Raw genomic sequence first — 115,343 nt, 5'->3', positions numbered from 1 at the left:
GCAGGCGGTGTCTCGGCCAGGGTCAAGCGCGCGCGACGGGTGCGCGTGGCGCTTTGGGCCTGGGGCTCGATCTCGCGCACGATGGCGGTGGTGTGCACGTTGGGGTCGAGCTGCTCGGCGACCAGGAACACCACGTCGGGCGGCAGGCGCTCAGCCAGCCCGGCCGGGAGGTCGATCACCGCTTCCTTGATGTCCGGGCGGGCCAGGGTCACCACTTGCTGGCCGGCGCTGACCACTTGGCCAGCCTCGGCATTCCAGGCGGTGACGATGCCGGCGTGATCGGTGCGCAGTTCGGCGTAATTCAGTTGGTCCTTGGCTTGGTTGACCGAGGCCTGGGCCTGATCAAGAGACGCCTGGGTGGTTTTCAGGTCGGTCTGGGCCACGTCCAGCTGGGCCTGGGCGCCGACGCCACGGTTGAACAGCTCTTGCTGGCGACGGGCATTGGCCTGGGCGTTGATGTACTGCGCCTGCACCCGGGCCAGGTCGCCCTGGGCGGCGCGCAACTGGTTCTGCTGGTCGGTGGGGTCGAGCACCGCGAGCAAGGCGCCCTTCTCCACTTCGGCGCCGACATCCACGGCGCGACGTGCGATACGGCCCGGCACTCGGAAACCCAGGTTGCTCTCGTAGCGCGCCTGGATGGTACCGGCGAAGCGGCCGAGGTTTTCCTGGTCTTCAGCTTTCACCTCCATGGACAACACCGGGCGCACGGGCTCGGGCGGTGCCTCTTCCTTGGAGCACGCGGCCAGCAACAGGCTGGCGGCGAGTAATGCCGTCAGGCGCTTCATGGCTGGACTCCTTGCTGCGCGATCTCAACCACCATGCCGGGGTGCAGCAACTGCCCGCCCGCCACCACGACTTTTTCGCCGCCTTTGAGCCCGTCGCCAATGATCACTTTGCCCGTGAGGTAGCGCGCCACCGTGACCTTGTGCAGTTGCGCCTTGCCGTCGCCGTCGATCAACCATACGGCAGGTTCGTTGAGGTCTTTGGTGAGCGCTGCCCAAGGCAGTTCGATGCTGGGTTTGGCCGGGCCATTGGCCGTGGCGCTGACCACCGAGCCCAGCTCCATGCCCTTGGGCAGCGCTTGCAGGGCAATCTTCACTTGCACGGTGCCGGTGTTGGCGGCCACGGCGGGCGTGACTTCGCGCACTTTGCCGACGGCCTTGATGCTGGGGTTCTCAAGCAGGCTGACGGTGATCGGCGCGTCGGGTGGCGGCTCTACCAAGAGCGACTCATACACGTTGAACACCGCATCGCGCTCGCCGTCCTGGGCCAGGCTGAAAATTGGCACGGTGGCCTGCACCACCTGGCCCACTTCGGCCTGGCGCGCGGTAATCACACCGGGCGCATCGGCGATCAAGGCGGTGTAGCCGAGTTGTTCGCGGGCGTTGGCCAATTGGGCCTGGGCGGCGGCCAGCGCACTTTGGCTGCTGCGCAATGCAGCCTGGGCGGCGTCATATTCACTGCGGCTGGTGTAGCCCTTGGGCAGCAGTTTTTCCTGGCGCACAAAGGCGGCGGCCGTCTGTTTGACCCGCGCCTGCTCGGCCACGACCTGGGCCTGGGCGGAGTCGACGTTGGTCTGCAAATCCTTGGGATCGAGCTTGGCCAGCACTTGCTTGGCGCTCACGCGGTCGCCCACGTCCACCATGCGCTGGATGATCTTGCCGCCAACGCGAAAGGACAGGTCGGTCTGTACCCGGGCCTGGACGTCACCCGTGAGCGTCACCGCCGCGGCAAAATCCGCCGGCTGCACGGTTTGCACAAACACCCGGGAATGGGCCTTGGGCTCGGCCTTTTCCTGGCCACAGCCGCTCAACAGCGTCAGTAGGCCAAGTCCGAAGATCAATGTGGAAGTACGACCGCCCATGCAGGCTCCTTATGCGTGATGCCGACGTGCCAGTGTGTATGCGACTGTGAGCTTAGATCAGGGTTCCTTATCTGCATGGAGGATCCCATACTCGGGGGGTTCCCAAACCGATTAAATCCCCATGCTGAAAACCCTCGCGGTGGCCAATTACCGCTCGATCAATAAATTGGTGGTGCCCCTGGACCGGCTCAACCTGGTCACCGGCCCCAATGGCAGCGGCAAGTCCAACCTGTACCGCGCCCTGCGCCTGCTGGCCGAAACCGCCCAGGGCGGGGTGATCAATGCATTGGCCCGTGAGGGCGGGCTGGACTCCACCTTCTGGGCCGGGCCGGAAAACATCAGCCGGCGCATGCGCAACGGCGAGGTGCCGATCGAGTCCACCGTGCGCCAAGGCGTCAAACGCCTGCGGTTGGGGTTTGCCGGGGATGATTTCAGCTACGCCATTTCGCTGGGCTTGCCCGAGCCGAGCTTGTCCTTTTTCTCCCTCGACCCGGAAGTGAAGAAGGAATGCATCTGGGCCGGCCACCTCTACCGGCCAGCCAGCCTGCTGGTGCAGCGTTCCGGCCCCATGGTGCGCGCGCGCGACGGTCGAAGTTGGGATGTGCTGGCCCAGCACACCCCCAACTATCACAGCCTGTTCGATCAGGTCGGCAGCCTGCGCGGCTCGCCCGAGGTGTTGCTGCTGCGCGAAAGCATCCGTGGCTGGCGTTTTTATGATCACTTTCGCAGCGATGCGGACGCCCCGGTGCGCCAGCCGCAACTGGGCACCCGCACGCCGGTGTTGCATCACGACGGGCGCGACCTGGCGGCCGCCTTGCAGACGATCCGCGAGATTGGCGACCCCGAGGCGCTGCAGCGGGCCGTCAGCGATGCATTCCCCGGCGCACGCTTGAATATCCAGCCGTTGCAGGGCGGGCGTTTTGCAATTGAGTTCTATCAGGAAGGCTTGCTGCGGCCGTTGTCGGCGGCGGAGTTGTCGGACGGGACCTTGCGTTACTTGCTGCTGATCGCGGCGCTGCTGACGCCGCGGCCGCCGACCATGATGGTGTTGAACGAGCCGGAAACCAGCTTGCATCCGGACCTGCTGCCGGCGTTGGCGCGCCTGATCATCCAAGCCTCGAATCACTGCCAGGTGTGGGTGGTGTCCCATGCCAGTCGCCTGATTGCGGCGCTGCAGCAGGATGAGGGGTGCAATTCGATAGTGTTGGAGAAGGTGTTGGGGGAGACCCAGATCGTTGGGCAGGGGATTCTGGATGCGCCGGCGTGGCATTGGCCGGAATAGTCATCGCCTGCAAGGGCCTCTTCGCGGGCAAGCCCGCTCCCACATTCGACCGTGTTCCACCTGCGGAATGCGAACAACTGTGGGAGCTGGCTTGCCTGCGATAGCGGTAGATCAGCCACTCAATAACTGACTGATCAACCCTGCCACTTACCGCCTTCAACAATCACACTCTCAGGCTTGGTGTCATCGCTCAGCTCTTTGCGCACATATTGGTCATACAGCTTGAGCAGAAACTTCTCTTCACCCAGCTTGGCCAACTCGGCATTCACCCAGTCTCGCAGTTCGGTGTTGCCCTTCTTCACGGCTGGCGCGATTGGCGCTTCATCACCGAGTTTCTGTTCCAGCACGCGGTAGCCCGGGTTCTGCTTGGCCCAGCTGAACAGCACCAGGTTGTCCTGGGCATAGGCATCGCCACGACCGGCCGACAGCGCTTGCAGCGATTCGGAGTTTTTCTCGAACTTCAGTAATTTCCAGTCCGGGTGGTTCTTGGTCAGCCAGATATCGGCGGTGGTGCCAGTGGTGACGATGGTGGTGCGGGTGGCCAGGTCATCCAGGCTTTTCACCGCGCTGTCGTTCGGCACCAGGGCCTGCACCGCGACTTTCAGGTTGGGGTTGGTGAAGTCCACCGCTTCCTTGCGCTCCGGCGTCACGGTCATGTTGGCGAGGATCAAATCGACCTTGTCGCTCTGCAGGAACGGAATACGGCTCGCCGGTTCCACCGCAACGAACTCGACCTTGTTTTCATCGCCGAGCAGGTCCTTGGCGAATTGGCGGCCGATGTCGGTATCAAACCCGACGTAGCGACCCGCTTCGTTCACAAAACCGAACGGCGGTTTGTCGGTGAACACGCCGACGATCAGTTTGTCGCGCGCCTTGATCTTGTCGAGGTAGCTCGCCGCAGCGGCAGCCGGTTTGGCAGGCTCTTCGGCCTTTTTATCGCAGCCGGCCAGCAGTGCGACGGCAAACAGTGGCAGCAGTAACTTTTTCATATCAGCTCCAGTTCCTTGGTTTTCTTGGGCAGTGTTGAAACAAAGGAGAACTTCTCCAGGAACTGCTGCGCGCGTGCGGTCTGCGGGTTCGTAAAGAATGCCTCGGGGGTGTTGTGTTCGAGGATGCGCCCGGCCTCCATGAAGACCACGCGGTCGGCGACGGCGCGGGCAAAGGCCATTTCGTGGGTGACGATCAGCAAGGTCATGCCATCGCGGGCCAGGCCCTGGATCACCTCCAGCACTTCCTTGACCATTTCCGGGTCGAGGGCGGCGGTGACCTCATCAAACAGCATGACCTGGGGGTTCATGCACAACGAACGCACGATGGCGATACGTTGCTGCTGGCCACCGGAGAGCTGGCGCGGGAAGGCGTCGCGCTTGTCGGCCAGGCCCACGCGCTCCAGCAGTTTTTCGGCCTGTTCACGGGCTTCGCGAGGGTCGCGCTTCTGCACTTTCAGCGGGCCGAGCAGGATGTTGTCGAGCACGCTCATGTGCGGGAACAAGTGGTAGCTCTGGAACACCATGCCGATGTCCTGGCGCACTTGGCGCCAGTCGGTTTTTTTATCCAGCAGCTCATTGCCGGCAAAGCGCAGGCTGCCGCTGTGGGCCACTTCCAGGCCGTTGAGGCAACGCAGCAAGGTGCTTTTGCCACAGCCGCTGGGGCCGAGGATCACCACCACTTCACCGCTCTGCACGCGCAGGTCAATGCCCTTGAGCACCTGCGCCTCGCCGAAGAATTTGTTGAAACCCTGGAACTCGATCAATGCGCTCATGCTTGGGCCCAGCGCCGTTCCAGCACCTTGGAGGCGGCCGACAACGGGTAGCAGATAAAGAAGAAAAACAGGAACAGCACGCCGTAGATCAACACGGATTCATAGGTGCGTTCGATGATTTGCTGGCCAACCTTGATCACATCCACCACGCCGATCAGCACCGCCAGGGAGCTGGTCTTGATGATGCGCGTGTAGACGTTGATGGTCGGCGGGGTCATGCGCTTGAGGGCCTGGGGCAGCAGCACATAGCCATAGAGTTGTGGGTCGGACAAGCCAATCGACAAGCCCGCCTCACGCTGGCCACGGGGCAGCGAATGCAACGCACCACGTACCACCTCGCCCACTTCACTGGCGCCCCACAGTGACAGCACCAACACTGCGCACCAGAAGCTCGGGATGCTCAACCCGAAGAAAATCGGCAGGCCAAAAAACAGCAGGTACAACCACACCAGCACCGGGATCGCACGGAACAGCTCCAGGTATACCCGCAACACCGCGTTGATCAGCCGGTTGTTCAAGGTGCGCAGCACGCCGTACAACACGCCGCCGACGGTGCTGAACGCGATGCTCAGCAACGAAATCGACAGGGTTTGCGCGGCGCCCTTGCCCAGTTGCGGCAACGACACCCACAGCAACTCAAGACCCGAACTGGCCATGCTGGAGCCTCCTTTCCAGGCGGCTGAGCAGCAGCGACAACGGCAAGAACAGCAACACGCAAATCAGCGTCAGCACGGCGAGCATTTCGTAAGTCTTGTAGTAGAGGGCGATGTAACTCTTGGTGGTGTAGAGAATCTCTGGCACCGCCACGGCAGAAACCACGGTGGTTTCCTTGAGCAGGAAGATGAAATTGGCGAACAGCGCCGGCAGGCTGAGGATGCCGGCCTGGGGCAGGATCACGTGGCGCAGCAGTTGCCAGTCCGACAGGCCAATGGACTTGCCCGACTCAATCTGCGCCAGCGGCACCGCTTCCACGCCCGCGCGCAGCACTTCGGTGAGGTAGGCGCCGCCCAGGAAAGTCATGGTGATGATCGCCGCCCAGAACCCGGAAATGTTGAACCCCAGGGCCGGCAGCGCGAAGTAGACGAAAAACAGTTGGATCAGCAGCGGCGTGTTACGCGCCAACTCTACGTACAGCGCCACCAGGCGCGACACGTAGGGCGTGCGAAACACCAGCAGCGCGGCGTTGATCAGCGCCACCAGCAGCGAGGTGGCAATGGCGATCAGGCCCACTTGCAGCGTCACCCCCACGGCTTTCAGAAACGCCGGCAAGGTGCTGAGGATAAAAGCGAAATCGAAGGTCATTGGCAGTCCATGACGCCGCAGGGGTAATGCAGCGAGCGCAATCCAGGCCGACGTGGGTAACGCCGGGTAGCGCGAACTTTAAAGGTATAAAAATCAAAATTTAAATACCTAAATAGCATATTGATATCACCCAAAAAGATAACCGCCGGATTCGCGGGTTTGACAGCTGGCAGCTATGGTCTTGGGGTCGCAGGAAAGCCGTTTCGAGGGAATGAACCATGAACGAAGCGAAACCGATTGATCCGCAGGAACTGGTGAAGTGGTTGGTGGCGCTACGCAGGGCCATCAACAGCCGCGCCGCATGATCCCTTGTAGGAGCCGGCTTGCCGGCGATGGCGGCCTATCCGCTACAGATGTATCAACTGACCGACCGCAATCGCCGGCAAGCCGGCTCCTACAGGGTTTGATTGCATTGCAAATGCCCAATAAAAAACGCCGACGCTATGAGAGCCGTCGGCGTTGAAACCTTGAAGGGGGTTTTGGGTTACATCAGAACGCCGGCACGACTGCGCCGTTGTACTTCTTCTCGATGAAGGCTTTGACTTCCGGGCTGGTCAGGGCCTTGGACAGTTTCTGGATAGCGTCGCTGTCCTTGTTGTCCGGGCGAGCCACCAGGAAGTTCACGTACGGCGACTTGGCGTCTTCGATGATCAGCGCGTCCTTGGCTGGGTTCAGGCCGGCTTCCAGGGCGTAGTTGGTGTTGATCAGGTCCAGGTCAACCTGGTCCAGCACGCGTGGCAGCAGGGCCGATTCCAGCTCCTTGAATTTCAGGTGCTTGGGGTTGTCCTTGATGTCTTTTGGCGTAGCCAGAGCATTGCTCGGGTCTTTCAGGGTGATCACACCGGCCTTCTGCAGCAGCAACAGGGCACGGCCGCTGTTGGAACCTTCGTTGGGAATGGCAACGGTGGCGCCGTCTTTGAGTTCAGAGATGTTCTTGATCTTCTTCGAGTAGCCACCGAACGGTTCAACGTGCACGCCGACCACGGTCACCAGGTTGGTGCCTTTGCCCTTGTTGAAGTTTTCCAGGTACGGCAGGGTCTGGAAGTAGTTGGCGTCCAGACGCTTCTCGGCCACTTGCACGTTAGGCTGCACGTAGTCGGTGAAGACTTTGATTTCCAGGTCCACGCCTTCTTTTGCCAGGGTTGGCTTGACCAGCTCGAGGATCTCCGCGTGCGGGATCGGGGTGGCAGCCACCACCAGCTTCTCGTTGGCCTGGGCGAAGCTTGCAGTCAGGGCAGCCGCCAGTGCGGTAAACAACAGAACCTTTTTCATGCAGTGTCCTTATCGAAATTCCGGGGCGTCTCTGACGACCGTTTTTATAGGGTGTGCCAGCGAAATGCTATCGCGGCGTGAGAGTGACAATACCTAGATTTTTTATTCCCGAACAATATCTTTTATTCACGTTGATATTCCATTTTATTCATACACACTCTCACACCATTCACCTGTAGGAGCCGGCTTGCCGGCGATGGCGGTCTTGAGGGCCTCATCGCCGGCAAGCCGGCTCCTACAGGGAGGCGAGGTAGGCTTTGAGGGCCTGGAGGTCAGCGGGGCTCGCTGCCTCGACAATCCGCCGCACCTGCTCCAAAGGTGAGCCCGCCGCCGGCAAGTTCAAATGCTCGGGCAAAATCTCGTCGCCACTGCTCACCAGCAACGCAAAGTGAATAACGTTTTCCAGCTCACGGGTATTGCCCGGCCAGCTGTGGTGTTCCAGCACGCGCTGGGCGGCTTCGCTGATCAGCGGCACCGGCAGGTCCAGGCGCTGGCTGTAGATGCCGAGGAAGTATTCGGCCAGGGACAGGATGTCGCCGATGCGCTCACGCAAGGCCGGCAGTTCCAGCTGGCCCTCGCTCAGGTAATGGAACAACCGCTCATGAAACTTGCCCGCCGCCACGGCCTGGGCCAGGTCGATGCTGGTGGCGGCCACCAGGCGCACGTCCACGGGGCTGGGCTGATGGGCGCCGACGCGGGTGACTTCGTGGTTCTCAAGCGCGGCGAGCAATTTGACCTGGATCGGCAACGGCAAGTCGCCAATCTCATCCAGGTATAGGGTGCCGCCATTGGCCGAACCAAACCACCCGGCGCGGCTGCTGGCCGCACCACTGTGACTGCCGGCGGCATAGCCGAACAACTCGGCGTCCGCGTAAGTGGGGCTGATCGCACCGCAATTGACCGACACAAACAAACCGCCGCGATCACTGCCACGGTGGATATGCCGTGCCAGCAGTTCTTTACCACTGCCGGTCTCGCCACGAATCAACACAGGCAAGGCGCGGGGGGCGAGGCTTTCGAGGTCTTCGCGCAGTTGGCGCGAGCGTGGGTCGACAAACACCAAGGCCTTGGCGCGGATGCTCAGCGGGCTTTTTTCGGCGTCGGGGAAGGTCAGCAAGGGCTGGCCGTAGGTTTCATGCAGACTCATGGCAGGCTCCCGCCCCAGATCCACTCAAGGGACGGGGCGTTGAAAAATGTTCAGGCAGTACGCCGGGCGTGGTGCTCAAGGCGGTGTTGCAGGCGATAGAGGTAGGCGAAGCCCTGCTCCCAGCGCTGGTGGCCGGATTTCACATTGATGTGGCCCGCGCCTGCGAGGATGCCGGCTTCGGCGCCCCAGTTGCGCGCCAGCTCCAGGGCCCGGGGGGCACTGACGGCGCTGTCGTTGTCGGAACTGACCACTTGGCTGGGGAACGGCAACAGGTCGGTGGGAATCGGCGCAAAGTTGCGCAAGGCGGGGGCACAGGCCGGGCGTTCGACATCGGCGGGCGCCACCAGCAAGGCGCCGCGCACCTGACGCAGAAACTGCACCGGCGCGGTAGCGGCCCAATGCGCCACGGTGATGCAACCCAGGCTATGGGCGATGAGGATCACCGGCGTGCTGTCAGCCGCGATGGCCTCGGCCAGCGCCGCCACCCAGTCTTCGCGACGGGGTGTCAGCCAATCGGCCTGCTCCACGCGCGCACTGTTGGGCAGGCTGTTCTGCCAATGGCTTTGCCAATGATCTTCTGGCGATCCTTGCCAGCCCGGCACGATCAGGTAACGAATCAACTCGCTGTGCATGGGTGTGCCCTCCTGCAGCGTTTAACGTTGCTGACCAGTATAGGGACGAGGTTTATATTCGTTAAGGAATAAGAAGCTATTTATTAATAACCAAAGCGTAGATTCTTCGCTCGAACTCACCCTTGCGGGTCAATTCATCAACCCCCCGACACATTCGCGTCGGGGGCGATAACGTGGTCGGCTATGTGTGCTCACTCAGCGGGAATGGCGCATAGAATGCTCCGCGCCAATGTCGGCCCGAAATTTCTCCCACATTGACTGGTAGTACTCTTGCGCCTGTTTCAACTGCTGGCTATAGGCATCGGGCGCTATCAACCTTCCTTTGAGCACATCGGCTAAATCGTCAATAACAGGAAAAAGGCCATATTTTTCTTGTTTCATGACGTCATTAAAAGCCACCGGACCTGTCACCTCAAAGACTTTCTTCTCGTAAACCTTGTACACATCCAAGTCGGATGCGCTGGAATGTTCTCCGATAAAAGGTCGGTTAGCATCCAACCACTCTTTGTTGTTCTTAAAGCGTCGATGCATTTCTTCCAACACCTTGTCGAACACCGGATTATTCGCGTGGCTTGCAAAATTACTGGTATTAAAACCGTAAAAGTCCGCCGCCGCGTACGTGACGGGAGCGTTCATCAATACATCATTTGACGCCGCCTTCAGGGAAATTTCGCCCACCGGGACAGTAAGCGTGTCATCCGTGTCCATATAAATGCCGCCGTAACGCTTCATTAACGCCACACGCATCACATCCGACGAGGCGGCAAGGTTCTGTGTTTGACCTGATCGAAAGTATTGGTACATCTCGCCATATTGACCGGCATTAAATTCACGAAAACCCTCATCGGCGTTCAGGTCCTGAACTTCCAAGCCACCTACTTTGTGATCCAGCGCTTCTTTTACCTTGAGGAAAGTTGCTTGATCATTGGCATCGACATGCACAATTGATTTATAACCCGGACTCTTTCGAGCATTTTCAGCAATACTGTTTACGAGGTGCTCGGGCATTTCATTACCTGCCCAAAAATAATGGATCGTCTTGGGCACTTCTGTTGGGTTCAATGGCAACAGGGGCAGTTCCGGTAACTTTACGACCCGATGACTCACCGAAGCCACTCTCTTTGCACTGTTGGCTATCAGTTGCTCTCGCGTACCTGACAACCATGGCCCCGTACCCTCACGCCAATGAAAGACATCAGTGACTTCTCCGTGGAAAGTCAGGCCACGCCATGCCTCGGCTTGCAAATCATAAACAACGGGTGATAAGTACCCATTCAAATCTATGGAGCCCGTTGTCCCTTTAGCGCTTATGACACCATCCAGGGGAATCTTAAACTCTCGAAACGGCGCGGGCGGCGAGACCGGACTCATTGGGTATCCAATCTGACCATTAATACGTTGAGGCAACTTAAAGAAGGGTCGGACTTGCTCACTGGCTTGCCCGGTATGTTCTGCAACTTCACCTTCCGGTTTCAACGCTTTTGCAAGCGAACCTGCGCCATGGGTAACCAACGGCGGCACAGCATTCAATACGCCAAATACAATGCGATCCGTTCCCTTGGATTTTCCTCTGGCCACATCATCAATGCCGATTCCCATCTCAGTAGCTCCCGCAGCCAGGTAGAACGCGTCCAGCGCCAGCGCTACCTCTGGCATGACAAGCGCCAGGGGGGTCATAAACAGCGCGACTTTAGCGGCCCCCTCAATGCCTTCGGTTATTTTGGTCTTTGTATAATCACGATCACTGACGATCGCACTATCTGCATCCGAAAAGGACCTAGCCTTTTGACGGGTCATGATTTGCTGAAACGGATCGCCGCTCAACGGATCGACCGTGATGTATCGCCCAGGTGACCAATCATTGAGTTTGGAGAGGCTAAAGCCCTGCTTGCCCTGGGCATCGGACCAAGCGCCCAACCCCTGCAGGGATTGATACACGCCATCGGAAAAAGACTTGTCCGCTTGGTCTTCAAGAGAAAAATGCGTCATAAGCGCTGCACGCTTTACCGGGTCAGCCGCCTGTTTGGCCAGCCACAGCCGCATTTGCTCCGGGTTATCAAAACGATGCAGGGGGGAAGAGTTACCGGGTATATGTAACAACGTCAGCTGGGTTTTCTTGTCCGTCACACTCATCAAATCAGTAGACGTCATACCGTTTACGCTAAGCAGGCCGACATCAAGGTTCGGGTCCTGCAACGTACACCGAGTAAAATCCTGAGCGCTCAGTTCAGTCCATGGTTTTTGCGCAAACGGCCCGATAACGCGCAGAGCCAGCTTTGTCTCTTCCTCGCCCAGTGTTCCTTCAAGGCTCTGCAGCTTAACGGCTTTGACAAACGAAATTTTGCTCAAGGCCGCATAGGACTCGGTCTGCTTGCCCCAAAAAGCGGTGAGTGTATTTTTGTATAATTGGGTCCGATCGGTATCCCAAACAAGTGCCTTAAAGTCTGCTACGGGTATGTCGAGCCGTGTCGAAGCACTGTAAGGCGAGTCAGTGTAAGACGCAGGCTGGCGATAAATACCTTGCTCAGCGTGCGATGACTCAATAGCCTCTTCTACTTTATTGTAAGAAAACACCAGAGGTGAGAAGTACTGACCCACTTTTTGAAACCAGCTCTTATTATTTTCAATAGGCACGCCCTGGCTATTATTTAGAGCGGCCTGAGTCAACGTGACTTTTTCTACCACACTCTTTTCATTGCGCTCACCGTCTTTAAAGGTGACCAAGAATGTCTTATCCGGATCTACCTCCACCTTCCAACAGTGCTTTAACTCACTCGATAATATTTTCGCCATCTCTTTTTCGGGTGTCATGAAGTCCGAGGCATGCGCGTTGAGGTAGCGATCTATACGATCATTTTTTCCTAACACCGACCGGTCGATGAGCGGATTACTGTTGAGTGGGGATTTTTCACCGCTTGCACTCACTGAGTCGTTGGAGGATTCACCAGAATATATTGCGCAGGCAGGCGGAGTTGAAGCAGAGCCTTCAGGATTTTTACTATTCGGCAATGAATGCGTCACGAACCTTACAACGTCAGCAGGGAAACGAATTGCCATAAACCTCTCCGTCAACTCAATAGTTTGTACCCCACTAGAAATAATTAAATTACGCACACATTGCACGCCCGGAAACATTAGAAAACAAGAGCAAATTTTACAACAGGATTATTTTACAACGAGACACTTATATACATCTATACACCAAAAAAAAGGCCGCACCCTGCCAAGGAGACGGCCAAAAACGTGTCGAGGCTTTTGCTATCAACGCGCGGTAATCACCGACAGCTTGGTAATGCCCGCGCGTTCGATCGACGCCATGGCTCGCGCCACTTCGCCGTAGTTCACTCCATCGTCAGCCTGCAGTTGCACCCGCACATCGGGGTCCTTGGCCTTGGCCGCCTGCAGGTTGAATTCCAGCAGGTCCGGCTGGATTTCGTCCTTGTTGATAAACAGTTTGCCGGCGCCGTCGATGCTCACCACCAGCGGGTCTTTCTGCTCCACCGGGGCCACGGCCTGGGTCTTGGGCAGGTTGATCGGAATCGCGTTGGTCAACAGCGGCGCGGTGACGATAAACACCACCAGCAGCACCAGCATCACGTCCACCAGGGGCGTCACGTTGATCTCGCTCAGTACCTCATCGCTGTCTTGCGTGGAGAAGGCCATCTCAGGACGCCTCCTTCACTTTTTGCGGGTTGCCGGCAGCCGCTTTGTTCAGCGTTGGGTGCAGCAGCACGCGGAAGGCATTCTTCTGCGCCAGGCTGTAGAAGTCGTGGGCAAAGTCGTCCAGGTCGGCGGCGGTCAGCTTCAGGCGGCGCAGGAAGTAGTTGTAGACCAGCACCGCAGGCACCGCGACGGCGATCCCCACACCGGTGGCAACCAGTGCGGCACCAATCGGGCCGGCCACGGTTTCGAGGCTGGCGGAACCGGCGGCGCTGATCCCTTTCAACGCTTCCATGATGCCCCACACGGTGCCGAACAGGCCGATGAACGGCGAGGTGCTGCCGATACTGGCGACCACGGCCAGGCCGGTTTCCAGGGAGCGGCGTTCACGCACGATCTGCTGGCGCAGGGCGCGTTCGAGGCGGTCCTGGTGGTTGATGGCCTGGCTCAAATCGGCGGCGTGTGGCGCATCGCCCACCTGGATCGCGGCATAACCGGCCTGGGCGACACGGGCCGCCGCACCGGGCTGGGTTTCGGCCAGTTCGGCGGCAGAGTCGAGACTCGACGCCGCCCAGAACTGTTTATGGAACTTGCGATCCTGCGCCTTGAGGCGGCCGAACTGCACGCCCTTGAGCAGGGCCAGGCCCCAGGTGGCAACCGAAAAGACCACCAGCAGCCAGATCACCGCGCTTTCGATGGATTCAAGTGGAGATGCTAATGCCATGATGTTTTCCCTCTGTGCAGGTCGCGGCGTGTCCAACACACCGCAGCCGAATAGTTAGTGAATCTTGAAATCGATCGGTACGCTGACCCAGCCGTCCTGTGCCACGTCGCCCTGCTTGGCCGGCACGAAACTCCAGCGCTTCACGGCGGCCAATGCGGCGTCGTCGAGTTGCTGGCGACCGCTGCTCTTCTGGACCTGGATCTCACCTGGCTTGCCGCTGGCCAACACATGCACCCTGAGCAACACCGTGCCTTCCCAGCCCCGGCGCTGGGCCAGCGAGGGGTATTCGGGCGCCGGGTTCTTCAAGTACGCGGCGTTGGCCGAAGCCGGTGTCACGGGTGCCGGCGACGGCGGTGCGGCCGGCGCAGGGGGAGCCGGTGGCGCGGGTGTCGGTGGCTGCTCGACCGGTTTCGGCGCGGGCTTGGGCTCAGGTTTTGGCACTGGCTTGGGCTTGGGTTTTGGAATCGGTTTGGGTGGCGCCGGCTTGGCGGCCAATTCATCCACCACCGGTGGCGGTGGCTCTACCACAGGCGGCGGCGGGGGTGGCGGAACCGGCGGTGGCGGCTCGACCACAGGTGGCGCCGGTTGGGAAAACTCGATGGTCATCGGCGGAATTTCCGGCGGCACAATCGGCAACACCGGGGTCGGCTTCTGGCTCACCCAATAGATCACCGCGCCGTGCAAGGCCAGGACCAGCAAGCCCAGCAACAGGCCTTCGCGGCGGCTCGAAAAGCGTTTCGGGGCTTGCTGCAAACGCTGTTGCCCCAACGGCGCACGGTGCGGCCGGCCAAGGTCAACCAACTCACCACCTGGTGCCTGGCGCCACTGCGCCTCGGGTGCACTGGCGGCGGTCTGGACATTGCCCATTGATTCACTCCCTACGGTTTTGAAACAAAAAAACCGACAGGCCTGCATGGGAGGCCGTCGAGGGCTGAATCATCGGGGCCAGACGCTTATCTCTTAAAGTAATCTTTAAAGTTATACATAGATCTAAAATGAATAAATGAAACATCCCGAAACGCCAAAGCCTTGTGCTGCGCGGCCTGGCGCGCAGGCCGCGTTTTTCGATGCTTTTGAGGCATAAAAAATATTCGGCAAAGGCATGGCTCAGGCAGGGCTGTTTGCGCACAAATCGAGCAATTGGCGCTGCAAGGTCTGCCCCGCCGGGCCTAAACCACTGCGGGCATACAGGGCCAGTCGCACGCCCTGCACGGCGGGCAGACCACTGCCTGGTCCCAGCACCACGTGCCCTGTCTGCACGACGCGTTTGGGCAACAGGCTGATGCCCAACCCCGCCGCCACGGCCGAGCACACGCTGGCCAGGCTGGCGCTGGAATAGCCAATACGCCAACGCCAGCCGCCGACTTCCAAGTGCTGCAGCATTTCGTTGCGGTACAGGCCACCCACCGGAAACGCCACCAAGGGCAGCGGGTCACGCCCCAGGGATGGCGTGCTGCGGCTGTCGACCCAACACAAAGGCTCCGGCCAGGAAGCCAGGCAGTCATCGCTGTCACCCATCTGTTTGACCAGCAGCACATCAAACTCACCGCTGCGGTATTGACGCTGCAGTTCCGGGCCGAGGCCGCTGGTGACTTCCAGGCGAACACGGGGGTACGCCACCACAAACGCCGACAGCAACGGCATCAGGCGTTCAGCCGCAAAGTCTTCCGGCACGCCCAGGCGCAACACGCCGTCGCTTTGCTGGTTGATCAAGACGTCGGCGGCCTCTTCATGCAGCGCGAGGATGCGCCGCGCGTAGGCCAGCAAGCGCTCACCTTCGGCAGTGGCGACTACCCGGCGCTGGTCGCGGTCGAGCAGTTGGCACGCCACGGCGTCCTCCAGGCGACGGATCTGCTGGCTGACGGTGGACTGGGTCACATGCAGGCGCTCGGCGGCGCGGGTGAAATTGCCGCAGTCCACCACGGCGACAAAGCTGCGCAGCAACACGGGGTCGAACATGAGCGTCACCATTCTCTTTGCCACTGGTTGGCATGGTTATATTTAATTTCAGAATACCAAGGCCGCTGCCCATACTTCACCCTCCATTCCTCCCCGAGGTAGCGCCATGAGCGACGACCATCCGCACCTGCAACGCGCCATCGCCCTGGCCCGGGCCAATGTGAGTCAAGGCGGCCGGCCGTTTGGCGCGGTCCTGACGCACAACGGCGCGGTACTGGTGGAAGCGGTGAACGAGATCCACCTGACCCGGGACCCCACCGCCCACGCCGAGCTGCTGGCGATCCGTGCAGCCAGCCGCCAACTCGGTGCACGCCTGGAAGGCTGCGTGATCTACGCCAGCGGCCAGCCCTGCCCAATGTGCCTGAGCGCCATGTACCTGTGCGGCGTGGAACGGGTGGTGTTTGCGGCCAGCAACGCGATGGCCGAGCCCTTCGGCTTGTCGACGGCGGCGATTGGGCAACAGGTCGGCTTGCCCCTGAACGAGCAACGCCTGCCGATCCAGCACCTGCCCGACGCGGCCATGACCACCCTGTACCAACAATGGAAAACCCTGCATGACCCTCAATAAATCCCTCGCCGGCTGGGGGCTGCTGGTGGTACTGGGCCTGAACCTGCGGCCGATCCTCAGCTCCATCAGCCCGCTGCTGGGCGAGATCCGCCAGGCCACTGGCCTGAGCTTCCAGAGCAGTGCCCTGCTCACCAGCTTGCCCGTGGTGTGCATGGGCCTGGTGGCCTTGATCGGCGTACGGGTGGAAGCACGGCTGGGCGAGCGACGCGGCATCGCCCTGGGCTTGATGATGATTCTGCTGGCGTGCCTGGTGCGCTGGCTGATGGGCCAGGCCTCGGCACTGCTGGTCACGGCCTTGCTCGGTGGTGCCGGGGTGGCGCTGATCCAGGCGTTGGTGCCGGCGATGATCAAGCGCGAATTCCATCACCGCGTACCGGTGGCAATGGGCGTGTATTCGGCCTCGCTGATGGCCGGTGGCGGGCTGGCCGCGTTGCTCAGCCCGGTGGTGGCCACGCACTTCCAGCAGTGGCAGGCGGGGCTCGGGATCTGGCTGTTGCCGGCGCTGGCCGCCTTGTTGCTGTGGGCATTTGTGCCGCTGGGAGCGCCCAGAAGCGCGCTGGTGATTCCCGCCTTCAAAGGCCTGCGCAACCGCCGTGCCTGGTTGCTGGCGCTGTATTTCGGCCTGGTGAACTGCGGCTACATGAGCATGGTGGCGTGGCTGCCGGCGTACTACCAGCAACTGGGCTGGGGCGTGTTGCCGAGCGGTTCGCTGCTGGCATTCATGACCATTTTCCAGGTGATCGCAGCCTTGCTGATGCCGGTGCTGGCCCAACGCGGGATCGACCGTCGGCCCTTGCTCGGCGTCAGCCTGCTGGCGCAGACCGTGGGTTACCTCGGCTTGCTGATGGCGCCGCAGCAGTTTCCCCACCTGTGGGTCGCGCTGATCGGCTTTGGCCTGGGCGCGTGTTTCGCCCTGAGCCTGCTGCTGACCCTCGACCACCACCGCGACCCGCGCCAAGCCGGGCAACTGGCGGCCTTCGTGCAGGGCGTGGGCTTCTTGATCAATGCAATTTCGCCCTGGTTGACCGGCTGGCTGCGTGAGCTGACTGGCACCTTTGTCAGCGCCTGGGTAGTACTCACGGTAACCGTGGTGGCGATGCTGGTGGTGACGCGGGTCTTCAGCCCGGCCACCTACCGCACGGTGCCTGCTCTATAGATATGCATTTAAGATCTAGATAAAACAAACGTGCTTCATTGACGGAATAAGCAAGCCCCTTAAAATCCCGGTTCCCCTCTTGGACGCCGGGCGCCCCATGGATCTTCGTCAGCTGCGCTACTTCATCGCGCTCAACGAGCACCGCAGTTTTGTGCGCGCCGCCGACGCCATGGGCATCACGCAGCCAGCGTTCAGCCGCAGCATCCAGGGCCTGGAACAGGAGTTCGGCTGCGTGCTGGTGGACCGCGCTCACAAGGACCTGCGCCCCACACCCGAAGGCCAGGTGGTGCTGCAACATGCCCTGAGCCTGGTCCAGGGCGCCGCGCTGCTCAGCCATGAAGTCACGCGCATGACCAAGCTCGACGCCGGTGAAGTACGCCTGGGCAGCGACGCTGTGGCGGCCGTGAACCTGGTGCCACAGGCCATGGCGCGGTTTATCACCACCTACCCCAAGGTACGCACCGCATTGCAGGTGGATAACTGGGAAAAGCTCGGGCGCAGCCTGAGCCGCGAGGAGATCGAATTCTTTATCGCCGATGTGCGCCACTTCGAGGCTGACCCCAACTTCCAGATCCAGGCCCTGACGCCCCGGCGCAGCGTGTTTTTCTGCCGGGCCGGGCACCCGTTATTGGCCAAGGACAGCCTGTCCACCAACGACCTGTTTGGTTTCCCACTGGCTACGCCGTTGATTGCACCGGGTATTCGCAAACTGCTCGCTAACCTCAGCGGGCGCATCGATTTTGCGCCCGCTATCGAGCTTGAACAGTTCTCGGCGCTGGCCACCATCGTGCGCCAGTCCGACGCCATTGGCCTGGGCGCCGAAGAGGCGTTCGTCGATGAATTGGCCAGCGGCGCACTGAAGGTGCTGCACTGGCGCAACCTGCCTCACAACCTCGACAGTCTGAGCAACCGTTGCGGCGTGATCAGCCGCGCTGGGGTGCGTTTGTCGCCTGCGGCGAAGGCGCTGATCGAAACCCTGCTGGCGGTGGAAAGCCAAGCCGATTGGCCCGGGCAAACGTCCCGAAATCATTGAAGCGCACGCCCATCTCGGCCATGACTTTGTGCGCCACCCTGGCGGTCATCTGGCGGATGTAGAACGGCTCCTTCACCACGAAATGATGAATGCCATGGGTGCTGCCGAAGTTGAAGCAGAACGCCTGCAACGGCCACATCCACCAGGGGTTGAGCACCTGGGTCTGCTGGATCACATTGCCCAGCTCCACGTCGCCGTAGTAGTGCATGTTGGAGCTGACAAAGTGCAGGCAGAAGGTGCGCAGCACGTTGGGGCCGATGATCACGACGGCGGCGATATCGATCACCTGCATCACGTGCAGGGTGGTGGCTGACCAGTCGATGGGCGTGCCCAGCAGGCTGGCGACGCCATTCGCCGCGTGAAAACCGAGGAACACGTACCACGCGCCCCAATGCAGCAGCGCCAGCGGTGCGTACACCAGCAGCGAGCGTTTGAGGATGCTGAGTTTGTGCTTCCAGCTCTTGGCTCGCAGGATGCGGATAAACGCTGACATCACGTTATCACCCACCATCAGTAACCGCGCAAAACCCCAGGGTTCACCGTTGGTGATGGCGCGCTCTTCCATGTCGGTTTCAGTGCCGGAAACCTTGTGGTGGTTGAGGTGCAGATGCCGGCGCACCCACGGGTTGATCGTGCTCGGCCGCGCCAGCCACACCAGGCCCATCATCAGGTTGTGCGGCAGGCGCTGCTTGCGAAAGTACATGCTGTGGATCAGGTCGTGTTCCAGCTCGTGGGTCAGTGAGGCGAGGAACGCATTGAGCAGCAGGCACACCCACCAGGCCATGTGGCCCGTGATATAGAGCGCCGCAGAGCCGACCATGCCCACCAACGCAAACACCAGGATGCCCGCGCCCAGCGCGTCCTGATGCAGCAGCCAGGGGTGTTGTTGGCGCAGGCGCATGCCTTCGGCCAGCACCACGTCACGGATATGCGCCGAACGCTGTTGCGCGTTCATCTGCTGGGGACTTGCAGAAGTACCGTCCATGCTTCCATCCTCTTGCTTATTGATGCGCCCATCCTGCCCCAAGCGATCTCGCAGGACGCTAGCCCCGGACGCCAACCTGTTGACCGCAAGCGCCAATCGCCATGACCGAACCCACCTCACTCGCCAGCTGGACCCGCGCCCTGCGCAAGCAGCTCGATGCCTTGGGCCTCGACAGTGCCGCGCTGTGCGCGCAGGCCGGGCTCGACCCGCAGCACATGGACGACCCCAATGCGCGCTACCCGCTGTCGGCCACCACACGCTTGTGGGCGCTGGCCGTGCAGGCCAGCGGGGACCCGGCAATCGGCTTGCGCGTGTCGCGGTTTGTCAGCCCCACTACCTTTCACGCGTTGGGCTATGCGCTGGTGGCCAGCGGCAGTCTGCGCGAGGTGTTCGAGCGCATCGTGCGCTATCACCAGGTGGTCAGCGATGCCCTGGCCCTGGAGCTTAGCCGAGACGGTGAGCGTTACCGTTTCCGCCTGCTGCAGCCTGAGGGCAGCCCGGCGCCGGCGTTCGAGGCCATCGATGCGTTTGCGGCGATTTACGTGCGCACGTGTCGCAACCGACTGGGCCGAGAGTACGCACCGCTGGCGGTGTACCTGCGCCGGCCTGAACCGGCCGATCCCCAGCCGTGGCACACGGTGTTTCGCGCCCCGGTGTTTTTTGCCGCCGAAGAAGACCGCCTGGAGTTCGCCGCCCACGACTTCGACAGCCACCTGGACGATGCCAACCCGGAGCTGGCCGAGCACAACGAGACCGTGCTCAAGCGCACCCTCGCCCAACTGCAACCGCTGACCTGGGAGCGCAAGGTGCGCCGGGTGATCGAAGCGCAGCTGCCCGATGGCGAGCCGAGTGCCGAACGCGTCGCCCAGGCGCTGCACCTGAGTTTGCGCAGTTTGCAGCGACACCTGGCGGATGAAGGGTGCAGGTTTGACGCACTGCTCAATGAGTGCCGGGAGAACCTCGCGCTGCTGCATTTGCGCGACCCGCAGTGCTCATTGGCAGAGATCAGTCACTTATTGGGGTTTGCCGATACCAGCAGTTTCAACCGCGCGTTCAAGCGTTGGACGGGGCTGACGCCGGGGCAGTTTCGGGATGGGTTGCGGTAGCGGGCTCTGTAGTGTTTTTGAGGGCCTCATCGCAGGCAAGCCAGCTCCCACAGGGGGACGCATTCCAATTGTGGGAGCGGGCTTGCCCGCGATGGGGCCCCCTCAGGTATGTGCAACCTCCCGCAGCCGCTGCACATCCAGCACTTCAATTTCGCCATAACCCAGGCGCACCACGCCCCGGGCCTGCAGGTCCTTGAGCAACGCATTGGTGGTCTGGCGCGACAGGCTCAACATCGCCGCCAGGTCTTCCTGGGGCAGTTGCAGCACGCGCCTGGAGTGTTCGATGTCGCCATACCCTTCAACGATCATCAACAAGCGGTGGGCCAGGCGCACCGGGGCCGGCATCAGGCTGAGCTGTTCGAGGCCGATAAAACTCAGACGCAGTTTCTGGCTCATCAACAGCGCCAGGTTGCGCCAGTAGTGCGGGGCGTCATCGAGGATATTCAACAACGCCTGCTGCGGCACCTGCAACAAGGTACACGGCCCGACAGCGCAGGCGTCGTGGGTGCGTGGCAAGCCGTCGAACAGGCAGATTTCGCCGAACCAGTAAGGCGGTTCCACCAGGCTCAATATCGCTTCCTTGCCCTGCTCGTTCACCGCGCTGATGCGCAAGGTGCCTTCGAGCACGGCATACAAACCACACGGCGGATCGCCGCGCTTGAACAGGGTTTGCCCCGCCACCAGCGAGCGCAGCCGGGCCTGGGCCAGCAGGCTATGCTGAAAAGATGACGGCAGGTGGCTGAACCAATGACCGATGGCCAGCCGCGCGTGCCATTGCTCTGCGTCCATGAGAACTCCGAAGATTGTCGCCCAGCTGACAGTCAGGCAAAGGCTGACAGGGCATGATCCAGCATCCTACAGGAGGAACAACAATGAAAAGCCTCGTCGACCACCTCAGTCAATATGCTGCCTACCACCGTGACCCACGCAATATCGCCAGCCACTTTATCGGCATTCCGCTGATCGTCGTCGCAGTGGCGGTGCTGTTATCCCGCCCCGAATGGACCGTAGGCGGGCTCTGGCTCTCACCCGCCGTTCTGCTCGCGCTGTTTTCCGCGTGGTTTTACCTGCGCCTGGAATTGGCCTTGGGCGTGCTGATGACGGTGCTGATGGGCTTGTCGGTGTGGGCCGGGCACGTGCTGGCCGCGCAGAGCACACTGGTGTGGCTGAGCAGCGGTATCGGGATGTTTGTGGTGGGCTGGGTGATCCAGTTTGTCGGGCACTACTACGAAGGGCGCAAGCCAGCGTTCGTCGACGATGTGTCGGGGCTGATCGTCGGGCCGCTGTTTGTGGTGGCGGAGCTGGCGTTTCTGGTGGGGTTGCGGGGTGACCTCAAGCAGCAGATCGAAGAGCGATCGGGGCCTGTAACCCGCCGCGATCTGGAGCCAAGAAAGGTCTGAATGTGGGAGCTGGCTTGCCTGCGATGGAATCACCTCGGTGTGTCAGTCACACCGCAGTGATGCTATCGCAGGCAAGCCAGCTCCCACATAAGCCCGGTTCCCACAGGGGGGATGGGTGGGATTAAGCTTTTTGCCAGACCTTGGGCTTGAAGAACAGGGTCTCGCCACGCGCCAAACCGGTGAGGCTGTCGTGGTCCTTCACCACTTCGGCTTCGATCAGTTCGCTCTGGCCTTCCACTTTCAAGGTCACGCGGGTGGTCGCGCCCAATGGGCGGATGTCACGCACTTCGGCCGCGTGGTGGTCTTCCAGCTCGTGACGCGACAACGACACTTCATGCGGGCGGAACAGCACGTGCTGGTCTTCACCCAAGTGCAGGCGGTTGGAGTCGCCGAGGAAGTGATAGACGAAATCGCTGGCCGGGTTTTCGTAGACTTCGCCCGGTGAGCCGATCTGTTCGATCACGCCCTTGTTCATCACCACAATGCGGTCGGCGACTTCCATGGCCTCTTCCTGGTCGTGGGTCACGAACACCGAGGTCAGGTTGATGTCTTCGTGCAGGCGCGCCAGCCAGCGGCGCAGTTCTTTACGCACCTTGGCATCCAAGGCGCCGAAGGGCTCGTCCAGCAGCAGCACTTTCGGTTCAACCGCCAGGGCGCGGGCCAGGGCGATACGCTGACGCTGGCCGCCAGAGAGTTGTTCCGGATAGCGATCCGACAGCCAGTCGAGCTGCACCATGTTCAGCAGTTCGTGCACTTTGCTGGCGATCTGGCTTTCGCTCGGACGCTGGTTCTTCGGCTTCATGCGCAGGCCGAAGGCGACGTTATCGAACACGGTCATGTGGCGGAACAACGCATAGTGCTGGAACACAAACCCGACGTTGCGATCACGCACGTCGTGCCCGGAGACGTCTTCACCGTGGAACACGATGTTGCCGTCATCTGGCGTTTCCAGGCCTGCGATGATGCGCAGCAAGGTGGTCTTGCCGCAGCCGGACGGGCCCAGCAAAGCCACCAGCTCGCCACTCTGGATGTCCAGATTGATGCTGTTCAGGGCCTTGAAGGCGTTGAAGTTCTTGCTGACATTACGGACTTCGATCGACATGACTTATTCCTCACCGGCGCTTTTGCGCAGGCGGTTGATACGGTTCTCGCTCCACTGCTTGAGCAGCAGGATGAAGAGCGCCAGGATCAGCAGCAGGCTGGCCACCGCAAACGCGGCAACGTGGTTGTATTCGTTATAGAGAATCTCGACGTGCAGCGGCAGGGTGTTGGTGACGCCACGGATATGGCCGGACACCACCGACACCGCGCCGAACTCGCCCATGGCCCGTGCGGTACACAGCACCACGCCGTAGATCAGGCCCCACTTGATGTTCGGCACGGTCACGTGCCAGAACATCTGCCAGCCGTTGGCGCCCAGCAGCCGCGCGGCTTCTTCTTCCTGGGTGCCCTGCTCTTGCATCAGCGGGATCAGTTCACGGGCCACGAACGGCACAGTGACGAAGATGGTCGCCAACACGATGCCGGGCAAGGCGAACACGATCTGGATGTCGTGGTCGGCCAGCCAAGGGCCAAAGAAGCCCTGGGCGCCGAACATCAATACGTAGACCAGGCCCGCGATTACCGGCGACACCGAGAACGGCAGGTCGATGAGCGTGACCAGGATGCTTTTGCCACGGAACGAGTACTTGCTCACGCACCAGGCGGCGCTGACGCCGAACACCACGTTGAGCGGTACCGAGATCACCACGGCGATCACCGTGAGTTTCAGTGCCGACAGCGCGTCGGGTTCCAGGATCGCAGTGAAGAACGCGCCGAGGCCATTCTTCAAGCCTTGAGTCACCACGATCAGCAGCGGCAGCAATAGGAACAGCGCAAACACCAGCCAGCCAAGGCTGATCAGGATACGTCGCGACGCAGCACTGCCACGGCGGGCAGCGTTGGCCGAGGACGCAGCGGAAATAGACGATTGGGACATGTTCCGCGCCTCCTTATGGACGTTCGATGCGCCGCTGCAACAAGTTGATCAGCAGCAGCAGGACAAAGGAAACCACCAGCATCAGCACACCGATGGAGGTGGCGCCGCGGTAGTCGTACTGGTCGAGCTTGACCATGATCAGCAACGGCAGGATCTCGGTCTTCATCGGCATGTTGCCGGCGATGAAGATCACCGAGCCGTACTCGCCAACGCCACGGGCAAACGCCAGGGCGAAGCCGGTAAGCCAGGCGGGCAGCAGCGCGGGCACGAGGATATAGCGGAACACCTGCAACGGCTTGGCGCCCAGGCAGGCGGCGGCTTCTTCGATTTCCCGGGGGATATCGGCGAGCACCGGCTGCACCGTGCGCACCACGAACGGCAGGGTGACGAAGGTCAGCGCCAGGGTGATACCCAATGGGGTGTAGGCGATCTTGAAGCCGAGGTCGGCGGCGAACTGGCCGACCAGGCCGTTAGGCGTGTACAGCGCAGTCAGCGCGATACCGGCCACGGCGGTGGGCAGGGCGAACGGCAGGTCGATCATCGCGTCGATGATCTTGCGGCCGGGAAAGGTGTAGCGCACCAGCACCCAGGCCAGCAGTGTGCCGATCACGCCGTTGATCAGCGCCGCGTACAGCGCGGTGCTGAAGCTCAGTTGCAACGCCGCCAGCACGCGCGGTGCGGAGATGATGTTCCAGAACTGATCCCAGGTGAGTTGAGCGGCGTGTACAAACATCGCCGCAAGGGGGATGAGTACGATCAGGCTGAGGTACACCACGGTGTAGCCCAGCGTCAGCCCGAAGCCGGGTATGACGGGGGAGATACGACGCGACATAAGAGTCCTTGGTTAAAGGTAGAAACCACTGTAGGAGCGCGCTTTGTGTGGGAGCTGGCTTGCCTGCGATGCAGACACCGCGGTGTAACTGATACACCGTGGTGATGCTATCGCAGGCAAGCCAGCTCCCACAGAAAAGCGGTGCTCCTACAGTTAACTTGGCTTACTGTGCGGTGTAGATCTGGTCGAACACGCCGCCGTCGTTAAAGAATTTCGGTTGGGCAGTCTTCCAGCCGCCGAAGTCTTTGTCGATAGTCACCAGGTCCAGTTTCGGGAACTGCTGGGCGTATTTGGCGGCTACTTTCGCATCGCGTGGGCGGTAGAAGTTCTTCGCCGCAATCTCCTGGCCAGCCGGGCTGTACAGGTGCTTCAGGTATTCAGTGGCGATCTCGGTGTTGCCCTTTTTCTCGGCGTTCTTGTCGACCACGGCCACCGGTGGCTCGGCCAGGATCGACAGGGAAGGCACGACGATGTCGAACTTGTCGGCGCCGCCGTCTTCTTTCAGGGCCAGGAAGGCTTCGTTTTCCCAGGCCAGCAACACGTCACCCTGACCGTTGTTGACGAAGGTGATGGTCGAACCGCGAGCACCGGTGTCCAGCACAGGCACGTGCTTGAACAGCTCTTTCACGTATTCCTGGGCCTTGGCTTCGCTGCCACCGGCTTTCAGGCCGTAGGCCCAGGCGGCGAGGAAGTTCCAGCGCGCACCGCCGGAGGTTTTCGGGTTCGGCGTGATCACCGATACGTCTTTCTTGATCAGGTCGCCCCAATCCTTGATGCCTTTAGGGTTGCCCTTGCGTACCAGGAACACGATGGTCGAGGTATACGGGGTGCTGGCGTCCGGCAGGCGGGTCTGCCAGTTCTCCGGCAGGGTCTTGCCCAGCTTGGCGATTTCGTCGATGTCGCCGGCCAGGGCCAGGGTCACGACGTCGGCGCGCAGGCCGTCGATCACGGCACGGCCTTGTTTGCCCGAGCCGCCGTGGGATTGCTGGATCTTGACGTTGTCACCGGGGTGGGACTGTTTCCAGAAGTTGGTGAACTCAGCGTTGTAGTCCTGGTACAGCTCACGGGTAGGGTCGTACGAGACGTTGAGCAACTCGTAGTCCTTGGCAACGGCGGAACCTGCAAACACGGCGCTGGCCAGGGCGGCCAAGGCGTAACGGCGAATCGACGACATAGAAGCTCCTGAAAATTCTGGGTGTTGGCTTTTTCTTATAGTTGCGGGTCTAGCATGCGAATCGCCGTGGTTGCTTACGCCGGTTTGTTGCCCGGGTTCTGCAGACGGAATTTTTCTTTGCGTTCGATCTGTACCACTTGGGCGTTGTGCACCGTGATTTCCACCGCGCCAAACCGCAGGTCGCGCAACGCGCTCTGGATCTCACGCAAAATGGCTGCTTCGTCCTGGCCGTCGACGCTACGTAGAGATGCGCTCATGGTCTCGCTCCTGAAATGAATAGTGCCTCGCAGTGGCGGCACTGCTTGTGGCGTGAGGGCGATAGTAGATAAGCGCGGATATTCTTAAAAATACTATTTAAGAATGTTTATATAACCAGAAAGAATTTTCTGGCGGGACGTGGGGTTGCGAGAGTTTTCGGCTTCGAAATACCGCTTCAAGGGCGCTACAGAACCCTGTGGGAGCCGGGCTTGCCCGCGATGACGGTGTGTCAGCCACCCACTATTTTGAATGTAAGACCGCCATCGCAGGCAAGCCCGGCTCCCACATTGACGGCGTTATGCCTGTCGGATCGAGGGAGCCCTGTCCCAATCAATTTCACCTGCCGGCACCGGCCTTCCAAACCAATACCCCTGGCCCATGTCGCAGTCATGCTCCAACAGGAACCGCGCCTGCTCCATTTGTTCGATCCCTTCGGCATGCACCTGCATGCCCATGCTTTTGGCCAGGGCGATGACCACGCGCACGATGGCGGCGTCGTCTTCGTCCCATGGCAATCCGGCGACAAAACCCTGGTCGATCTTGAGCTTCTGCACGGGCAGGCGCTTGAGGCGCAACAGCGAGGAATAGCCGGTGCCGAAGTCGTCGATGGCCAAGCGCAGACCCAGTTCACGCAAGCGGTGCAGTTGCTCCAGGGCTTCTTCGGGGTCATCCATGACGGCGCTTTCGGTGACTTCCAGTTCCAGGAAAGCCGGGTCCAGGCCGGTGTCGTGCAACACCTGGGCGACCTGCTCATACAGCTCGCGCCGGGCAAACAGTCGGCTGGAGACATTCACAGCGATGAAGCTCAACGGCACGCCGTCAGCCAGCCATTGGCACATCTGGCGGCAGGCCTGGTCCATCACCCAGGCATCGATGTCGGCAATCAACCCGGTGCGCTCGGCAATCGGGATGAAGTCGCCCGGGGGCACCAGGCCGCGCTCCGGGTGTTGCCAGCGCACCAGCGCCTCTACGCCGATCAGGCGACTGCCGTGAAGGTCGTGCACGGGCTGGTAAAACACCCGTAACTCCTGCTGGTCGAGGGCGCGGCGCAATTCGCTGGCGATCTCGACGCGGTGCTGGGCATGGGCGGTCAGTTCTTCGGTGTACAAGGCGTAGCCTTCGCGCCCTGCACTCTTGGCCTTGAACAGCGCCGAGTCGGCGTTACGCAGCAACTGTTCGGCGCTCAGGGCATCGCTGGGGAACAGGCTGATGCCAATACTCGCGCTGATAAACAGTTGGTGCCCGTCGAAGATGAACGGCTGCTTCATCGCATCCAATATGCGCTGGGCCAGTGCCGCCGCCTGCACCACCTGTGGACAACTTTCGGCGAGCACCGCGAACTCGTCACCGCCCAGGCGCGCCAGGGTCACGCCGGGGCCGAACAGCCCCTTGAGGCGCTCACCGACCACCTTGAGCAACTGGTCGCCGACATTGTGGCCAAGGCTGTCGTTGATGATCTTGAAGTGGTCCAGGTCCAGCAACAACAGGGCGCAGCCGCGTTTGTGAGCCTGGGCGGAGGCCAGCGCCTGTTCGGCGCGGTCGGTGAACAGCAGGCGGTTGGGCAGGTCGGTGAGTGGATCGTGGTGGGCCAGGTGAGCCAGTTCGTGCTCGGAGTCCTTGATGGCGCTGATGTCGGAAAACACCGCGACATAATGGCTGACCTGGCCCAGGTCATCGTGGATCACTCGGATGGTCTGCCACTGTGGATAAATCTCGCCGCTTTTGCGCCGGTTCCAGATTTCACCGCTCCATTCGCCGTTGCGCGCCAGGGTCTGGAACATCTGTTGATAAAAATTCGACGAATGGCGCCCCGACTTGAACAGGCTCGGTTGCTGGCCCATGACGTCTTCACGGCTGTAGCCGGTGATTTCCATGAACGCCCGGTTGACGTGCACGATCTGCCCCTTGGCGTCGGTGACCAGCACACCTTCACGGGTGCAGTCGAACACAGCGGCGGCCTGGCGCAAGCGCTCGCGGTTCTCTTTCAAGGGCTGCTGCAGTTGGTGGGTACGGGCAAATCGCACGCAAATCAGGTAGATAGCCAGCGCGCTGAAGGCCACCCACACATAGCCGCGCACCTGCAGCCAGCGCCCCAACTCCCCAGGCTCATCGAGAAAGTTGATCAATAGATGGTTGCTGAGCTGGAGCCACGCAATGGACACCAACAGGTATACCAGCCCCGCACGCAGGGCACCTCGGTATGAAAACAGCATATGGTCAGTAATCCTTACCAAAAAAACAGAATCGCCCTACAAAGGCTGCGGATTATAGAATAAGAAACATCCAGTCACTCCTATCTGAAAGGGCGGCTGGTTTTCTCTGTAGGCTTAGTGATAATGCGTGAGCTGTTTTTTTCTTTATCTGAGGGCCATACAGCCTATGTGGTACAACGGTTTTCTTGACCTGTCAGCCTGGCAACTGGTGGCAGTCACGCTGTTGATGACCCACGTGACCATTGTTGGGGTCACGGTCTATCTGCACCGTTATTCAGCGCACCGCTCCCTGGAGCTCAATGGTGGCCTGAAACACTTCTTCCGCTTCTGGCTGTGGCTGACCACGGCGCAGAACACCCGCGAGTGGACCGCCATCCACCGCAAGCACCACGCCAAATGCGAAACCGTCGATGACCCGCACAGCCCGGTCATCAAGGGCCTGTCCACGGTGTTGCGCAAAGGCGCCGAGCTGTACCGCGCCGAAGCCGAGAACCCCGAGACCCTGCGCATCTACGGCAAGAACTGCCCGGATGACTGGATCGAACGCAAAATCTACACGCCTTACCCGTTGCTGGGCGTGGCGATCATGGGCGTGATCGACCTGCTGCTGTTCGGCACCATCGGCATCACCATCTGGGCGATCCAGATGATGTGGATCCCGTTCTGGGCCGCCGGCGTGATCAACGGCCTGGGCCATGCCGTGGGCTACCGCAACTTCGAATGCCGTGACGCCGCCACCAACCTGGTGCCATGGGGCATCATCGTCGGCGGCGAAGAGCTGCATAACAACCACCACACTTATCCCAACTCCGCCAAGCTGTCGGTGAAGAAGTGGGAGTTCGACCTGGGTTGGGCGTGGATCAAGGTGTTCAGCTTCCTGCGTTTGGCCAAGGTGCAACGTGTTGCGCCCATTGCCCACCGCGTGGAAGGCAAGGGTCACCTGGACATGGACACTGCCATGGCGATCCTCAACAACCGCTTCCAGATCATGGCCCAGTACCGCAAGCTGGTGATCGGCCCGCTGGTCAAGCAGGAGCTGGAGAAGGTCGATCATTCGGTACGCCACCAGTTCCACCGGGCCAAGCGGTTGCTGTCGCGTGAAACCAGCTTGCTGGATGACCGCCATCACGTGCGCATCCAGAGCATGCTGGAACACAGCCAGGCCCTGAAAGTGATCTACGAGAAGCGCCTGGCGCTGCAGCAGATCTGGCTCAAGACCAGCTCCAATGGCCACGATATGCTGGCGGCGATGAAGGAATGGGTACACGAGGCCGAGGCCAGCGGTATCCAGTCGTTGCGCGATTTCGCCCACCAGTTGAAGACCTACTCCCTGCGTCCAGCAGCGGTGTAAGCGCGATGTGGGAGGGCTCGCCCTCCCACACCTCCTCTTTTTGGCGTCATTTTCCGGGCACGGGCAATCCATGCCAATCACGGAACTTCACCGCAATTCCCCTCTCTCAAAGAACACTTCGCCATCATGGTGGCCCCTTGTAGTGACCGCTGTTCAATCCTGCGGCGCGCCCAGAGAGAGTTGTGCCGATGGTCCCCGAAAAGCCCTACCTGCCCGACACCCCCACCGCCGAGCACCCGCGCCCGGCCGCGGCGGCGACCCTGCTGGCCTTGATGCATGCCCAAGGCGAGGTCGAGCGCCTGAGCGAGCGCGAGCAACTGCTCAGCTCGCTGCTGGTCAGCGTGAACGCGGTGCTGTGGGCCATCGATTGGGAGACGCGTCGCGTGCTGTATGTGAGCCCGGCCTATGAACGGGTGTTTGGCCGTTCGGCGGGTTTGCTGCTGGCCGACCATCGGGAATGGCGCAACAGCATTCACCCCGAAGACCTCGACTACGCCGAACACAGCCTGGCCCGCGTGCTCGAGCACGGCGCCGTGGAAGACCGCGAATACCGCATCATCACCGCCGACGGGCAGATCCGCTGGCTGAGTGACAAGTGCTACATCAACCAGCAAGTAGAGCCCGGCGAGGCGGTGATCGTGGTCGGGATGGCCGAAGACATCACCGAAAAGAAGCAGCTTGAGCTTGAGCTGCACCGCCTGGCCACCACCGATGTGCTGACACAGAGCAGCAACCGTCGACACTTCTTCGAATGTGCCAACCAGGCGTTCGACAGTGCCTGTGCCCAGGGCGCCCCGCTGACCTTTTTGCTGCTGGACATTGATGACTTCAAGGACGTCAACGACTCCTACGGCCATCTGGAAGGCGATCAGGTACTGCGCCGTATCGCCGAGAGCGGCCGAAGTGTGTTGCGCCGTGGTGACCTGTTCGGGCGTATTGGCGGCGAAGAATTCGCTGCGGTGCTGCCCGGTTGTGCGCCGGACATGGCATTGCAGGTGGCCGAGCGGCTGGGCAACGAGATCCAGGCGCTGAGTTTCAGCTACGAAGGCCAGGCGTTTACCGTGACCGTCAGTCAGGGCCTGGCCAGCCTCAGCGAGGAAGATTCAACCCTCGACAGCCTGTTCGCACGAGCCGATGCGGCCATGTACGAGGCCAAGCGGCAGGGCAAGAACCGCGTCATCGCTGGCTAAAGCCGAACACATTCATCGACCACACTAAAAACCGCCGCTCCCACGTTTGGATTTTGTCGTCCTCCAAGGCCCTGTATATCCGTAGGAGCCGGCTTGCCGGCGATAGCGGTGGGTCAGTGCCAAATGTTTTGTCTGATCGATTGCGATCGCTGGCAAGCCAGCTCCTACAGGGGGCTGTGTGTTTTTTAGGAATTGCGGACGCGGGTGAGTTCCGACAAGCCCACCTTGAGCAACCGTGCGGTCTTGCTCTTGGCCAGCTCTTCCAGCCCCTCATGCTCGGTCAAGCGCGCCATCTGCGCCGCCAGGTTCACTACCAGCGCATCCCGGGCGTACACGCCGCCTTCCAATGAGTAAATCGCCGCGATCAACTGACGCAGTTCCAGCGGCAGGCGCCAACGCGCGCGCAATGCCGAGCCGTAAGCCGCGCCAAAGGTGTAGAGAGATTCACCAATCATCTCGTCATCCAACGCACCGCCACCCTGGCGCCAGTCTTCCAGGCAACGCAGCAACGCCAAGTCGCCTAGCCGGTGCAGGATTCCCGCGCTGTAGCAGCGCTCGTGGTCCAGCTCCAGCATGCGCGCCAGGCGACGTGCGTAGTCGGCGGTGTCCTGGGACAATTGCCAGTGACGCTCGGCGTAGGCCACCAAAGCCGGATCGCCCAGCACCACGTTGTGCTTGAGCGCAAGGCCGAGGATCAGGTTCATGCTCTGCCCCGCCACCAGCTTGTGCAGCGCAGCAGGCAAGGTCTGCACCGGTGTGCCGTGGTGGCCGGCGCTGTTGGCCGCGGCAATCAGTACGGCGGTGATCTGCGGGTCCATGCGCACTCGGTCTTCCAGGCGCTTGAGGTCCAGGCCATCAGCGCCCAGGCTGTGCTGCACGGCGGCTTTCACATCGACCCGCAGTGGCGCGCCGTCGCAGGTTTCGCGGCGGCGCTCCAGGAACACTGGCAAGGTCATGCCCGGCGCCAGCGGGGGGATCTCGCAGTACACGCTCTCGCCTTCATTGAGCAGCAGGTCCTGCAGGCGCTGGGTCAGGCCTTCCATGTTCAGGGGTTTGGTCAGGTAGGCAGTCGGCGCCAGGGGCAGGGCTTCACGCACGCTGGCACTGTCATTGCGACTGCTCAGTAGAATGAACGGCAGCAGGGGCGAGCGGCGCTTCTGGCGCACGTTTCGCAGCAGGCTCAGGCCATCGATGCCCGGCAACTCCCAATCCGCCAGGATCAGGTCGTAGGGTTTGTCTCGCAACAACGTGGCGGCCTCGTGCCCATCGGCACACACATCCAGCCGCGCGTCACAGCGCACATTCAATAACACTTGCTTGAGCAGATCCCGCGACCAAGGGTCCGCCTCGGCAATCAACACTCGGGGTACAGCTGGCAAATCAACAGCAGTCATCCGCACGCTCCATCGGCAATGCTTGCACCTTAGACAATCAAGGCGCCTACGTACAATGAACACGGCCTGAATGTGCGGCAATGGGCATAAAAAAACCCGCCGAAGCGGGTTTTTTCTGTCGATCAGGTCAACTTCGGCTTACAGCTCGGAGAAGCACTCTTCGATGATCGCCAAGCCTTTGTCCAGTTGCTCGTCCGGCGAGGTCAGCGGAACCAGTACGCGCAACACGTTGCCGTAGGTGCCGCAGCTCAGCAGGATCAGGCCCTTGTCACGCGCCTTGGCCACCACGGAGGCAACGGCAGCAGCGTTTGGCTTGTGGGTGTCGCCGTCGTCGAACAGCTCGACCGCGATCATCGCGCCCAGGGCACGCACTTCGCCGATGACCGGGTACTTGGCCTGGATCGCTTTCAGACCGGTGACCAAGCGCTCGCCGACAGCCTTGCAGCGGTCCAGCAGGTGCTCTTCTTCGAATACTTCCATCACGGCCAGGGCCGCGGCGCAAGCGATTGGGCTACCGGCGTAGGTGCCGCCCAGGCCGCCGGGTGCGATGGCGTCCATGTATTCAGCCTTGCCGCATACACCGGCCAACGGGAAGCCGCCCGCGATGGATTTGGCGAAGGTGGTCAGGTCGGCAGCAACGCCCATCTGTTCCATGGCGAAGAAGGTGCCAGTGCGGCCGGCGCCGGTTTGCACTTCGTCGGCGATCAGCAGGATGCCGTGCTTGTCGCACAGTTCACGCAGGCGCTTCATGAAGGACTTTGGCGCGACGTAGAAACCGCCTTCGCCCTGCACGGGCTCGATGATGATGGCAGCGATATCACGCGGCTCGGCATCGTTCTTGAAGATGCGTTCGATGCTGGCGATAGCGTCGTCGTCGCTCACACCATGCAGCTCGTTCGGGTACAGCGCGCGGAACACGCCGCCCGGCATCAGGCCCATGCCAGCCGAGTACGGCACGACTTTACCGGTGAGGCCCAGGGTCATCATGGTGCGGCCGTGGTAAGCGCCGGTGAACGCAATCACGCCAGCACGGCCGGTGGCGGCACGGGCGATTTTCACGGCGTTTTCAACGGCTTCGGAACCGGTGGTGACCAGCAGGGTTTTCTTGGCGAAATCACCTGGGACCTTGGCGTTCACTTTTTCGCACAGTTCCACGTAAGGCTCGTAGGCCAGTACCTGGAAGCAGGTGTGAGTCAGCTTGTTCAGTTGCTCGGTCACGGCCGCGATGATTTTCGGGTGCACGTGGCCGGTGTTCAGCACGGCGATACCGCCGGCGAAGTCGATGAACTCGCGACCTTCAACGTCGGTCACGGTGGCGTTCTTCGCGGATTCGGCGAAGATCGGGTGAATCTGGCCAACACCGCGTGGTACAGCGGCTTCGCGGCGTTTCATCAGGGATGCGTTGGTCTTGCTCATAAAGTCCTCATTCGCCACTCATCGGGTGGCGTGGTCCAAGGAATACGTGGCGGGGAGGCAACTACGGCAGCATGCGATGATCGACTGCCACAGCTTTCCCGGCCACTACGAATAACGGGGTGAAACACGCAAAGGGTCAGCGCTCTCGTGCCCTCTGCGTTTACTGCAAGCTCTTGCCGGGCCGATTAGATGCCCAGGCAGAGGTATTTGATTTCCAGGTAGTCCTCGATCCCGTACTTGGACCCTTCACGGCCCAGGCCCGAGGCCTTGATGCCGCCGAACGGCGCCACTTCGTTGGAGATCAACCCGGTATTCACGCCGACCATGCCGTATTCCAGGGCTTCAGCCACACGGAACACACGGCCCAGGTCGCGGGCATAGAAGTAGGAAGCCAGGCCGAACTCGGTGTCGTTGGACATCGCGATCACTTCGGCTTCGTCTTTGAAACGGAACAGCGGTGCCAGCGGGCCGAAGGTTTCTTCCTTCGCGACAGCGGCATCTTTCGGCACGTTGGTGAGGATGGTCGGCTCGAAGAAATTGCCTTCCATCACCTTGCCACCGGCCAGCAGCGTGGCGCCTTTTTTCAGCGCGTCAGCAATGTGCTCCTGCACCTTGGCCACGGCTTTTTCGTCGATCAGCGGGCCAGTGGTGGTGCCTTCTTCCAGACCGTTGCCGATCTTGAGCTTGGCCACCGCAACCTTGAGCTTTTCAGCGAAGGCGTCGTACACCGAATCCTGGATGTACAGGCGGTTGGCGCAGACGCAGGTCTGGCCGTTGTTGCGGTACTTGGAAATGATCGCGCCCTCGACGGCCTTATCCAGGTCGGCGTCGTCGAACACGATGAACGGTGCGTTGCCGCCCAGCTCCAGGGAAACTTTCTTGATGTCCTTGGCGCATTCGGCCATCAACTGGCGGCCGATTTCGGTCGAGCCGGTGAAGGACAACTTACGCACGATCGGGTTGCTGGTCAGCTCACCGCCGATGTCGCCGGCGCTGCCGGTCACCACGCTCAGCACGCCTTTCGGGATACCGGCACGGTGCGCCAGTTCAACCAGGGCCAGGGCCGAGAACGGGGTTTGCGAAGCCGGCTTGATGACCATGGTGCAACCGGCGGCCAGGGCCGGGCCGGCTTTACGGGTGATCATCGCGGCCGGGAAGTTCCACGGGGTGATGGCAGCGGTCACGCCGATCGGCTGCTTGATCACGATCAGGCGCTTGTCGGGCTGGTGGCCGGGGATCACGTCGCCGTAGATGCGCTTGGCTTCTTCGGCGAACCACTCGATGAAGGAGGCCGCGTAGGCGATTTCGCCCTTGGCTTCGGCCAGCGGCTTGCCTTGTTCGAGGGTCATCAGGCGACCGAGGTCGTCCTGGTTTTCGATCAGCAGTTCGAACCAACGGCGCAGCTTGTTGGCGCGCTCCTTGGCAGTCAGCGCGCGCCAGGCCGGCAGGGCCTTGTCGGCGGCTTCGATGGCGCGGCGGGTTTCAGCGGCACCCATCTTCGGCACAGTGCCGAGAATTTCACCTGTGGCAGGGTTGTTGACCTTGATGGTCTGGCCATTGTCCGCATCGACCCAAGCGCCATCGATAAAGGCTTGCTGGCGGAACAACTGGGCATCTTTAAGCTGCATGTCGGCTTTCCTTAACAGCACCGCGCGCACGCGGAGCGAATTAGAGTTGTTGAAAGGCGCCTTGTGGGCTGCCGTCAGGGAAATCAGCCCCAGCGCGCGAAAAAGTGAAAGGCGCACGGGAGACAGAGCGTTTGAAATCTCAAACGAATCCTAGGATCAATGGGGGGGCAGGGCAATAGTCTGTTCGAAAAAAAGAACGAAAACGGCGCATTTGCCGAAACTTTCTGATCAGCGTATTTCCGCCGGGTTCCAGGATCTCGATCAGTGGCACCCGGCGCAGGGCCTTCGGCGGGCAAATTCCTACCTTTAAACGGCCAAAGACCAGCATGGACGCCCAAGGTCGACATGGGTATGATGTCGCCCGCACAAGCATCCGTAGCTCAGCTGGATAGAGTACTGCCCTCCGAAGGCAGGGGTCGTGGGTTCGAATCCCGCCGGGTGCACCATATAGCAGTCTCGGGCTGTCTCAGACAGTCTACGAAACACCCCATGAAGCCCGCCCCGTGCGGGCTTTCTTGTTTCTGGCTATCCATCCCTGTCCACCCCTATAACTTCCCGCCGTGTATGCCCACGTGTATGCTTTTAGACTCCTATAACTGGAGGCATACAGGAAGTGAAGCGCTCTGAAATCAAACGCCGTCCCTTAGCAGATACCACGCTTGCAGGCCTTGAGCCTGAGCACGCTACATATCGGGAGCAGGACGGGAATGGCCTGTACTTCCGGGTGAAACCTAACGGTCAAAAATCGTGGGAGCTGCGCTACAAAAAGCCAGACGGGAAATGGTCTTGGCTGGGTCTCGGAGGCTACCCGGAAATCAGTGGCTCTTTGGCGAGACAGAAAGCAGCTCAACTGCGGGAAGACGCATCGACCGGCAAAAATCCATTGGTGAGCAAGCAAGCTCGCAAGATTGCAGACCAGGTTGCTGCCAACAACACCTTTGAAGCATTAGGCCGCGAGTGGTATGAGGCCAGACGCACAAGCTGGGAGTCAGGTACGTCTCGACGAGTACTTGGCGCACTGGAGCTTCACGTGTTCCCCGTGTTCGGTAAACGCATATACACGGAAATACTGCCCCTGGAATGGATGGAATTTCTACGCGGCATGGAGCAGAAGGGGATCATTGAACAAATGGGCCGAGTTCGTGCCTTTTGCAAAGAGATCTATGACCTGGCCCGCGTAACAGGACGAGCCGTCCACAACCCCCTTGAAGGTCTCAGCAAATTCCTGCAATCACGTAGCGCTGAAAACTATGCACACGTTTCGATTGAAGAACTGCCTGCGCTACTTCGAGCGATCAACTCCTACCCTCACGCAAAGGACGTTCGTATAGGGCTTCGCTTGCTGTCCTTATTAGCATCGCGCCCGAGCGAGATCCGAGAAGCACGCTGGTCAGAAATCGATGTCTCCAAAAAGCTATGGACGATCCCGGCCGAGCGAATGAAACGTCGTCGCGAACATGTGGTACCTCTCTCCCGACAGGCAATTGAAGCGCTCACTGAGTTACGAACACTGACAGGTGCGTACCCTCTCCTATTTCCGGGCAGGAAAGACAGGACAATCCCCCGTAGCAATACAGTCTTTCTAATGGCGCTCCGCAGACTGGGATATGCCGGTCGGCAAACAGGTCACGGCTTTCGTCACATCGCGAGCACCATTCTCAATGAGCAGGGTTTCGATGAAAATCACATTGAGGCCCAGCTCTCTCACGCAAAGGAAGGAATAGCAGGGGTGTACAACAAGGCGGTTTACCTGCCTCAGCGCAGAGTGATGATGCAGTGGTACGCAGATCATCTGGATGAGCTAGTAGATGGCACCATTATTCAGGGACAGTTTGGCAAGGCGGGTTGAATACACCAATCGCCCCCCATCAAAAATCGGTGTTACTGTTGTTACGCACGTTACGACACCAACCAAACAATTGATTTTATTGAATATTTATTGTGTAACACGCATTAAAAGAGATCCGTACAACATGTGTTACGCGTCAAAAGCGTGTTACGCCTAGAGCGCCCAAAACCTCTGGGGTCCATCTCTTATCAGTCTCCCCACGCTGAGGAGGGGCCGCTGTTATCGAACTATCAGAAGGGGCTCAGGGGACTACCGTTCGTCGGGACTTCACTGGGTTTCATTTCTCACTTTCCGATTTTTAACTGTATAGAAAACCAGTAGGGCAAGGTAGGACAGCCCCGTAAAAAACTGAAACTTTGCTGAGATCTTGCTCAATTAAATTGCCTTATCCATAAAATCTGCGTCGAAAACTATAAAAATAAAACTTTTAAAAAATAGAAAATCGTTTACATAGCTGGGGCCTGTACGAACTACGACAGGAAACGCGCTATGCAGCCTCACGACACTTCACACCACTCCACTACCTCTCTCACCCCTGCTTGTTTACTCACTACCGACCAAGTCGCTAATGCACTAGGTCTGTCCAGCCGAACGCTTGCCGCCTGGCGAAGTTCTCGCAGCAACTCACTTCCCTATATCAAAACCGGGTCTCGGGTTCGTTATCGCTCCGAAGACGTGGTCGCGTGGCTTGAAACCCAACTGCGCTCACCTGCAAAAACCGCTGGAGACAGAACCTGATGAGCACCCCAAAGCAACCTGCAAAAGTTGTGGGGCTTGCCCCCTCCACTCCACCAGAAAGTCACCAAAAGGCCCCTAGCGGATCCGCATGCTTGCCGATCAGCGCGCCTTATACGGAACTGGGACAGTTCGATCCGGCCGCCACGCTGATACGCATCAATCAAGTCATAGCCCTGACAGGTATCGGCCGCGCAACGGTTTACAAACTTATGAGCCAACCAGAGAGCGGCTTTCCGCAAGCGGTGAAGCTCACCGATAGCAATGCGCGCGGGGCTCCGGTTGCGTGGGTATTGGGAGAAGTGCAGGCATGGACTCGCGCACGCATCGCTGCCCGCGATCAGGTGGCAGCATGAAAATTCGAGCTGCCAATAGGGCCATTTTGCAGCCCTTCTCTGTACTCAGAAAAGTCGGTTTCTCGTCACGCTGGATGCAACGTTTTGAGCGCCACCGTACAGAGCAAAAACGCCTGAATCGGGACGTCATGGTGATGCGATGGAGAGATGGCATCTGGTGCACATTGTCAGTTCCTTGCCAAGCCCCTCAAGCAATCATCGTCGACGAAGGCCAACAGATAGCCGCCTACGAGGATGCACGCGCCTGCCTCGAAGGCGACCTGCTGCCCTTTGTCTCCCTGCGCTGGGACGTCCATGCCTGAAACGAAAACGCCCCCGGCGGCAACCGGAGGCGTTGAGGTAAATCTACATGCCTGATCAACTTATGCCGCATCCAAAAAATCCGCAAGTGATCTGCACAGTTGCACTTTCAAAAAACGGACGCTACTGTGTGCCCGTCGCTGCAAATTCAGCGAACGGGTTTGGCGACCCGAGCACATACAGGCGCACAGGCGCCCCCATACCGATTGCAGGCGCTTTTTTTGTGCCCGCATTCCTGCTTTATGGCGGCTGTGCGTGGGAGACCTTCGGGTCTGCCGGGGTCCTGTATGCCCGGTTCGCCAACCCGCGCACAGCTGCCACCCTAATTCGTTTGGCGACGATCAGTGGCAGCTCCTCACATACAGGAGCTTCACCAAATGCACGCCCTCAATCCGTCCAGAATTCGCGCCGCAGCTCATCGAGCAATGGCTCTCGCCGCTTTACACGCCAACTCCAGCCTCGCCACACGTCTGTCCCGTTACAACGCCCATATGTCCAAGGCTCGCGCCTTAGAAGCCGCAGGGGGTGCCCAATGAGCATGCTCCCAGGCTTTTCACTACCCGAGGATCTCCTCTGTGTCAGCCAGGACGCCGAAGCCGGTATTCCCATTGATGCCATCACCTGCGCCCTTGACCGTGCCGACTCAGTTCTCATGCTGTTGGAAGATCATTTAGACGGCGATAAACCCGTACTGTCCAACCGCGTGCTGTCATCCGTTATTTGGGACGTGCGCGGCACCTTGGGCTTGATCAAAACACTCGCCTTGTACGGTGACGCCTCCTCTGTGCCAATGGGCCAGAAAGGCGGTGCACTGTGAACACTGCCACCACTCTTGGGCGTGCCGAGTTCTCGTGTGCCAACGACACCCACCAGAAGTTATTTCGAGTGAATGCAGGCGTGCCCCTTGAGGATGCGCTTGAAGCAATTTCACTGTTTCAGCACTACGCCAATCAACTGACCCTCGATGCTGCCATGAGTAACGAGGGCGAGCGTTTCAGTTGGCCGGCGTTCTACCTGGGCGAGATGGCAAAAGCACTGATCGATGACGTCAACGATGCGCTGTATGCAACGAGGACAGCACCATGACTCAGCGCACCGGCAACACCTCAAAACGTCCCAGCTTTGCCGACGTAAAAATCGCTGCCCTGAAGAACATCGACCGCGTGCTTGCTCAATGGCTGCCGAACGGCAAACGCGTCGACGGCGGCAAGGAATACACAGCACCAAACCCCACGCGCACGGACAAACGTGCAGGCTCACTCAAGGTCAATTTGAGCAAAGGCACCTGGGCGGATTTTGCCACCGGCGATAAGGGCGGTGACCTGATCGACCTGGTGCGCTACATCGACGGCGGCACGGACGTTGAGGCCTGCAAAAAGCTGGCGGATCTGCTCAATGTTACCGCTGGCTCTGCGACTGCCAAAAGCGCACCGACCAAACCCACAGCGCCCGAGTGGATCGCGATTCAGCCGATCCCGGTCGAGGCCATGAACAAGTGCCCAGCTAAGCACCGACAACACGGCGCCCCTTCCAAGGTGTGGATCTATCGCGATGCTCAGAGCCAGCCAGTCATGGCTCTGTATCGCTTCGACCTGGACCCCGATGAAGACGGCAAACCCAGGAAGGTCTTTGCACCGCTGACCTGGTGCAAGCGCTCCGATGGACAAACCACACAATGGCGTTGGCAAGGATTGCCGGAGCCTCGGCCTCTGATGCGCCTGGATGAGCTGGTACAGCGTGCCGATGCGCCTGTGGTGCTGTGTGAAGGCGAGAAGGCTGCTGATGCCGCCGCTGAACTGATGCCCGACTACATCGCCACCTGCTGGCCGAACGGCTCCAATTCTTGGCACAAAGCCGACCTGACGCCACTCAAAGGACGCACAGTGGTGCTGTGGCCGGATAACGATGCCAGCGGCAAGACCTGCATGGACGCCATCGAACTCAAGTTGATTGAGTTGGGCGCCGCTTCGGTACAACGAGTCTCGCTCGACGTGTTCAAGCTCAAGCCCAGCAGCAAAGGCGGAAAGCCCACGCTCATCAAGGGTGGAAAATGGGCAGACGGCGACGATGCAGCGGATGCGTTAGCCAAAGGCTGGACCGTTGCCCACGTCGCCGAGCTGGTGCACAGCGGTGAGTTTTTCGGCAGTGCCACTGAGCCAACTGAGCCTCAAGAAAAGAAGGCCAAGGCGCGCGCTAAACGCCCTGCGAAATCGAAAAATGATCTGTTGCCGGGCGGCTTTCGCCTGACGCCTGAAGGGGTGTTTTATTCCGGCGATGATGGCGAGGCGCGCCCCGTTTGTTCGTCTCTCGAAATCATCGCTCGCACTCGCGACGACAAGGGCCACAACTGGGGTTTATTGGTCGAGTTCGATGACCCGGACGGCGCCAAAAAACGCTGGAACATTCCGGCACGAACTATGACCGGCGACTTCGGCAAAGACGTACTCGGCCCCTTGGTAGACATGGGTCTGCGCCTTGCAGGAAGTCGATCAGGGCGCAACGCACGCAATGACCTGCAGAGTTACCTCGGCGGCTTCGATAGCGCCCAGCGCGCACGTTTGGTGACGCGCTTGGGCTGGCACGACAAGGCCTTCCTTCTGCCCGAACAACAGATCGGCTCGCACGCCGAGCATCTGCATTTTTATGAGGCCGGTGCCCAGTTGCCACCGATCAGCGAGGCGGGCTCTCTGGAGCAGTGGCAGCAGCAAATCGGCGCGCTGTGCGTCGGCAATCACCGCTTGGCGTTTGTCGTCTCTGTGGCCTTTGCGGGGCCTCTGCTTAACCTGCTCGGGCATGAGTCGGGCGGCTTTCACCTCTATGGCGACAGCTCCGGGGGCAAGACCACTCACTTGCAGGTCGCTGCCTCGGTCTATGGCGGGCCGCGCCTGGTGCGCTCGTGGCGCTCGACGGATAACGCTTTGGAGTCCATCGCCGCCGCACACTCAGACGGTCTCTTGGTACTGGATGAAATCGGCATGTGCGACCCGCGCATCATTGGCGAAACGGTGTACATGCTCGGCAACGGCACCGGTAAGGCTCGGGCGAATGATCGAGGACAAGCGGGCCGACAGGTGCAGGAGTGGCGCTTGCTGTTTCTCTCGACCGGCGAGAAGACATTGGCGCAACACATGGCAGACGCCAACAAGGAGCTGAAAGCCGGTATGGAGGTGCGCATGCTCGCCGTGCCTGCGGATGCCAGCAAAGGCCTCGGGATGTTCGATGTGCTGAACGGTTTTGAGGACGCTGCGGCCCTCTCCGATACGCTCAAAGCCCGTGTAGCCAAATACTACGGCACACCCCTCACCGCCTTCCTACGCGCTCTGTGTGCGCCCGGGGAAATGCTCAGGTGGACAGTGATCATTCGCCGCACGGTGGAGCAGTTCATCACCCAAAACCTACCCGCATCGGCCAGTGGACAAGCCCAACGTGCCGCCCTTCGCTTTGGCCTCGCAGCTGCGGCCGGAGAGTTGGCCACTGCCTTCGGCGTCACTGGTTGGCCGGATGGTACGGCCACGACTGCTGCACGGGTTTGCCTGCATGCGTGGTTGGCTGAGCGTGGCGGCGCCGGTAACTTCGAGGGTGACGCGATCTTGGCGCGGTTACACCAGGTCATCGAACGGTTCGGAGAAAGCCGCTTTACCCGCTGGGAATCTGCCGCCGCCAAGATCGATGAGCACGGTCCACGCACGATTGATCGGCTGGGCTTTCGCAAGACGATGGAACACGGCATGGGCGATGCCCTGCACACCACCAACACCTATTACGTGCTGCCTGAAGCTTGGAGGGCCGAGATCTTTAAGGGCATGAACATCAGCGCGGTGAACAAGGAGTTGCTGCAACGCGGCGTGCTTGAGCCGGGAACGGACGGCAAGGCATCCAGCTTGATTCGGCTACCTGGGTTGGGACCTCAACGCTGCTATGTGGTGAAGACAGTTCCAGGAACGGATGAAGGCGAGGCCAAGGCCGCCTGATGGCATGCCTGCTGATCGAGGTAGCGCCGGCTCATTCCCGGCCTCGCCAGCCAATCAACCATCCCCATCAAACGTAATGCTCAGAGACAACACAGATGAACACAATCCAAGACCTGAAAGACCGCCGCGCCAACCTGACCGTCGAAATGGAGAGCCTTCAGCTTGAACTAGGCCCCCTCGAGGCAGAGCTAGACAATCCCGAGGGCATGGCGAGAGGCCGAGAAAGCACCGTTCGCAGTGAAATCAGCACTCGTAACATCCGCATCAACTCTCTCGAACGTCAAATCGAGGCGCTGGATCGTGGAGTTAATCGCCAAGAGACTATCGCGGATCGTGAAAACATAGCAGCAGGCTATATCAGTGCTATGGCGAACTGGAAAGCCGACGAGATGGAACTCAACGAAAAACGCAACAGCATTGAGACCCGGCTGCAGCAGGTCCGCCAAAGCGCTCAGGAAGACATTGCAAAGGCTCGACAAGCTGAAACGGACGCAGCTACCGCTTATGCGCAGGCTGTAGCCTAGGGCGATGTAGAGGGAGAGAAAGCCGCAAACGCAGAAGCTCAAAAAGCAGCAAAAAACCTCACTACTGCGGTTGAGCATCACCGCCGCCAACAACTGCTGATCACCGCGCTGGAGCAAGAGCTGGTGACGATTGATCTGCATATCACGGAGGCACAAACAGAGCGCGCCAAGATCGAGAACAAAGCGGCTCACCTGGCGAACACTGTGCTGGAAGAACAGTGGAACGAGGCTGCGAAAGTACTTCTAGTGACCGGCGGCAAGCTGTGGGCTGCACGAAAACTGATTAGCCTGGATCCGGTTTCGCTGCTGAAGCTGCACATTCCTGAGCAAGGTGAAAACTTCGGAAGCTGGACCTCTCGAGAACTTGCAGACCGCTCACAACAATACAGCTTACTTGACCTGTTGGCGGCCTAACCTGAACCCTCCCCGAAGCAACCTGCGAGGGTCGGCTGCTTCGGGCCAAACATAGGCCTTTCCATGAACAAACCACCACAGAACAGCGCTCAGATGCCCGATTACCTAAAAGCCCGAAAGCAGCATTTGAACGGAATAATTGTCGGCATGGCTGGGATTAAAAAGCTCAACGCAAGAGCCAACAAAGACACCACGGTTGAGACACTGACGATTGATGCAATCAAGGCAGAGCTTGATTTCATAGACCTTCAGCTCAAAAGAAAGAGCGGTTGACGAAGAAGCGGAAGCTTAAGCAGCTTATGCTTCGTTAGATCCTCAAATTACAAGAGACATTAGATTTTTTGGCCTCTGATCTGTGGCGGCTATGGGCTCATGATCGCATTCGGTCGATAGCAAACCGAGTGGGACTCATTGGTAACGAATGCAGCGATCGGGATCAGTCTGCGTGGAAGTATTACTTGCTTGAGCTTGGGCTGCACCACTCAGCAGTTACTCCAGCGACCTCTGAAAGCCCTAGCCTTGACTGTCATACGAAGATGAAACGAAAGCGGGGCTCATTGTGCAGCATTACCTCTTTGCACAGATCAAATGGGGCCGGCGTGGAGACCGAAAAAAATTCTCACCGCATTAGGTGATAGTGACGTTGAAGCAGTGTTAAATTCTCGGCAATGTAAATGCTTGCGCCGCCATAAAAACGGAGTGTAATTATGGAAAAATCACTAATCGAAGCTGCTGCTCTTTCAAAAAAAGACACAGCCAAATCGCTACTTAAAATTTCCGACATTGTTTTAAAGCTGGGATTTGGCTTTGCACCCGGTGCAAACGCCATATATGAACTGACGAAAATCAGTCTAGAGGCTGCTCGCGATTGGATGCAGATACGAAATGAAAATCGGATCGTAGATTTTCATCGAACATTACTCTATAAGGATCAAGTCGTTGATCAGAAAATGATGGATGCGGAGCTTAATACGGCCGACTTCCATGCTTTACTTGATGCCTGCGTTTCAGATATTGAAGAAGAAAAAACAATTCCCTATGCGAATCTCACGCGGTCTATAGCACTTGGATTAGTTTCTGTTACTTATAAACGTCACTTTATACACTCCCTAAAAGATCTGGCTTTTGAGCACCTCGATGTCTTGAGAGAAGCCTATGTACTCACAAGATATACATGCATAGTCAAAACAAAAATCATTAATCCAAAAAACTTTCTTAACGGCCTCCACGCCAATAGCATCACTCAGCTGGCATTAAATACCTTAATTGCACGCGGAATGATCAACGAAGCAAAAATCACCGCACTGGGCGTAAAATTTATTGAGTCATGCTACCCCATGGAAGATCTTGCCCCTCACAACTTCGACTATACAACGTCAAGACAAGAGCGTGGCGTTATTATTAAGCTAGGAGACAAGAAAGAAATTACTGAAATCGAAAAGGCATTAATTCGCGAGCTACAAAACAGGCAAATACAGACGGAGACGAGTGAGACAGTGAAATTTGATGGATCATTAATTGATGACCCCTACGTGATCTTCGCTAGTTACGCTTTCGTTATTGGCTTCCAAAATAGTGTTTACTCTCAGGGTGTGAGCGACACACTGAATGGTTCTCTTCTGGGTAAAAAGTCCATGCAGATTTTTTGCGGGGATATGCTACTGCCGGATAGGGAACCAACAAGCTTTATGGATGCACCATCAAAAACTATAAGGACGGACAGAATAGCCCAATCTGCATTGGAGGCAGTAGAGTCTATCTTAAAAACAAAGTGAAAAATTAAAAATTGCAGAAACCAATAATTTAAGCGTTAAACCTTTCCGAAATCTTCTAGTGTCTGCGTGCTGCAGAAATCGCAATTGCTTGAAAGCAGCTATTTAAAGGGCAATAACCGGCCAAAAGCGGACGATTACGTCGGGTTTAGCAGGTCTGACTTGTGGCTTGGAGCTGTATACAAGACTTGGGTCTATCCATTCATAGGAATACAACGATACCAACGATGAGTTCCAAGGATATCGAAAGGGAGCAGAGACTCTAATAGGACAGTTGACTTCCGACGGACTACCAGAGGGTGCCCAACGAATTTCATAGGTGTTCTTCGCTGACTGTTATTACATCATTACCTGAGTTGAGCCACTGCCTAATCAGACTATGAATTTGATAAAGAGCAGAAATTAAAAATGAGACAGCTAAAAAAGGAGCAAGAGTAGGCACCAACAAAACAAACTTATTACTTGAAAATCCAAGCGTGAGCTGGCTGACGGAAGTTATTATCGATAAGAAGATAGCAAATACCAGAAGCATGCTAATAAATCTAAGTGGACTATAAAGACTTTTCTTGGAAATATAGTCACCCTCTTTCAAGTTGTGATGTAGAACATAGAGCCTTAGATAATCAGCACTATCAAACATTTTCTCTTTAATATTTATCACAAGAAATGTAAGGAGAGAGATTAAGAATGAGGAAGCGCCAAGAAATGCTGCAAACATGTAGCCTCTTATACTATTTTGATAGGAGACTACTACGACATCCAAACATCCAGCCAGCTTAACTGCTACAGAGATTGTGACGGCATAGGTAAGAACTGCAGCTAAACAGCAGACTATTAATATTTTCCTCTCCATGCTAACCTCTTACGCTTTCTTTACAAGAGTGGAAGAAAGTATCTCTTTCTTAGCCATAGTGAAAAGTTTGCTTTGCAAGAATTGACTAAGACTTATACCGTTTAGCTCGGAAATATATTCTGAATATTCCATTGCGTATATGCTGTTTACCGCATCGGCGACGCCTATTGTTTCTCCTGCGAGGCTTCCTGAGACTGTGCCCTTGATGCTGACATTAGAGCAGCCATTTTTAATGAGACCTTCTAAGTAATCAGAAAGTTCTTTTCTCTTTGTTAGCTTTTTAAGAGAGTAGGCTCCTACACGCTGTGTAACTCTCAAAGACTTAGCATCCTTGAAGATTGAACCATTCATTCTTACCGAAGTAGCCGGATTTGAAAAGGTTGCGTTAATTTCATCTATCTCACTTAGCCTAGATACCTTCTTAAGAATGTCGTCGGAGTCTACCAGCCGTTCAATGCTAAATTTTTCATCTCTTTTAGACTTCCCATATTTACCTCTAAGAACTTGTCTAAACGTCCATCTTAATTTCGACTCGAAAGTATTAATCCGCACCGACCCCTCATTGTGCAAGTAGGCCCCAGCAAAGTTCTTCTTACTGATGATCAGAACATTCGTCTCGGCTATTTTATTTAAAATATCGTCGCTCATTTTCCAAACAAAATCACTCCCGGTATCACTCCCCTCGCAGAAGTTTTTCAATTCTTTCGTTGTTAACGCTACCACTATGAAGACTTGCGCATCCTCAAAGAATTTGAATTTTACTTCTTTATCTGTAGATTTAAAGTCCGATTCGCCATTGTAATTTTTTGTTAAGTGATCAAAAAACTCTGTAATATTTAACCTGCTGCTCGATACTGCAATTTTGACTGGCGTAAAGTAAACTTTCATAGCAAAGTCCATTTAATTAGTATCATGACGATATCACAAAGTTACAGAGCAGTAAAAGTGGCTTTTTGTCATGTCTTTTGCCGTATAGAGTCTTGTTGTTAATAGTTTTCAGAACGTGCCCTGACTGCTCAGTGTCCACAGCTACCAAAGCCCATGTGTATTCACATCTCGCTTTCAGTCAGCCCCTTCGGTTTGGCCATGATCTGTTTTATATAATCCGCGTTGTGTCCATTCACACAGAGCCCCCTCGAACGCTCTCCACAGCATAGGTTAAGACTGCTTGTGGGTTAGCCAGACAGAAAATAATCACTCTGCAGGGGTTCGACTTCCTACAAAGTGAAAAGATTACGTCGTGTTAGCCAGGCTGGTTCACGCCTTGGAAGATGGCTACGCCGAGTCCATGACCTGAGCTAGTCAGCTTCCGCTTCTAGACGGTCTCCTTTCGGCAAAAAATCGCCGGTCGGGTCAGGCGGCCTCCGACCGTCTCCGTCATTCAAAACTGACTAATTGGCAAACGTCAGATGTTTTTCGTCGTAAGTAGGGTCAAAAATTCTCCCCACCAATCGTCCAAAGGTGTGAGCCTCCGATTTTCGCTATCTGTCATTTAGTATTTCTTTTTCCTATATAACGACAATCAGGTTTGAGTCAACGCGATGAAGGCCGACTCGACGCGGTCGCGCATATATTTGGCCTCGACAACATCAATTAACTTCTCAGTCAACATCTTATTTAAATCATCCAGTAGAAAGAAACGCCAGGCTGTTCGACTGCCTTCAAAAATCATATCTGTAAGAGTTGATTCCCACTCAGCCAAGCGGCGTTCCTTTTCGCTCAAATCGATCATGTCTTCTTCTGCTCTATCATGGAGCGCGAAACCGCGCCTCTCCTACTACTACGGCCCAGCGTTTTTTTACAACTGGATTTATGGTGTAACTAGACGACGGTTCCCGGTGCATATGAGCGACCTATCCTGCAATAAAGCAGGCCCGTGAGCGGGCCTACCCAAATTTACTCTTTGATCAGGGCGGCCCAGTTAATATCGTCGCATTCTTCAACCACGATATTGATTCCACAGTAGAGTTCTGCGCCGACGCGGGTGTAGCTAAAGAGGCGCGTCTTCACCAGACCTTCCACGCTAGCGTGCCCCTCCATAGCTGGGATGTACACGACATCCCCGACATTGGGTATGAGAGCGAATCCCGACTCACTTTCAAATTCCACACCGACGACATCTCCATCATCAGAAGGTCGCTGGCTACCTTGGTGTAACTGCTGATAGTCAATGCTGTATTTCACTTGTCATTCCTTGAACTGAGGCGTGCGGAATTGCGTGCCTCTACGTCCTTAGCCCCACGTTTTACGGCGGGGCTTCGGTGCACCTGGTGCGATATTTCCTCGAACATTTCAGTTGCAAGTCAGACCGCCTCTCTCGTCTCAACGCGGTGGTCTAGAGTCTTCACGACAGCGACTTCAAAAAGGTGTGCCGACTGTGGGTTATCCAGATCGCTGAAGAGCTGCTTACATTGCTCGTCCCTTAACCAAAGCCTGGTACTCCTCCCTGTCGAGGTGTGAGGCACCTGCATGGGCGATATCCATTGCGGGCGTCAAAGAAGTCGACAATGCAATGTAGCGTTTGCTACTCATGTTCGTGATGCTCTATTCCTGCTCGATTTTTGGCACGATCACCGCCCCCTATGTCCTCGGCCGGCACAGGGCGGGCTTGAGGGGGTAGCGATCGTTCCTTAAATCGTTTGCTGGTCGCCAAGAACAGCGGTCAGTGTGCCCGCAGAGCTTCACTAGCCTCTCAATAAGGGTGCTTAGGACCGGCAAACCGGTGGCCGCACTCACATCCGTAGTTACGCTGGGTTCCTTCGAGCGGCTTAGCCAAGGCTCCGCACTTGTTACATGGCAGAAAATGGTTCCTATAGCGCTGGTCGACTTTCTCCTTATTGGCATCTTCCTCGGTAATCCTCTGGTAGATACCCATGCCAATTTCGGCGGCGCCCTTAAGTACACTCCATAGCATGATTACAGTCCTCTATTCTGTTCAGTTGATACACTTCTATTAGATCGGCCCGCACCTTGGCAGGCTTGATTACGCAGCGAACTTTTCCTACACATCAGAACCAAGTGGCGTGAGTTTTCTCAACTCATTGGTTAGATCATGGGCTAGCTGGACATAGCTGACCACAGCATCAGGATCTGGTGAGAAATCAGGATCATGTGTTGCGCGGTTGCGTAATTGTTGAAGCTCGCTAAGGGCGAGCACATGATTCGGGCTGAGAAGTCCTGATTTAGCGATCCCCTGGATAGCACCGATTGGGTAGCGGCGAGCCGTTGGCTGCACCAGATTGCGCGATAGCGCTAACGTTATCGCCTGCTCCTCTACAGCTAACCATGCCTCTAATATCGCTCCGCGTGGGTTCATAGCCGCATGACCGATAGCGGTAGGAGACACCGAAGATGTTGGTAGATCGGGTACAGAAGCCGCCACGTCCGCTACACGTCGAGCGAACTCAAATTCCAAGCTGCCAAATTTTCCTTTAGTGAGGGCTTTTGATAGATCCGCTAACTGCTTACGAAAAAGCGAACCTAGCAAAACTGCAGCAGCAGGCCATGCCAAAGCTTTAGCTATTTCTACGATGAAGGTAAGACCATCCATTGTCATTATTCCTGGAACGGTTGGCTAGGTGCAGAGCGGGCAAAACGCCGTCTTTGGACGAGCCTACTTCCGACCAGTTGCGATGGTCGAATAGCCACACTCCAGTTGGCAATACCAGCCCCGTTTACAGTGATCGCGTGCGGCCTGGAAAACGCCCATTACCTTGCGGCGCTTAAACAATGATCTGGCGTTGGCCAAAGAGTGCTCCTTCCACAATGCGATTTAGCTTCGGCTCCAGACGCGGTAAACAAAAAACGAGCTTATTAACACGGCAGCTCCGAAGCCAAGTGTTGCAGGATCGAAAGCGTAGCCATTCCAAGCCTCCGCAATGAGGAAAACTCCGAACCCTACAAGGCAGATGATCGCAACGGGCAAAATTCCTTTTTTCATACACAATCGTTCTCTGGTTGAGGACGCGAAAATCGCTGCCCCCTTACGTCCTCGGCCCGCTCGGAGCGGGCTTGAGGGTGCAACGGATTTTTCATAGTCCGGCGGACGATATCTGTACCGTGGACCTAAATACCTAAGAGGATTAGTATTCTCGAGAGACATAATGTCCATCGGGATATGGTAGCCGCTCATTTATAGAATTCACGAACTCTAGAAGTTTGGCCAACGCAGCATGCAGCTCATCTGTGCTACCGATAGTTTTGGCCTTGAAAGCGTGTATCGCGTTACGGCGCTGTTGCACCATCCGCACCCAAGTCTCCCATTCTTCTTCAGGAGCCCAAATTCTTCTTTTAAAAAAGAGAATCAATGGTTCCAGAGTTACTCCGTCAGGATCTAGGATTCGCCCATTCTTTTTGATGACGTCAGCATCTTTTAAATAATCCCGGTAATAGACAGACAAAAACAACTTCATCTGGCCCTCAACTAACGCACCTAGGTTTGCCCAAGCGAGAATTAGCTGGCCGTCATTCAACACGCCGCACCATCCTGACAGTTGATCTGCCAGTGAGGCCTGCCATTCAAGCATTGATTTATTCAGCAGCTCTGCAGCCTCGATTGGAGCCCAACCGTGAGCCTCCTTCCAGAACTCCATCATGCCTTGAATTAGGCACGTGGTTCGTCTGACCGTTTCGGTAAGTGGTAAAGACATTTGAACTCCTTTTCTAACGAGTTAGCCCCCAGCGCCCGCTTCCCGCTGGTTGTGTGAATCCTAGGAAAACTTGTATCCAACAAGCATTGCTGATATCGCTATGCCAGCGCAACCTCAAAGGCATGTCGAATTGTCACTTGGCTGACGGTTAAATAAGGCTTTTTGTGATCATGCTTAGAATGGCCAAGAATGGTCTGCATCATCTCAACACCACTTGTTACGGCCACCACCTTGGCCGCTAAGGTGCGCCTGCCGCTGTGCGATGACTCCAGCTTGCCGGTAGAGGCTGCTGATTGTCTGTTGTAAGCGTCACAGGCCCGGTACACCTCTGGCCCGCAGTCCAACTGAAGATGTTTGAACGCCAGTTCAAAGGCTTCCCCTTGTGAGTCATGACTGCCTTTGAACCTGGACGAAATCCTCGGTATTCACCCGCGCCGGAGAGCCCCCAGTGTCGCCGATGACGTACCGCAAACCATGCCTCGAGTGCGACAAGACATTTGGCATGGGGCAGATAGATATGCAGTCGCATGCTGTGAGCATTGACTATCGGGCTACACCAGAACCGCGCCGGCGTTTTGCTTTTGGCCAAAGGCCCAAATAAGTGGAAGTCCTAGGTTGATGATTTGCGTCTTACTCAACACCAACCCCTCCTCCAGAGCATTCAACGTTGTAACAGCTACTTGCCATGTAACACGTATACCAGCAAACCAGTCACAGCTCTGTAACTCAAAATAAATCATTTAAAATCAGCATCTTATATGTATCCGTAACACGCGTAACGCGCGTAACACGGTTTCATTGGGGCATCCCCCTAGCCCCGTCTGTATTGCTCCTCCAGCGAAGCGATGTCGATCATGCTCTTGGCTTTGTTTCTAAAGTGGGAACCCTGGAGCAATCTGAAGGTAGGGGATAGGAAACCCGCGGGATAGTATTAGCGGACAGCCTTCCAGCTTAGTGAGCAGGTGAACTCCTGCTCACCTGGGCATTTGCCCTACCGATTGGGCCAGCTGAGAACACCATTACCCATACGGTAATGATGCCCTCTTTTCTTCAAAATCCTTTCAATTTCAACGATTGAAATTTCAGTAACTTCCAACGCTTCCCACTAAATCGATCCCGCGGGTTTCATGCCCCGTGCGTACTCGAAAGTCACAGGGGCCCCGGCGAGAATTCTGGGTCAGGACTGAAGAACGGCTCGGAGGAACCTGAGCCGTTCAGATAGAGAGCTAAGAAATCACACTGACGGTGACTAATATCCCACCGCTATTATCCCCAAATCCCTTAGGTTCATCGTTAGCTGTAAGCCAGAGCAAACCCTCTAGATCGGGGGGTACGAACCCATAGTTACCTATGGAAAACGTTTCGCTACCACCTCCAACGTGATCACCGCCAACTTTACCAATGAGCGAACCCTCTGGTGCCCCAGGTCTCAGATAGGTACTTCCTGCTGTATACCGATCACTCCCAGCGGCACCTGTCGGCCCCCAGTAGGGATTGGTACGCCACTGCCCTGAAACATAACTCACAGCCAGCAGCAATCCCTTGCGAACGTAGATACCTGAGTTATTCCAATAGCCTGTAGGCCTTGCAGAAATCAGGATCACCGGTTGACTAGAAACCTCCGCAATAGGTGCACTAGCGGTCTCAAGTGCCAGGGTGCGTGCGGCCTGATAATCGGGATCTTGAACGAGTTCGTTTGGTAGCAACTGCAAAATGTTTGACATGACATCTCCTTGACGATCAAGTGATTGAACGAGATTGCAGAACAAAGATCTGACGCTGCCATTACCGAGGATCGCGAAACTCTCAAGCCTCAACGGCGGATGGAGTATAGGCATTATTTTGCCATCACCCGGGACACTACAGAAAAAGGTGCGTGCCCCCTCATTTCCCTTAGAAGGTGATAGAAATAGCTAGCTTCCTAGATGTCACCACGTGTCCAACAGCATTGTGGAAAAGTGTTATCCGCATGGGCTCTAGAGCGCTTGGCCCTATTCAAAGTCACTGCCGTGGAGAATTTTTGTGGAAGACGTCTCACTGCTCGCCTCATTGCTAAAGCGCCTTAACGAAAACCAGCTCGCCCTTGGGGCTGCCATTGAGGAGCTTTCAAATTGGGTGGAACAAAGAGGCTCAACTGAAGTAGCACAGAACATCCGAGGTGCACTCGACACGCTGGATGAAAATTCTGGATTCATTACCCTTGCCCTCGCATCACTGGCGGCAGAAGGTCGAACGAAGAAGTAATAACCCACCTGGATGGCAACACACCGCTGACGATTTGTTACTGCTTTATCCTGGGGGGATACCACGAAAGCAGTGGCCAGAAAGAAGCACCGTGTATGCCCACGTGTATGCCTAACCGACGCACAACCAAGCAGGCCCAATAAATACAGGCCTCTTACTGACCAGTTCAAACGACGCCGGGGCACCAGATACGAACGAAAAAGCCCCAGGTCGAAAGGCCTGGGGCTTTTTTATGGGTGTCAATTCACCGCTTCTGCAATGCCTCCAACCTTGCCGGCAAATCCTCCCCGGGGAAGCGCGCATGCAGCGCCAGCAGCTTCTCATCCGCCGCCCTCGCCTGCCCTGCTTCACGCAGCCTCACTATCTCATGCAACCCATCCTCCAACGAAGGCAACGCCACCGGCGCGCGCTTGCTGAGCCTGACGCTGGACTCATCCGCCATCGAGCCCATGACTTGCGCACTCTCGGCCTTCGGTGCAACGGCAAGGCGTGCCACGGGCGCAGGGGCCGACATCGGGGGCGGCGTCGGGCGGGCGGCTTCTTCGTGGAGCGCGGAGAAGGTAGCCGTGGAGATTTCCGGCTGTGGCACGGGCGAGCGCATCACCACGCCGATCATCAGCGCCAAGCCCGCCACGGTGGCGAATGCCATCTGCCAGCGCGGGCGTTGGCAAGCTTGCAGCCAGCGCTGCCACAGGGTCGGCTGTGGGGCCGGGGCTTCGCGGCGGGCGGTGGCGAGGATGAAGGCGTCGAGGGACGCAGGCGGTTCGCCGGTGCTGTGTTGACGATAGTGCTGGAGCAGCACGTCGTCGGTATCCGGGGTGTGTCGGGAGTCGGTCATGCGGATATCTCCTCGGCCAGCAGGCGACGCAGTTTCTGCTGGGCGTAACGCAGGCGGCTTTTTACGGTTTCCAGCGGCGTGTTGGTGAGTGCGGCGATTTGCGGCACTTCCAGGTCGCCGTGCAGGCGCAGCAGGAAGACCTCGCGCTGGTCTTCGGGCAAGTCCTGCAACGCAGCGTCGAGACGCGCCTGGTCGCGGCTCAGGCTCAATTGCTGCTCGGGGCCGGCGCTGTCGTCGGCCTGGGCATGCAGTTGCTCGTCGTAGCTGTCGTGCAAAGGGTTGTGAATGCCGTGCTTGCGCCAGTAATCAATCAACCGGTTGCGGGCAATCTGGAATAACCAGGTACGAAAGCTCGCCCGGCCCTGTGGCTGGGTATTGCTGCGGATCAGGCTGAGCCAGGTCTCCTGGTAGATTTCCTCGGCCAGTTCGGCTTTGTTGCTCAAGGACACCAAGAACCGGTACAAGCCCTGGCGATGCCGCGCGTACAGAACCTCAAACGCGGCACTTTCACCGGTTCGGTAGCGGGCCAGTAGCGCTTCATCGCTGGGTGAATCGTCTGGGACGGCCATGCGGGTGGCGAACTCCTTTCGGTATTCCGTGTAGGAGCCGGCTTGCCGGCGATGGCGGTGTGTCAGGTGACGCATGCGCCACAGAGAGTCCGCTATCGCCGGCAAGCCGGCTCCTACAGGTGGGCGGTTTGTTGGAAATCAGTGTTTGAGGGCCTGGGCCATTTCAACCAGTTGCACGAACTCATTGCGCAGGCCAAAGGGATCATCGCCCCGGGCCGAGCGTGCCAGTGCGGCCGTGTCACTCAAACTCATGGACCCAGTGTAGCGGCCATCGCCCTTGAGCTGTTGGGCAAAGGCGGCCACGGCCGCCGAGAAGCGCAGGTCGTCGCTGGCCTTGTTTGATGCGTTGCTGATCGGGCGCTCGATCAATCGGCTGTCGCCCCCCGCAGCGGGCTTGTAGCGTACGCGCAACATGGCCAGCTCAGCGGAGTTGCCTACCGACGAAGGCTCACTGGCGTAGCGCAACGGTTCTATCCAGCCTTTCTTGCCCTTCGGCACGATTTCGTACAGCGCAGTTACCGTATGCCCTGCGCCGATTTCACCGGCGTCGACCTTGTCGTTGTTGAAATCCTCACGCTTGAGCGCGCGGTTTTCATAGCCGAGCAAACGGTACTCGCTGACCTGGGCCGGGTTGAACTCCACCTGCAACTTCACGTCCCGCGCGACGATCGCCAGGGTTGAGCTGAGCTGGTCCACCAGCACCTTGCGGGCTTCGCGCAGGTTGTCGATATACGCATAGTTGCCATCGCCTGCATCAGCCAGCTGCTCCATCAGGTGTTCGTTGTAGTTGTCCACACCAAACCCCAGGGTGGTGAGGGAGACACCACTTTTGCGCTGGTCCACGGCCATCTGTTTGAGGCTGTCGAAGTCGCTGACACCCACATTGAAGTCACCGTCGGTCGCCAGCAGGATGCGGTTGATGCCGTTGTCGATAAAGCCTTCGCGGGCCATCTGGTAGGCCAGCTCGATACCCGAGGCTCCTGCGGTGGAGCCGCCTGCGGTGAGCTGGTCGATGGCATTGCGGATTTTCACCTTGTCGCGGCCGGACGTGGGCTTGAGCACCACACGCGATTCACCGGCGTACACCACCAGCGACACATGGTCTTGCTCACGCAGTTGATCCACCAGCAACTTCAAGGTGCTTTTCACCAGCGGCAGGCCTTCCGGGCGGTCCATGGAACCGGATACATCCACCAGGAACACCAGGTTGGCCGGCGCCAGCTGCGCCACGGCGCGGTCGGACGCCTTGATGCCGATGCGCAGCAATTGCGTGTCTGGATTCCACGGCGTGGCCGCCACCTCGGTGGTCACGCCAAAGGGTGAACCGTCCGTGGGCAGCGCATAGCTGTAGGGAAAGTAGTTGACCATTTCCTCCAATCGCACGGCGCCGTCAGGCGGCAAACGACCTCCGTTGAGGAACCGTCGCACGTTGGCGTAGCTGCCGGTGTCGACGTCGACACTGAAGGTCGAGACCGGTGTCTCGACCACGCGGTGCACCGGGTTGTCCGGCAGGTTAGCGTATTGCTCACGGGGTTCGCTGCGGTACGCCATTGCCGTCGAGTCTTGCGCCATCAACCGCGCAGTCATCGGGGCTGGCAGCGCCATACGCTTGACCAGCGCACCTTGCACCGGCTCGCTGCTCAGCTCGGAAAGAGGCGCTGCGACGGTGGCTGCTTCAGGCTTGGCCTCATCGCGGGAAGAAGACAGCCCGCACCCGGCGAGCGCGATCAACGAGACGACGGCGACCCCCTGGAAAAAAGGGCGCAGGTACAACGTGGAGAGAGGGGACATGGCGACAGGACCTCGCGGATAAATGATGCCTACACAGCATCAGACGCAAGGTGCCTTCAGTTCGGGTTAAGCCTGGGTATTGCTTTACCCAACACGAGGATGAGACAGGCAATCCTGTAAGCCCATGTATATGTCTTTTAGTGTCCAGTAGACGACTTTCGAAAAGCCCATCCATACAAATAGATGGAACCCACTCTAGTTCGACGCTTGCGGTACACCAGCGCATTGACTTTAAAACCATACATCTGCAACAGCATGCGACACTCACCCATGGCAACCTTCAAGAAACATAAAAATCCTTGGCCGCCAGTCACCGCACTGCCAGCTTAATAAGCGCAATAGGACATTGCCCAACGTCATTGACCAAGGATAAAAATAAAGATCTCCCTGGAATATTCCTCACATGAGAATACCTTCTGGATTCCCCGGTTTCGTCATGCCGTTCACTCGCCCTTCGACGCCGCAGAATTTCTTCCGGCCCTTCCATTTACCATTGATCTTTCGCCCCTTTGTGCGCCCGTTCATCAGCCATCCTTTCGTACGGCCGTTCATCCAACCCTTTTTGCGCCCTATGCCCCGACCAGACCATCAGCCCCTGACACCAGATCGAGGTGATCCCACCCGCAATGTGGATAAACCTGCCGGGCGCAACCGGAGTGCGCAGGACCCAACCCTGCGTCCGGACGACCCCTATATCTCCAAAATAAACAAGCGCGCCTTCGACGAACAACAGTGCGCCAGGCAACTCACCGGGGGTATCCGAAAATGGCATGACCGAAATAAAAACAACGTCACTGAAATTGCCTATTCATTCAATAACGGCTGGTTCAGCGAGGCACAGAAACGCGAGGCACGGCGTTCGATAGAGTCCTGGAGTGACGCGGCCAACCTGGCCTTCACCGAAAATGGTGGCGCAGCCGAAGGCCGGCTGACGTTTGGCATTTCGCCTTTTATCAAAACCGCGCAAGGCACCTACCCAACACCCAACGGGCACGGAGGGGGCGAAACCCTCTATAACCCGGCCATGGTCGATCGCGCCGTCATGACCCATGAAATCGGTCATGCCCTGGGGCTTCGTCACCCCGGCCACTACGACGGCAGTGCATCAGAAAACCAGCGCGTCTATGCGCAGGACTCCATTGCCCACACCGTCATGAGCTATTTCGGTGACCGCAGCAGCGGCAAGGACCTGGGCGCCAAACCCAAGGCGCCCATGATGGATGACATCACGGCCATCCAGAAGCACTACGGTGCGAACCATCGAACCCGCAGAGAAAACAACACCTACGGCTTCAATTCAAATACTCGAAGGGACTACTACACGCTCAAATCCGCACATGACCGCTTCGTCGCCTGCATATGGGACGGGGCAGGCAACGACACCCTGGATTTTTCCGGTTACCGCTCCAACCAGACCCTCAACCTCAAGGCCGGTACGTTTTCCGACGTAGGCGGCCTGCAGGGCAACCTCTCGATTGCCAGAGGCTGCACGATCGAAAATGCCATAGGCGGCTCGGGCCAGGACGCGTTGATCGGCAATGCCGCCGATAACCAGCTCACTGGCAACGGCGGTTCGGACCAACTGCGCGGTGGCGACGGTGCCGATACGTTTGTCTACCGCCACGCGAGCGACTCTACGCCCGATCAACCCGACACCTTGATGGACTTCACCACCGGCACCGACAAGATCGATGTCAGCGGTGCCATGCAACAAGCCGATACGCCAGCGCTGGTCTTTACCCAAGCCTTCAGTGGCAAGGCAGGTGAAAGTATTCTTGCACATGACGAAAAAACCGGACGCGGCAGCGTCTCCATCGACCTCTCGGGCAACGGTCGCGCCGACCTGATGATCAATACGCACGGGCAGGTAAACCCCGAAGATTTCATCCAGTTCAAGCTTCGCCCGCCATTGGCGCAGAGCCGTTGGCGCCAAACAAAGCCGTGAGGGTGTCACACCCTGGCGGCGGCGACCCTGCGCCTCCCTCGCACTGCTCGCGCCCTCAAGAACGCCATTGATGAAATAAAAGTTACGCACTCAAGTTATCCCCAGGCAAGTCGAGACAATGGCTTGCTTGGTTCATTTATAGGGAATTACGTGTTGAAAACCTTCCTCCGGGCGACCGCCCTGATCGCGGCGCTGTCGATGACCGGCTGCGTGTCGTACAACGTCACAGGTCCCGTCGGCGCCCCGCTCCACCCGGCGTCCACCAGCAGCCCACGCAGTGCGCAAATCGCCGACGTCGCCGTCACCGCCGCCGACATCAACGACGCCAACAAAACGGCCATCAGCCGCTCCCTCACTGCGCAGTTGAATCAGTACGTGCGCACAGCGGGCTATTTCAAGCAGGTCACCGAATACCCTACGCGCCTGGGGGAAGACGATGTCCTGCTGAAGTTCAACATGACCTCCCTCAAGGGCCACCGTGGGCCGCACCCGGGGTACTTCCCCGGCGCGTTGCTCACATTGACCGTATGGATCTGGGTCAACGGCCCGATCTACGTCGACACTTTCGACGTGGCCGGCGACCTGGTGATCGTCGACCGCAACGGCAAGGAACTGGCGAGCGCCAAGGAAGAGGTCAAGTTCGAGCGCAACGTGGGCCTGTATGGCCGCGAATACTGGGCACCGACCATGGGTGCCAAACAGCTCAATGAGCTGGTCTCACAACTGCTCGACTCCGCCACCGCCAAGCTGCCCAAGGAATAACCCATGAAAGGATTGATCAAGCACAGCCTGGTGTTCGCCGCCGTATTGCTGAGCGGTTGCGTGTCCTACTCGCAACACGAGCTGCCTGCGGTACAGACCTGGCCGCCAACCGCCAACGCACCGGCACAAAAACCCACCGCGTTCGTGCGCACTACAGCGCTGAACCAGATCAACGGTGGTCCGGGCAATGCGACCGCTGGCGCGAACACGGTTCTGTGGGAAAAGGCTGTGGCTGACGCGTTTCGCCAGTCCAACCGCTTTTCGCGGGTGAGCACCGACAAGGTGGACTCGGACATCTACGCCGAAGCCACCCTGTACAACAACGAACAGTTCAGCATGGCCTCGGCGATCATCACCGGCGCTACGTTCTTCATCATCCCGTCCACGGCGAAGAACACCTTCACCCTGGAAACGGTGTTCAAGGACAAGGACGGCAAAGAGCTGGGCCGGGTCAAGAAGAGCGAGTCGGTGCGTACCTGGATGCACCTGGTATTGATCGTGACGATTCCATTCCAGGCCGACACCCGGGAAGTGGTCGAGGCGCTGACACGCAGCACGCTGGACGAAGCCGTCCAACGCAAGTTGCTGTAACGCTACACGTGTGGCAGGCGGCTACGTCCGCTTGCCACATGCCTTCCAATAATCGACAGGTCAACGCCCATCAGGGCGCTGGAGGAAAATTGGTGTCCACAAAGTTTTTCGCAAAATCTTCAGCGTTGATGTGTGCCCCCGCCGCGGCAAATTTCTCTGAGTTCACACGCCATATTTCGCGGATCTTGCCCGCCAGCGACTCAGGAAAATCCATTTGAGCCGCAACCACTTCAGACCAGTTGCCTTGCACCCCATACAGCTCGTGCAGCTTGGGTTCCAATGCACTCAAGGCTGTTTTTTGCTCGTCTGTCAGCTCATCAATGGCCGACAGCACATAGCACTCCAACAGGCGTAGAAAGGGTTTGCCCTCGTATCGATTCATAGCGCTTCTCAAATAAAATCCGGGTGAACGATCAATTGCTGCAAAAACGCCTCGAAACTCTCTGCCAGTAAGATTCGCTCCGAACCTTCATGTGAGTAGTACCAAACGGCGCCCGACGGCGAAGCCAGCGAAATATAAAACACGTTCCCCCCGCCATCACGACCGAATGGCAACATCGAGGAACCTAGCACTTCAGACCAATCCTCAAGCGCCTTTTCCAGACTCTCGGCGCCGCCTGCCCCCAATGGATAAAACCAATCGACGCTGACGCTGGAATCCGTCGAAGTATCCAGGAAAAAGGTCCCGACTTCGGGGTGTCCGCCGTTGGCACTGCGGATCAAGTGAAGATAGCTTTGTGGGAGCGAGTGGCCAAGCCGCTTCTCAACCGCACGCACGCAGGACTCTTCGCCGTTGAATCCCAGGCTCGCATGCCCCCCGACATTGATATTCAGTTCAGCAATATTCATGTTTTTTCCTAATTTTTTGGGGCGCCCCGTGGAATGGCCCATTCAGAATAGCCGCCCGCCGCGCCGGGATCAGGGTGAAGAACCCGCCACCAGGGAGAGCCTGGCGTGTGCTGCGCGCTCGGGACTAATCGCATGATGCCTTCCTGATTGAAAGCAACCGACGACGACGCATGTTCCCATGTCCATCCCGCTGGCGTCGCGCGGCCGCCGACCTTCGCAACCGAGGACTGAACGTTAGGGATCAATGTTTCCATCATTTCTGCAAACGCCGAATCCATTTTCATTGCATTGTCCAGCGCAGCATTGGACCTGTTGAAATGCACATTTCGACTGCGACCGAAGTCAGCCGGGTCCAGGGCCGTTTCAAACGCAACGCTGTAGCCCGTCGGCTTTTCCGGAGGCAACGCCAGCTCGAGGTCATGGACCTGTTGCGCCAGTTTACCTTCTGCCTTCGCCGCTTCCGCGACCTTTTCCAACTGTCTTGTCTTGCCTGCAGGGCCAGGCAACCCCATCAGCAATACATCCGCACCGATCTTGGTGTTCCTTGCGTACTGCTCGTAGTCATTGCCCTGCAGACCAAACACCAGACCTTGGCCGCCGTACTGAGTCCTCCAGTCATTAATGATATCGGTGGACGGGTCCACAAAAGGACTGATCAGTTTGTTGGCTTCCTCCAATGAATTACCGCCCAGGGCAAGCTTGAACAGCGAGCTCATGCCTTGGGCCACCTCCAGCACGCTACGCCCGATGCCCGCGGAACTGCCTTGGGCGCTGCCTCCAGAGACTTTGTCCCGGTAATCCAGATTGGCTTTGTAATAGTCCACCAACCCGGCGCTGTTGTAAGTGTCGGGGTCGCCCAGGTAGCTGATGTTGATGTTGCCGTTTCTGTACTCGCTGGCATGCGTGGTACTGAAGTTCTTCAGCAGGTTGACGGTTTCGTCGCCGCTGTAGGATCGGCGCGTTCCTTCGGGGTACAAAGCACTGTTGTCGTAGATCGCCGCCAGCGGTGCCAACGCTTCGCCCAGATGCTTCAGGGTCAGCGGATCGAACTGGCTTTCACCGGCTTTATCAATCGTCGCGCCCCATCCTTTGTCGGTATAGAACGCCAACGCTGCGGCCATGCGCCGTTCCGCTTCGGCCGGGGATATTCCGGCCTGCGCCGCCAGATTATCGGCCTCTTTTTGTATGAGGCGCGCTTCGGTGGGGTGCGCTTGTCGATTGTATTGGTCGACGGCACCTGCCGTAGTTCCTGCAACCAACGCTCCCGTCGATCCACGACCGCCGCCGACCGTTGCTCCCACACCCACTGCCACCAGCGCAGCCAACGCATCCTGGTCTGCCCCTTTGATGCCATTTTTGCCCAATGCCGCCGCAATGCTTGGCATCAAGGCCGCCGAGGCGCCCGCACCCAGCGCGCCACTTTGCACGTTGCCACTTGACAGCCCGATAGCGGCACCGGCCAACGCGTGCAACATCACACGCGCCGCACCACCTTCTGCCCAAGCCGCTCGGGTGGCGGCATCCAACTTGGGATCATTGGCACGCGACTGAGCGTAATCGCCAATTTTGTTGAAGATGTCGCTGGAAGCGGTGTTGGCCACGATACCCACGCTGGTCCCCACGGGCGCCCCACCCAGGCCTGCGGCGATCAGGCCAGACGCGATGTCCGCCATCAGACGCTTGTCGCCTCCCACCTGCCAGCGTTGAGCCTCGGTGTAAGCAGCGTTGGCCGCTTGCGTCGTCGCCGCTGCATCCGCAGAGCCAGCCTCGGTCTGGACTTTCGCCCGATCGGCCAGGGCCTTGGCCTCATCCGCTTTCGCCTTGCCCACTGCACTGATCACACCGCTGGCCAATTGCGCCGAGCTTTGAATCAGGTCAATGCGCTCCTGCATGGCCTTTTCATCCGGCCTGTCGAGTTTCTGATTGGCATTGGCGGTGTCGCGGTTGAGGCCCACCAGGTCATTTGCGCCTTCCGGGTTGCGAACCACAATCGAGCCTTCGCTGACTGCGCTGCGGGTATGACTACGCTCTTCATCTTTGAGAGCCAGCGGAATGCTGCCGCCCATCGAGGCGCCACCGGCACTGCTTGAAGACACCGAAATACCGGCAGACTGGCTCTTGATCTCGCTGACATTTTTGATATCGCTGACGATCAGACGATCAGTGCTGAGCCGATTCTTATCAGCGGACGCCTCACTGGCAATGACAGCACCCTGCAAGGTGGTGGTCTTGCCGACATTGATGTCGTAGCCGCCTGCACCCGCAAACAGCCCACTCTGATCGGTCACGCCCTTGTAATCGCTGTTCGTCTTGGCGGCAGCAAGGTTCACAGAACCCGCAACGGTGGAGCCATAGCAGAACGGTGGAATACAAATACTCGCACCGAAGCCGCCACTGCTTTGCTTGCTGCGTGAGGACTCGGTGTCCTGCAACGAGATGATATTCAGGTTGCCGCCAATATCCGCCTTGATGCTGTCGGCACGAACCTGGGCACCTTTGAGGGTGGTATCACCACCGCTTTGCAACAGCAGACTTCCGGTGTCGAGGGTGCTGTTGACCTGGGTGATGGAATTACCATTGCCATTGTTCTTGGCACCTTGGGCCCCCAGGTCCAGGGTGAAACCGTTTTGCTCGCCAATGTTGAAACTGGCACCAATCGCGGTTTTGTTGCTCGACCCTTCGTTCTTGCGATCCGCGGTATTTTGCGCGCTCTGCATCAGCACAGTGTTTTTCGCCAGCAACAGCGTATTGGCGGCTTTCAAGGCGCTGCCGGTGATCTGGATATCGCCTTGAGTCCCCGCAGCCGTGCCCGTGGCAACCACCGACAGCTCTTCCCCTGCGTTGAGCGTGCTTTGCTTGGCCGTGACGCTGTTGAACTCGCTGCTGTTCTTGCTGCGGTTATTGGCCAGTTCCGTGCCGATCTTGATCAGCGAACCATTGCTCGGGCTGCCGCCCTGCTTGTCTTTGAAGCCAGTGCTCTGGTCATTGGCGTCCGAGGCCTGGCCGCCTAGGTTATAGGCGGCGAGGGCGGCCTGGGCGATTTTCACCGCTTTGAGGCGTGGGTCATCGGCACTCTTCGCCGCCTCGGTCGCATCCCGAATGCTGCGCGCCGTGTCCACCACCGCGCCACCGATCACCCGGCCGACCGCCAGGCTCCTGGAACTGTCCTGCGACGTTTGCCGAGCAGTTTCAGCCCCCGCCACAATGTTCACATTGGAGCCCGTCAGCGCCATGCTCTTGGTACTCACCAAGTCACTGGCCACCACCGACAACTCACGCCCCGCCGTCAGCGACACATTGCCTGCGCTTGAGCCAATGGTGCTGCCGGTCAAGGTCATTTCATTGGCGGTGCCGTTGTGTTTCGAGCTGTTGATGTACAGGTGCTGGTTACCGGTAAGGTCATCCAGGCCGAGCTTGTTGCCGGTCAACACGCCGGTGAGGTCGCGGTTCTTTTCCTTGTGCATGTCGGTGCGGGCAAAGGTGTTTTGCGCCGCATCAATGGTCAGGTCACGGCCGGCTTGTACGGCGAGGTCGCCGGTGCTGACCAGGGAGGAACCGGTGACCGTCGCATCACGCTGGGCGGCCACAGTGACCGTTTCACCCGAGACCATGCTGCCCATCGCGGTGGTGCGTTTTTCGTTGACCTGGTCCTCGACCTTGCTTGATTTCAGCCCGCCCCAGCTGCTTTTACTGTCCTTGCGTTCATGGCGGGCGCTGTCGGAATTGCTCACCGCCAGGATGTTCACATCCCCACCAGCCACCAATTGCGTTGTGCCTTTTTCAGCGGTGACGGCACTGCCTGCCAGCAACAGGTTCTCACCGGCTACCACCGTGCTGTGCGTACCCGCGCTGACCAGGCTGCCGACGTTGTTTACCGCGTCGGTTTCGTCGAGGCGGAATGACTTGCCCTGGGACGTCTTCTTGGTCTTGCTGAAGAAGCTGTAGTCGTGATCTTCGGCGCTCTTGAGGCTGAGGTTCTTGCCGGCCACCAGGTACGCTTCGTTGCCCGCATTCACCTGGCTCGCGACCAGTTGCAGGTCTTGACCTGCACTCAGGTTGGCATCGCCGCCGGCCTTGAGCACGGAAGACACCTGCTGCACGTGGTCCTCAATGCTCTTGACCTTCTTCGAGTTGTACGCCGAGTGCTGTTCGTTGGCGGCGCTGATGACATTGAGGTTGCCGGTGGCCACGACGGCCACGTCGCGCTTGGCTTCAAGCTGGCTGGCGGCGATGTTCACGTCCTGCCCGGACGTCACCTTCATGTCCTGCCCGGCCTGGATGACCGACCCCTGCTGGGTAATGCTGGCCTGGCGCGAGCGAGTACCGATCACGCTGCTGTTCTGGGTTTGCGCGGCGACGATATTTACGTCGCCCACCGCCTGGGTGGTGGTATCGGTGCCGCTGCTGAGCGCGCCACCGACGTTGTTGATGTTGCGGCCGGCTTGCAGGGTCAGGGCACTGGCCGATTCGATACGTGCGGCGTTGTCGGCGAAATCCGAACGCTCGGCACGGTAAGCACTGGCGCTCTGGTGAGTAGTGACCGTGCGCTCGTTGAGCAGGTCGCCGCGTGCGGCCAGAGTGACCTCATGCCCGGCGATCACACCACCGGCCCGGTTGCTCAAGGTATTGCCAGCCAGCAGGTCGAGGCGGCCACCGGCTTCCATCAAGCCGGCGTTGCTCATGTCGCGCCCAGCACTCGCCAACAGGCTGCCCGTGGCACGCAAGGTGCCGACGTTGGTCAGGTTGCTGCCCGCCAGCAGGCTGATGTCGTTGCCGGTAATCAGCGCGCCGTTGGGGGCCAGACGGTTGTTGGCCTGGGCCAGGTAGAGCACCGGTACCAGGACCTGCTGGCCGGCAACCGTGACGTTTTCCATCCACACGATATCGTGGGTCAGCGCCGCCACTTGCTCGGCGGTGAGGCTCACGCCCACCGACAGGTTAAGGGCGTCCTTGCTGCTGATGGCGTTGTCCATCAGGTGCTTGAACAGGTCGGCGTCGCTGGTCTGGCCGTCGATGAAACGCTGGCCGGTACGGGCGAGCACCGCCTGCTGGATCAGGCGTTGCTCGTAGAAACCATCGCCCAGGCGACGTTGCGCCGTGTCGGGGTCATAGCCGAGCTTGGCCAGCATGTAATCCGAACTCATGAACTGACGCATGTCGGTGAGCAGCGGGTTGGTTTCGATCAGGTATTTGTGCGGGTTGGCCGCGAACTGGCTGGTGGGCAGGCCACTCACGCCGTTGCCATCGTTGAGGTGGAACAAACCGTTTTGCCCGGTGGGCAGGTTGAATCCTGGCAGGCCAAGCGGATTGACCTGCTGCTGGGCCACGTCGGCCGGCAATTGTGCGTTGAGGTTGATCTGCGTCGAGTAGCCTGTGGCGCCGCCGGTCGTCGCACCGCTGCCGACGTAGGTGTAGCCGCCACGGACCACGCTGTTGTCGATGCCGGCCTGGGCCTTCACATCCACCGCACCGCCGGCCTGGATCACTGCGCCGTAACGTTGGTCAGGCGTGCTCAACTCGGTGGTTTTGCGCAGCCCGGTCTGTTCGCTTTCCATCTGGCCAATGAACGACGCCATGGCCGCCTCCAGGCCGCCAAGGTTCTTCGGATCGTACTTCGCGCCGCCTGCCGAATATTGCTGGGTGAAGGCCGCCGCTGCGCGGTACCAGCCGTCTGGGTTGCGCTCACGTTCAGAGGTGAAGATGCGTTGGTATTCGGTGTCATGGGTCACGACGCCGACGTTGGTCAGTTGGTTGACCGCGGCCGTCAGGTTGCCCCCCGCCGCAATGCTACTGCTGCTGTTGAGCAACTCGCCGCCGGTGAGCAACAGGTTGCCGCCCGAGGTGATGGCGGAGCCCGCCGTCGCATCGCTGACGATGAAGCGATCGCGCTGAGTAATCAGGAACGGACGGTTCTGCTTGCCGCCGTCGCAGTCGCCACCGGTCACGCCTTCGATGCAAGGCGTAGGGGTGATCGAAGCGCTGTAGATACCGGACTCGGTGGTGAGCACGGTACGGATGTTCTGGATCGAACCGGCAGCCAGGCTCAGATTGCCGTCGGCCTGGATCGTGGAGGAGCTGTTGATGATGCTGCTGGCCAATCCACCCTGACCGTCGCGGTCAATGCGCAGGTTGCCCATGGCGTAGATATCGGCGGCGATGTTTTTCAGGCGGTCGACGCGCAGGCTCATGTCACCCCCGCTGAAGACCAGGCCATGGTCATTGAGCAGGCTGCCGACGTTCAGGTCGAGCGTGCCCTGGCTGGCCACGGTGCCTGCCAGGGTCCAGTCCTGGCCGTTGCCGACCAAGGCGCGGGTGCCGAGCAATTTGCCGGTAGCGGTCTGCTGCAGGTTGCCGACGTTGACGGTCAACTGCCCGGCCTGGATCGCAGTGCTGTTGGTCCAGCTGGCTCTGTCGAGGGTCAGGTCACCCTGGGTCACCAGGCTGCCGCCCACGTCGTCGAGGCTGATGCCGCTAAGGTCGAGCGTGCCCTTACCCACGTGCAGCACGCTGCCGCTGACGTTGTTGAACGTGCCCGCGGCGAGACTCAACTCGTTGTTGGCGGTTTCGAGTTTGCCGCTGTTGGCCAGCAAGCCGCCGATGGCGTAGCGGGTCTTGCCCGTGGCGCCCAACGCGCGCATCTGACCACTGTTGTTCAGGCTGGCGGTGTCGACGTCGAGGGTCGTGGCGCTTTCGATCAAGCCACGGTTGGTCAGGGCGCCGCGCAGGCTGACGTCGATCTGATTGCCGGCGATCTCGCCACCGTTATCGACATTCATGCCGCCCAGGCGCACGCGGTCGCGGGCAAACAGATAGCCGCCGCCGTTGTTGAACGCGGTGGCATCGACGACAGCATCCCCGGCTTTGGCGGTGATCCGCCCGCCGTCGTTTTCCAACGTGCCGACGGTCAAGTTGACGCCAGCCTTTTCACTGTGGATCAGGCCATTGCCACCGTTTTGCAACAGGCCGCCCACCGTCAGGGCCAAGCCATCGTTGGCGGCCAGGGTGCCGTTGTTGCTGTTATCGACGCTGTTAGCGAACAGGGTCAGCAGGCCCTGGCTGGTGAACTTGCCGCCCTGATTGTCGATGTGATCGGCGTGTTTGATCAGCAATGCGCCGGCACTTGCCAGCTTGGCGTTCTGGTTGATCAGGTTGCCGAGCAGATCCAGGGTGATGGTGCTGGCGCCAGTGAGGCTGCCGGCGCTGTTGTCCAGGGTATTGCCGTGCAGTTCGAAGGCGCCGGTGCTGTCGATGGAGCCGCCCTGGCTGTTGTCCAGCACACCGCTGACGGTGAGTGTTTGCGCGCCGTCGCTGGAAATCACGCCTTCATGGCTGTTGTTGAGCTGCGCACTGGTGACGCTCAGGGTGTTGTCACTGAGCAGTCGACCTTTGTTCTGGTTGTCGACCGTATCGGCGGTGGCCTTCAAGGCCTGCTTGGCACTCAAGGTACCGCCTTGGTTGGTTAGAGTTTGCGCGGCGTTGGCGGTGAGGTTGCGGTTGGCGATCACCGTGCCGGTGTTGGTGAGGTGCTGGCTGTCGAGCTTCACGTCGCCACCGGCGTTGCGGGTGTTATCGGCGTTGACGCCAGCCTCGATGATGCCGTTGTTGGTCAATTGGCCGTTGCTGGCCAGGGTGATGCTGTCGCGTGCAGCGAGGGTCTTGCGGTTTTTCAGCTCGCCCTTGGTCTGTGCCTTGAGCGTGGTGCCGGCGTAGATCGGGCCTTGTGCGTCGAGGCTGGCGGCCTTGATGTCCACTGCGCCGCTGGAGGCGGCCTGGGCCATGCTCAGGTGGCCGTTGGCGTCGAGCTGGATGTCGCCGCCACTGGCGGCGAGCGTGCCATCGAGTTTCACGCCCACACCGGCTTCGGTGCCCACCAGCTTGATCGCGCCCGCGTACATGCCGCCCAGGGCCGACGAGTCGATGGCCAGTTCCGGCTTGGCGCTGCCGTCGTCGGCGCGGGTGGTGGTTTTCAGGCTTTGGGCATCGACGTCATTGCGCCCGGCGATCACCGTGAGCTGACGTGCGTTGATCTGCGCATTGATCTTGGCCGAACGGGTGATGATCTCGAAGCGGTCGACGTTGCTCGCGTTCAAGCCCTTGCCGTCGATGGTCACTGCGCCACCGTCCACCTGGTAATGGTCCAGGCGGCCGGCTTTGTCGATGATCGGCTTGCCGGTGGTCAGGGTGACGTTGGGGGTGTTGATGAAACCGCAGCCGTTGCACGTGATGCCGTAGGGGTTGGCGACGATGACCTTGGCCGACTGGCCTGCCACTTCGGTGTAGCCACGCAGTTGGCTGGGGCTGCCGCCGTTGACTTCGTTGAGGATGACGTTCGCAGCACCACCCTTGAGGTTCGGGTTGCCCACGATGATCCCGCCCAGCTGCGTGCTTTGCACCATGCCGGTGGCGTTGTTGAGGATCACGCCATTGGGGCCGACGTTGTAATCCTTGAACTGGTTGTGGGACAAGCCACTGCCATTGGGCGTGGCGATGTTCACCACCGGCACGCCGTTGCCCGCCTGGCCCACAGTGGTACCAGGGCCGCTGACCACGATGCCGTCGGCCTGGGCCAGCAGTGGCTGCCAGAACAGCGCATTGGCCAGGATCAGAGCCAGGCCGCGTTGGGACAGGCTTTTCAGGGCAAAAGAGGGGCGAACATCCATATTCTTAAATCTCAAGGCAGCGGGCGTTGAATTACAGGAAGACATCCAGGCGCAAATAGATCGGCGCTTCGCGCTCGGTCATCACGCCAGGTCGCTCCAGGGAATGGGCAAACGTCACGCTGGTGCTGACGTATTTGCCCCGCGCGAACAACTCCACGGAGTTGCTCGACACCCGGCCATGCTGGGTGTCGTTGTAACGGTCGTTGCGGATCACGCCCTGGTCGTAGCCGACGCCGGCGCCGTATTCGAGGAACGCCGGGCGCAGCCAGGCGACGTTCACTGGGCGGGTCCAGCGCAGGTCGTTGCGCCAGTAGCCGCCGCTGTCACCGGTCAGTTGCTGGTCCTTGAACCCGCGCACCGAATACGAACCGCCGAGGCTCATGCGTTGCGGCGCGTACAACACGTCTTCACTGCGTTGCCCGGTGGCCAGGCTGGTGAAGGTGAACGACTCGCCCCACAAGGCGAACGGTTGCAGGTAACTGACGGTGGCGGTGTATTTGCGGTAGTGCGTGGTGGGCGTGAGGTTGCCGAAACCATCGCGAAACTGCGTGTTGCTCTGGGCATCGAAAGCGCCAATACCGTTCTGCATGCCCACATCGAGGTTGACGAACGCGCTGGCGATGCGGCGCCCGTGGCTGACGCCCACTTGGAACTCACTGAGGCGGTTGCTGCTCACGTCCAGGCGCGTGTCATTGATGTAGTTGTTGGTGCGCAGATGGGTCAGGCCGACGTTGACCGAGGTCTTGCTCACGTCGTCACGGTGCACTACGCGTTCGGCGCGCAATTGGTGGTTCTGGCTTTCGCCCCATTGCTTGTACTTGAAGTCATCGACCGCGCCCGGCGTGCGGTATTCGCTCTCGCTGTAGGCGTAGCTGAAGTTCCACCAACCCCACGGCAGGTTGTAGTAGAGCATGCTGTTCTTCGAGGTTTTCTGGTGGTCGCTGATGGCGTCATGGCCGCCACGCAGCACCAACTGATCCGCCAGGCCCAGCGGGCTGTCCCACTCCAGGCCCGCGCCCCATTGCTGTTCGCCAGTACTGCGCTGGCCGTCGTTGTTGCGCGACAGGCTAGCGCGCCAAGGCTTTTGCGGCACGTTCTTGACCAGTACTTCACTGCCGCCGATTTCGCTGCCAGGGGTCAGTTCCATCTGCGCTTGCTTGGAGGGTAAGCGGCTGAGCTGGTCCACCAGTTGCTCGACCTCACGCAGGTTGAGCGCTTCGCCGACCTTGCCGGGAAAGGCCATCGCCAGCTCACGGTCGGTCACGTTGCTGCCCTGGGCGCCCTTGATGCCTTCGAGCTTGCCCTCCACCACCAGCACGCGCAGGTGGCCGGTGGAGAGGTCCTGCTGGGGCAAATAGGCGCGGCTGGTGACGCGGCCCTTGGCGATGTAGTAGTCGGTGACGACCTTGAGCAATTCATTGAGCTGCGAAACGCCCAGGCATTGGCCGATGTAGGGTTTGACCAGGCTCGCTTTGGCCGCGGCCGACAGGCTGTCGGCGCCTTGCAGTTCGATGTCTTTGATGGGGAAGCAACGGGTGTCGGCAGGCAGCGCCGGGGCTTGGGAGCGGGTGTCCTTGCCGGGCAGGTCCTGCAGCTCTTCGAGGCGCCGGCGTTGCTCTTCGAGCAGGCGGTTCTGCCGCTCACGAATCAGGTCCTGATCACCCGGCGTAGGCGCAGCCCCAGCGCTGTTCACACTCATGTAAGCGAGCAGGAAAGTGCACAGAAGATACCGAGTCCGTGGCAGTAACAAAGACATGTTCGATCCATCGAAAATCAAGGGCCGGCAAACTAACATCGAACTTCAACGAATCCAAGAAAACGGATTAGTTGGACATTCGTACTAATTAAACCTTCAAGCCATTGATTAATAACAAATAAAATTTATCAAAAAGACAGGACGCCTGTAACTGGAGTTTTAATTCCGACAAGCGGCGACTGTTTTGATAGCGATACGGAAAACAATTTGTTAATGGCCATTAGTTGGCCATCAAGTTGTCACCGAGATAAGTTAGTACCGGGAAAGTGCGAAAAGTTCGCGAAGGTTTTGTGAATTGGATCCCATTTATCGGAATTCCAAAATCTGATCGGGAATAGGCAGGGAACTCGCGTGGCGAGCGGGATTGCCCCGTTCGCCACAGCCCTTTGCGCGGGTTCAGCCGATGTCTTTGTCTTTCTGCTGGCCCGGCACCAGGGTCAACCCGGGCCGCTCCACATCACGTGACACATGGGACTTCACTTCCTCCACACCGCCGTCTTCGTCGTTGTGGATCACCAGCACTCCCGGCCTGCGCAGTTGTTCGAGGTCGCCCTCGCCCAGCTTGAAACTCTCACTCAAGGTCTTGTCGGTGAGCGCATTGGCTTCGGCGCGTCGCTGGGCGAACTTGCGGCCACGGCGCTGTTGATAGCGCGCCCAGGTGATCAGGATCAGTGCGTTGAGCAAGGCAATCCACAGGTAGACCTGCAGGGTATTGAGCGCCGCAAAGATCGGCGCCTCGATGCGCGGGCCACCGTGAGTTTCCAGCATGGCGGTGATCCCGCGCGCCAGCAGCCAGATCAACCCGGCCCAGGCGAGCAGGGTCAACACGACGTCAACCAGCCACATCAATCGATTCTGGCGAGTTCTGACCAGTTTCATGATCAGGCCTCCTCTTCGGCAGGTTTAATACCGCGATCCGGGCTGACCCAGCGCGCACGTTTCTGGTGTTGGTTGAACAGCACCTTGGGAAAACTGACCAGGGTGGTGAACAAGCTGACCAGCCAGAACACCATCGGGTACCACACGGTCCAGAACAGGGTTTTCCACAGGTCCTTTTCGTAGCGACGGTCAATCATGATGCTCACCGCAAACTGCACCAGGCACACCATGGCCAGCACCAGGCCGGTGAAGGCCGGAGGCACCAGGGAGTCCACGGCGATCGCCGGTGGCAGCACCACGAATTTGCCCACCGCCCAGAAGATCACCGACAGCAGGAAGGTAAACGCCCAGCCGGTGGACAGGCAGTATTCGAACAGCAGCGGCCACAGGTAGCGGTGGCGCCATTGCCAGATACCGCGGATGTTCTTGAACAGCACTTCGGCGCCGCCCTGGGCCCAACGCAAGCGCTGTTTCCACAGGCCGCCGACGGTCTCGGGCATCAGGATCCAGCACAGGGCACGCGGCTCATAGAAGATGGCCCAGTGATCGAGCTGCAGCTTCCAACTGACATCGATGTCCTCGGTGATCATGTCGGTGCTCCAGTAGTCGATGCGGTCCAGCGCCTTCTTGCGAAACGCCACCACCACACCCGACACCGTGAAGATCCGGCCGAACACCCGCTGGGTACGCTTGATCAAACCAATGATCGAAGAGAACTCGCCCACCTGCACCCGGCCGATCAAGGTCGAACGTGTGCGGATCCGTGGGTTACCGGTCACGGCGCCCAGGCGCGGGTTGTCGAGCATCGGCGCCACCATGTAGGCCGCCGCGTTTTTATCCAGCAACGCATCACCGTCGATGCACACCAGGTACTCACTGCGCGCCGCCACGGCACCCATGCGCAGGGCCACGGCCTTGCCCTGGTTCTGCGCCAGGTGCAGCACACGCAGGCGCGGGTTTTCCAGCGCGAGGGCATCGAGCACGGCGGCGGTGTTGTCCTTGGAGCCGTCGTTGACCGCGATCACCTCGATGTTCGGGTACAGCTGGTCCAGCGCGGCGTGGATGGTCTCCGCCGCGTTATCGCCCTCGTTGTAGCAAGGGATGATGATCGAGATCAGCGGGTCACCAGCCAGGGTCGGCGCCGGGGTGTCCTCTTTCCACGGCCAGTGACGTTCCCAGTGCAGCCAGAAATACAGGCCGCCAGCGATCCACAGCGCCGACATGAACAACGGGTAGAAAAACACGAAGTCCATCAGGAACTGGCCGGTGACCAGGAAAATCAGGCCCAGGGGCACGCCCAACACCAGCGCCAACACGAATAAAGCCAGGATTCTGTCGAACATGGTCAAGGGTTCCATTGATTGGAAAGGGCCGGACGCACTGTCTTCAAGTCCGGGGAATTTTCCAGGAAGTTATCCGGGTAGTAGCCAAAACTCCTGACCCCCTGGCGTTTGAGTACCCCCATCCATTCCGCCATCTGTGCGGCGTCGATGTCTGGCGCTTCCTTGGTCCGCCAGTCTTTGGCTTGCAGTTCAAATACGGTGCGTTGCAACGCGCCGGGACGCGCCTTGACCGTGGCCACCAGTTTTTCCAGCCAGGCGTTGGAGTTTTTCAGGCTCTCGCCTTCCATCAACGGCATGGCCATCGGCGCAGTCCAGTCGTAGGTCTGGAGGAAGTCATCGAGGTTCTGCGCGAACCAGGTTTCGCTGCCAGGGTTGAGCATCGGCTCGGCGAAGATATTGCGCGCGGTCTGCACCTGCGGCCCACGGATGGCGCGGACCTTGCCGGTCAGCTCCTGGGTGAAGTCGATCAGGTAGCGGCTCTTGAAGCGCGTCCAGCGTTGCATCACCGCCGGGTCTGCGCGCAGCGCGGCAATGCTGCCCGGCAGGCCGTTGGCCGCATAGGCCTTGAGCGCGGCAGGGCTGGCGTCTTCGAAGTCGGAGAACAGCGCGTCATCGTGGAACAGGATGCCGTCGATCGCGGTGTTGCGGGCCAGGTCTTCGTAAATCTCGCCGATCTGCTGGCGCACTGCCGGATCAAACGGTGACAGGCGCTTGTACTGGTCTGGGTCGAGGCCGACCTGGCCGGTCTGCGGGTCCCACCGGGTCACACGCGGCAGCGCAGGGTCCAGGGCGAAACTAAGCACCGGCATCCACGCATAGATGTTGACGTGGCCACGGGTGCGCAGTTGCCAGGTCACACGGTTGAACAGGTCCTGGCGCACCGGCAGGTGACGGTTGGGGAAGTACAGCGAATGCACCAGCCCATCGCCTTTCGGGTCGGCGAAGGCTTGCAGGAACACGGTGCTGACGCCCATGTCCACCACGCGCTGGATCAACGCGTCGAGGTTGCGTGCCTGCTGAGCCGGGTCGGGGTCGTAGACGTTGTCCAGGTCCACATGCAGCACACGCATCGAAGCCTTGGTCTCGGCGCCGACGATGGCATTGGCGTAGTGCTCGCCATCCGGGTCGGAGGCCACCAAAAAGCGTGGGCTGCTCTTGAGGTTGGCGAGGTCGTCGAGGCCGTCATCCAGGGTCAGGGCCATCTGGTAACCGTGCTCGCCCACCACCGCCAACGAAGTGCCATCGGCCGCGCCGTAAGGCCATACCCACACACGCGGCGCCTTGCCGGTGACCGCGCGCAACTTGTTGGAGATCGCGGTGACGTCGGCACGCATCCGCGCCTGGAACTGAGCTTCGGTTTCATACTTGCCGGTGGCGGCATCATAGCGACGCGTGGCAGCGGCCGGCTCCAGGTTGCCTTGGGGGTTGGCCAGGATGCCGGTGTGACTGGCGTCGGTGTGGGCCGCGATTTCAACCAGGCCCGACTGGGAGATTTCCTTCACCTGCTGCCAAGTGAGGAAGTCGGAGCGCGCCCGTGGGGTGCCGGCGAAATCCACCGGTTTGTTCAGCGGCGTGTCGATCCAATACCCCACCGGGGCCAGGATGGCCGGCCAGTGGTAAGCCCGCAGGATCGGCATCACCCGGGTGTAGAAGCTGGAGTAACCGTCGTCGAAGCTGAGCATGATGGCTTTGGGCGGCAATGCCGGGCCACCGCTGCGTGCGGCCAGGATCTGGTCGACCGATACCGGCTGGTAACCGTTCTCGCGCAGCCAGGCCAACTGGTCAATCAGGCGCTCGGTGCGCACCGCCACGACCGCCTGGTCGGGGTCGCGGTCTTCAACGTCATGGTAGGCAATGCCCAGAAAATGGTTTTTCGGCCACGGCGCTTCGGTCGGCGGCACCGGGCGCTCGGCGGGTGGAGTATAGGGCGCGGGTTGCTGGGCGCAGGCACCGGCCAGCAATACACCCAGGACCAACAAGCAACGGCTGAGGACGGTCATGGTCAGGCTCTTCTAGAAACGGTAATTGAGGTCGACGAGCAGGCGCAGATCGCGTTCGCGATCACCGTCGTAAGGTCGGCTGATCAGGCTGAGGTTGGCGCCCACGTCCAGCACGTCGTTCCAGCGAAAGCGTTGGCCGTAGCCAATCAAACCAATGCCGCCGGTGGAATAATCGCGCTGGGTATAGGTGCCTGCACCGATCTGGAACTGCTGGCTCCACTGCGTTTCATAGCGGTGATAGAGCACGTGGTTGACCGTGACGGAAGGCAACACGGTGAAGTCCGACTTGGGGTTGAAGTACACCGTGTCGTCCTTGGTGTTGCGGCTGGCACCCACTTCCAGGCCCAGGTCGACTTGCACATGGGACGAGCTGTAGATGCCCTCGCGACCGTTGAGCAAGGCTTCGAGCCGGTTGTTGCCGTCGCTGAAGTGGGACGGGCTCAGGGACAGTTTCCACTCGCGGCTTTCATTGGCGCGCCAGCGAATGAAACCGCTGCCGCCATTGGCCGTGACGCCGTCATTCAGCGCCCGCAGCGGTGTGGTCGACAGGAGGTAGCCGAGGCTGCCGCCGTATTGCCAGTTGTCGTTGATGTCGCGGGCAATCGACACCGCAGCGCCTTGTTTGGAGCCATCGCCATAGGAATGGTTGGAGACCTCGGCTTCAAGGGTCATGTCACGGGTACGCCGCTCCACGCCTACCGTCTGCCAACGATGCTGGCCGGTGCCCTCGGTAAAATCGGCACGGGCATAGCCGGCACCGGCGAACAGGCGCCAGTCTTCGTCGATGGGCGGCGTGTAGAGCCGGCTTTCTATGCCCCAGTCGCGGCTGCCCGAGACGGCCCCGGCATCGCCGTTGTTGCCACCGCCGAAGCTTTTGCCGGTGTAGGCCTCGACACGCAGCTCGGCCATGTCGTGCACATCGCGCAGACGGCTCAGGCGCTGTACCTGACGGTTGTCGGGGTTGCGCGCCAGCACGTCATCGGTGAGCGCGTCCATCTGGCGCCACTCCTGAAGGTCCATGGCGGTGTAGGCCTGGGACACTTCCAGGCCAATGTCGCGTGGCGACTGGGCTTCGGTTTCCTTCAGGCTGCCTTCGGCGCGGCGCGGCCAGTCGCGGGCGCGGTACATATCGGCCTGGGCCAGGCGCAAGCCAACGTTGCCCGGGGCTTTTTGTACCAGGGCTTCGAGCCCGGTCTCACTGCCCGGCAGGTCACCGCCATAGGTGCCGGCCTGGGCGGCCAGTTGTTGCGCGTCCATCCAACTGTCATTCGGGTTGCCGATAGGCAGGCCCTTGAGTTCCACACGCGGGTTCTGGCTGTTGGCCAGGTTGTTGGCGACCTCACGAGCGTCTTCCACCCTGTCGCTTTCCAGCAGCGCGTAAAACAGCGCCGTGCTGTCTTCGACATGGTCGGCCGGGTCGGCGTCCGGCGCGGTCAGGGCCTGGCGGTACAGCGGCTCGGATTTTTCCGGCTCGCGCTGGTCGAGGTAAGCGGCGGCGACCCAACGGATGGCGTAGGTAGGCAATTGCACGCCTTCGCCCTTGAGGGTTTCGTATTCGCGAATCACGTCGGCCATGCGCGCCCGTGCCTTGAGTGCGCCCAGGCGGTCGATGCGCCAGCGCACCACGTCGTCATGGGCGCTGGGGTCTGGGGTCCAGCGGGCGAGCAGTTGGTCGTAGTCTTTGAGGGCGCGGTCGGCGACCACGTAGCGTTCTTGCTCGCTGCGCGTGGCGAACTCGGCCATGCGCACGCGCTCGGCGGCCAGGTCGCCTTCCAGGCGACGTTGGGTCACAGGGTCGAGGACGCCCGGGTGTTTGGCCGACAGCCGCAGCGCCGGCTCCGGCAGGCGAGCCTTTTGCAGGGCTACGCTGTATTCACGGATGACTTCGGGCTTGTCACCGGCCAACACGAAGGCGTGGTCGAATTCGGCCAGTGCATCGTAGTTCAGGCCCGCACGCGTCAACGCGTAGCCCAGCGCCATGCGCCGGTTGGGATCGTTCGGGTTGGCCGCCACCAGCGCACGGGTGCGCCGCACGGCTTCGTCGACCTGGCCACCATCGGCCTGGGTGAGCGCCAGGCCCAACTGCAGATCGACGTTATTGGGTTCACGCAACAGCGCTTGATTGTAGACCGCCGTCGCCTGGGCCCACTGCTTCTGGTTGCGATAGGTGCGCGCAACCGTGGCGAGCGCCTGGGTGCTCAAGTTGCGATTCTTGCCCTGGGCCTCGTACACCTTCAGCACTTCGGCGTCCTGCCCGGCCCAGCCGGCAATCACCAGGTGATCGCTGATCTGCCCCGGCGTCTGGCGTTCGGCAGGCAGTTGGCGCAATTGAGTGAGGGCGGGGGTGAAGTTGCCGTTGCGCGCCTGAATGATCAGCGCGTCATAGGCGGGGTCGGCCAAAGCTAAAGCAGGCATCAGCAGTTGGCTGCATAAGGCTGCCCCGATGAGCAGTCGCAACCGGCCTGAAGCACTGAGTGGTAGGTTTCGCAGCATATCGTGAGCTTCCTTACACACGGAAAGCTGTAACGATAGGTGGTCCTGAGCAATTTGCATCAGGGTGTCGGCGTCTAGTGACCCGACCTAGCTTTCCTGTAGGAACTATCCATTAGGAAAGTAGGGAAAAGTCCAATTCAGAACAATTGTTCAGAATTGTCTTTGTTGCGAAAAAACCAGTGTGGGAGCGCACTTGCCTACGATAACGGGGTGCCAGCCGACACGAGTGTCGACTGTTTGACCCTTATCGCGAGCAAGCCCGCTCCCACACTATTTATTTCTGCTTGATGTAGAAATGTTTACTGCGCGCCGCTGACCGCACCGACCTTGGCCATCACAAAACCAATGAACTGCTCGACGGTCATCTTCTGGCCATTGAAGGTCACTTCATTGTTAGCGTAGTGCAGCTTGGACACCACATCGGTGCCGACCAGGGTTGCCAGTTGAGTACCCACCGCCACGCCGCTGACCATTTCGGCCGCCATCTGGGATTGCTGCTCGATGGCTTTCGGATCGGTCACGCCACCGGCCTGCGCCTGCAACGCGGAAACGTCGGCGATCATCGGCTTGGACAGGGTCAGGTTGGCGTCCAGCAACGCCACCATCTGCTTGCCCAGCTCAACCGGTGGCAACTCCATGGACGTTGGTTTGGTCAGGTCGACCAGCAGGTTGAACTTGCTTTCGCCATGGGTGGTTTTCAGCGACAGGTTTTCCACCGCCAGCTGCGGCTTGGCGGCCAGCACCTGGTTGACGTTGGCCTCGGCCAGGGTCTGTTCGGCTTCGGTCAGTTGCAGCTCAGGCACCGGTTCACCCGCTGCGGCAGCGGCTTGCACCGGCTGCATTTTTTCCTGGTAGAGCTTGGTCAGTACCAGCATCGCCGGGATGTCGACGTTCTTCATGCTCAAGGCCATGGCGGCCGAGCCCACAGGCTTACCCTGGTAACCGATTTCGTCGATCTTGTAGTCGACGCGGCCAGCCAGGTTGTTGTCTTTGGTTTCGCTGGAGTCTTTCTGCTCGAAGCCCTTGAGGGTCAGCACGGCCTTCTGCGGGCCGAAGGTGACCTTGGTGTCGGTCAGTTCAACGGTGTTCTGCCCGGTGTAGAAACCGAAGGTGGATTTCTCCAGGTTGCTGGCAACGGTCAAACCCGCCAGTTCGGCTTCAAGCGGTTCGCCGTTGGCGTCGACCACGGCCACCTTGAGGCTGTTCATGTAGCCGCTGGCCTTGACCTTCTGGCCTTCGGCGGTGCTGTCGAAGTCCATGTTGGCGCCAGAGAAGCTCACCGAAGACTTGTCGTCCTTGAGCTCCAGAGGCAGCAGCTCGACGTTGCCGGTGACCGAACGGTTGTAGCCGATGCTGGCCACGCCCTTGAGCGGCGACACGTCTTTGCTGGCGGCGAACCATTTCTCGGTGGTGGCGTTCTTTTCCAGCTCGTAGTGACTGGTGGCCATGACCGGCAACCACTTCAGGGTCACCAGGCGCGAAAACGGCAGCGGGCCGTGTTCGATGTGGTCGACGAACAGCAGTTCAGGGTTCGGGTTGTCTTCACCAAATACCGAACCTTGGCCCTTGAGGCGGTAGTGGGCGGTGCTGCTAAATACGCCACGGTCCAGGGAGACCAGCTCAAGGGTCGCCGTGCCGTCGACGCCGGCCAGGGACGTCTGGATTTCCTTGTTGGCGTTCTGGATGGCGGTTTGCAGCACTGGCTCCAGTTGCTTGCCGGTGTACCAGGCACCGCCTGCACTGACGGCGCCAACGGCGACAACAAAACCCAAGAAAACAACGGCTGGCTTATTCATGAAGTGACCTGATCAAATCCTGTGAGAAGTGGGCTGTCTTCCTTGAACCCCGAGGGGTTGGCTCAAGCCCGCCGAAAACGGGGGAAGATTAGCACTGGCGGCCGCGCACGGCCCAGTTTTCTCAGAGCGATCAAGTCGGCACTTGGTTCAGGAATACTCCAAATCGATTTCATCGAGTTGGTGGTCAAAACTCTTCAAGCGAGCGGTCCAGGTGTACACCAGCACCTCAAACTCGCGGTGGATCACCGCATTGCCCGGGGTGTCGGCCTTGGGATCACAGAAGTCCAGTTGGTAGCGTTCACGCGCCATCTGGTTGGCTACATCGGACAATTCCCGCGCATTGTTCAGCCAATGCCGGCCATCGGCGACCTGCTGGTCGAGTACCACACATTGCTTCTTCAACGCTTCGAGGCTTTTTTCCAGGGGCGTGCCAGTGAGTTCGCCCATGACTTCCTGGAAGGTGCGCCCAGGTTGCCAATAGCTGCCCCAGAAATAGCGATCGAACACGGTTTCGACCCGGCGCAGGGCGACTTTGGTGTCCCAGATCGCCACGCGGGTCTTGCCTTGCTCAAGGAGTTTTTTCTTCACGCGTTGGTTCTGATACGACGCCCACGCCACCACGCCGATGGACAAGGTGCCGATCACCGCGCAGGCGCTGTCGAGAAACACCATGGCCTTGTCGATTTGGTGGGCCAGCATGACGCCGTAGAAATAGGCAGCCGATAACAACACCAGTGCGAAGAACACGCACCAGAAAGCGGGAGCATAAGGGTTTTTCATTATTGGAATCCCCATGAGCAAACGCGAGCAGTGTCAGGTGAAGCGTCACGGCGCCTCACCTGACAAAGCATAGCGTTTCGTTCAGGGTTTGCCGGGCTGTGACGCTTGCGTTCGTCCGCTTTCCCAGCCGCCGCCGAGGGCCAGGAACAGATCGATCTGGCTCATGGCAACCTGGGTGTTTGCCGCCGCCAACTGCGCCCGTACATCGGTGTAGGTGCGGGTGGCTTGCAGGTCGGCCAGGAACGATGCGCGGCCCGCCTGGAAGAAGCGGTGCGTCTGCTCCGACGCTTCCTTGGCCGACTCGCCGGCATCGGCCAGGGCGTCACGGCGTTGCAGCTGTGCGGTGTACTGCGCCAGGCCTGTCTGGGTTTCGCGGATGGCGTTGAGCACCACGCCGTCGAAGTGCGCCAGGGCGCCCTGGGTGGCGGCCTCCGCTTCATGAATGCGCGCCCGCGCGCCGTTGGTCGGCACCGACCAGCTGATCAGCGGGCCAAATCCCCAACGGTTGGTGGGCGCAGTGCCCAGGTCATCGAGGATACCGACCGTGCCGATGGTCGCGCCGATGCTGATGTCCGGGTACAACGCACCCGTGGCCACGCCGATACGTGCGGTGGCGGCCGCCAGTTGGCGCTCCGCCTGGCGCACATCAGGTCGACGCTTAAGCAGCGCGGCGCCATCGCCCACTGGCAGCAACTGGGCGATGTGCGGCAGCTCGGCGCACGTGCCGGTGCCAGCCGGCAGTTGGTCCACCGGCTTGGCCAGCAGCATTGACAGGCGGAACAGCCCGGCCTGGCGCGCGGCTTCGTAGCGCGGCATATCGGCGCGCAAGGATTTGTATTGGGTCTGCGAGCGGGTCACCTGGGTTTCATCACCGCGCCCGGCGTCGCGCAGGCGCTGGGTCAGCTTGGTGCTCTGGGCTTGCAGGTCCAGGGATTCGTTGGCGATCGCCAGTTCTTCATTGGCCGCGCACACCTGGGTGTAGGAGCGCACCACATCCGCCACCAGCGTGATGCGTGCGATATCGGCGGCGGCCTGGGCGGCGTCGGCGCTGGCCTGGGCGCTTTCGATTCCGCGCTGCAAGGTGCCCCACAGGTCGAACTGATACGAGGTGCTGATACCGACACTGCCGATGTTGGCCACCGGGACTTTTTCCGTCAGCAAGAACGCTTCGCCGGATTCCTGCAGGCGCTGCGCTTCGGCTTTCACACCCGCATTCCAGCCGCCAGCGGATTCAGCCTGCTGCACCTGATAACGCGAGCGTTGCAGGTTGGCGGCCGCCACGCGCAGGTCTGTGTTGGACGCCATGGCCTGGCGCACCAGCTCATCCAGGCGCGGGTCGTTGTAGAGCTTCCACCAGTCGGCCGGCACCGGCGCCGACACCACGTTGTGCCCTTCGCCCGCGATCTGCCCTTGCAGGTCGCCCCGGTTGACGGCGGCTGTGTCCGGCAGCTTGTAATCCGGCCCTACCATTTGGCAGGCCGACAGCAACAACCCTAAGGCAGCGGTTGCCAGGAGCTGCTTCATGGCTTGTCTCCGTCTTTGGCCGTGTCGGCGATGATCGACACGGTCGCCGTGCGCCCGGCGATCATGCGAAAGTCCGCGGGCACATCATCAAAGGCGATGCGCACCGGAATCCGCTGGGCCAGGCGCACCCAGCTAAACGCCGGGTTGACGTTGGGCAACAGGTTGGAACCGCTGGTGCGGTCGCGGTCTTCGATGCCGGCGACGATGCTCTGCACGTGGCCACGCAGGCGGGCGTTGTCGCCGATCACGCGAATATCCACGCCCATGCCGACGTGGATGCCGTCGAGCTTGGTCTCTTCGAAGTAACCGTCGATGTGGAAGGAGTTGCTGTCCACCACCGACAACACCGGGCGCCCGGCCGTGACGAACTCCTGTGTACGTGGCGCGCGGTCGTTGACGTAGCCGTCCACCGGGCTGCGGATCACCGAGCGGTCGAGGTTGAGCTGGGCGGCGTCCACCGTCACTTGCGCTTCGGCCAAGGCCGATTGGGCGCGCGCCACGCGGGACTGGCTTTCTTCCAGTTGCTCGCTCGGCACCAGGTTGCCCAGGCCACGGTTACGCTTGTACTCGCGCTGGGCCTGGGCCAGGGTTTCCTGGCGGTCGGCCACGGCGGCCTGGGCCTGGCGCAGGGCCAGTTTGAAGCGGTCCTGGTCCACGGCAAACAGCACCTGGCCCTTGGTCACCAGTTGGTTGTCGCGCACTTGCACCTGCTGGATCAACCCGGACACGTCCGGGGCGATCTGCACGATGTCGGCACGGATGTGCCCGTCACGGGTCCAGGGCGCAAACATGTAGTACATCACCATGCGCCACACGACGACGACCGCAAAGGTCACGATCAACAACGTCAGGACTACACGGCCGATGGTTAAAAAAGGTTTTTTCATGTCATCAGGTATCGACTGAGTGAGTCCACGGCGCCCAGCAACAGCGCGTAGAGCCCCACATTGAACAATGCCCGGTGCCAGACCAGGCGATAGAAGTGGACGCGGGTCAACAGCCCGTGCACCACCAGGAACAACACATACGTAATGCCCATCAGCACCAGCAGCGTGGGCAGGAACACCCCGCTGATATCCAGATCACCGATCATAAAGGCGCTCCATCAGGTAGCGGCGCTTCCATCTCGGTGCCGCCAATGAATTCCACCCCCGGCAACAACGCCAGGCGCAGGCCGGCCAGCGCATGCAGCAAGTGCACGCGGGTGTCGTCTTCGTCTTGCAGGCCCTGGCCGTTGAGGGCGCGGCGCGTGCGGTCCAGGGTCATCAGCAGACCGCTGGGCGCAGGCAGGCGTTCACCGGCTTTCAGGCACGCCTTGAAATAGCCGCCCACACCTTCAACCACTTGGTTGAGCAGCACCCGTGGCACGCCGAGGATGCGCGGCGAATAGGCCAGCAGGTCGAGCAGGTTCAGCGCCACACGCAGGTCACGCAGGGCGATACCGGTGTCCTGGTTGGTCAGGGCCAGGCGCGGCAGGTGCTGCATCAGGCGGTCGAGCATTTGCGCGGCCATGTGGCGGTGTTCGGCCAGGGTCGCAGGCTCGGTCATGCCGACAATGTCGCGCCAGCTGAAACGGGTCAGGCGCTTGGCCGCCAGCTCGGCGCCAAAGGGCCGTGCGATCAACGTCCACACAAAGGCGAACAGCAGCCCCACAGGCCCGGCCAGGTTGACGTTGGCGAAGTTGAGAAAGTCGGCGTCATAGGCGCCCTGGATGCTGATGAACGACGAGGTGTTCACCAGCGTCAGCAGCATGCCCAGGTAGAAACGCGGTTGTACGGTGAGCGTGCCGATGCAAATAAAGGGCACGGCAAACGCCAGCACCAGCATCGGGAAGTCGTGCAGGTTGGGCAGCACCAGGAACAGGTAGAGGCTGGCGAACAACACCGACATCGCGGTCCAGAAAAAGAACCGGTAGATCTGCGGTGCGGGGTCGTCCATCGACGCAAAGAAACTGCAGGCCACGGCGGCCAGGATCACCGCGCTGCCGCCGTCGGTCCAGCCCAGCAGGATCCACAGCACCGAGGCCACGATGATCGCGCTGACGGTGGAAAACGCCGAGTAAAACATCAAGCCACGGTCGAGGAACGGCGTGAGTCGGCCCAGGCGCCAGTGGCGGTACACGGCGCGCCAGGTGTCCTGGCTTTCGCACTGGATGGCGGCTTGCAGGCTGCGGCAGTCTTGCCACAGATCGACCCATTCGGCGAGGCGATACAGCGCGTTGGAGAACAGCAGGGTGTGGCGATCGTCCAACGCTTCACCGGTCGGTTGCTGGGCGTCGATCTGATCACGCAGAGTGCGCCAGCTGTCCAGCGTGGCGTTTTCGGTGGTGCTTTCCAGCCACTGATTCGCTGCTTCCAGCAACGGCGTGAGGCGGTCGAGAAACTCCGGCGCACGGTGCTCGATGGCGTACAGCGCGTCGTCGAGTTCTTCCACCACGGGCAGCAGGTGGATCATGCGCCCGCGCAGTTCCTTGGTATTGCGCACGGTCTGCGGCCGCGCGCCTTCGTGGGGCAGTTGGCCGATCATCAGTTCAAGGGTATTGAAGGTGGCGACCATGCCGCCGCGCAGGTTGCTGACTTCCTCGGGCTCCACGTTGCGCGTCAGAAAGCGCTGGCTGTAGACCTGGGCGTCAGCAAACCACTTGCTCACCGAACCATCGAACACCGGCGCCAGGCGCCGTGGCCAGAACATCGCGCCCACCACCGCGGCCACGGCGATGCCGAGGAAGATTTCTTCGGTGCGCGCTTCAGCCACGTCCCACACGGCCAGGGGGTTGTCCACCACCGGCAAGGCGATCAGCGGCAAGGTGTAGCCGGCCAGCATCAGCGCGTAGTTGTTTGCGGTGCGCAGGTGCATGGAGAGGAACAGCAGGATGCCCGTCCACAAGGCAATCACCACCACCAGCACATAGGGCGACTGCACGAACATCGGCACAAAAAACACCGCCGCCGCCGCGCCCATAAAGGTGCCGATGGCGCGGTACAAGGCTTTGGAACTGGTCGGCCCGACAAACGGGCTGGAGACGATGTACACCGTGGCCATCGCCCAGTACGGCCGTGGCATTTGCATGAGCATGGCGATGTACAACGCGATCATCGACGCGGCGAACGTGCGTACCCCGTAGAACCAGTCGCGTGCTGGCGGAAAACCGGTAAAGAATCCGTTCAAAGCGACGCCGCCTCAAAGGCGCGCAACACCCGAAGCGCAGCCTCCAGATCGGTGGACGCGATGTCGGCCAGGACTTCCTTGCGCAGGCGCACCAGCTGCACCTCCACCGCTTGCACCAGCTCGCGGCCACGCTCGGTGAGGCTCAAGGCCTTGGCGCGGCGGTCATGCACGTCTTCGGTCCGGCACACGTAGCCGCCCGCACACAGTTGGTCGAGCAGGCGCACCAGCGACGGGCTTTCCATCCCGGAAGCCTGGGCCACCTTGACCTGATGCACACCGTCGCCCAGACGCCCGATCATCAAGAGCGGCACGGCGCAGGCTTCGGAAATACCGTAGCTCACCAGCGTGGTCTGGCAGATTTTGCGCCAGTTACGGGCGCCCACCACCATGCTGCTGCTGAGGTTCATCTGGAGTTGTTCGAGGGTCAGGGACACTGGATAGTTCGCATACAGTTAGTTTGCTAACTATCAATATGGTGGATGGATCCAATGCCGTCAAGTTTTGAAACAATTTATGGATGGGCGGCTGGGGATAGAGGTAAGTAAAGCGGGTTTAAGCGTGGGCGCAGAATTTTCTGACACTGCAAAACACCTGTGGGAGCTGGCTTGCCTGCGATAGCGAAGTGTCAGTCGACATCTCTCTCGACCGGACCCAAGTCATCGCAGGCAAGCCAGCTCCCACATTTGGATCAGTGCAGGTTTCAAGACTGCTGTTCAGCCTGGTCGTCCACCCTCTCCAAGCGGTCTCGCAGAGTCCGCCCTGCCTCCTCCTCAATAAACTCAAATACCTCCTCCGGCACGTTGTATTGAAACTGCTTGCGCCGATGCCTGGACACCTTGCCGTCGTTATCCAGGCACATCATCACCAGCTTGGACAAATCACTCCCGCGCACGTCATAGCGCTGGTTCACGGCCTTGATCACACGGTCGTAGCGGTCGAGGAACTCGGTCTCTTCGCGCAATTCCACTTCCAGCGCACGCCTGGCCATCTGCAGGGTGAATTCGACGCAGCGGGTGGCGTCCCAGTAGCGGTAGATAGAGGAGTGGCCAATGAACTCGAAAGCCATTTGCTCACCGTCCAGCCAGGTAACATTCCAGAAGTCTCGAGTCGGCTGGGAAAATGCCTTGAGGGTCTCCAGGTAGGCTTGCTCTTCGTGTTTCATCGCAACGGAAACAGGCAGCAACAGGCCGTTTTCCAGTGCACCGAAGTGGCAGAGTGTCTGGTGGATCAGGAATCGCGACAGACGTCCGTTACCATCCATGAACGGATGCAGGAACACAAAGCCGAAGGCGGTGACGGCCGCAGCCACAAGCGGGTCAACCTCACGCACTGGCTGACTGGCAAAGGCCATCAACTCTTCCATCAGTTCCTGGCACAGCTCAGGTGCTGGTGGTACATAGCTGACGCCCGCGGAGCCGCGCAAACCATTGTGCAGATAATTTTGTTCGTGGCGGAATGCAACGGCTTTGTCGAAAGGATTGGAAACAGTGCTGTTTTGCAGCTCTACCAAATAGTCTTCAGTGAGCAGCCGGCCTTCATGGGCTTGGCGTAACAGTTGGACGAAACGGCGCGACTTTTCCTCGCTGGGTTGTTCTTTTTCGATGGCGAACGAGTCGCGGGTTTCATGGAGATAGGCCCATTGGATGGCGCGGTCCATCATTTCCGATGGAAGGGTAGCCATAAAGGACTTGGCACGGCCCAAGATGTCCAGATCCAACAAGGCTTCGATTTCAGGCGTGCGTTCAACTGTCGCGCAATACGCCAAAGAGCCCAGACCATTGAAATCGATACGCCAACGCGAATTACGTGTTGAGGGTCCAGTCACGTAGCGCTGGGGATCAAACAAGGGTGAAACGCGGCTGTTGATTGGCTTGTCGTAGTCCAGCCGTTGAAGAGTCAAGCCTTCCCAGAGGTAGCAGACCTTGCGAATGAACACGCCGTTGGGGGCTTTTTCCAGCTCTTGCAACAGTTGGCCCGGGCTAACCGCCTCGAGCGCCTGAGCCAGGATGCCGAGGTTGATGCCTTCATGTTTGAGTGCGAAAAGAATGTGGTCGAGTATCGCGTCGGCTGAAGGCGCAACGGTATGAGGAACCGCCAGACAGTCACCAATCATCGAGATCCGCGTAACGGGCTTGATCATCGCGGCACGAGCAGGAGCAGTCGCTTTTAACCCGAGCAATTGATGAAGATGGGCGTAACCAACCAGAGACATCGCGCAACCTCAGAAAAAGTTCACTTGCGCGATTAAAGCCCAGATTTTTTCAACCAACACCAGATTTTTTCAACTTTCTGCGTATTCGCTAAGTTTTTTGCACCCCTCTCCCGCTGTGCAGCAGAAGATTCAGCTCGTCCACCACCTCGGCCCAATCCGCATCTTCCAGAATTTCATTACGCAAAAACTTCTTCTGGTTCTCCGTCCAGAAAAACGCATCTGCCAGATGCAACTCAGGCTTGAGCGGCGAATGCACTGCCACAAACTTCTCGATACTTACCGGGTCATCCGGCAGCCCAAGCTGCTTGAACAGAGACGGCAAGCTGTGCACAGGCGATTCCATGGGAGGCTCCTAGAAAGACGGCTCCCCAGAGTCTAGTCCAGGCGCCAACCAGCTCAGCAACCGCTCGACGCATTGCTGTGCCGAGAGCACACCGGTGTCCAGTTCCAGCGAGGCGTGCGGGGGCGGTTCGTAGGGTGAGCCAATGCCGGTAAACCCGGGCAATTCGCCTTTGCGGGCGCGGGCGTAGTGACCTTTGGGGTCACGCCCCTCGCACACCGCCAACGAGGCGCTGCACCAGACTTCCCGATAGTCGGCACCCAGGCGCTCGGCAAAAACCGCGCGCAACTCCACCAACGGCGCGATCATCGCCAGGATCACGATTTGCCCGTTTTCCACCAGCAACGCCGCGAGTTCACTGGCGCGGCGGATGTTTTCCAGGCGGTCGCTGTCGGCAAAGCCGAGGTCTTTGTTAAGGCCGCCGCGCAGGGTGTCGCCGTCGAGCACGATGCTGTGCCGGCCTTGTTCGAACAAGGCGGCTTGCAGCCCCTGGGCCAGGGTGGATTTGCCGGACGCGGGCAACCCGGTGAGCAGGATCGCCACACCGCGATGCCCATTGCGCGCCTCGCGCTGACGGCGGCTGATGCTCGCCGTCGGCGCCACCAGGTTACTGGGCAACGGGACGCGGCGCCGGCGTTGCGATGTTGCCAGCGGCCCACGCCGATTCTCGGCTGGCGAGCGCCGTGGCGATGGTCTGCACGCGGTCCGAGTCCAGCTGTTCCGGCAGCGGGTCGAGGCCGGCGCTGGCGAAGATCTGGCCATAGGCGTTACGCAGGTCAGCGTAGGCCAGGTCTCGGCGCAGGTCGGCTTGCAGGGTATTGAGCTCGCCCTGGATCAGGTCCAGCTCGCCCAGGCCTGCCGCTTCGTGGCGGTTGCGCAGTTGCGTGAGGATTTGCCCGTCGATATTGGCCAACTGGTCGTTGGTCTTGAACTGGCGCACCGCGTCCTGATAGTTGGCGTTGGCCACGTAGACCTGCGCCAGCACCGCAATGGACATCGCCTGGCGCCGTGCGGTGGCGACTTCTTCACCGGCCTTGGCGACATCGATGGCCGCCGGTGCAGAGATCACGTTGAACAGGTTCCAGGTGACCTTGGCGCCGTAGTCGGCCCAGCGGTTGTCCACCAGGAACGAGTTGCTGTCGTAATGCCCACCGGCCGAAAATTCCAGGCCCGGTAGCAGGCGCAGCATGGCCTTGCGCGTTTCGGCAGCGCTGATGCGGGTCTGGTAGTCCTGCTCACGCAACTCGGGGCGGTTGGCCAGGGCTTCCTGTTCCAGGCTGGCCAGGTTGACCTTGAGTTGAGGTACGTTGTAATCGTCAGGCGTAGCCAGCTTGAGGTCGGTGCCCATTGGCAGGTTGATCAAGGTGGCCAATTCGGTCTTGGCCAGGGACAACGCACGGCGCTGCTCCTGCAATTGGCGCGTGGCTTCGATCAGCGAGCGCTGGTAGCCCAGGGCTTGCACCGGATCGCCGATGCGTTGCTCGCTCATGCTTTGGCTGTTGCTCTGGGCCTGGTCGACCCGCGCCATCAGGCTGTCGATCTGGGTCAGCAAACGCTCGGCCGCCACGGCACGCCAGTAGGCGGAGCGCACGTCCTGCACGATGGTATTGATCACCTTGCGCCGGCGCTCCTGAATGATCAGGCGCTGGTCGCCTTGCTGCTTGGCACTGATGTAGCTGACGCCGAAGTCGAGCACGTTCCACACCATGGTCAGGTCCGCCACGCGACGGTCGCGGTCCTGAGAGGTCGACGGTTCCAGGGATTGGGTGCCGGTGAGCACGCTCTGGCTGCTGGAGGCGTTGGTATTGTTGCGCCCGGCGTAGCCTGCCGACAGCGCCATGCGCGGCAGCATGTCGAAACTGGAGAGGTCCGATTGACGCTTGGCCAGCGCTTCCTCCATGACTTTCAGGCGGCCTTCGAGGTTGTACTTCACCGCGCGAGCCATGGCCTGGTGCAGCGTCAGCGGGCCGTTCAGCGGCTCTTGATCCTTGTACATGCCTTGCAGGTCGCTGCGGGCTCGCTGCTCACTGACACTGCGTTCAATCGGCTCGCTGGTGACCGCACAACCACTGATCGCCAGCACCAGCAAGCTGATGCCGAACACCTTATGACCTGTCTTCATCCTTGTTCTGCCCCTGTTACTGCGCCTTGAGTTAAGTGTGTTCAGGCCTGCATTTCGCTGATGCCGACCTGTTGCAGTGCATGCGCCAGGTCAACCACCTGGCGTTGTTCCGTGTCCTTGATCTGCTGCAATTGCTGACCAAGGGTTGGCGCGCCAACCACGCTGCGCATTCCGTGAGCCGGGTCGCTCACACCCTTGATCGATTTGCTCTCGAACGCCTTGAAGCCGCTGTCATCAGCGCTGTCGCGGATGAACAGGGTCGACAGGGTACTGGCCCCGAAGATCCCGCCATCCCCGCCACCAAAACCAAGGAAGCCCTTGCCGGCGCCATCCCCGCCGCCGTCGGTGTTGAACACCTGGGCGATGAAACTGGGAGCCAATGCACCGTGGTTGATGAAAATACTGCCCACCGGAGGCAACCCGCCGCCCAATTCACGCTGCTCGAACAACGGCGGGAAGCCGAGGGGTGAACCCAGGTTGCCGGTCGGCTGGCCATAGATGATCGGCTGCAACGGCGCGTCGGGCGCACCTTGTGGTGGGGCGGGGTCGGTGGTGCGGAACAACGGGTCGCCCGTCAGTGCGATGGTGTTGATCCCATAGTTGTTGGAGTTGGCGTACCCGCTGCCGGCGTTCCCCGACAAGTCGGTGACCAGGCTGGTGTCGAGGGTGATGAAGTTGCTCGGGTCGGTGATATTCGCCGTCGGCGTCAGGGTGGCTGTCCAGGTCTTGCCGCCGTCGCTGCTGGCCAGGTTGGACAACACGCCATTGGCCACGCTCAGGTCCGACAAATCAAAGCCGGTGACTTTCTCGCTGAAGGTGAAGGTCACGGTGCTGGTCTGGCCCACGGTCAGGTTCGGGTTGGAGACCGAGATGGTCGCGGTGGGCCGGTCGCCATCCACGCCATAGTTGTTGGATATGGCAATGCTGGCCCCTGCGTTGCCCGCCATGTCATTTACCTGGCTGGTATCCAGCACGATCAGGTTGGTGGCGTCGGTAACCGCCGCGGTCGGCGTCAGGGTTGCGGTCCAGGTTTTGCCACCGTCGGCGCTCATCAAGTTGGACAACACACCGTTGGCGACACTCAGGTCAGACAGGTCAAAACCGCTCACCACTTCACTGAAAGCGATGGTAACGGTCGTCGTCTGGCCAATACCAAGGTGGTTGTTGGCCATGGTAATGGTTGCGGTCGGGAGTTGGGTGTCAATGCTGAAGTTATTGGAATCGGTGACCCCCACGCCCGCGTTGCCCGAGCCATTCGTCACGCCGCTGTTATTCAGGGTGATGAGATTGGTGGCGTCGGTGACATTGCTGCCAGGCGTGAAAGTGGCGGTCCAGGTGATGCCACCGTCGCTGCTGCTCACAGCGCTCAATGTGCCATTGGCGATGCTCAAGTCGGCGTTGGTGAAGCCGCTCACCGCTTCGCTGAACGTGATGGTGACAGAGGAAGTTTCCCCGGCCTTGAGCGAGGTGTCGGCGATGACAATGGTCGCGGTCGGCACCGCAGTTTGCACCTGGTAATTTGCCGAGCTGGTAGTTCCGGTGCCGGTGTTGCCAGCCAGGTCGGAAATACCGGTGTTGTTCAGCACAATCAGGTTAGTGAGGTCGGTAACCCCGATGTTCGGCGTGAATGTAGCCGTCCAGGTGACGCCGCCGTCGCTGCTGCTGACGTTGCTCAGCGTGCCATTGGCGATGCTCAGGTCAGCGTTGTCGAAACCGGTCACAGCTTCGCTGAACGTGATGGTCACCAGCGAGGTTTCACCTGGTCGCAGGTTGGAATCACTCATGACGATGGTCGCGGTCGGGCGCTGGCTGTCGACGGCATAGGTGTTGGAGTCGGTAGTCCCGCTGCCTGCGTTACCCGCAAGGTCCGTGATGCCGGTGTTGTCCAGCGTGATCAGGTTGGTGGTATCGGTGATACCTGCGGCCGGTGTATAGGTGGCCGTCCAGGTGATCCCGCCATCACTGCTGCTCACAGCACTCAGTGTGCCGTTGGCGACCGTCAGGTCGGCATTGGTGAAACCGGTCACCGCTTCACTGAAGGTGATGGTCACCAGACTGGTCTGGCCGACGCCGAGCGCCGTATCGGCGACCACAATGGTGGCGGTCGGGCGCACGGTATCGATTGAATAATTGTTCGAGTCGGTGGTGCCGCTGCCGGCGTTTCCGCTCAGGTTCTGCACGCCGCTGTTGTCCAGCGTGATCAGGTTGGTGGCGTCGGTGATGTTGGTGGTCGGCGTAAAGGTCGCCGTCCAGGTGATGCCGCCGTCGCTGCTGCTGATCGCGCTCAACGTACCGTTGGCAATGGTCAGGTCAGCGTTGGTGAAACCGGTCACCGCCTCGCTGAAGGTGATGGTCACCAGCGAGGTTTCGCCGATTTTCAGCGCATTGTCGGCAATGATGATGGTTGCGGTCGGTGCCACGGTGTCGATGGTGTAGTTGTTGGAGTTGGTCGTGCCGCTGCCGGCGTTGCCCGCAAGATCCGCGATGCCGGTATTGGCCAGCACGATCAGGTTGCTCGCGTCGTTGACGCCCACGTTCGGGGTGAAGGTCGCCGTCCAGGTGATGCCACCGTCGCTGCTGCTCACGGCGGTCAGCGTACCGTTGGCAATTATCAGGTCGGCGTTGGTGAAGCCGCTCACCGCTTCGCTGAAGGTGATGGTCACCAGCGAGGTTTCACCGACCGTGAGGTTGCTGTCGGCGACCACAATGGTCGCGGTTGGCCGCACCGTATCGATGGCGTAGTTGTTGGAGTCGGTGGTGCCGCTGCCGGCGTTGCCCGACAGGTCGACGATGCCGGTGTTGTCCAGGGAAATCAGGTTGGTGGTATCGGTGACGCTGGCGCTCGGGGTGAACGTCGCGGTCCAGGTGATGCCGCCATCACTGCTGCTGACCGCGCTCAACGTGCCGTTGGCGACCGTCAGGTCGGCGTTGGTGAAACCGCTGACCGCTTCGCTGAAGGTGATGGTCACCAGTGAGGTTTCACCGATCCGCAGGTTATTGTCGGCCACCACGATGGTCGCGGTCGGGCGCACGGTATCGATGGCGTAGTTGTTGGAGTCGGTAGTGCCACTGCCGGCATTGCCGTTCAGATCTGCGATGCCGGTATTGTTCAGCGTGATCAGGTTGGTCGCGTCGGTGATGCTGGCGGTCGGCGTTAACGTCGCCGTCCAGGTAATGCCGCCGTCGCTGCTGCTCACCGCCGTCAACGTACCGTTGGCAATCGTTAGATCGGCGTTGGTGAAACCGGTCACCGCTTCGCTGAAGGTGATGGTCACCAGTGAGGTTTCGCCGATTTTCAGCGCGTTGTCCGCCACCACGATGGTTGCGGTCGGCCGCGCAGTGTCGATCGCGTAATTGTTGGAATTGGTGGTGCCACTGCCGGCGTTGCCGGCCAGATCGACGACCCCGGTGTTGTCCAGGGTGACCAGGTTGGTGGTGTCGGTAATGTTGCTGGTCGGCGTCAGCGTGGCGGTCCAGGTGATGCCGCCGTCGCTGCTGCTCAGGCCGGTCAGGGTGCCGTTGGCCACTGTCATGTCGGCGGTGGTGAAGCCGCTGACCGCTTCGCTGAAGGTGATGGTCACCAGCGACGTTTCACCCGCCGCCAGACTGGTGTCGGCAACCACAATGGACGCGGTCGGCCGCACGGTATCGATCACGTAATTGGCCGAATCAGTCGTGCCGCTGCCGGCGTTGCCGGCCAGGTCAGCGATACCGGTGTTGTCCAGGGAGATCAGGTTGGTGGTGTCAGTGATGCTGGCCGTCGGGGTGAACGTTCCGGTCCAGGTGATACCGCCGTCGCTGCTACTCACTGCGCTCAGCGTGCCATTGGCGATGGTCAGGTCGGCGTTAGTGAAGCCGGTCACCGCCTCGCTGAAGGTAAAGGTCACCACCGAGGTATCGCCGATCTTCAACGCCGTGTCGGACATCACGATAGTCACGGTCGGCCGTGCGGTGTCGATCGCGTAATTGACCGAACTGGTCGTGCCGACGCCCGCCACGCCGTCGCTGATGGCGGTCACCCCGGTGTTATCGAGGGTGATCAGGTTGGTGCTGTCGGTAATGTTGTTGGTAGGCGTGAAAGTCGCGGTCCAGGTCAGGCCGCCGTCGCTGCTGCTGACCGATGTCAGCGTGCCGTTGGCGATGGTCAGGTCGGCGTTGGTAAACCCGGTGACTGCCCGGCTGAAGGTGATGGTCACCAGCGAGGTTTCGCCGATTTTCAGGGCCGTGTCGGCCATCACGATAGTCGCGGTCGGAGGCTCCACATAGGCAGTGTTGAGCGTGCCGCCGTTGTTGTAGATCGCCGCGAACGCCAACGGAACACTCCCCGTCACGCCGCCGCCCAACTCTGCACCGCCCGAGCCACTGCCGGCCGCGTTGCCGCTGATGGCACTGAAGTTGGACGACGTAATCAGCACTGTGCCGCCCTGGTTCCAGATTGCGCCGACACCGCGCCCGCCGTCGCCGCCGTTCAGGTTGTTGCTGCCCTGGCCGCTGCCGCCGCCGCCGCCACCACCTGCGCCGATGTTATTGCTGATGACCGAGGTGCCGATGATTTTCAGGGTGCCGGTCGAGGCGTTGTAAATGCCGCCGGCCGCATTGCCGCCGACGCCGCCGACCTTGTCCCAACCGGACCCGCCGCCGCCGCCGCCGATGGAAATAGTGCCGTTGCTGGCCGTACCGCCATTGCCGCCGTTGCTGTAATAAGACACGCCCACCCCGCCGGCCCCGCCGGTTGTGGAACCGCCGCGCCCGCCCATGTGCGTCGCGTCATAGCCGCCGCCATAGCCGCCGGCGCCACCGCTGCCAGCCTGCCCGCCCAGCGTGCCGGTGCCCGGCCCGGCGGTCCCGCCGTGCCCGCCGCCCTGACCGCCCAGGCCGCCACCACCGCCGCCACCGCCGCCGTAGTTGGCGCCCGTGACACCGCCGCCACCGCCGCCGCCCGCCGCTGCGTTGCCGGTGACTGAAACATTATTCAAGGTCAGGATACCGGCGTTGAAAATCCCGCCGCCCATGGCGCCGGTTGCCCCGTAGCCGCCATTGCCGCCATTGCCGGAAACCAGACCACGAGTGATGACCAGACCGTCCAGCGTCACCGTACTGCCGGAGGTGATTTCCACCACCCGCGTCTTGTATTGACCATCGAGGGTAACGTCAGCGACGCCGTCGTTATTCAGGTCACCGTCCACGGTGATGTTCTTGTTGATCAGCAATTCAGAGGTGAGCTGCACCGTCATACTGCTGCTGAACGTCACAATATCGCCGTTCTGCGCCGAAGCCAGAGCCGCGCGCAGCGAGCCCACCCCGGTGTTCGCGTTGTTGGTCGCGGTCCACGTGGCCAGACCCCACTGGTAGTCGTTCATGGCTTTGGTCGACAGCACGTTGGCGCTTTCGATGGTGCCGGTGGCGATCTCCAGGTCCCAGTCACCGCCCACGCCGGTGCGGTTGGTCGACGCCGCCACGTCACGACCGGTCAGTTGCGCCAGGGAGTCAACGAAATTCAGCCCGCGCTCGCCTTCGGCGGTGTAGCAGCCGTAGATCAGGATGTCGCCGCCGACATTCATGTCCTTGCCGATTTGCCCCAGCACCGCGCTGCGGGCAGCCACGTTATCCGCCGACAAGTACGTGGTGCCGAGCCACAGATCGCCCGCGTTGCCGTGGGCGATGATTTGCACCGAGCTGACGCCCTGATGCGTATCGAGGTAATCAGCGATTTGCTGCAGGCCGTCCTTGCTGCCGTCCAGCTGTACCACCTGGGTTCCGGGCGCCACGCCCTGCAGCAAGATGGCGGAGTCTTTTACCCGGGCGTCGACAAACACCACGGTTTGCCCCGGCACCGCCACGGGTGCAGCGGCTGGCGCATCGGCCTGGCCATGGGTGTCCTTGCTTGCGACCGGGTGGTCGCCGGTCGGCGCCTTGGCCGCGTCAGCGGTGGGGTGGCTGTCGGGCTGCGCCACGTCGGCCACGGTGGCGGCGACGGCGCCATCGAACAGCATGCGCGGTTCAAGGGGCATGATCATGGGCGAGACCCGCGCCCGTGTTACTTCGCTAACCCGCGACTTGCGATTGCTCCACCACATGCTGCTCACCCGGCGTCGAACGTTCTTTGAGAGAAAATAAAAACGCCGCGATCAATTGATCGCGGCGTTGGCCTTCATACGAATCACATTGGCGGCACTGGCTGAACCGTCCTGCCAAAACGACAACTCGGTGTACTGCTGGAACAGGTCCGGCGGCAAAATCGTGCGCCGCGCCTGCAGGCGCACCTTGGGCTGGACCTTGTGCAAGCCGGACACACCCAGCGCCTGGTCAAACTCGGGCGCGTCGTAGACGAGGTTGTCGAAGTCATGCTCAAACCACGGCTCGCCGATAAAGTCGTACACCAGCCGCAGTACCCGCTCCGGGGCCTGACTGAGCAGGTCGTAATCGACGATCAGCAATGAGTCGGCGTGTTCGCCGTAATAGGCTTCCTTGAGTGCCGCCCACGAGAAGCCCACCAACCGGTTGCGCTGCGCCAGGGTTTCACAGCGGCTGTACACCGTGTTGCGCTCGACATCGTCGCCAAACAGCTTGGTGTTTTCGAAAGGATTGGCGCGGTATAGCCGTTCCAGGCTGTCCATGATCCAGGCGACGTTGCGCACGCAGGCAATGACTTTGGATTGGGGAAACAGGTCATGCAGCGCGGGCATGCGCGCGCACCACTGGCGGTTGGTGTCGAACACCAGCGGCGTGGAGACCTTGTCGGCGTAGTAGGAATCGAACAGGCCGCGCAACAGGCGGCGACGGGTATTGGCGTCAATCACCGCGCCAAACTCGCTGCCAGCGCTGCACTGCGCCAACACACCGTTGAACAAGGTCCCTACGGGGCTGCTCATGCCCGCGTGAAAACGCGGGTTCTGCAGCAAAATCGCCGAGAGCAGGGTGGACCCTGAACGGGGCAATCCGGAGATAAAGTGATACTGCAATCCCTTCACCACTTTGTCAGACAAAAATCCATTTGTGGCCGTAGAGTAGTTCAGGATTGCGCGATCAACTAGTGGTCAATTGCCACTATTTTGGTATTCCCCTAATACCGAATGGATATTAACGGCAGCCCTCGGGCTGCGAGGGCTCTGGCCCGCGGCACAGCACAAACAACCGCGCCCGCGCCCCGCCGCCGTCCTGCTGCAAAAGTTGTTTCCAGCCGTCGGGAATCGGCGCGAAATCGTCCGGTATGTCGGTACTGCTGATCAACCACACGCGCCGGGTATCGGCGGGTAATGCCGACAAACGGTCGAGGTAAATGCGCCCACCATCCTGGTCCACCAGGGTGCCGAAGCCATAGGCATTCGGCCGGGTCGGGGTGCCATCGGGTTTGGGCGGCGTGTAGAGCTGCAATTGGGCGTCGGTCTGGTCGTAATAGACGTAGCTGAGGTACCACATCATGTCGCTGAGGACGATGCGGTCATCTTCCTGGTAATTACGGTTGACGAACTCCACCGGCACGTTGAACTGGTCATGCTCGTCAACGGTGAAGTTGTTCTTCAACCCGAGGAGTTCCACACCCACGAACAACACAAACAGCGCGGCCCCCAACCAAGACCGGCGTGCGGGCAAACGGTCGATGGCCAGCGCGACCAGGATCGGCAAGCCCAGCGCATACACGGTGAGGTAGCGCTCGATAAACACCGGCGAGATAAAAGACACGCCGTACACCAGCAGCAACGGCAGCAGGAAGAACAACGCCAGCAGACAGGCGGGCCGTTGGTGTTCACGGTCTCGCCAGGCGGTGACACCGACCACGGCGATCAGCAGCAGCGGGAACAACCAGAACAGCGGTTTCCAGAACCCGATGCCTTCGTCCTGAAGCATGAACTGCCAGATCATCGACGGTACGGAGATCAACGTGACCGGGTCTTCCCAGCCAATATCACCGCCAACCTTGAGCTGTTCGACGTGCTGGATCAGGTCCAGCAAGTTCGGCAGCCACGGCAAGTACAGCGCGACGATCACAGCGTTGGCGCACCACCAGGACGGGCGCAGGATGAGGCGTTGGCCAGCCGGCTGGCCGCGGCACAACCCCCCCAGGTAAGCCCAGTGCACCAGCACACACAGCGCGGTGAAGTAATGGGTGTAAAAGCCGGCCGTCATCAGCAGCACGTAGGCCGCCAGGTAGCGCGTGCGCTGAGGCTGGCGAATCCAGTAGACCAATGCCAGCGTCGCCCCCAAAAGCCACACAGCCAGCAGCGAGTACATGCGCACTTCCTGGCTGTAGCGTACGGCGGTAGGAAATAACGCCAGCAGCACTCCGGCCAGCACAGCGGCGCGACGAGTGGACACCTGCCGCGTCAGCCAGATACCCAGGCCCACCGCGACCACGCCGGGAAGGGCGCTCATGCCGCGAATCGACCAGATGCTGTCACCGAACAGCTCGATCCATCCCCGCAGCATGAAAAAATACAACGGCGGGTGTACGTCATGGGCCGCGTGAAACCACAGGTCGGCCATCGCGTATTCGCTGAGCAGCAGGCTGGAGCCTTCGTCGCCCCAGATCGCCGAGGCGGTCAGGCAATAAAAGCGCACGCCCATGGCCAGCGCCAGGATCGGCACCCACCATAAACGGCTGAGCCAACCGGCACCTTCCCAGGCGCCTTCGAGGCGATTGACTGCGGGAAATACCCCAACCTTGTCGTCTTGTTCTACCACAGACCGTCGCACCTCAATTCCCCTGAAACTGCCCGCTGGCCGGGCAAAACCTGCACACGTGCAAACAAGCGCCACTCTAGGACAAAAGCCCCGGTTTCGCTCGCTGTTTCGCTGCCGACAGGCGGCGCGCAACAGCTGCGTCTACGCTCTGCGATGACACCAGATCGATTGGCGTCACACCCCGTATAGCCCATACAAGGATGAGCGATTCATGGAAGTATTCATCGGCACCATTCAACCCTTTGCGTTTAACTTTGCCCCACAAGGCTGGGCCTTGTGCGCCGGCCAGACCCTCTCCATCAACCAGAACCAGGCATTGTTCGCCCTGATCACTACCACCTACGGCGGCGATGGCGTGCAGACCTTCAAGTTGCCAGACCTGCAAGGCCGGCTGCCCGTCGGCCAAGGCAGCGGCGCGGGCCTGACCACGCGCGTCATCGGCGAATTTTCCGGCACTGAATCCGTGACGGCCACGCTGGTCAACCTGCCGGCCCATACCCACACCGCCACCGCGATCACCGCCACCACGGCGATCCAACTGACGAGCCTGACCAGCAACCCAGTGACAACACCCACCGCCACCAACTCATTCATTGGCGCCTCCGGCGGCGGACCAGGCAGCGCGTCGATCTACTCGGACCAACAGGGCGCCAACCCGGTGCCCCTCCAGGGGGTGACCACCACGGTGACCAGCCCGACCATCGGCCCGGCCGGCCAGGGCCAACCCATGGCGACCATGAACCCCTTCCTGGCGATCAATTTCAGTATTGCCCTGAGCGGCATCTTTCCGTCACGCGGCTGACGCACTGCCTTGGCCGAGGCTCGCGGGCCTCGGCACCTCTGACGTGGAGCCTTCCTATGCTGAACCTGGTCACCCTCGAACACTTTCGACCCTTGCTCGCGCGCACCAGCGTGCTGTACCTGCCGGACGGCTCGGCGCTGCCGATCCAGGTGCAGAGCCTGCGCGAAACGCCAGACGCCACTATGCCCGGCGCCACTCGTGCAGCGTTCAGTGTGCAACTCAACAGCCTCGGCCCGACGGACTTCGTCGATGGCTTATGCCGCTTGCCGCTGCCCGGCGCCACCCTGGAACAGGTGTTTGTGTCCCGGGAGCCCGCCATGGGCCGTGACAGCGAGCGGGGCTACTTCTGCATTGTGTTCAACTGAGACGGGTACCACACCAACCGCTGCGCGGCGGGTGTCTCTTCCTCCACCCGAAACCCCAGCGCCAGGTAATGCTGGCGCGCCTGGGGGTTGCTGGCCCACACCACCGTGGCCACCGGGCAGAACACCTGCGTGGCCGCTTGCTGCACCCCTTTGAGCACCGCACGGCCAAACCCCTGGCCACGTGCCGCAGGGATAAACGCCAAATACAGCACGCGAATTTCATTGGGCCCGAAGTCCGCGCTCAAGGCGCCGATGGGCGTGCCGAGCTTTTCGATCACGTAATGCAGGGCGCCAGGAAAATGCGTGTCCATGCCGGTTTCCTGAACCTGGAACTGCTGGCTGATCACCTCTTCCACCAGCCCCTGCTCGCCATCAATCCACTGCAAATCCGCCCGCGCCGAACGGTACAAACTGTGCAAAAACGGCTGATCACCCGCCCGTGAAGGGCGCATTTCCAGCCCCAGCGCCAACGCGCCCTCCTTGTTCATCATCGCGTTCAACTCCTGTCAGAACCCGCTTTCCCGAACGCCCAACGCCGCTGCCCGTCGCCAGGCCACGCCCAGCACTGACTCGCTGCGCCCTTGCAGCACCACCACGCCGCGCAACGGTTGGTGTGGAGTTTCGATCGTTTGCACACTTTTCAACCGCGCGCCGTACTGGGCCTGCACCGGCTCCGGACGCTGGTTTTCATCGCGGCGCACGGCAATCGGCCCGTGGTGATCGGACGTCAGTGCCTCCTGGTCCAGATACGCCACGCCGTTGGCGTCGATATCGGTCAGCTCCACGGCGATGGCGGCGTGCATCGGGTCATCAGCGATAAATCGCCCGGTCGACCCCGACGCAACCCGCCACAGTTCGGCTTCAGCCAGGTAACCGCGCAGGCGCGCGCCGTCTTCCACCACTCGCGCCAGCACGTCTTTGGGCGACAGCCAGCGACCCACGCTCAATTGCGGCAACACATCGCGCACGGTGCCCGCGTGGGGGGCGCGCAACAGCAGACGCTCACGCTGGGCAGCCAACCCACGGTATTCGGCGAGGGCCTGTGACAGGCGTTGATCGTTGATGCCGGCGTCTGCCGCCGTTTCGCTGCGCCCGGCCTGGCGGCGCATTTGCAGCTGCAAAATCTCCACTTCACGGCGCACGATGCTTTGCCGGGCGTCCAGGTCCGGCGACTCCAGCTCCACCAGCACCTGGCCCTGGGTCACCACTTGGCCATCCACCACGCGCAATTGCTTGACCCGCGCCGCCACCGGCGCATGCAACGCGCTGGCCCGCCCGGCTTCAAGCATGGCGGGCAACTCCACCCCACTGCGCCACGGCACCACCAGCACCAGCACGATCAACGCCAGGCCCAGGCCGCTGAGCAGCACGCGGGGCGCGTGGGCCTGGCTGCGACGGCCCCACCATTCGCGCCACTCCTTGCAAATCGGCAGGAAGATGAACCACACCAGCTCCACCAGCATCAGGAAGATCCCCAGCAGCTTGAAGAACAGGTGATACACCGCCAGCGCAATCCCCAGGAACAACGCCGCCCGCCACAGCCACGACAGGTAGCCCCACCACAGCAACCGCCGTTGCATCACCGGCGACCACGGCTCCGGCGCCGGCTCGCCGTAGCCGAACAGCGCCTCGCGCAGGCGCCAGCGGCACAGGGCAAAGGCGCGGCCTTGCAAATTGTCGACGCCCCATAAGTCGCTGATCAAAAAGTAACCATCAAAGCGCATGAACGGGTTGAGGTTGATCGCCAGCGTCGTCAACCACGTGGCGCTGGCCAGCATGAATGCGGCGGTGCGCGCCGGACCGTCCGGCAACAGTGACCAGGCCAGCAATGCCACACACGCCAGCAGCAGTTCAGCCATCACGCCACCGGCACCGATCATCAACCGTGCCCGGCGATCATTGACCCGCCAGGCGTCACTCACGTCGGTGTAGAACATCGGCAGCAACACCATGAACGCCACGCCCATGCTCTGCACGCGACAACCGGCGCGCTTGGCCATAAACGCGTGGCCGAACTCATGGCATAACTTGGCAAAGAACAGCGCCACACCAAATGCGAGGGCGCCGCCCAGGCTGAACAGATGCGGGAACGTCGCCAGGAAGCGCTGCCAATCGCGCGCAACCAAAAATATGCCCAGGCCCAGCACAATGGGCAAACCGTAGCGCAACAACCCCGGGCCGAAGCGCGCCAGCCATGGCCAGGCACGATTGAGAAATGCATCCGGCCGCCACAGCGGGATGCGGAAAAACAGGTACTGGTGCAGCAACACCTGCCACAGGCTTTGCTTCTGAGCGGCGGCTTTATAGAGGTAGCTGGCGCGTTGTTCCGGGTCGAGAGCGGCGATCAGGTCGTGGGCGCGCAAGAAACCCAGCAGCTCTTCCACCTCGGAATCGCCCAGCGGCAAGCCCGGCTCGCGGTTGGCGGCTTGCAAGACTTTGTCCGGATCACCCAGCGACCAATGGCGCAGCAGGCGAATGGCCGTAGCGCCCAATTTGAAATAGCGCCCGCGCACCGGGTCGGCCAGGGTCCAGCGGGGCGAACCATCCAACGCCGGCCCACTGCTGGACAGTTGCAGGTCGTCGCGCAGTTGAGGCAGGTTCATCAGAGGCCAACGCTCTGGCGTAGACCCGCCAGCGGCCGGCGCAACAGGTACAGCGCCAGCGGCGCGCGCTCACCATAGATCTTCGCCGTGCCGCGCAGGCCGATACGCGGCGGCGCGGCATCGAACTGCGCATCCAGGCGATAGGCCAATTGGCCGCCCGGCGTGGGCTGCGCTTCGTAGGCCGCGCGTTGCAGGGTGGCCAGGTAGCGTTGCAATGGGTCGCTGTCGAGAAACAGCGCGATTTGGGCGTTGGGCGCCAGGGCAATCGCATCGCCCACGGCCAGTTCGATGCGCAGCTCGGCCTGACCGGGGTCGGCGATCTGCAGCAAGCGTTCACCGGTTTGCACAGGTTTGCCGGTCCAACGCTCGGCGTCGGCAAAGACCGCAATACCGTCGCGCTCAGCGCGCACTTCGCTGCGTTTGAGCAGCTCACGGGCGTAATCGCGTTCGGCGCGTTTTTGCTCGACGCGAGCGGCCAGCAGGTCGATGCGCGAGCTGGATTCGGCATCGGCGAACGCGCGCTGGGCGTTGGCCTTGAGTTCGGCTTCCGCCACGCCCAGGGCGCGCGCGGCCACATCGGCCTGGGCGGTGAGGGTGGTGCTTTCAAAGCGCAGCAGCAGGTCGCCGGTTTTCACCGCCTGGTTGGGCTTGACCAGGAACTCGGCGATCACGCCATCCAGCGGGGCCGCCACCACTTGCCCCGCCAACGGCACCACTTCGGCTGGCGCCAATACCGACTGGCGCACCGGAATCAGCAGCATCAACAGCAACGCGACCACCACCAGCACCTGGCGTTTGCGCGTCAGGCGCAGGCGCCACGGCCGGCGCGGTTGCAGCGCATGCCAGGCATGGCTGTAGGTGCCGCCCAATTGCGAAAGCAATACTTGCTCGGCCGGGTTCCACGGCGTATCCCGTGCCAACCACAGGCCGCCGAACACTTGGTTTTGAGGGTCGATCAACGGCAACCAGAACACATGGGCAGCCGACAAGCTCTGCCAATCGGCCTGCACCGCTGCACTCAATGGCTCGGCGGGCACCACCCGCGCCATCTCGCCCAAACCCTGGGCGTGCAACTGCGCCACCGCCTGCTCGACAAATGCCACGAACGGCGCGTTCGGATCGACACTGCTCACCGCCGTCACCGCCTGCACCTTGCCGGCGATCAGCAAGGCGGCATGGCGATAGCCGAACAGCGGCTGCCCATCGTTGACCAGGCTGTAGGCCAGTTGCTCAGTGGTGCGCGCGGCGCGGGTCTGGCGCTCAAGGTCGAGGAACTGCGCGAACACCCGCTCGGTGTTGCCCGGGATCGGTGCGTTCATTGCTGTTGGGCAAAGTGCGCGGTGCCGCTCATGCCGGCCATCAAGCCCGTGGCATTGGGCAGGGTGGCAACTAGCAGCAGCGTCTGGCTGCCCTCATCGATACGCGCGCCGAGACGCTTGACCGTGGCGCTGAACGCCTGGCCAGTTTCGTCGGGGGTGAAGTTGAAGGTCTGGCCGGGCTTGAGTTTGGCCATCCAGCTTGACGGCACCAACAGGTGAATTTCCAGGCTGCGGTTGTCGACGATTTCCAGCAATGGCGCGCCGGCCGATACGCTCTCATAGCGCTGGACCTTGCGCTGTACCACCTGGCCGTCATACGGCGCCAGCACGCTGCAGCGCTTGACCTGCACCTGATACACCTGGGACTGGGCTTGGGTTTCGGTGAGCTTGGCTTCGGCACGGGCCACTTCAAAACGCCCGACGGAATTGAGCGCCGCCAATTGCTTGTTGTGGGCCAGTTCTTCACCGGCGCCACGGCTGGCGGCTTGGGCAGCGTTGAGCTGGGCCTGGTAGGCCGAGCAGTCAAAACGAGCCAGGGTGTCGCCTTTCTTGAACGATTCGCCCTCGCTGAACGGCAGCTCGACGATGCGCCCCGATAGCTCGCTGGCCAGCATCGCCTGGTCGCGGGCGCGCAATACGCCACGGGCCTCGCTGCTGGCGCTGGCTGCGGCGGCGGCCGGCTGATCCAGTAATGGGTCCTGGGCCAGGGCCAACGGTGCAATGCCCATCCAGCAGGAAAATCCGAACACCCATCCACGTAACGGCTTCATACGATCGACCTCCCTGACGATGACCGCAGTCTAGGGCAGCAAGGTTAAATTGCCACTACTAAAAATCGGACAAATCAGCATTTTGTGTGGGCATTCACCGAAGAGGCTGTCGGATCAAGCTATGATTGCGGCCCCTCCAAGGACTCAGGATCAAGGACACGTCATGCGCATCGGTTTTCTGTCACCCCTGGCGCTGGCCCTGCTGGCCGGCACTTCCCTGCAGGCCCAGGCCAGTTCCGACGATTCGTGCTACCCGGATTGGCGGGTGTCGCGCAGCAGCCTGGACACCTGCAGCAACCTGCCCTTCCTGAGCCCGGGCAATGACAGCCGGGTGAACCTGCGTTTGTTGCTGGCCGATAAGAAATCCGCACCCCTGACGCCGAATGCCCTGAATGACGATGACCTGGCCCAAGGCTTCGGCCCGGTGCCGTTCCCGGTGTACCGCCTGGCGCCCCATGCAGACAACAGCACCGAGCCCGACGACGGCCCGGACGATTCGCGCACTGCTGAACTCGATACCTTGCTCGGCCCGCTGGGCATCAAGCGCGACGAGTACAAAACCGCCGGCGAAGCCTTCCTCAATGGCGAAGGCAGCCGCTGCCGCAGCAACGACGATGACAGCGCCACCGCGTTCATCAGCCAGGTGGTCAAAGCCGACATGCCTGCGCCGGAGCGCGAATTGCTGGTCAAGGCCCGCCTGCAACTGCTGACCACCTGCGACTGGGACGGCCCGGTGGTAGCGGACCCGCAGCAGATCCAGTCCGCCGACGGCCAAGTGTTGCGCGACTACCTGCAAGCCGCCGCCGACTTCTACAGCGGCCGTTTCGCCGAGGCGTCCAGCGGCTTCGCGGCGGCCGGCAAAAGCGCGTTGCCGTGGTTGAAGGAAGCCGCGCAGTACATGACCGCGCGCACTGCGCTTAATCAGGCTCAGGCCAACGCCTACGACGAAGACGGCATGCCGCACCTGGACCGTGTGGATAAGTCCGCCCTGGCCGAGGCCGAGCAGGGTTTCGACAGCTACCTGAAGGCTTATCCACAGGGCACCTACAGCACCTCCGCACGGGGCCTGTTGCGCCGGGTGTACTGGTTGGCCAACGACAACAGCAAGCTGGCCGACGCGTTCGCCTGGCAATTGACCCAGGCGAGCGATGCACAGCGCAATGTGTCGGTGGATGAGCTGGTGGAAGAGGCAGACCTCAAGCTGCTGATGGTCAACAGCGAGACCGTCAAGACGCCGATGATCCAGCTGGTCAGCGACCTGATGGTGATGCGCGGCGGCAACCAACCGAGCCTCAGTCGTGCAGACATCGAGCAGCAAAAAGCGGTGTTTGCCAGCGAGCCGGAACTTTACGACTACCTGTTGGCGGTGAATGCGCTGTACACCGAGCAGCAGCCCGACGCCGCCCTCAAGCTGTTGCCGCAGAACGTGCCGTCGAGCCTGAATTACTTCGCCTTCAGCCAGCAGACCCTGCGCGCCCTGGCCCTGGAAGCCAAACAAGACTGGAAAGGCGCCGAGGCCTTGTGGCTGCAACTGCTGCCGCTGGCAACACTGCCACTGCAACGCGACCAGCTGGAATTGGCCCTGGCGATGAACTACGAGCGCAGCGGCCAGTTGGCCAAGGTGTTTGCCGCCGACTCGCCGATAGGCGCCAAGCAGGTGCGTTACATCCTGCTGCGCAACATCGCAGGCCCCGACCTGCTGCGCCAGCAGATCGCCAAGGCCAGCGACCCGGTAGAGCGCGAGACCGCCCAGTTCGTGCTGCTCTATAAAGACTTGCTGCGCGGCCAGTACGCGACATTCGCCGACGACCTCAAGCAACTGCCCGCCTCGGCCCCCGAGGACAAGTTGGGCACCAGCCTGGGTTACATCTACAGCGCCAGCCAGACCTTGAAGCTGTTCCAGTGGAACGGCGACAAGGCCGAGTCGGGCTACGCCTGCCCGAGCATCGCGCAAACCGCCGCCACCTTGCAGGCCGACGGCAAGAGCCCACAGGCGCTGAACTGCCTGGGTGAGTTCATCCTGCGCAACAACCTCGACGGCATGCCACTGGAACAAGCCCGTGCAGCGGGCAGCCTGGGCAGCACCGCGTCGCAGTTCAAAGGCGAAACCTTTTCGCGGCTCGACGGCTACAAGCAGGTGATCGGCAACGCCAAGGCGTCGAAGAACGATAAGGCCTACGCGCTGTTCCGCGCCATCAATTGCTACGCGCCGGCCGGCTACAACAGTTGCGGCGGCGTTGATGTAGAGCCGGCCGTGCGTAAAGCCTGGTTCCGCCAGCTCAAGAGCGGTTTCGCCGACACCCAGTGGGGCAAATCGCTGCAGTACTACTGGTGAAGCACCTGTGGCTGGGCTTGCTCCTGTTGGCAAGCCCGGCGTTCGGCGCCGTCGATGCCAGCGACTATGACGCCTTCTGGCTGTGGAGCGGCGTGACGCCCCAGCCGGTGCTCAAGCAGGCCAACACCCTGTACATCCTCCAGGGCCAAATCAACTCAACGCGCCGGGCGCCAGCGCGCGGCGTGCAGCTTATCGCCCAAGGCATGAGCGTGCCGCGCCTCACCCGTGGCGAGGTCTGGGTGGTGTACCGCGCCCACACGCTGCACTGGCCAGAGCGGGTCTACACCCAACTGCTCGGCCAGGTGCAACGCTGGCGTGATGCGGGCAACCCGGTGGTCGGCATCCAGATCGACTTCGACGCCCGCACCCAATACCTGCACGAATACGCCGACTTCCTGCGCGACCTGCGCCAACGCCTGCCGGCCGACCTGCGCCTGAGCATCACCGGCCTGATGGACTGGAGCAGCAACGCCGACCCCGCCGCCATCGCCCAGCTCAAAGGCGTGGTGGATGAGGTGGTGGTGCAGACTTATCAGGGGCGGCACAGCATTCCGGACTACGCGGCGTATTTGCCACGGATGAACCGCTTGGGGGTGCCGTTCAAGATCGGGTTGATTCAGGGCGGGGTTTGGGAGGAGCCGGGGTATTTGAAGAAGAGTGAGTGGTTTCGCGGGTATGTGGTGTTTTTGCAGAACCCGTAGGCACCCGGCTTGCCGGCGATGGCGGTCTCAGTGGCCTCATCGCCGGCAAGCCGGGCTGCTACAGGGGGTTGCGGTTACCAGTCGTAGGTCAGGCTTGATACGGCGGTGCGCCCTTCCCCGTAGTAGCAATCCAGGTCGCTGGTGCATTGCGACACATAGGTCTTGTTGGTGAGGTTCTGCACGTTCAGCGCCAGTTTCACGCCCTTGAGTTTGAGCGGCGAGCGGCTCAGGTCGTAACTCAGGCTGGCGTCGTAGACGCTGTAGGACGGCACCGTGAAAGCACCGGCATAGTAATCACCCAGGCTCTGGCGGGCGTAGCGCACACCCAGGCCTGCGCCGAGGCCGGCCAGCGGGGTGTCGCCGAGCACGGTGTAGTTGACCCACATCGAGGCGGTGAGCGGCGAGATGCCTGCCGGGTGGCGGCCCTGGCGACCCTCTTCGTCCTTGGTGTACTTGATGTCGTTGCGCGCCGCCGAGGCGATGATGTCCCAAGCATCGTTGAGGACGGCCTTGGCTTCCAGTTCCACGCCCCGTGAGCGCATGGCACCGCTCTGGGTACTGAAGGTGGCGTCGGGTTCGGTGGTGAGCACGTTTTCCTGGTCGAGCTGGTAAACCGACGCTTGCACAAAACTCTTCTGGCCCGGTGGTTGGTACTTCACGCCCACTTCATATTGCTTGCCGGTCGATGGGTCGAACGGCTTGTGGTCGGCATTGGTGCCGGTCAACGGCAGGAAGGATTCGGAATAGCTGACAAAGGGCGCGAAGCCGTTATCGAACAGGTACACCAAGCCTGCGCGCCCGGTGAAGGCTTCGTCCTTGCTGGCAAAACGGGTGTCCTGGATTGGCTCCTTGTTCACCACGCTGGCCCAGTCATAGCGGCCACCAAGGACCAGCGCCCACTTATCCCATTTGATCTGGTCCTGCACGTACAGGCCAGTCTGGCTCAGGGTACGGTCCCAGCGGTAAGGTTGGCCGTAGTTGATCCGCTGACCATAGACCGGCTTGAACAGGTCGATCACCGGCGGGTTGCGGTCGTACAGGCCGTGGAACAAAGAGCCGGAATGGTAGTAATCCAGGCCAAAAATCATCGTGTGCGACAGTGCGCCGGTATCAAATTCGGCCTGGGCAATGCTGTCCACGCCGAACACCTTGTTGTTCTGCGACCAGTCCACGGCATAGCGCTGCAGGTAGCGCTGGTCCTGCACGCCAGTGACCGGGTTGGCGACGAAGGCGTAGCCGTGCAACGGCGCGGTGTAGCGGTCGTCGACCTCGGCATAGCGTGCGTTTTGCTTGAGGGTCCAAGTCTCGTTCAGGCGGTGAGACACTTCGTAGCCGAGTACGTATTGCTCGCGGTTGTACTGGTTCACGCCCGGCTCGCCGATAAACAGGTCGCGCTTGATCTTGCCGTTGGGGTTGTTCCACAACGTGCCGGACGCGGGCAAGCCTTGGGCTTCGGGGACGCCTTTGTCTTTCTGGTACTGGGCGAACAGGGTCAGGTGGGTATCGTCGTTCGGCCGCCAGGTGAAGCTGGGGGCAATGAACTGGCGCTTGTTCTTTACATAGTTGATCTCGTCCTGCCCGTCATTGGCGAGGCCGGTGAGGCGGTAGAGAAATTGCCCCTGCTCGTCCAGCGGGCCGCCGAGGTCGATGGCGGCGCTTTTGTGTTCATAGGTGCCGGCTTCCAGCACCACCTGGTGCAACGGGGTTTCGGTGGGGCGCTTGCTGACCATGTTGACGATGCCACCTGGCTGGTTCTGCCCGTACAACACCGACGCGGGCCCTTTGAGCACTTCGATGCGCTCCAGGGAGTACGGCTCGATCTGCAACGCGCCACCGGTGCTGCCGCCGCCGTAAGGCAGGTGCAGGCCGTCGAGGTACAGCGGCGTGGGCGAGAAGCCACGCGAGGTCGGTTCATCGAATAATTTGACCCGGTCGGAGAAGCCGCCCGCCGTCATACCCGGCGTGTAGAGCAAGGCCTGGGTGACACTTTGGGCACCACGCGCCTTGATCTCGGCGGCGCTGATCACGTTGATGGTCTGGGGAATTTCCACCAGTGCCGAATCCGTCTTGCTACCGGAGGCGCTGCGCGTGGCGACGATGCCATCCACCGGCCCCCATGCGCTTTCCTGCGCTTGCTGGCCGCTGATCTGGGTGGCGCCAAGCTGCACCGGGCCGTCACCAACCAGTGCCTGCACCGACCAACCGCCCGGCGACTGCACGGCCACCAAGCCAGTGCCCGCCAGCAACCGCTCCAGGCCGCTCCCAACGGCGTAACGCCCTTGCAGGCCAGCGCTGCGCTTGCCTTCGGTGAGTGTTGCATCCACCGACAACAAGATGCCCGAGGCGCTGGCGAACTGGTTCAACGCCTGGTCGAGGTTGCCCGCCGCAATGCTGTAGGTGCGTAGCGCTTCAGCGCTTTGTTCGGCGTAAACCTGGGTCGGCACCATCGGCACAGCAGCCAGCAGGCTGACTAACACGCCACGGCGCAGGGCGCGGGCCAAGGGTTGGATTGGGTGGTGCGGCATTGCAGGACTCCCCGTGAGATCGCTTCTTGATTGGCTTTCAAGAGGTATCCCGGACGAACACGGAAAACCGACAAGGCGCCGCAACATTATTTTTGTAGGGTTGGGGTCAGGCTCGCGCTTTGAGGGTGACCCAATAGCGCGTGACGCTGTGTATGTGGATGGGCAGCGAATGCGCCAGGGCGGCGAGAATGGCGTCGGTGTCCGTCAGCGGAAACACGCCGGTGAGCAGCAGGCCGGCCACGGCGGGATCGCAGCGCAACACGCCGGGGCGATAACGGCCCAGTTGCGTCACAAACTCGCCCAGTGGCTGGCGCTCGGCGATCAGACGGTGCTCGGTCCAACTGCTGGCATTGGCGTTGACCGCAGGCAGCGCCGAGCTTTGGCGTTGGTTGAACCACAGGCTGTCCCCCGCGTTCATCTGCACCGCGGTGCCCTGTGCCGGGGTGACGCGCACGCGGCCTTCATACAGATCGACACGGCTACCGTCAGGCAATTCACGCACGGAAAAACGCGTACCCAGCGCCTGCACATCGCCGGCCGGCGTCTCGACGATCAGCGGGCGCAACGGGTCGTGGCCGCTGGTCAGCAGGATCTCGCCACGGATCAGGCGGATGCGTCGTTCACTGGCGCTGAAACGCAGGTCCACGGCACTGTCGCTGTTGAGGTCCAGGCGCGTGCCGTCGCTGAGGGTGAACTGACGGATCTCGCCCGTGGCGGTGTGGTACTCGGCAAACGCCGCTTGCCAGGGTTCGCTGCGCTGCACCAGATAACCGCTGCCGCCCGCCACCAGCAACACGCCGAGCAACTTGAGGGCCGCCCGGCGATGGGGATCCGGGGTGTCACGCAGCACGGCACGGGCACTGTCGGCCGGCACGCCACTGAGGGTGTGTTGCAAGTGCTGAAGGCGCTGCCAAGCGCGGCGATGCTCCGGGTCGGCGGCCTGCCATTGGGCGAAAGCTTCGCGCTGTTCATCACGCAGTTCATCGCCCCATTGCAGCATCAGCCACTCGCTGGCCTGCTCGACAATGGCCGGGGCGATGGGCGCATCGTGTTTCATTCGGCGTAGGCCACCTGGTAGCAGGCGACAATGGCGCGGGTCATGTACTTCTGCACCGAGCTGACGGTGACGCCCAGGCGTTCGGCAATCTGCGCGTAGCTCAGGCCTTCGAACTGCGACAGCAGGAATGCGCGGCGCACGTTGTCGGGCATGCGGTCGAGCATGGCATCGATCTGCATCAGGGTTTCGAGGATCAGCGCACGGGTTTCCAGGGACGGTGATTCCGGTTCCGGTAAGTGCGCGATGCTTTCCAGGTAGGCGCGTTCGATGCGCAAGCGCCGCCATTGGTCGATCACCAGGTTGCGAGCGATCTGCGCCAGGTAGCTGCGGCTTTCCTTGTCGCCGGGAAAACGCCCGGACACCAGCAGGCGCAGGAACGTGTCCTGCGCCACATCGGCAGCGTGCTCGCGATCGCCCAGGCGTTGGCGCAACCAGCCTTGCAGCCAGCCGTGATGGTCGCGGTACAGGAGATGAAGCTGTTGCTGGCCGTCAGTCGCGGTGTCCATGAAAAGCTCAGATACATTATTGAGAGCAATTATCATTACACCTTATTTCGCGACTGACAAAAACTCTTTGCAGATCAGCGTGCAGCCGTTTGCAGTGGGTACACCGATTCCCAGCCGCCACCCAACGCCTTGTATAACCCGACCATCGCCAGCGAAACACCCGTGGAGCTTTCCACCCACTGCTCCTGGGTGGCCAGCAGCGCGCTTTGCACGGTGAGCACGTTGACGAAATCCACCACGCCTTCCACGTATTGGTGCTGCGCGGTGGCCAGGGCGATCTGGTTCTGGCGCACGGCTTCGGCAAGGCTGTCGCGGCGCAGTTGGCTGGCGTTGTAGCGGGTCAGTTGGTCGTCGATCTCATGCCAGGCGCGCAACACGGTTTGCTGGTAGGCCAGCGCCGCTTCCTGCTGCTGGGCTTCGCGCAGGTTCAACATGCCCTGCAGGCGCCCGCCATTGAACAGCGGCAGGCTGAACTGCGGGCCGAAGGCAAAGGCGCGCGAGCCCCATGAGCCAAAGTCCGACAGCTGCATCGCCTGGGAGCCAAGGCTGCCGGACAGCGTGATGCGCGGGTAGAAGTCACCCTTGGCCACGCCGATGTTGGCGGTGGCGGCATGCAACCGCGCTTCGGCCTGGCGGATATCCGGGCGACGCTCGGCCAGCTCCGAAGGCAGGCCGATGGCGACCTGGCGCTGGGTTTGTGGCACGGCGGCGTCCTTGGACAACTGCGCATGCAGGGCTTGTGGCGGCTCGCCCATCAACAGGCTCAGGGCGTTGATCAACTGGTCCTGGCGTTGCTGCAAATCCGGCAGACGCGCTTCGATGGCCGCCACTTGGGCGGCGGCTTCGGCAACGTCCAAATCGGTGGCCACGCCGTCGGCCAGGCGCAGTTGCGAGAGCTTGAGGCTGTGGCGGGCGACGTCCAGGTTCTGCTCGGTGACGGCGCGGGTATTTTGCACGCCGCGCAGCTGGATGTAGTCCTGGGCAGTCTCGGCAAGCACTGACAGCAGCACGGCGCGACGGTCATTCTCTGCCACTTGCAGGGTGGCGTCGGCGGCTTCGGTTTCGCGTTTGACCCGGCCCCAGAAGTCCAGCTCCCATGCGGCAGAGAAGCCCATGTCCCACTGGTTATAGGCCGAGCGGCCGTTCTCGCCGGACGGGTCGCTCAAGCCCTTGGCGCTGTTGCGCTGGCGCAGGTAGTCACCGGTGGCGTTGACGTTGGGGTAACGCTCGGCGGTGGTCACCTGGCGCACGGCACGGCTCTGTTGCAGGCGGCTGCTGGTCAGCTTCAGGTCGAGGTTGTCGGTGAGCGCGCGACGCGTGAGGGCTGAGAGTTGCTCATCGTGGAACACGTCCCACCAGCGCTCTTGCAGCGGGTCGCTGGTGGCATGGCTGTCAGCCTGGCGACCCTGGGGTTCACTCCATTGCGTCACTTGCGGGCTTTGCGGCGTGTGGAAATCCGGGCCGACCGTGCAGGCGCTCAGGCTGACGAGGCTCAAGGTGAGCCAGGCGATGTATTTCATTGCTGGGCCACCTCACGGGTTTTCGCCACCGGCTGGGTATCGACGCTGGCTTCCACCGACATACCGACCCGCAGGCGCTCGGCGTGGGCCTGGCCAGGCTCCAGCACGATCTTCACCGGAATGCGCTGCACCACCTTGGTGAAATTGCCGGTGGCGTTATCCGGTTTGACCGACGCGAACGTCACCCCGGTGGCTGGCGCCAGGCTTTCGAGATGGCCGTTGAGCAGCTCGCCATCCAGGCTGTCGACACGCACCTGAACCGCCTGGCCCGCGTGCATGTGGGACAGTTGGGTTTCCTGGAAATTGGCCACCACGTAGGCATCGGCCAACGGCACCACGGCGAGGATCTTGCTGCCCGGCGTCACGTAGGCACCGACGCGCACGGCACGCTCGCCGACCATGCCGTCCACCGGCGCCACAATGCGCGTGTAGGACAGCTGAAAACTGGCCAGTTCCAAGGCCGCCTGGGCACGTTTGAGCCCGCCTTCGGCCGCATCACGCTGGGCGGTGAGGATCTCTACCTGCTTGCGTTCGGCCGCGAGTACGGCAGTGGCATTGGCCAGGCGTGCGGTGGCTTGGTCGATGCGCGTCTTGGCTTGCTGAGCATTTTGCACGGTGCCCGCGCCTACGCCCGCGAGGTGGTTGTAGCGGTTCAGTTCGTGCTCGGCAAAGGCCATTTCGGCGCGGTCTGCCGCGACGGTGGCCTGGGCCTGGGCGATGACCGAGCTTTGCCGCTCCAGGGTGGCCGTGGCGTTTTTCAGTTGGGCCTGGGCGACGAGGGTATCGGCGTCAGCCGCCTGGGCGGCGGCGCGAAAATCGCGGTCGTCAATCAGCGCCAGCAACTGGCCGGCCTTGACCCGCTGGTTGTCTTCCACCAGCACTTCTTTGATGAAGCCCGCCACACGCGGCGCAACCAGGGTGAAGTCGGCGGCGACGAAGGCGTCGTTGGTGGTTTGGCGCTTGCTGCCCAGCACGGCCGGCGCAACCAGGTATACCAGCACGCCCACGGCGAACACCGCGATAACGGAGACGGCAATTTTGTCTTTGCGTTTCATGAGCAATCCTTTTGGCTAGGTCGGTGCGCGCGGTGGAAAAATCCGCGTCGGCATCCAGAAAATCAGCAGAATCAACGCCACCGCGACGGCGGCCATGACGTAATAAAGATCCGACGACGTGAGCACCACAGCCTGTTCGTGCAGGCGGTGCGCAAGGCCCGGCGCATCGGCGTCGGCCAGTGGGGCGTTGCCCAGGCCGTCCACCAACATGTTCGAGTGGAAGTGCAGGCGCCGAGTGGTCAGCACATCCAGCACGGCGGTCGCGATCACGGCGGCCAGGCCTTTGATGGTGTTGAACCAGGCCGAGGCGAACGGCCCATCCATCGGTTGGATGCTGCCGGTGGACAGCATCAGCAGCGGCAGCACGGCCATGGGCTGACCGAAGATTTGCAGCAGGTACAGGCCATAGAAGTCGTCGCGGATCCACGCCGAGGTCAGGTGTGCACTGCCCACGCAGCACAGCACCAACATGCCCAGGCCAATGCCCAGCACCCAGCGGCAATCAACCCAGCGCAGGTTGCACAACGCCGCCACCAACGGCAGTGCGATGAGCTGCGGCACCGCCATCAGCAACATCACCGGCGCGGTTTGCAGCGGGCGATAACCCTGGACCTGCGCGAGGAAGCTCGACGGGATGAGGATCACCGAGGTCAGCACCATCAGCACACCGGCCAACACGATCAATGCAAACGACAGGTTGCGCAGGCCGAGCATCTGCAACTTGAAAAACGGGATCGGTTGCGACCATTCGTTGAGCATGAACAGCACCAGCAACAGCGTGCCGCCGCACAGCAAGCAGGTGATCAGGCCCGACTCGAACCAGTCCAGGCGATTGCCTTGCAGCAGGCCGATCACCAACATGCAGATCGCCGGGAACCCCAGCAGCAGGCCGCGCCAGTTGAATTGCTTGAAGCGCTCCAGTCGCAACGGGTCTTGCGGCAGGCCGTAGGCCACGGCGGCCATCGCCAGCAAGCAAGGCGCGACGATCTGCCAGAACGCCCACTGCCAGCCGACGTATTCGGTCCAAAGCGCGGCCAACGGCGTGCCAAGGCTCGGGCCGAAGGTGGCGGTCAGCGCGTAGCCGGCCAGGCCATACAGCTTGACGTTGGCGGGCAGGAAACGCAGCGCCACGGTCATCAGCATCGGCGGCAGCGCCCCGCCCGCCAGGCCTTGCACGGTGCGCAGCACCAACAGGCTTTCGTAGTTCGGCGCAAACGGGCACAGGATGCCCAGCACGGTGAACAGGCCGATCGCGCACAGGGTGAAGCGGCGCAGGGAAAACGTCACCGAACACCAGGGCGCGAAGGCCATGGCCGCGACTGACGTGGCGGTGTAGGCCGCGACCAGCCAGGTGCCTTCGTCAAAACCGATGTACAGCGCACCACGGATATCCGCGAGGGCCACTTTGGTGACCGTCTCGTTGAGGCCGGACACCAACACCGCCAGCAACACACCGACCAGGCCGATGATGATGCGCGGGCCGAACACGGGTGGGCTCATCGCGGTGGGTTTGGCTGCGGCCGCGAGGGTGGGGGCAGCGAGGGAAGTCATGAACGGAGAGCTCGACATTAAAAATACCCGAGCAGTTTAATCAGCCCCATACATGACAAAAAGTTACTTATCGGAAGCTTATAAGTGCGTGAAACGCAATCCATTGATCTGCCCACACCCCTCGTAGGAGCCCGGGGGGGGGGGGGGGGGGGGGGGGGGGGGGGGGGGTGGGGGGGGGGGG

The 115,343-nt window shown here is 60.4% G+C and carries 92 protein-coding genes, 1 tRNA gene and 1 pseudogene (1 of these 94 running past the window's edge); 27 read left to right on the top strand and 67 right to left on the bottom strand.

Features of this window, described 5'->3' with window-relative positions; all coding sequences use genetic code 11:
* Positions 1-785: the 5' portion of an efflux RND transporter periplasmic adaptor subunit gene (locus tag AC07SU_RS02165; RefSeq protein ID WP_494996073.1), read on the bottom strand. It extends 286 nt beyond the left edge of the window; the window shows 785 of its 1,071 coding nt (coding positions 1-785); it begins with the start codon at positions 783-785; its stop codon lies off the left edge, out of view.
* The gene (locus AC07SU_RS02160) at positions 782-1,864 is read right to left on the bottom strand and encodes an efflux RND transporter periplasmic adaptor subunit (protein WP_176997380.1); all 1,083 of its coding nucleotides are present in this window, start codon (positions 1,862-1,864) and stop codon (positions 782-784) included. The genes AC07SU_RS02165 and AC07SU_RS02160 overlap by 4 nt, the downstream gene beginning before the upstream one ends.
* Before the next feature lie 121 nt (positions 1,865-1,985).
* Between AC07SU_RS02160 and AC07SU_RS02155 the strand changes: the two genes are divergently transcribed.
* The gene (locus AC07SU_RS02155; RefSeq protein WP_494996072.1) at positions 1,986-3,146 is read left to right on the top strand and encodes an AAA family ATPase; all 1,161 of its coding nucleotides are present in this window, start codon (positions 1,986-1,988) and stop codon (positions 3,144-3,146) included.
* A 134-nt stretch (positions 3,147-3,280) separates the two neighbouring features.
* Here AC07SU_RS02155 and AC07SU_RS02150 read toward each other — a convergent pair whose 3' ends face one another.
* The 12 genes from AC07SU_RS02150 to AC07SU_RS02095 form a co-directional block, all read right to left on the bottom strand.
* Positions 3,281-4,135 carry a transporter substrate-binding domain-containing protein gene (locus tag AC07SU_RS02150; protein ID WP_176997382.1) on the bottom strand — a complete coding sequence of 285 codons (855 nt, stop codon included), beginning with the start codon at positions 4,133-4,135 and terminating at the stop codon, positions 3,281-3,283.
* Complete coding sequence (locus AC07SU_RS02145; RefSeq protein WP_176997383.1) at positions 4,132-4,908, bottom strand: amino acid ABC transporter ATP-binding protein; 777 nt, start codon at positions 4,906-4,908, stop codon at positions 4,132-4,134. Before AC07SU_RS02145 ends, AC07SU_RS02150 begins: the two co-directional genes overlap by 4 nt.
* Positions 4,905-5,564 carry an amino acid ABC transporter permease gene (locus AC07SU_RS02140; protein WP_176997384.1) on the bottom strand — a complete coding sequence of 220 codons (660 nt, stop codon included), beginning with the start codon at positions 5,562-5,564 and terminating at the stop codon, positions 4,905-4,907. Before AC07SU_RS02140 ends, AC07SU_RS02145 begins: the two co-directional genes overlap by 4 nt.
* A complete protein-coding gene (locus tag AC07SU_RS02135) occupies positions 5,545-6,210 on the bottom strand; it encodes an amino acid ABC transporter permease (RefSeq protein WP_176997385.1) in 666 nt (221 codons plus the stop codon). Before AC07SU_RS02135 ends, AC07SU_RS02140 begins: the two co-directional genes overlap by 20 nt.
* 489 nt (positions 6,211-6,699) lie before the next feature.
* Positions 6,700-7,482: a MetQ/NlpA family ABC transporter substrate-binding protein gene (locus AC07SU_RS02130; RefSeq protein WP_016970653.1), complete on the bottom strand. Its 783-nt coding sequence runs from the start codon at positions 7,480-7,482 to the stop codon at positions 6,700-6,702.
* Between the two features lie 235 nt (positions 7,483-7,717).
* Positions 7,718-8,629, bottom strand: a complete 912-nt coding sequence (locus AC07SU_RS02125; protein WP_494996071.1) for a sigma 54-interacting transcriptional regulator — start codon at positions 8,627-8,629, stop codon at positions 7,718-7,720.
* Positions 8,630-8,679: 50 nt separating this feature from the next.
* Positions 8,680-9,261 (bottom strand): alpha/beta hydrolase, encoded by a 582-nt coding sequence (locus AC07SU_RS02120; RefSeq protein ID WP_178924357.1) that lies wholly within the window; start codon positions 9,259-9,261, stop codon positions 8,680-8,682.
* Positions 9,262-9,456: 195 nt separating this feature from the next.
* Positions 9,457-12,318, bottom strand: coding sequence for a glycosyltransferase family 32 protein (locus AC07SU_RS02115; protein WP_494996070.1), 2,862 nt, complete (start codon positions 12,316-12,318; stop codon positions 9,457-9,459).
* Positions 12,319-12,522: 204 nt separating this feature from the next.
* Positions 12,523-12,924, bottom strand: a complete 402-nt coding sequence (locus AC07SU_RS02110) for an ExbD/TolR family protein (protein ID WP_060755558.1) — start codon at positions 12,922-12,924, stop codon at positions 12,523-12,525.
* Between the two features lies 1 nt (position 12,925).
* The gene (locus AC07SU_RS02105; RefSeq protein WP_494996189.1) at positions 12,926-13,648 is read right to left on the bottom strand and encodes a MotA/TolQ/ExbB proton channel family protein; all 723 of its coding nucleotides are present in this window, start codon (positions 13,646-13,648) and stop codon (positions 12,926-12,928) included.
* 51 nt (positions 13,649-13,699) lie between these two features.
* Positions 13,700-14,512, bottom strand: coding sequence for an energy transducer TonB (locus tag AC07SU_RS02100; RefSeq protein ID WP_494996069.1), 813 nt, complete (start codon positions 14,510-14,512; stop codon positions 13,700-13,702).
* Between the two features lie 240 nt (positions 14,513-14,752).
* A complete protein-coding gene (locus tag AC07SU_RS02095; RefSeq protein ID WP_494996068.1) occupies positions 14,753-15,604 on the bottom strand; it encodes a LysR family transcriptional regulator in 852 nt (283 codons plus the stop codon).
* 106 nt (positions 15,605-15,710) lie between these two features.
* Between AC07SU_RS02095 and AC07SU_RS02090 the strand changes: the two genes are divergently transcribed.
* The 3 genes from AC07SU_RS02090 (at position 15,711) to AC07SU_RS02080 (ending at position 18,361) form a co-directional block, all read left to right on the top strand.
* On the top strand, positions 15,711-16,172 hold the full coding sequence (locus tag AC07SU_RS02090) for a nucleoside deaminase (RefSeq protein ID WP_494996067.1): 462 nt from the start codon (positions 15,711-15,713) through the stop codon (positions 16,170-16,172).
* Positions 16,159-17,328 carry a CynX/NimT family MFS transporter gene (locus AC07SU_RS02085; RefSeq protein WP_494996066.1) on the top strand — a complete coding sequence of 390 codons (1,170 nt, stop codon included), beginning with the start codon at positions 16,159-16,161 and terminating at the stop codon, positions 17,326-17,328. Before AC07SU_RS02090 ends, AC07SU_RS02085 begins: the two co-directional genes overlap by 14 nt.
* Positions 17,329-17,425: 97 nt before the next feature.
* On the top strand, positions 17,426-18,361 hold the full coding sequence (locus AC07SU_RS02080) for a LysR family transcriptional regulator (protein ID WP_176997393.1): 936 nt from the start codon (positions 17,426-17,428) through the stop codon (positions 18,359-18,361).
* Here the strand turns inward: AC07SU_RS02080 and AC07SU_RS02075 are convergent.
* Positions 18,252-19,346, bottom strand: a complete 1,095-nt coding sequence (locus AC07SU_RS02075; RefSeq protein ID WP_494996065.1) for a fatty acid desaturase — start codon at positions 19,344-19,346, stop codon at positions 18,252-18,254. The two genes, AC07SU_RS02080 and AC07SU_RS02075, sit on opposite strands and share 110 nt — an antisense overlap.
* Positions 19,347-19,447: 101 nt before the next feature.
* Here AC07SU_RS02075 and AC07SU_RS02070 point away from each other — a divergent pair, with 101 nt between their 5' ends.
* Positions 19,448-20,452, top strand: coding sequence for an AraC family transcriptional regulator (locus AC07SU_RS02070; RefSeq protein ID WP_176997395.1), 1,005 nt, complete (start codon positions 19,448-19,450; stop codon positions 20,450-20,452).
* A gap of 102 nt (positions 20,453-20,554) precedes the next feature.
* Here AC07SU_RS02070 and AC07SU_RS02065 read toward each other — a convergent pair whose 3' ends face one another.
* Complete coding sequence (locus AC07SU_RS02065) at positions 20,555-21,241, bottom strand: Crp/Fnr family transcriptional regulator (RefSeq protein WP_494996064.1); 687 nt, start codon at positions 21,239-21,241, stop codon at positions 20,555-20,557.
* A gap of 83 nt (positions 21,242-21,324) precedes the next feature.
* Between AC07SU_RS02065 and AC07SU_RS02060 the strand changes: the two genes are divergently transcribed.
* Complete coding sequence (locus AC07SU_RS02060; RefSeq protein ID WP_176997397.1) at positions 21,325-21,852, top strand: Mpo1 family 2-hydroxy fatty acid dioxygenase; 528 nt, start codon at positions 21,325-21,327, stop codon at positions 21,850-21,852.
* 121 nt (positions 21,853-21,973) lie between these two features.
* Here the strand turns inward: AC07SU_RS02060 and AC07SU_RS02055 are convergent, their stop codons facing one another.
* The 6 genes from AC07SU_RS02055 to dibA all read right to left on the bottom strand — a co-directional run bounded on the left by AC07SU_RS02055 (position 21,974) and on the right by dibA (position 28,307).
* Positions 21,974-22,954, bottom strand: a complete 981-nt coding sequence (locus tag AC07SU_RS02055; RefSeq protein ID WP_178924336.1) for a sulfate/molybdate ABC transporter ATP-binding protein — start codon at positions 22,952-22,954, stop codon at positions 21,974-21,976.
* A 3-nt stretch (positions 22,955-22,957) separates the two neighbouring features.
* On the bottom strand, positions 22,958-23,830 hold the full coding sequence (gene cysW, locus AC07SU_RS02050; protein ID WP_176997399.1) for a sulfate ABC transporter permease subunit CysW: 873 nt from the start codon (positions 23,828-23,830) through the stop codon (positions 22,958-22,960).
* 13 nt (positions 23,831-23,843) lie between these two features.
* Positions 23,844-24,662, bottom strand: coding sequence for a sulfate ABC transporter permease subunit CysT (gene cysT / locus AC07SU_RS02045; RefSeq protein WP_494996063.1), 819 nt, complete (start codon positions 24,660-24,662; stop codon positions 23,844-23,846).
* Between the two features lie 163 nt (positions 24,663-24,825).
* Complete coding sequence (locus AC07SU_RS02040; protein ID WP_016975030.1) at positions 24,826-25,836, bottom strand: sulfate ABC transporter substrate-binding protein; 1,011 nt, start codon at positions 25,834-25,836, stop codon at positions 24,826-24,828.
* A gap of 74 nt (positions 25,837-25,910) precedes the next feature.
* Positions 25,911-26,093 carry a sulfur starvation response protein OscA gene (gene oscA / locus AC07SU_RS02035; RefSeq protein WP_010565387.1) on the bottom strand — a complete coding sequence of 61 codons (183 nt, stop codon included), beginning with the start codon at positions 26,091-26,093 and terminating at the stop codon, positions 25,911-25,913.
* A gap of 297 nt (positions 26,094-26,390) precedes the next feature.
* Positions 26,391-28,307: a phosphodiesterase DibA gene (gene dibA / locus AC07SU_RS02030; protein ID WP_494996062.1), complete on the bottom strand. Its 1,917-nt coding sequence runs from the start codon at positions 28,305-28,307 to the stop codon at positions 26,391-26,393.
* A 166-nt stretch (positions 28,308-28,473) separates the two neighbouring features.
* Between dibA and desA the strand changes: the two genes are divergently transcribed.
* On the top strand, positions 28,474-29,658 hold the full coding sequence (gene desA, locus AC07SU_RS02025) for a delta-9 fatty acid desaturase DesA (protein ID WP_176997401.1): 1,185 nt from the start codon (positions 28,474-28,476) through the stop codon (positions 29,656-29,658).
* Between the two features lie 188 nt (positions 29,659-29,846).
* Positions 29,847-30,848, top strand: a complete 1,002-nt coding sequence (locus AC07SU_RS02020) for a sensor domain-containing diguanylate cyclase (protein WP_494996061.1) — start codon at positions 29,847-29,849, stop codon at positions 30,846-30,848.
* Between the two features lie 185 nt (positions 30,849-31,033).
* Here AC07SU_RS02020 and AC07SU_RS02015 read toward each other — a convergent pair whose 3' ends face one another.
* The 3 genes from AC07SU_RS02015 to gabD all read right to left on the bottom strand — a co-directional run bounded on the left by AC07SU_RS02015 (position 31,034) and on the right by gabD (position 35,286).
* Positions 31,034-32,242 (bottom strand): HDOD domain-containing protein, encoded by a 1,209-nt coding sequence (locus tag AC07SU_RS02015; RefSeq protein ID WP_494996060.1) that lies wholly within the window; start codon positions 32,240-32,242, stop codon positions 31,034-31,036.
* A gap of 138 nt (positions 32,243-32,380) precedes the next feature.
* On the bottom strand, positions 32,381-33,658 hold the full coding sequence (gene gabT / locus AC07SU_RS02010) for a 4-aminobutyrate--2-oxoglutarate transaminase (protein ID WP_259172851.1): 1,278 nt from the start codon (positions 33,656-33,658) through the stop codon (positions 32,381-32,383).
* Between the two features lie 185 nt (positions 33,659-33,843).
* Positions 33,844-35,286, bottom strand: coding sequence for an NADP-dependent succinate-semialdehyde dehydrogenase (gabD, locus tag AC07SU_RS02005; RefSeq protein WP_494996059.1), 1,443 nt, complete (start codon positions 35,284-35,286; stop codon positions 33,844-33,846).
* Between the two features lie 369 nt (positions 35,287-35,655).
* Here gabD and AC07SU_RS02000 point away from each other — a divergent pair.
* The 11 genes and pseudogenes from AC07SU_RS02000 (at position 35,656) to AC07SU_RS01950 (ending at position 45,210) form a co-directional block, all read left to right on the top strand.
* Positions 35,656-35,732 (top strand) — tRNA-Arg (locus AC07SU_RS02000).
* 167 nt (positions 35,733-35,899) lie between these two features.
* On the top strand, positions 35,900-37,135 hold the full coding sequence (locus AC07SU_RS01995) for a tyrosine-type recombinase/integrase (protein WP_494996058.1): 1,236 nt from the start codon (positions 35,900-35,902) through the stop codon (positions 37,133-37,135).
* Between the two features lie 489 nt (positions 37,136-37,624).
* Positions 37,625-37,873: a helix-turn-helix domain-containing protein gene (locus AC07SU_RS01990; protein ID WP_494996057.1), complete on the top strand. Its 249-nt coding sequence runs from the start codon at positions 37,625-37,627 to the stop codon at positions 37,871-37,873.
* Between the two features lie 92 nt (positions 37,874-37,965).
* The gene (locus AC07SU_RS01985) at positions 37,966-38,226 is read left to right on the top strand and encodes a helix-turn-helix transcriptional regulator (RefSeq protein WP_494996188.1); all 261 of its coding nucleotides are present in this window, start codon (positions 37,966-37,968) and stop codon (positions 38,224-38,226) included.
* On the top strand, positions 38,223-38,528 hold the full coding sequence (locus AC07SU_RS01980; RefSeq protein WP_494996056.1) for a hypothetical protein: 306 nt from the start codon (positions 38,223-38,225) through the stop codon (positions 38,526-38,528). The genes AC07SU_RS01985 and AC07SU_RS01980 overlap by 4 nt, the downstream gene beginning before the upstream one ends.
* 530 nt (positions 38,529-39,058) lie before the next feature.
* On the top strand, positions 39,059-39,343 hold the full coding sequence (locus AC07SU_RS01975) for a hypothetical protein (protein WP_003175982.1): 285 nt from the start codon (positions 39,059-39,061) through the stop codon (positions 39,341-39,343).
* Positions 39,340-39,612: a DUF3077 domain-containing protein gene (locus AC07SU_RS01970; protein ID WP_042945258.1), complete on the top strand. Its 273-nt coding sequence runs from the start codon at positions 39,340-39,342 to the stop codon at positions 39,610-39,612. The genes AC07SU_RS01975 and AC07SU_RS01970 overlap by 4 nt, the downstream gene beginning before the upstream one ends.
* Complete coding sequence (locus tag AC07SU_RS01965) at positions 39,609-42,497, top strand: DUF927 domain-containing protein (protein ID WP_494996055.1); 2,889 nt, start codon at positions 39,609-39,611, stop codon at positions 42,495-42,497. Before AC07SU_RS01970 ends, AC07SU_RS01965 begins: the two co-directional genes overlap by 4 nt.
* Before the next feature lie 95 nt (positions 42,498-42,592).
* Positions 42,593-43,435: pseudogene (locus tag AC07SU_RS01960) on the top strand (chromosome segregation protein SMC).
* Positions 43,436-43,528: 93 nt separating this feature from the next.
* Entirely contained in the window at positions 43,529-43,708 is a 180-nt protein-coding gene (locus AC07SU_RS01955; protein ID WP_494996187.1) for a hypothetical protein, read from the top strand.
* Between the two features lie 434 nt (positions 43,709-44,142).
* Complete coding sequence (locus tag AC07SU_RS01950) at positions 44,143-45,210, top strand: hypothetical protein (RefSeq protein ID WP_494996054.1); 1,068 nt, start codon at positions 44,143-44,145, stop codon at positions 45,208-45,210.
* Between the two features lie 310 nt (positions 45,211-45,520).
* Here AC07SU_RS01950 and AC07SU_RS01945 read toward each other — a convergent pair whose 3' ends face one another.
* The 7 genes from AC07SU_RS01945 to AC07SU_RS01915 all read right to left on the bottom strand — a co-directional run bounded on the left by AC07SU_RS01945 (position 45,521) and on the right by AC07SU_RS01915 (position 52,433).
* Positions 45,521-46,060 carry a hypothetical protein gene (locus AC07SU_RS01945; RefSeq protein ID WP_494996053.1) on the bottom strand — a complete coding sequence of 180 codons (540 nt, stop codon included), beginning with the start codon at positions 46,058-46,060 and terminating at the stop codon, positions 45,521-45,523.
* Between the two features lie 9 nt (positions 46,061-46,069).
* Positions 46,070-46,948 (bottom strand): hypothetical protein, encoded by an 879-nt coding sequence (locus AC07SU_RS01940; protein ID WP_494996052.1) that lies wholly within the window; start codon positions 46,946-46,948, stop codon positions 46,070-46,072.
* A gap of 634 nt (positions 46,949-47,582) precedes the next feature.
* The gene (locus tag AC07SU_RS01935) at positions 47,583-47,792 is read right to left on the bottom strand and encodes a hypothetical protein (RefSeq protein ID WP_494996051.1); all 210 of its coding nucleotides are present in this window, start codon (positions 47,790-47,792) and stop codon (positions 47,583-47,585) included.
* A gap of 164 nt (positions 47,793-47,956) precedes the next feature.
* On the bottom strand, positions 47,957-48,244 hold the full coding sequence (locus AC07SU_RS01930; protein ID WP_494996050.1) for a hypothetical protein: 288 nt from the start codon (positions 48,242-48,244) through the stop codon (positions 47,957-47,959).
* Between the two features lie 817 nt (positions 48,245-49,061).
* Entirely contained in the window at positions 49,062-49,610 is a 549-nt protein-coding gene (locus tag AC07SU_RS01925; protein WP_494996049.1) for a hypothetical protein, read from the bottom strand.
* Positions 49,611-50,142: 532 nt separating this feature from the next.
* Positions 50,143-50,709, bottom strand: a complete 567-nt coding sequence (locus AC07SU_RS01920; protein ID WP_494996048.1) for a hypothetical protein — start codon at positions 50,707-50,709, stop codon at positions 50,143-50,145.
* A gap of 1,226 nt (positions 50,710-51,935) precedes the next feature.
* A complete protein-coding gene (locus AC07SU_RS01915; RefSeq protein WP_494996047.1) occupies positions 51,936-52,433 on the bottom strand; it encodes a hypothetical protein in 498 nt (165 codons plus the stop codon).
* A 298-nt stretch (positions 52,434-52,731) separates the two neighbouring features.
* Here AC07SU_RS01915 and AC07SU_RS01910 point away from each other — a divergent pair, with 298 nt between their 5' ends.
* Complete coding sequence (locus AC07SU_RS01910) at positions 52,732-52,953, top strand: hypothetical protein (RefSeq protein WP_494996046.1); 222 nt, start codon at positions 52,732-52,734, stop codon at positions 52,951-52,953.
* Between the two features lie 244 nt (positions 52,954-53,197).
* Here AC07SU_RS01910 and AC07SU_RS01905 read toward each other — a convergent pair whose 3' ends face one another.
* The 3 genes from AC07SU_RS01905 to AC07SU_RS01895 all read right to left on the bottom strand — a co-directional run bounded on the left by AC07SU_RS01905 (position 53,198) and on the right by AC07SU_RS01895 (position 56,151).
* Positions 53,198-53,791 carry a hypothetical protein gene (locus AC07SU_RS01905; protein WP_494996194.1) on the bottom strand — a complete coding sequence of 198 codons (594 nt, stop codon included), beginning with the start codon at positions 53,789-53,791 and terminating at the stop codon, positions 53,198-53,200.
* Positions 53,788-54,360, bottom strand: coding sequence for an RNA polymerase sigma factor (locus tag AC07SU_RS01900; protein WP_494996045.1), 573 nt, complete (start codon positions 54,358-54,360; stop codon positions 53,788-53,790). The genes AC07SU_RS01905 and AC07SU_RS01900 overlap by 4 nt, the downstream gene beginning before the upstream one ends.
* 138 nt (positions 54,361-54,498) lie before the next feature.
* Positions 54,499-56,151 (bottom strand): vWA domain-containing protein, encoded by a 1,653-nt coding sequence (locus AC07SU_RS01895; protein WP_494996044.1) that lies wholly within the window; start codon positions 56,149-56,151, stop codon positions 54,499-54,501.
* 436 nt (positions 56,152-56,587) lie between these two features.
* Between AC07SU_RS01895 and AC07SU_RS01890 the strand changes: the two genes are divergently transcribed.
* From AC07SU_RS01890 to AC07SU_RS01880, 3 genes are all read left to right on the top strand, one after another.
* On the top strand, positions 56,588-58,096 hold the full coding sequence (locus AC07SU_RS01890; RefSeq protein WP_494996043.1) for a M10 family metallopeptidase C-terminal domain-containing protein: 1,509 nt from the start codon (positions 56,588-56,590) through the stop codon (positions 58,094-58,096).
* Between the two features lie 150 nt (positions 58,097-58,246).
* Complete coding sequence (locus tag AC07SU_RS01885) at positions 58,247-58,858, top strand: hypothetical protein (RefSeq protein WP_494996042.1); 612 nt, start codon at positions 58,247-58,249, stop codon at positions 58,856-58,858.
* A gap of 3 nt (positions 58,859-58,861) precedes the next feature.
* On the top strand, positions 58,862-59,449 hold the full coding sequence (locus AC07SU_RS01880) for a hypothetical protein (RefSeq protein ID WP_494996041.1): 588 nt from the start codon (positions 58,862-58,864) through the stop codon (positions 59,447-59,449).
* Positions 59,450-59,519: 70 nt separating this feature from the next.
* On the opposite strand, the gene AC07SU_RS01875 is transcribed toward AC07SU_RS01880, so the two are convergent.
* From AC07SU_RS01875 to AC07SU_RS01770, 22 genes are all read right to left on the bottom strand, one after another.
* Positions 59,520-59,831 (bottom strand): hypothetical protein, encoded by a 312-nt coding sequence (locus tag AC07SU_RS01875; protein ID WP_176997420.1) that lies wholly within the window; start codon positions 59,829-59,831, stop codon positions 59,520-59,522.
* Positions 59,832-59,839: 8 nt separating this feature from the next.
* Positions 59,840-60,298 carry an SMI1/KNR4 family protein gene (locus tag AC07SU_RS01870; protein WP_494996040.1) on the bottom strand — a complete coding sequence of 153 codons (459 nt, stop codon included), beginning with the start codon at positions 60,296-60,298 and terminating at the stop codon, positions 59,840-59,842.
* Between the two features lie 8 nt (positions 60,299-60,306).
* Positions 60,307-68,958, bottom strand: a complete 8,652-nt coding sequence (locus tag AC07SU_RS01865; protein WP_494996039.1) for a two-partner secretion domain-containing protein — start codon at positions 68,956-68,958, stop codon at positions 60,307-60,309.
* A gap of 31 nt (positions 68,959-68,989) precedes the next feature.
* A complete protein-coding gene (locus tag AC07SU_RS01860; protein ID WP_494996038.1) occupies positions 68,990-70,714 on the bottom strand; it encodes a ShlB/FhaC/HecB family hemolysin secretion/activation protein in 1,725 nt (574 codons plus the stop codon).
* A 396-nt stretch (positions 70,715-71,110) separates the two neighbouring features.
* Complete coding sequence (pgaD, locus tag AC07SU_RS01855; protein ID WP_176997424.1) at positions 71,111-71,593, bottom strand: poly-beta-1,6-N-acetyl-D-glucosamine biosynthesis protein PgaD; 483 nt, start codon at positions 71,591-71,593, stop codon at positions 71,111-71,113.
* 2 nt (positions 71,594-71,595) lie between these two features.
* The gene (gene pgaC / locus AC07SU_RS01850; RefSeq protein WP_176997425.1) at positions 71,596-72,936 is read right to left on the bottom strand and encodes a poly-beta-1,6-N-acetyl-D-glucosamine synthase; all 1,341 of its coding nucleotides are present in this window, start codon (positions 72,934-72,936) and stop codon (positions 71,596-71,598) included.
* Between the two features lie 2 nt (positions 72,937-72,938).
* The gene (pgaB, locus tag AC07SU_RS01845; RefSeq protein WP_176997426.1) at positions 72,939-74,936 is read right to left on the bottom strand and encodes a poly-beta-1,6-N-acetyl-D-glucosamine N-deacetylase PgaB; all 1,998 of its coding nucleotides are present in this window, start codon (positions 74,934-74,936) and stop codon (positions 72,939-72,941) included.
* A 12-nt stretch (positions 74,937-74,948) separates the two neighbouring features.
* Positions 74,949-77,429 (bottom strand): poly-beta-1,6 N-acetyl-D-glucosamine export porin PgaA, encoded by a 2,481-nt coding sequence (gene pgaA / locus AC07SU_RS01840; RefSeq protein WP_494996037.1) that lies wholly within the window; start codon positions 77,427-77,429, stop codon positions 74,949-74,951.
* A gap of 299 nt (positions 77,430-77,728) precedes the next feature.
* Positions 77,729-79,225, bottom strand: a complete 1,497-nt coding sequence (locus tag AC07SU_RS01835; RefSeq protein WP_494996036.1) for a YdgA family protein — start codon at positions 79,223-79,225, stop codon at positions 77,729-77,731.
* Between the two features lie 147 nt (positions 79,226-79,372).
* Positions 79,373-80,005: an NADH:ubiquinone oxidoreductase subunit N gene (locus tag AC07SU_RS01830; RefSeq protein WP_176997429.1), complete on the bottom strand. Its 633-nt coding sequence runs from the start codon at positions 80,003-80,005 to the stop codon at positions 79,373-79,375.
* Between the two features lie 81 nt (positions 80,006-80,086).
* Complete coding sequence (locus AC07SU_RS01825; protein ID WP_494996035.1) at positions 80,087-81,529, bottom strand: efflux transporter outer membrane subunit; 1,443 nt, start codon at positions 81,527-81,529, stop codon at positions 80,087-80,089.
* On the bottom strand, positions 81,526-82,416 hold the full coding sequence (locus AC07SU_RS01820; protein WP_176997431.1) for an efflux RND transporter periplasmic adaptor subunit: 891 nt from the start codon (positions 82,414-82,416) through the stop codon (positions 81,526-81,528). Before AC07SU_RS01820 ends, AC07SU_RS01825 begins: the two co-directional genes overlap by 4 nt.
* A complete protein-coding gene (locus AC07SU_RS01815) occupies positions 82,413-82,622 on the bottom strand; it encodes a DUF1656 domain-containing protein (RefSeq protein WP_012721577.1) in 210 nt (69 codons plus the stop codon). The genes AC07SU_RS01820 and AC07SU_RS01815 overlap by 4 nt, the downstream gene beginning before the upstream one ends.
* The gene (locus AC07SU_RS01810) at positions 82,619-84,697 is read right to left on the bottom strand and encodes an FUSC family protein (protein WP_176997432.1); all 2,079 of its coding nucleotides are present in this window, start codon (positions 84,695-84,697) and stop codon (positions 82,619-82,621) included. The genes AC07SU_RS01815 and AC07SU_RS01810 overlap by 4 nt, the downstream gene beginning before the upstream one ends.
* The gene (locus AC07SU_RS01805) at positions 84,694-85,104 is read right to left on the bottom strand and encodes a MarR family winged helix-turn-helix transcriptional regulator (RefSeq protein ID WP_176997482.1); all 411 of its coding nucleotides are present in this window, start codon (positions 85,102-85,104) and stop codon (positions 84,694-84,696) included. Before AC07SU_RS01805 ends, AC07SU_RS01810 begins: the two co-directional genes overlap by 4 nt.
* A gap of 293 nt (positions 85,105-85,397) precedes the next feature.
* Positions 85,398-86,909: a Fic family protein gene (locus AC07SU_RS01800; RefSeq protein WP_494996034.1), complete on the bottom strand. Its 1,512-nt coding sequence runs from the start codon at positions 86,907-86,909 to the stop codon at positions 85,398-85,400.
* Between the two features lie 88 nt (positions 86,910-86,997).
* On the bottom strand, positions 86,998-87,252 hold the full coding sequence (locus AC07SU_RS01795; RefSeq protein ID WP_176997434.1) for a DUF2789 domain-containing protein: 255 nt from the start codon (positions 87,250-87,252) through the stop codon (positions 86,998-87,000).
* A gap of 9 nt (positions 87,253-87,261) precedes the next feature.
* The gene (gene cysC / locus AC07SU_RS01790; protein WP_494996033.1) at positions 87,262-87,867 is read right to left on the bottom strand and encodes an adenylyl-sulfate kinase; all 606 of its coding nucleotides are present in this window, start codon (positions 87,865-87,867) and stop codon (positions 87,262-87,264) included.
* Entirely contained in the window at positions 87,857-89,371 is a 1,515-nt protein-coding gene (locus AC07SU_RS01785) for a TolC family protein (protein WP_256349859.1), read from the bottom strand. Before AC07SU_RS01785 ends, cysC begins: the two co-directional genes overlap by 11 nt.
* A 41-nt stretch (positions 89,372-89,412) precedes the next feature.
* Positions 89,413-95,388 carry an Ig-like domain-containing protein gene (locus tag AC07SU_RS01780; protein WP_494996032.1) on the bottom strand — a complete coding sequence of 1,992 codons (5,976 nt, stop codon included), beginning with the start codon at positions 95,386-95,388 and terminating at the stop codon, positions 89,413-89,415.
* A gap of 111 nt (positions 95,389-95,499) precedes the next feature.
* Positions 95,500-96,342, bottom strand: a complete 843-nt coding sequence (locus AC07SU_RS01775) for a sulfotransferase family protein (RefSeq protein ID WP_494996186.1) — start codon at positions 96,340-96,342, stop codon at positions 95,500-95,502.
* Between the two features lie 109 nt (positions 96,343-96,451).
* Complete coding sequence (locus tag AC07SU_RS01770) at positions 96,452-98,065, bottom strand: glycosyltransferase family 39 protein (RefSeq protein ID WP_494996031.1); 1,614 nt, start codon at positions 98,063-98,065, stop codon at positions 96,452-96,454.
* A 199-nt stretch (positions 98,066-98,264) separates the two neighbouring features.
* Between AC07SU_RS01770 and AC07SU_RS01765 the strand changes: the two genes are divergently transcribed.
* Both AC07SU_RS01765 and AC07SU_RS01760 read left to right on the top strand, forming a co-directional pair.
* A complete protein-coding gene (locus AC07SU_RS01765) occupies positions 98,265-98,855 on the top strand; it encodes a phage tail protein (RefSeq protein ID WP_494996030.1) in 591 nt (196 codons plus the stop codon).
* A 56-nt stretch (positions 98,856-98,911) separates the two neighbouring features.
* The gene (locus tag AC07SU_RS01760; RefSeq protein ID WP_494996029.1) at positions 98,912-99,220 is read left to right on the top strand and encodes a hypothetical protein; all 309 of its coding nucleotides are present in this window, start codon (positions 98,912-98,914) and stop codon (positions 99,218-99,220) included.
* Here AC07SU_RS01760 and AC07SU_RS01755 read toward each other — a convergent pair.
* The 4 genes from AC07SU_RS01755 to AC07SU_RS01740 are packed head-to-tail and all read right to left on the bottom strand — an operon-like array spanning position 99,196 to position 103,912.
* On the bottom strand, positions 99,196-99,711 hold the full coding sequence (locus AC07SU_RS01755) for a GNAT family N-acetyltransferase (RefSeq protein WP_494996028.1): 516 nt from the start codon (positions 99,709-99,711) through the stop codon (positions 99,196-99,198). The two genes, AC07SU_RS01760 and AC07SU_RS01755, sit on opposite strands and share 25 nt — an antisense overlap.
* Positions 99,712-99,726: 15 nt before the next feature.
* The gene (locus tag AC07SU_RS01750; RefSeq protein ID WP_494996027.1) at positions 99,727-101,823 is read right to left on the bottom strand and encodes a site-2 protease family protein; all 2,097 of its coding nucleotides are present in this window, start codon (positions 101,821-101,823) and stop codon (positions 99,727-99,729) included.
* Positions 101,823-103,142 (bottom strand): efflux RND transporter periplasmic adaptor subunit, encoded by a 1,320-nt coding sequence (locus AC07SU_RS01745; protein WP_494996026.1) that lies wholly within the window; start codon positions 103,140-103,142, stop codon positions 101,823-101,825. The genes AC07SU_RS01750 and AC07SU_RS01745 overlap by 1 nt, the downstream gene beginning before the upstream one ends.
* Positions 103,139-103,912, bottom strand: coding sequence for an efflux RND transporter periplasmic adaptor subunit (locus tag AC07SU_RS01740; protein ID WP_494996025.1), 774 nt, complete (start codon positions 103,910-103,912; stop codon positions 103,139-103,141). The genes AC07SU_RS01745 and AC07SU_RS01740 overlap by 4 nt, the downstream gene beginning before the upstream one ends.
* Positions 103,913-104,075: 163 nt before the next feature.
* Here AC07SU_RS01740 and AC07SU_RS01735 point away from each other — a divergent pair, with 163 nt between their 5' ends.
* The gene (locus AC07SU_RS01735; protein ID WP_494996024.1) at positions 104,076-106,247 is read left to right on the top strand and encodes a PA5441 family protein; all 2,172 of its coding nucleotides are present in this window, start codon (positions 104,076-104,078) and stop codon (positions 106,245-106,247) included.
* Positions 106,244-106,948, top strand: a complete 705-nt coding sequence (locus AC07SU_RS01730) for a DUF3142 domain-containing protein (RefSeq protein WP_494996023.1) — start codon at positions 106,244-106,246, stop codon at positions 106,946-106,948. Before AC07SU_RS01735 ends, AC07SU_RS01730 begins: the two co-directional genes overlap by 4 nt.
* A gap of 74 nt (positions 106,949-107,022) precedes the next feature.
* Here AC07SU_RS01730 and AC07SU_RS01725 read toward each other — a convergent pair whose 3' ends face one another.
* From AC07SU_RS01725 to AC07SU_RS01700, 6 genes are all read right to left on the bottom strand, one after another.
* The gene (locus AC07SU_RS01725) at positions 107,023-109,473 is read right to left on the bottom strand and encodes a TonB-dependent siderophore receptor (protein WP_176997448.1); all 2,451 of its coding nucleotides are present in this window, start codon (positions 109,471-109,473) and stop codon (positions 107,023-107,025) included.
* Positions 109,474-109,579: 106 nt separating this feature from the next.
* Positions 109,580-110,530: a FecR domain-containing protein gene (locus AC07SU_RS01720; protein ID WP_176997449.1), complete on the bottom strand. Its 951-nt coding sequence runs from the start codon at positions 110,528-110,530 to the stop codon at positions 109,580-109,582.
* On the bottom strand, positions 110,527-111,036 hold the full coding sequence (locus tag AC07SU_RS01715) for a sigma-70 family RNA polymerase sigma factor (protein ID WP_176997450.1): 510 nt from the start codon (positions 111,034-111,036) through the stop codon (positions 110,527-110,529). Before AC07SU_RS01715 ends, AC07SU_RS01720 begins: the two co-directional genes overlap by 4 nt.
* 74 nt (positions 111,037-111,110) lie before the next feature.
* A complete protein-coding gene (locus AC07SU_RS01710; RefSeq protein WP_494996022.1) occupies positions 111,111-112,556 on the bottom strand; it encodes an efflux transporter outer membrane subunit in 1,446 nt (481 codons plus the stop codon).
* A complete protein-coding gene (locus AC07SU_RS01705; RefSeq protein ID WP_494996021.1) occupies positions 112,553-113,611 on the bottom strand; it encodes an HlyD family secretion protein in 1,059 nt (352 codons plus the stop codon). Before AC07SU_RS01705 ends, AC07SU_RS01710 begins: the two co-directional genes overlap by 4 nt.
* Positions 113,612-113,626: 15 nt before the next feature.
* Positions 113,627-115,162 carry an MFS transporter gene (locus AC07SU_RS01700; RefSeq protein WP_494996020.1) on the bottom strand — a complete coding sequence of 512 codons (1,536 nt, stop codon included), beginning with the start codon at positions 115,160-115,162 and terminating at the stop codon, positions 113,627-113,629.
* Positions 115,163-115,343 lie beyond the last annotated feature (181 nt).

The sequence above is a fragment of the Pseudomonas sp. GW821-FHT05H12 genome (assembly GCF_059419385.1).
The sequence above is the reverse complement of the archived record's forward strand: the minus strand, read 5'-3'. Positions and strand labels throughout refer to the sequence as shown.

Bases quoted from the DNA above. Each gene is read 5' to 3' on its own strand.
- AC07SU_RS01950 (WP_494996054.1), top strand. From the start codon at position 44,143: ATGGAAAAATCACTAATCGAAGCTGCTGCTCTTTCAAAAAAAGACACA.
- AC07SU_RS01900 (WP_494996045.1), bottom strand. From the start codon at position 54,360: ATGGCCGTCCCAGACGATTCACCCAGCGATGAAGCGCTACTGGCCCGC.
- AC07SU_RS02090 (WP_494996067.1), top strand. From the start codon at position 15,711: ATGAGCGACGACCATCCGCACCTGCAACGCGCCATCGCCCTGGCCCGG.
- AC07SU_RS01780 (WP_494996032.1), bottom strand. From the start codon at position 95,388: ATGATCATGCCCCTTGAACCGCGCATGCTGTTCGATGGCGCCGTCGCC.
- AC07SU_RS01705 (WP_494996021.1), bottom strand. From the start codon at position 113,611: ATGAAACGCAAAGACAAAATTGCCGTCTCCGTTATCGCGGTGTTCGCC.
- dibA (WP_494996062.1), bottom strand. From the start codon at position 28,307: ATGCTGTTTTCATACCGAGGTGCCCTGCGTGCGGGGCTGGTATACCTG.
- AC07SU_RS01990 (WP_494996057.1), top strand. From the start codon at position 37,625: ATGCAGCCTCACGACACTTCACACCACTCCACTACCTCTCTCACCCCT.
- AC07SU_RS01820 (WP_176997431.1), bottom strand. From the start codon at position 82,416: ATGAAAAAACCTTTTTTAACCATCGGCCGTGTAGTCCTGACGTTGTTG.
- AC07SU_RS02040 (WP_016975030.1), bottom strand. From the start codon at position 25,836: ATGTCGTCGATTCGCCGTTACGCCTTGGCCGCCCTGGCCAGCGCCGTG.
- AC07SU_RS01755 (WP_494996028.1), bottom strand. From the start codon at position 99,711: ATGATGAACAAGGAGGGCGCGTTGGCGCTGGGGCTGGAAATGCGCCCT.
- pgaB (WP_176997426.1), bottom strand. From the start codon at position 74,936: ATGACCGTCCTCAGCCGTTGCTTGTTGGTCCTGGGTGTATTGCTGGCC.
- AC07SU_RS01890 (WP_494996043.1), top strand. From the start codon at position 56,588: ATGCCGTTCACTCGCCCTTCGACGCCGCAGAATTTCTTCCGGCCCTTC.
- AC07SU_RS01760 (WP_494996029.1), top strand. From the start codon at position 98,912: ATGCTGAACCTGGTCACCCTCGAACACTTTCGACCCTTGCTCGCGCGC.
- AC07SU_RS02070 (WP_176997395.1), top strand. From the start codon at position 19,448: ATGACCGAACCCACCTCACTCGCCAGCTGGACCCGCGCCCTGCGCAAG.
- AC07SU_RS01860 (WP_494996038.1), bottom strand. From the start codon at position 70,714: ATGTCTTTGTTACTGCCACGGACTCGGTATCTTCTGTGCACTTTCCTG.
- AC07SU_RS01925 (WP_494996049.1), bottom strand. From the start codon at position 49,610: ATGGATGGTCTTACCTTCATCGTAGAAATAGCTAAAGCTTTGGCATGG.
- AC07SU_RS02100 (WP_494996069.1), bottom strand. From the start codon at position 14,512: ATGGGCAATGTCCAGACCGCCGCCAGTGCACCCGAGGCGCAGTGGCGC.
- AC07SU_RS01735 (WP_494996024.1), top strand. From the start codon at position 104,076: ATGCGCATCGGTTTTCTGTCACCCCTGGCGCTGGCCCTGCTGGCCGGC.
- AC07SU_RS01870 (WP_494996040.1), bottom strand. From the start codon at position 60,298: ATGAATATTGCTGAACTGAATATCAATGTCGGGGGGCATGCGAGCCTG.
- AC07SU_RS02145 (WP_176997383.1), bottom strand. From the start codon at position 4,908: ATGAGCGCATTGATCGAGTTCCAGGGTTTCAACAAATTCTTCGGCGAG.
- gabT (WP_259172851.1), bottom strand. From the start codon at position 33,658: ATGAGCAAGACCAACGCATCCCTGATGAAACGCCGCGAAGCCGCTGTA.
- AC07SU_RS02140 (WP_176997384.1), bottom strand. From the start codon at position 5,564: ATGGCCAGTTCGGGTCTTGAGTTGCTGTGGGTGTCGTTGCCGCAACTG.
- AC07SU_RS01955 (WP_494996187.1), top strand. From the start codon at position 43,529: ATGCCCGATTACCTAAAAGCCCGAAAGCAGCATTTGAACGGAATAATT.
- AC07SU_RS01745 (WP_494996026.1), bottom strand. From the start codon at position 103,142: ATGAACGCACCGATCCCGGGCAACACCGAGCGGGTGTTCGCGCAGTTC.
- AC07SU_RS01800 (WP_494996034.1), bottom strand. From the start codon at position 86,909: ATGTCTCTGGTTGGTTACGCCCATCTTCATCAATTGCTCGGGTTAAAA.
- AC07SU_RS01920 (WP_494996048.1), bottom strand. From the start codon at position 50,709: ATGTCTTTACCACTTACCGAAACGGTCAGACGAACCACGTGCCTAATT.
- AC07SU_RS02125 (WP_494996071.1), bottom strand. From the start codon at position 8,629: ATGAGTCTGCATGAAACCTACGGCCAGCCCTTGCTGACCTTCCCCGAC.
- AC07SU_RS01940 (WP_494996052.1), bottom strand. From the start codon at position 46,948: ATGAAAGTTTACTTTACGCCAGTCAAAATTGCAGTATCGAGCAGCAGG.
- AC07SU_RS01805 (WP_176997482.1), bottom strand. From the start codon at position 85,104: ATGAACCTCAGCAGCAGCATGGTGGTGGGCGCCCGTAACTGGCGCAAA.
- AC07SU_RS01825 (WP_494996035.1), bottom strand. From the start codon at position 81,529: ATGAAGCAGCTCCTGGCAACCGCTGCCTTAGGGTTGTTGCTGTCGGCC.
- AC07SU_RS02085 (WP_494996066.1), top strand. From the start codon at position 16,159: ATGACCCTCAATAAATCCCTCGCCGGCTGGGGGCTGCTGGTGGTACTG.
- AC07SU_RS01765 (WP_494996030.1), top strand. From the start codon at position 98,265: ATGGAAGTATTCATCGGCACCATTCAACCCTTTGCGTTTAACTTTGCC.
- AC07SU_RS01720 (WP_176997449.1), bottom strand. From the start codon at position 110,530: ATGAAACACGATGCGCCCATCGCCCCGGCCATTGTCGAGCAGGCCAGC.
- desA (WP_176997401.1), top strand. From the start codon at position 28,474: ATGTGGTACAACGGTTTTCTTGACCTGTCAGCCTGGCAACTGGTGGCA.
- AC07SU_RS01710 (WP_494996022.1), bottom strand. From the start codon at position 112,556: ATGAAATACATCGCCTGGCTCACCTTGAGCCTCGTCAGCCTGAGCGCC.
- AC07SU_RS01740 (WP_494996025.1), bottom strand. From the start codon at position 103,912: ATGAAGCCGTTACGTGGATGGGTGTTCGGATTTTCCTGCTGGATGGGC.
- AC07SU_RS02075 (WP_494996065.1), bottom strand. From the start codon at position 19,346: ATGGACGGTACTTCTGCAAGTCCCCAGCAGATGAACGCGCAACAGCGT.
- AC07SU_RS01915 (WP_494996047.1), bottom strand. From the start codon at position 52,433: ATGTCAAACATTTTGCAGTTGCTACCAAACGAACTCGTTCAAGATCCC.
- AC07SU_RS01905 (WP_494996194.1), bottom strand. From the start codon at position 53,791: ATGACCGACTCCCGACACACCCCGGATACCGACGACGTGCTGCTCCAG.
- AC07SU_RS02155 (WP_494996072.1), top strand. From the start codon at position 1,986: ATGCTGAAAACCCTCGCGGTGGCCAATTACCGCTCGATCAATAAATTG.
- AC07SU_RS01935 (WP_494996051.1), bottom strand. From the start codon at position 47,792: ATGATCGATTTGAGCGAAAAGGAACGCCGCTTGGCTGAGTGGGAATCA.
- AC07SU_RS02115 (WP_494996070.1), bottom strand. From the start codon at position 12,318: ATGGCAATTCGTTTCCCTGCTGACGTTGTAAGGTTCGTGACGCATTCA.
- AC07SU_RS01715 (WP_176997450.1), bottom strand. From the start codon at position 111,036: ATGGACACCGCGACTGACGGCCAGCAACAGCTTCATCTCCTGTACCGC.
- AC07SU_RS01830 (WP_176997429.1), bottom strand. From the start codon at position 80,005: ATGAAAAACCCTTATGCTCCCGCTTTCTGGTGCGTGTTCTTCGCACTG.
- pgaC (WP_176997425.1), bottom strand. From the start codon at position 72,936: ATGTTCGACAGAATCCTGGCTTTATTCGTGTTGGCGCTGGTGTTGGGC.
- AC07SU_RS02055 (WP_178924336.1), bottom strand. From the start codon at position 22,954: ATGTCGATCGAAGTCCGTAATGTCAGCAAGAACTTCAACGCCTTCAAG.
- oscA (WP_010565387.1), bottom strand. From the start codon at position 26,093: ATGAGCGCATCTCTACGTAGCGTCGACGGCCAGGACGAAGCAGCCATT.
- AC07SU_RS02160 (WP_176997380.1), bottom strand. From the start codon at position 1,864: ATGGGCGGTCGTACTTCCACATTGATCTTCGGACTTGGCCTACTGACG.
- AC07SU_RS01975 (WP_003175982.1), top strand. From the start codon at position 39,059: ATGAGCATGCTCCCAGGCTTTTCACTACCCGAGGATCTCCTCTGTGTC.
- AC07SU_RS01945 (WP_494996053.1), bottom strand. From the start codon at position 46,060: ATGGAGAGGAAAATATTAATAGTCTGCTGTTTAGCTGCAGTTCTTACC.
- AC07SU_RS02135 (WP_176997385.1), bottom strand. From the start codon at position 6,210: ATGACCTTCGATTTCGCTTTTATCCTCAGCACCTTGCCGGCGTTTCTG.
- AC07SU_RS01835 (WP_494996036.1), bottom strand. From the start codon at position 79,225: ATGAATAAGCCAGCCGTTGTTTTCTTGGGTTTTGTTGTCGCCGTTGGC.
- cysT (WP_494996063.1), bottom strand. From the start codon at position 24,662: ATGTCGCGTCGTATCTCCCCCGTCATACCCGGCTTCGGGCTGACGCTG.
- gabD (WP_494996059.1), bottom strand. From the start codon at position 35,286: ATGCAGCTTAAAGATGCCCAGTTGTTCCGCCAGCAAGCCTTTATCGAT.
- AC07SU_RS01980 (WP_494996056.1), top strand. From the start codon at position 38,223: ATGAAAATTCGAGCTGCCAATAGGGCCATTTTGCAGCCCTTCTCTGTA.
- AC07SU_RS02150 (WP_176997382.1), bottom strand. From the start codon at position 4,135: ATGAAAAAGTTACTGCTGCCACTGTTTGCCGTCGCACTGCTGGCCGGC.
- AC07SU_RS02015 (WP_494996060.1), bottom strand. From the start codon at position 32,242: ATGACTGCTGTTGATTTGCCAGCTGTACCCCGAGTGTTGATTGCCGAG.
- AC07SU_RS01965 (WP_494996055.1), top strand. From the start codon at position 39,609: ATGACTCAGCGCACCGGCAACACCTCAAAACGTCCCAGCTTTGCCGAC.
- AC07SU_RS01750 (WP_494996027.1), bottom strand. From the start codon at position 101,823: ATGAACCTGCCTCAACTGCGCGACGACCTGCAACTGTCCAGCAGTGGG.
- AC07SU_RS02130 (WP_016970653.1), bottom strand. From the start codon at position 7,482: ATGAAAAAGGTTCTGTTGTTTACCGCACTGGCGGCTGCCCTGACTGCA.
- AC07SU_RS01875 (WP_176997420.1), bottom strand. From the start codon at position 59,831: ATGAATCGATACGAGGGCAAACCCTTTCTACGCCTGTTGGAGTGCTAT.
- AC07SU_RS01795 (WP_176997434.1), bottom strand. From the start codon at position 87,252: ATGGAATCGCCTGTGCACAGCTTGCCGTCTCTGTTCAAGCAGCTTGGG.
- AC07SU_RS01895 (WP_494996044.1), bottom strand. From the start codon at position 56,151: ATGTCCCCTCTCTCCACGTTGTACCTGCGCCCTTTTTTCCAGGGGGTC.
- AC07SU_RS02120 (WP_178924357.1), bottom strand. From the start codon at position 9,261: ATGCACAGCGAGTTGATTCGTTACCTGATCGTGCCGGGCTGGCAAGGA.
- pgaD (WP_176997424.1), bottom strand. From the start codon at position 71,593: ATGAAACTGGTCAGAACTCGCCAGAATCGATTGATGTGGCTGGTTGAC.
- pgaA (WP_494996037.1), bottom strand. From the start codon at position 77,429: ATGCTGCGAAACCTACCACTCAGTGCTTCAGGCCGGTTGCGACTGCTC.
- AC07SU_RS02095 (WP_494996068.1), bottom strand. From the start codon at position 15,604: ATGTTCGACCCCGTGTTGCTGCGCAGCTTTGTCGCCGTGGTGGACTGC.
- AC07SU_RS01725 (WP_176997448.1), bottom strand. From the start codon at position 109,473: ATGCCGCACCACCCAATCCAACCCTTGGCCCGCGCCCTGCGCCGTGGC.
- AC07SU_RS01880 (WP_494996041.1), top strand. From the start codon at position 58,862: ATGAAAGGATTGATCAAGCACAGCCTGGTGTTCGCCGCCGTATTGCTG.
- AC07SU_RS01815 (WP_012721577.1), bottom strand. From the start codon at position 82,622: ATGATCGGTGATCTGGATATCAGCGGGGTGTTCCTGCCCACGCTGCTG.
- AC07SU_RS01700 (WP_494996020.1), bottom strand. From the start codon at position 115,162: ATGACTTCCCTCGCTGCCCCCACCCTCGCGGCCGCAGCCAAACCCACC.
- AC07SU_RS02065 (WP_494996064.1), bottom strand. From the start codon at position 21,241: ATGGACGCAGAGCAATGGCACGCGCGGCTGGCCATCGGTCATTGGTTC.
- AC07SU_RS01785 (WP_256349859.1), bottom strand. From the start codon at position 89,371: ATGAAGACAGGTCATAAGGTGTTCGGCATCAGCTTGCTGGTGCTGGCG.
- AC07SU_RS02080 (WP_176997393.1), top strand. From the start codon at position 17,426: ATGGATCTTCGTCAGCTGCGCTACTTCATCGCGCTCAACGAGCACCGC.
- AC07SU_RS01865 (WP_494996039.1), bottom strand. From the start codon at position 68,958: ATGGATGTTCGCCCCTCTTTTGCCCTGAAAAGCCTGTCCCAACGCGGC.
- AC07SU_RS02060 (WP_176997397.1), top strand. From the start codon at position 21,325: ATGAAAAGCCTCGTCGACCACCTCAGTCAATATGCTGCCTACCACCGT.
- cysW (WP_176997399.1), bottom strand. From the start codon at position 23,830: ATGTCCCAATCGTCTATTTCCGCTGCGTCCTCGGCCAACGCTGCCCGC.
- AC07SU_RS02110 (WP_060755558.1), bottom strand. From the start codon at position 12,924: ATGGCCTTCTCCACGCAAGACAGCGATGAGGTACTGAGCGAGATCAAC.
- AC07SU_RS02020 (WP_494996061.1), top strand. From the start codon at position 29,847: ATGGTCCCCGAAAAGCCCTACCTGCCCGACACCCCCACCGCCGAGCAC.